Annotated in this window: 109 protein-coding genes (2 of these 109 running past the window's edge); 76 read left to right on the forward strand and 33 right to left on the reverse strand. The window is 71.1% G+C overall.

Translation table 11 applies throughout. The features are described 5' to 3' along the window. Together smc and GH747_RS15980 are read left to right on the forward strand one after the other, a co-directional pair. Nucleotides 1-1,693 carry the 3' portion of a chromosome segregation protein SMC gene (gene smc, locus GH747_RS15975; protein WP_149770621.1) on the forward strand. Its footprint begins 1,865 nt before the window's first position, so the window shows 1,693 of its 3,558 coding nt (coding positions 1,866-3,558); its start codon lies off the left edge, out of view; it ends in the stop codon at nt 1,691-1,693. Between the two features lie 128 nt (nt 1,694-1,821). Continuing rightward, on the forward strand, nt 1,822-2,271 hold the full coding sequence (locus tag GH747_RS15980; protein ID WP_149770622.1) for an acyl-CoA thioesterase: 450 nt from the start codon (nt 1,822-1,824) through the stop codon (nt 2,269-2,271). 49 nt (nt 2,272-2,320) lie between these two features. Here the strand turns inward: GH747_RS15980 and GH747_RS15985 are convergent, their stop codons facing one another. From GH747_RS15985 to GH747_RS15995, 3 genes are read right to left on the reverse strand one after another with little or no spacing between them, the layout of a single operon-like run. Further along, a complete protein-coding gene (locus GH747_RS15985) occupies nt 2,321-2,836 on the reverse strand; it encodes a GNAT family N-acetyltransferase (protein ID WP_205602982.1) in 516 nt (171 codons plus the stop codon). A gap of 31 nt (nt 2,837-2,867) precedes the next feature. Next, nucleotides 2,868-4,079, reverse strand: a complete 1,212-nt coding sequence (locus tag GH747_RS15990) for an ATP-binding protein (RefSeq protein WP_149770624.1) — start codon at nt 4,077-4,079, stop codon at nt 2,868-2,870. Continuing rightward, nucleotides 4,076-4,942, reverse strand: a complete 867-nt coding sequence (locus GH747_RS15995) for a tetratricopeptide repeat protein (RefSeq protein ID WP_149770625.1) — start codon at nt 4,940-4,942, stop codon at nt 4,076-4,078. Before GH747_RS15995 ends, GH747_RS15990 begins: the two co-directional genes overlap by 4 nt. Before the next feature lie 165 nt (nt 4,943-5,107). On the opposite strand from GH747_RS15995, the gene GH747_RS16000 reads away from it, so the two are divergent. Next, nucleotides 5,108-5,356 (forward strand): hypothetical protein, encoded by a 249-nt coding sequence (locus GH747_RS16000; RefSeq protein WP_149770626.1) that lies wholly within the window; start codon nt 5,108-5,110, stop codon nt 5,354-5,356. Here GH747_RS16000 and GH747_RS16005 read toward each other — a convergent pair. Then, entirely contained in the window at nt 5,328-6,242 is a 915-nt protein-coding gene (locus GH747_RS16005) for a M56 family metallopeptidase (protein ID WP_149770627.1), read from the reverse strand. The genes GH747_RS16000 and GH747_RS16005 overlap by 29 nt on opposite strands. Continuing rightward, nucleotides 6,239-6,607 (reverse strand): BlaI/MecI/CopY family transcriptional regulator, encoded by a 369-nt coding sequence (locus tag GH747_RS16010; RefSeq protein ID WP_149770628.1) that lies wholly within the window; start codon nt 6,605-6,607, stop codon nt 6,239-6,241. Before GH747_RS16010 ends, GH747_RS16005 begins: the two co-directional genes overlap by 4 nt. Nucleotides 6,608-6,800: 193 nt before the next feature. On the opposite strand from GH747_RS16010, the gene GH747_RS16015 reads away from it, so the two are divergent. The 10 genes from GH747_RS16015 to GH747_RS16060 all read left to right on the forward strand — a co-directional run bounded on the left by GH747_RS16015 (nt 6,801) and on the right by GH747_RS16060 (nt 18,752). Further along, nucleotides 6,801-8,213: a cytochrome ubiquinol oxidase subunit I gene (locus GH747_RS16015; RefSeq protein WP_149770629.1), complete on the forward strand. Its 1,413-nt coding sequence runs from the start codon at nt 6,801-6,803 to the stop codon at nt 8,211-8,213. Between the two features lie 13 nt (nt 8,214-8,226). Then, nucleotides 8,227-9,234, forward strand: a complete 1,008-nt coding sequence (gene cydB, locus GH747_RS16020) for a cytochrome d ubiquinol oxidase subunit II (RefSeq protein WP_149770630.1) — start codon at nt 8,227-8,229, stop codon at nt 9,232-9,234. Next, complete coding sequence (gene cydD / locus GH747_RS16025; protein ID WP_149770631.1) at nt 9,231-10,997, forward strand: thiol reductant ABC exporter subunit CydD; 1,767 nt, start codon at nt 9,231-9,233, stop codon at nt 10,995-10,997. Before cydB ends, cydD begins: the two co-directional genes overlap by 4 nt. Beyond that, a complete protein-coding gene (gene cydC / locus GH747_RS16030) occupies nt 10,994-12,622 on the forward strand; it encodes a thiol reductant ABC exporter subunit CydC (protein WP_149770632.1) in 1,629 nt (542 codons plus the stop codon). Before cydD ends, cydC begins: the two co-directional genes overlap by 4 nt. Next, on the forward strand, nt 12,591-13,841 hold the full coding sequence (gene ftsY, locus GH747_RS16035; RefSeq protein ID WP_149770633.1) for a signal recognition particle-docking protein FtsY: 1,251 nt from the start codon (nt 12,591-12,593) through the stop codon (nt 13,839-13,841). The genes cydC and ftsY overlap by 32 nt, the downstream gene beginning before the upstream one ends. A gap of 18 nt (nt 13,842-13,859) precedes the next feature. Continuing rightward, entirely contained in the window at nt 13,860-15,104 is a 1,245-nt protein-coding gene (locus GH747_RS16040; RefSeq protein WP_149770634.1) for an alanine racemase, read from the forward strand. 67 nt (nt 15,105-15,171) lie between these two features. Then, nucleotides 15,172-15,552 (forward strand): RidA family protein, encoded by a 381-nt coding sequence (locus GH747_RS16045; RefSeq protein WP_149770635.1) that lies wholly within the window; start codon nt 15,172-15,174, stop codon nt 15,550-15,552. Then, entirely contained in the window at nt 15,552-16,214 is a 663-nt protein-coding gene (locus GH747_RS16050) for a bifunctional 4-hydroxy-2-oxoglutarate aldolase/2-dehydro-3-deoxy-phosphogluconate aldolase (protein WP_149770636.1), read from the forward strand. The genes GH747_RS16045 and GH747_RS16050 overlap by 1 nt, the downstream gene beginning before the upstream one ends. After that, nucleotides 16,207-17,160, forward strand: coding sequence for a sugar kinase (locus GH747_RS16055; RefSeq protein ID WP_228552958.1), 954 nt, complete (start codon nt 16,207-16,209; stop codon nt 17,158-17,160). Before GH747_RS16050 ends, GH747_RS16055 begins: the two co-directional genes overlap by 8 nt. After that, on the forward strand, nt 17,157-18,752 hold the full coding sequence (locus GH747_RS16060; protein WP_149770637.1) for an N-acyl-D-amino-acid deacylase family protein: 1,596 nt from the start codon (nt 17,157-17,159) through the stop codon (nt 18,750-18,752). The genes GH747_RS16055 and GH747_RS16060 overlap by 4 nt, the downstream gene beginning before the upstream one ends. Nucleotides 18,753-18,930: 178 nt before the next feature. On the opposite strand, the gene GH747_RS16065 is transcribed toward GH747_RS16060, so the two are convergent. Next, nucleotides 18,931-20,835 carry a penicillin-binding transpeptidase domain-containing protein gene (locus GH747_RS16065; RefSeq protein ID WP_149770638.1) on the reverse strand — a complete coding sequence of 635 codons (1,905 nt, stop codon included), beginning with the start codon at nt 20,833-20,835 and terminating at the stop codon, nt 18,931-18,933. Nucleotides 20,836-21,063: 228 nt separating this feature from the next. On the opposite strand from GH747_RS16065, the gene GH747_RS16070 reads away from it, so the two are divergent. From GH747_RS16070 to ffh, 4 genes are all read left to right on the forward strand, one after another. Beyond that, the gene (locus GH747_RS16070; RefSeq protein ID WP_149770639.1) at nt 21,064-22,437 is read left to right on the forward strand and encodes an ammonium transporter; all 1,374 of its coding nucleotides are present in this window, start codon (nt 21,064-21,066) and stop codon (nt 22,435-22,437) included. Beyond that, complete coding sequence (locus GH747_RS16075) at nt 22,434-22,772, forward strand: P-II family nitrogen regulator (RefSeq protein ID WP_149770640.1); 339 nt, start codon at nt 22,434-22,436, stop codon at nt 22,770-22,772. Before GH747_RS16070 ends, GH747_RS16075 begins: the two co-directional genes overlap by 4 nt. Next, nucleotides 22,769-25,021 (forward strand): [protein-PII] uridylyltransferase, encoded by a 2,253-nt coding sequence (locus GH747_RS16080; RefSeq protein ID WP_149770641.1) that lies wholly within the window; start codon nt 22,769-22,771, stop codon nt 25,019-25,021. Before GH747_RS16075 ends, GH747_RS16080 begins: the two co-directional genes overlap by 4 nt. Nucleotides 25,022-25,293: 272 nt before the next feature. Continuing rightward, on the forward strand, nt 25,294-26,850 hold the full coding sequence (ffh, locus tag GH747_RS16085) for a signal recognition particle protein (RefSeq protein ID WP_149770642.1): 1,557 nt from the start codon (nt 25,294-25,296) through the stop codon (nt 26,848-26,850). 28 nt (nt 26,851-26,878) lie between these two features. On the opposite strand, the gene GH747_RS16090 is transcribed toward ffh, so the two are convergent. Continuing rightward, nucleotides 26,879-27,775: a hydroxymethylglutaryl-CoA lyase gene (locus GH747_RS16090; protein WP_205602983.1), complete on the reverse strand. Its 897-nt coding sequence runs from the start codon at nt 27,773-27,775 to the stop codon at nt 26,879-26,881. A gap of 75 nt (nt 27,776-27,850) precedes the next feature. Here GH747_RS16090 and GH747_RS16095 point away from each other — a divergent pair, with 75 nt between their 5' ends. The 3 genes from GH747_RS16095 to GH747_RS16105 are packed head-to-tail and all read left to right on the forward strand — an operon-like array spanning nt 27,851 to nt 30,305. After that, nucleotides 27,851-29,059 carry a CaiB/BaiF CoA transferase family protein gene (locus GH747_RS16095; protein ID WP_149770643.1) on the forward strand — a complete coding sequence of 403 codons (1,209 nt, stop codon included), beginning with the start codon at nt 27,851-27,853 and terminating at the stop codon, nt 29,057-29,059. Further along, nucleotides 29,059-29,724 (forward strand): isochorismatase family protein, encoded by a 666-nt coding sequence (locus GH747_RS16100; protein ID WP_149770644.1) that lies wholly within the window; start codon nt 29,059-29,061, stop codon nt 29,722-29,724. Before GH747_RS16095 ends, GH747_RS16100 begins: the two co-directional genes overlap by 1 nt. Then, nucleotides 29,721-30,305 carry a hypothetical protein gene (locus GH747_RS16105; RefSeq protein WP_149770645.1) on the forward strand — a complete coding sequence of 195 codons (585 nt, stop codon included), beginning with the start codon at nt 29,721-29,723 and terminating at the stop codon, nt 30,303-30,305. Before GH747_RS16100 ends, GH747_RS16105 begins: the two co-directional genes overlap by 4 nt. A 184-nt stretch (nt 30,306-30,489) precedes the next feature. On the opposite strand, the gene GH747_RS16110 is transcribed toward GH747_RS16105, so the two are convergent. Continuing rightward, nucleotides 30,490-31,887 carry an MFS transporter gene (locus GH747_RS16110; RefSeq protein WP_163695684.1) on the reverse strand — a complete coding sequence of 466 codons (1,398 nt, stop codon included), beginning with the start codon at nt 31,885-31,887 and terminating at the stop codon, nt 30,490-30,492. A gap of 75 nt (nt 31,888-31,962) precedes the next feature. On the opposite strand from GH747_RS16110, the gene GH747_RS16115 reads away from it, so the two are divergent. The 5 genes from GH747_RS16115 to GH747_RS16135 are packed head-to-tail and all read left to right on the forward strand — an operon-like array spanning nt 31,963 to nt 36,145. After that, nucleotides 31,963-33,642 (forward strand): carbon-nitrogen hydrolase family protein, encoded by a 1,680-nt coding sequence (locus GH747_RS16115; protein WP_149770647.1) that lies wholly within the window; start codon nt 31,963-31,965, stop codon nt 33,640-33,642. 26 nt (nt 33,643-33,668) lie between these two features. After that, on the forward strand, nt 33,669-34,361 hold the full coding sequence (locus GH747_RS16120; protein WP_149770648.1) for an energy-coupling factor ABC transporter permease: 693 nt from the start codon (nt 33,669-33,671) through the stop codon (nt 34,359-34,361). Next, nucleotides 34,358-34,705 carry a PDGLE domain-containing protein gene (locus GH747_RS16125; RefSeq protein WP_205602984.1) on the forward strand — a complete coding sequence of 116 codons (348 nt, stop codon included), beginning with the start codon at nt 34,358-34,360 and terminating at the stop codon, nt 34,703-34,705. The genes GH747_RS16120 and GH747_RS16125 overlap by 4 nt, the downstream gene beginning before the upstream one ends. 1 nt (nt 34,706) lies before the next feature. Next, the gene (cbiQ, locus tag GH747_RS16130) at nt 34,707-35,378 is read left to right on the forward strand and encodes a cobalt ECF transporter T component CbiQ (protein ID WP_149770649.1); all 672 of its coding nucleotides are present in this window, start codon (nt 34,707-34,709) and stop codon (nt 35,376-35,378) included. Next, nucleotides 35,375-36,145 carry an energy-coupling factor ABC transporter ATP-binding protein gene (locus GH747_RS16135; protein ID WP_149770650.1) on the forward strand — a complete coding sequence of 257 codons (771 nt, stop codon included), beginning with the start codon at nt 35,375-35,377 and terminating at the stop codon, nt 36,143-36,145. The genes cbiQ and GH747_RS16135 overlap by 4 nt, the downstream gene beginning before the upstream one ends. Nucleotides 36,146-36,196: 51 nt before the next feature. Here GH747_RS16135 and GH747_RS16140 read toward each other — a convergent pair whose 3' ends face one another. Continuing rightward, nucleotides 36,197-36,901 carry a GntR family transcriptional regulator gene (locus GH747_RS16140; RefSeq protein WP_163695687.1) on the reverse strand — a complete coding sequence of 235 codons (705 nt, stop codon included), beginning with the start codon at nt 36,899-36,901 and terminating at the stop codon, nt 36,197-36,199. Between the two features lie 177 nt (nt 36,902-37,078). On the opposite strand from GH747_RS16140, the gene GH747_RS16145 reads away from it, so the two are divergent. From GH747_RS16145 to GH747_RS16210, 14 genes are all read left to right on the forward strand, one after another. Then, entirely contained in the window at nt 37,079-38,383 is a 1,305-nt protein-coding gene (locus GH747_RS16145; RefSeq protein WP_228552975.1) for a flavin reductase, read from the forward strand. A gap of 10 nt (nt 38,384-38,393) precedes the next feature. Continuing rightward, nucleotides 38,394-39,701 (forward strand): acyl-CoA dehydrogenase family protein, encoded by a 1,308-nt coding sequence (locus tag GH747_RS16150; RefSeq protein ID WP_149770653.1) that lies wholly within the window; start codon nt 38,394-38,396, stop codon nt 39,699-39,701. After that, a complete protein-coding gene (locus GH747_RS16155) occupies nt 39,641-41,200 on the forward strand; it encodes an aldehyde dehydrogenase family protein (RefSeq protein ID WP_205602985.1) in 1,560 nt (519 codons plus the stop codon). Before GH747_RS16150 ends, GH747_RS16155 begins: the two co-directional genes overlap by 61 nt. Before the next feature lie 2 nt (nt 41,201-41,202). Then, nucleotides 41,203-42,093 (forward strand): isocitrate lyase/PEP mutase family protein, encoded by an 891-nt coding sequence (locus tag GH747_RS16160; RefSeq protein WP_163695693.1) that lies wholly within the window; start codon nt 41,203-41,205, stop codon nt 42,091-42,093. Beyond that, nucleotides 42,090-43,283, forward strand: coding sequence for an FAD-dependent oxidoreductase (locus tag GH747_RS16165; protein WP_149770655.1), 1,194 nt, complete (start codon nt 42,090-42,092; stop codon nt 43,281-43,283). The genes GH747_RS16160 and GH747_RS16165 overlap by 4 nt, the downstream gene beginning before the upstream one ends. Further along, the gene (locus GH747_RS16170; protein ID WP_205602986.1) at nt 43,280-44,734 is read left to right on the forward strand and encodes an aldehyde dehydrogenase family protein; all 1,455 of its coding nucleotides are present in this window, start codon (nt 43,280-43,282) and stop codon (nt 44,732-44,734) included. Before GH747_RS16165 ends, GH747_RS16170 begins: the two co-directional genes overlap by 4 nt. Nucleotides 44,735-44,914: 180 nt before the next feature. Continuing rightward, nucleotides 44,915-45,739, forward strand: coding sequence for an oxidoreductase (locus GH747_RS16175; protein ID WP_149770656.1), 825 nt, complete (start codon nt 44,915-44,917; stop codon nt 45,737-45,739). Then, on the forward strand, nt 45,736-46,764 hold the full coding sequence (locus tag GH747_RS16180) for an alpha/beta hydrolase family protein (RefSeq protein WP_149770657.1): 1,029 nt from the start codon (nt 45,736-45,738) through the stop codon (nt 46,762-46,764). The genes GH747_RS16175 and GH747_RS16180 overlap by 4 nt, the downstream gene beginning before the upstream one ends. Nucleotides 46,765-46,777: 13 nt before the next feature. Continuing rightward, entirely contained in the window at nt 46,778-48,001 is a 1,224-nt protein-coding gene (locus GH747_RS16185; protein ID WP_149770658.1) for an aromatic ring-hydroxylating dioxygenase subunit alpha, read from the forward strand. After that, nucleotides 47,998-48,777: a hypothetical protein gene (locus GH747_RS16190; RefSeq protein ID WP_205602987.1), complete on the forward strand. Its 780-nt coding sequence runs from the start codon at nt 47,998-48,000 to the stop codon at nt 48,775-48,777. Before GH747_RS16185 ends, GH747_RS16190 begins: the two co-directional genes overlap by 4 nt. Then, entirely contained in the window at nt 48,774-49,784 is a 1,011-nt protein-coding gene (locus GH747_RS16195) for a calponin homology domain-containing protein (protein WP_205602988.1), read from the forward strand. Before GH747_RS16190 ends, GH747_RS16195 begins: the two co-directional genes overlap by 4 nt. Then, nucleotides 49,781-50,611, forward strand: coding sequence for an SDR family NAD(P)-dependent oxidoreductase (locus tag GH747_RS16200; protein ID WP_149770659.1), 831 nt, complete (start codon nt 49,781-49,783; stop codon nt 50,609-50,611). The genes GH747_RS16195 and GH747_RS16200 overlap by 4 nt, the downstream gene beginning before the upstream one ends. Beyond that, nucleotides 50,611-51,288, forward strand: coding sequence for a hypothetical protein (locus GH747_RS16205; protein WP_149770660.1), 678 nt, complete (start codon nt 50,611-50,613; stop codon nt 51,286-51,288). Before GH747_RS16200 ends, GH747_RS16205 begins: the two co-directional genes overlap by 1 nt. Further along, nucleotides 51,285-52,031, forward strand: a complete 747-nt coding sequence (locus GH747_RS16210) for a maleate cis-trans isomerase family protein (RefSeq protein ID WP_149770661.1) — start codon at nt 51,285-51,287, stop codon at nt 52,029-52,031. The genes GH747_RS16205 and GH747_RS16210 overlap by 4 nt, the downstream gene beginning before the upstream one ends. A 206-nt stretch (nt 52,032-52,237) precedes the next feature. Here the strand turns inward: GH747_RS16210 and GH747_RS16215 are convergent, their stop codons facing one another. Next, the gene (locus tag GH747_RS16215) at nt 52,238-52,423 is read right to left on the reverse strand and encodes a hypothetical protein (RefSeq protein ID WP_149770662.1); all 186 of its coding nucleotides are present in this window, start codon (nt 52,421-52,423) and stop codon (nt 52,238-52,240) included. Between the two features lies 1 nt (nt 52,424). Continuing rightward, nucleotides 52,425-53,096 carry a class E sortase gene (locus GH747_RS16220; protein WP_149770663.1) on the reverse strand — a complete coding sequence of 224 codons (672 nt, stop codon included), beginning with the start codon at nt 53,094-53,096 and terminating at the stop codon, nt 52,425-52,427. A gap of 150 nt (nt 53,097-53,246) precedes the next feature. On the opposite strand from GH747_RS16220, the gene GH747_RS16225 reads away from it, so the two are divergent. The 8 genes from GH747_RS16225 (at nt 53,247) to GH747_RS16260 (ending at nt 64,483) form a co-directional block, all read left to right on the forward strand. Further along, the gene (locus GH747_RS16225; RefSeq protein ID WP_149770664.1) at nt 53,247-54,974 is read left to right on the forward strand and encodes a hypothetical protein; all 1,728 of its coding nucleotides are present in this window, start codon (nt 53,247-53,249) and stop codon (nt 54,972-54,974) included. 129 nt (nt 54,975-55,103) lie between these two features. After that, the gene (locus tag GH747_RS16230) at nt 55,104-56,126 is read left to right on the forward strand and encodes a WxL protein peptidoglycan domain-containing protein (RefSeq protein WP_149770665.1); all 1,023 of its coding nucleotides are present in this window, start codon (nt 55,104-55,106) and stop codon (nt 56,124-56,126) included. Further along, nucleotides 56,123-57,418 (forward strand): hypothetical protein, encoded by a 1,296-nt coding sequence (locus GH747_RS16235; RefSeq protein ID WP_149770666.1) that lies wholly within the window; start codon nt 56,123-56,125, stop codon nt 57,416-57,418. Before GH747_RS16230 ends, GH747_RS16235 begins: the two co-directional genes overlap by 4 nt. 44 nt (nt 57,419-57,462) lie before the next feature. Then, the gene (locus tag GH747_RS16240; protein WP_149770667.1) at nt 57,463-58,839 is read left to right on the forward strand and encodes an ABC transporter substrate-binding protein; all 1,377 of its coding nucleotides are present in this window, start codon (nt 57,463-57,465) and stop codon (nt 58,837-58,839) included. Continuing rightward, entirely contained in the window at nt 58,820-59,605 is a 786-nt protein-coding gene (locus GH747_RS16245; RefSeq protein ID WP_149770668.1) for an ABC transporter ATP-binding protein, read from the forward strand. The genes GH747_RS16240 and GH747_RS16245 overlap by 20 nt, the downstream gene beginning before the upstream one ends. Next, a complete protein-coding gene (locus tag GH747_RS16250) occupies nt 59,602-62,463 on the forward strand; it encodes a branched-chain amino acid ABC transporter permease/ATP-binding protein (RefSeq protein ID WP_149770669.1) in 2,862 nt (953 codons plus the stop codon). The genes GH747_RS16245 and GH747_RS16250 overlap by 4 nt, the downstream gene beginning before the upstream one ends. Nucleotides 62,464-62,525: 62 nt before the next feature. Next, nucleotides 62,526-63,176 carry a neocarzinostatin apoprotein domain-containing protein gene (locus tag GH747_RS16255; protein WP_163695695.1) on the forward strand — a complete coding sequence of 217 codons (651 nt, stop codon included), beginning with the start codon at nt 62,526-62,528 and terminating at the stop codon, nt 63,174-63,176. After that, nucleotides 63,173-64,483, forward strand: a complete 1,311-nt coding sequence (locus GH747_RS16260; RefSeq protein WP_153816634.1) for a hypothetical protein — start codon at nt 63,173-63,175, stop codon at nt 64,481-64,483. Before GH747_RS16255 ends, GH747_RS16260 begins: the two co-directional genes overlap by 4 nt. A 172-nt stretch (nt 64,484-64,655) precedes the next feature. Here the strand turns inward: GH747_RS16260 and GH747_RS16265 are convergent, their stop codons facing one another. Both GH747_RS16265 and GH747_RS16270 read right to left on the reverse strand, forming a co-directional pair. Beyond that, a complete protein-coding gene (locus GH747_RS16265) occupies nt 64,656-65,519 on the reverse strand; it encodes an NAD-dependent epimerase/dehydratase family protein (protein ID WP_149770674.1) in 864 nt (287 codons plus the stop codon). Further along, on the reverse strand, nt 65,516-66,337 hold the full coding sequence (locus GH747_RS16270) for a hypothetical protein (RefSeq protein ID WP_149770675.1): 822 nt from the start codon (nt 66,335-66,337) through the stop codon (nt 65,516-65,518). Before GH747_RS16270 ends, GH747_RS16265 begins: the two co-directional genes overlap by 4 nt. 63 nt (nt 66,338-66,400) lie before the next feature. Between GH747_RS16270 and GH747_RS16275 the strand changes: the two genes are divergently transcribed. Continuing rightward, nucleotides 66,401-66,718 (forward strand): antibiotic biosynthesis monooxygenase family protein, encoded by a 318-nt coding sequence (locus GH747_RS16275; RefSeq protein ID WP_149770676.1) that lies wholly within the window; start codon nt 66,401-66,403, stop codon nt 66,716-66,718. Beyond that, entirely contained in the window at nt 66,715-67,383 is a 669-nt protein-coding gene (locus GH747_RS16280; RefSeq protein ID WP_149770677.1) for an alpha/beta fold hydrolase, read from the forward strand. Before GH747_RS16275 ends, GH747_RS16280 begins: the two co-directional genes overlap by 4 nt. Before the next feature lie 76 nt (nt 67,384-67,459). Here the strand turns inward: GH747_RS16280 and GH747_RS16285 are convergent, their stop codons facing one another. Continuing rightward, nucleotides 67,460-68,992 carry a class I adenylate-forming enzyme family protein gene (locus tag GH747_RS16285; protein ID WP_149770678.1) on the reverse strand — a complete coding sequence of 511 codons (1,533 nt, stop codon included), beginning with the start codon at nt 68,990-68,992 and terminating at the stop codon, nt 67,460-67,462. A gap of 209 nt (nt 68,993-69,201) precedes the next feature. On the opposite strand from GH747_RS16285, the gene GH747_RS16290 reads away from it, so the two are divergent. Next, nucleotides 69,202-70,008 carry an IclR family transcriptional regulator gene (locus GH747_RS16290; RefSeq protein ID WP_149770679.1) on the forward strand — a complete coding sequence of 269 codons (807 nt, stop codon included), beginning with the start codon at nt 69,202-69,204 and terminating at the stop codon, nt 70,006-70,008. Nucleotides 70,009-70,019: 11 nt separating this feature from the next. Here the strand turns inward: GH747_RS16290 and GH747_RS16295 are convergent, their stop codons facing one another. From GH747_RS16295 to GH747_RS16310, 4 genes are read right to left on the reverse strand one after another with little or no spacing between them, the layout of a single operon-like run. After that, the gene (locus tag GH747_RS16295) at nt 70,020-71,486 is read right to left on the reverse strand and encodes a dihydroorotase (protein ID WP_149770680.1); all 1,467 of its coding nucleotides are present in this window, start codon (nt 71,484-71,486) and stop codon (nt 70,020-70,022) included. Beyond that, nucleotides 71,483-72,949 carry an MmgE/PrpD family protein gene (locus tag GH747_RS16300; protein WP_149770681.1) on the reverse strand — a complete coding sequence of 489 codons (1,467 nt, stop codon included), beginning with the start codon at nt 72,947-72,949 and terminating at the stop codon, nt 71,483-71,485. The genes GH747_RS16295 and GH747_RS16300 overlap by 4 nt, the downstream gene beginning before the upstream one ends. Continuing rightward, a complete protein-coding gene (locus GH747_RS16305) occupies nt 72,942-73,784 on the reverse strand; it encodes a cyclase family protein (protein ID WP_149770682.1) in 843 nt (280 codons plus the stop codon). The genes GH747_RS16300 and GH747_RS16305 overlap by 8 nt, the downstream gene beginning before the upstream one ends. A gap of 17 nt (nt 73,785-73,801) precedes the next feature. Continuing rightward, entirely contained in the window at nt 73,802-75,067 is a 1,266-nt protein-coding gene (locus GH747_RS16310; protein ID WP_323740638.1) for a CaiB/BaiF CoA transferase family protein, read from the reverse strand. A 120-nt stretch (nt 75,068-75,187) separates the two neighbouring features. Between GH747_RS16310 and GH747_RS16315 the strand changes: the two genes are divergently transcribed. Beyond that, nucleotides 75,188-76,045 carry an HpcH/HpaI aldolase/citrate lyase family protein gene (locus GH747_RS16315; protein ID WP_149770683.1) on the forward strand — a complete coding sequence of 286 codons (858 nt, stop codon included), beginning with the start codon at nt 75,188-75,190 and terminating at the stop codon, nt 76,043-76,045. Between the two features lie 71 nt (nt 76,046-76,116). Here GH747_RS16315 and GH747_RS16320 read toward each other — a convergent pair whose 3' ends face one another. The 12 genes from GH747_RS16320 to GH747_RS16375 form a co-directional block, all read right to left on the reverse strand. Continuing rightward, the gene (locus tag GH747_RS16320; RefSeq protein WP_149770684.1) at nt 76,117-77,298 is read right to left on the reverse strand and encodes an acyl-CoA dehydrogenase family protein; all 1,182 of its coding nucleotides are present in this window, start codon (nt 77,296-77,298) and stop codon (nt 76,117-76,119) included. Continuing rightward, nucleotides 77,298-77,741 (reverse strand): Zn-ribbon domain-containing OB-fold protein, encoded by a 444-nt coding sequence (locus GH747_RS16325; RefSeq protein ID WP_228552959.1) that lies wholly within the window; start codon nt 77,739-77,741, stop codon nt 77,298-77,300. Before GH747_RS16325 ends, GH747_RS16320 begins: the two co-directional genes overlap by 1 nt. Next, nucleotides 77,738-78,886, reverse strand: a complete 1,149-nt coding sequence (locus GH747_RS16330; protein ID WP_149770685.1) for an acetyl-CoA acetyltransferase — start codon at nt 78,884-78,886, stop codon at nt 77,738-77,740. The genes GH747_RS16325 and GH747_RS16330 overlap by 4 nt, the downstream gene beginning before the upstream one ends. Before the next feature lie 355 nt (nt 78,887-79,241). Then, a complete protein-coding gene (locus tag GH747_RS16335; protein ID WP_149770686.1) occupies nt 79,242-79,685 on the reverse strand; it encodes a MaoC/PaaZ C-terminal domain-containing protein in 444 nt (147 codons plus the stop codon). Beyond that, nucleotides 79,682-80,194 (reverse strand): FAS1-like dehydratase domain-containing protein, encoded by a 513-nt coding sequence (locus GH747_RS16340; protein ID WP_149770687.1) that lies wholly within the window; start codon nt 80,192-80,194, stop codon nt 79,682-79,684. The genes GH747_RS16335 and GH747_RS16340 overlap by 4 nt, the downstream gene beginning before the upstream one ends. Nucleotide 80,195: 1 nt before the next feature. After that, a complete protein-coding gene (locus GH747_RS16345; protein WP_149770688.1) occupies nt 80,196-81,404 on the reverse strand; it encodes a Rid family hydrolase in 1,209 nt (402 codons plus the stop codon). Beyond that, nucleotides 81,401-82,786, reverse strand: coding sequence for an MmgE/PrpD family protein (locus GH747_RS16350; protein ID WP_149770689.1), 1,386 nt, complete (start codon nt 82,784-82,786; stop codon nt 81,401-81,403). The genes GH747_RS16345 and GH747_RS16350 overlap by 4 nt, the downstream gene beginning before the upstream one ends. 4 nt (nt 82,787-82,790) lie before the next feature. Beyond that, entirely contained in the window at nt 82,791-84,011 is a 1,221-nt protein-coding gene (locus GH747_RS16355) for a CaiB/BaiF CoA transferase family protein (RefSeq protein WP_149770690.1), read from the reverse strand. Then, entirely contained in the window at nt 84,008-85,039 is a 1,032-nt protein-coding gene (locus tag GH747_RS16360) for an LLM class flavin-dependent oxidoreductase (protein WP_149770691.1), read from the reverse strand. Before GH747_RS16360 ends, GH747_RS16355 begins: the two co-directional genes overlap by 4 nt. 1 nt (nt 85,040) lies before the next feature. After that, complete coding sequence (locus tag GH747_RS16365; RefSeq protein WP_149770692.1) at nt 85,041-85,565, reverse strand: MaoC family dehydratase; 525 nt, start codon at nt 85,563-85,565, stop codon at nt 85,041-85,043. Between the two features lie 21 nt (nt 85,566-85,586). Then, nucleotides 85,587-86,327, reverse strand: coding sequence for a hypothetical protein (locus GH747_RS16370; protein ID WP_205602989.1), 741 nt, complete (start codon nt 86,325-86,327; stop codon nt 85,587-85,589). Further along, a complete protein-coding gene (locus tag GH747_RS16375) occupies nt 86,324-87,661 on the reverse strand; it encodes a DUF4437 domain-containing protein (protein WP_163695699.1) in 1,338 nt (445 codons plus the stop codon). Before GH747_RS16375 ends, GH747_RS16370 begins: the two co-directional genes overlap by 4 nt. 158 nt (nt 87,662-87,819) lie before the next feature. On the opposite strand from GH747_RS16375, the gene GH747_RS16380 reads away from it, so the two are divergent. From GH747_RS16380 to GH747_RS16395, 4 genes are all read left to right on the forward strand, one after another. Then, the gene (locus tag GH747_RS16380) at nt 87,820-88,350 is read left to right on the forward strand and encodes a gluconokinase (protein ID WP_149770694.1); all 531 of its coding nucleotides are present in this window, start codon (nt 87,820-87,822) and stop codon (nt 88,348-88,350) included. Then, nucleotides 88,347-89,741: a GntP family permease gene (locus GH747_RS16385; protein WP_149770695.1), complete on the forward strand. Its 1,395-nt coding sequence runs from the start codon at nt 88,347-88,349 to the stop codon at nt 89,739-89,741. Before GH747_RS16380 ends, GH747_RS16385 begins: the two co-directional genes overlap by 4 nt. A gap of 74 nt (nt 89,742-89,815) precedes the next feature. Further along, nucleotides 89,816-91,549, forward strand: coding sequence for an ABC transporter ATP-binding protein (locus GH747_RS16390; RefSeq protein WP_149770696.1), 1,734 nt, complete (start codon nt 89,816-89,818; stop codon nt 91,547-91,549). Then, complete coding sequence (locus tag GH747_RS16395) at nt 91,546-93,462, forward strand: ABC transporter ATP-binding protein (protein WP_205602990.1); 1,917 nt, start codon at nt 91,546-91,548, stop codon at nt 93,460-93,462. Before GH747_RS16390 ends, GH747_RS16395 begins: the two co-directional genes overlap by 4 nt. Before the next feature lie 112 nt (nt 93,463-93,574). Here the strand turns inward: GH747_RS16395 and GH747_RS16400 are convergent, their stop codons facing one another. After that, on the reverse strand, nt 93,575-94,018 hold the full coding sequence (locus tag GH747_RS16400) for an HIT family protein (protein WP_149770697.1): 444 nt from the start codon (nt 94,016-94,018) through the stop codon (nt 93,575-93,577). 216 nt (nt 94,019-94,234) lie between these two features. Between GH747_RS16400 and rpsP the strand changes: the two genes are divergently transcribed. From rpsP to trmD, 4 genes are read left to right on the forward strand one after another with little or no spacing between them, the layout of a single operon-like run. Beyond that, nucleotides 94,235-94,687, forward strand: a complete 453-nt coding sequence (gene rpsP / locus GH747_RS16405) for a 30S ribosomal protein S16 (RefSeq protein ID WP_149770698.1) — start codon at nt 94,235-94,237, stop codon at nt 94,685-94,687. Nucleotides 94,688-94,695: 8 nt separating this feature from the next. Beyond that, the gene (locus tag GH747_RS16410; protein ID WP_149770925.1) at nt 94,696-94,938 is read left to right on the forward strand and encodes an RNA-binding protein; all 243 of its coding nucleotides are present in this window, start codon (nt 94,696-94,698) and stop codon (nt 94,936-94,938) included. Between the two features lie 4 nt (nt 94,939-94,942). Then, nucleotides 94,943-95,518: a ribosome maturation factor RimM gene (rimM, locus tag GH747_RS16415; protein ID WP_149770699.1), complete on the forward strand. Its 576-nt coding sequence runs from the start codon at nt 94,943-94,945 to the stop codon at nt 95,516-95,518. Beyond that, entirely contained in the window at nt 95,518-96,234 is a 717-nt protein-coding gene (gene trmD / locus GH747_RS16420; protein WP_149770700.1) for a tRNA (guanosine(37)-N1)-methyltransferase TrmD, read from the forward strand. The genes rimM and trmD overlap by 1 nt, the downstream gene beginning before the upstream one ends. 3 nt (nt 96,235-96,237) lie before the next feature. Here the strand turns inward: trmD and GH747_RS16425 are convergent, their stop codons facing one another. Further along, entirely contained in the window at nt 96,238-97,077 is an 840-nt protein-coding gene (locus tag GH747_RS16425) for a helix-turn-helix transcriptional regulator (RefSeq protein ID WP_149770701.1), read from the reverse strand. Between the two features lie 450 nt (nt 97,078-97,527). Between GH747_RS16425 and rplS the strand changes: the two genes are divergently transcribed. From rplS to GH747_RS16475, 10 genes are all read left to right on the forward strand, one after another. Continuing rightward, a complete protein-coding gene (gene rplS / locus GH747_RS16430; protein ID WP_149770702.1) occupies nt 97,528-97,878 on the forward strand; it encodes a 50S ribosomal protein L19 in 351 nt (116 codons plus the stop codon). Between the two features lie 107 nt (nt 97,879-97,985). After that, nucleotides 97,986-98,678, forward strand: coding sequence for a signal peptidase I (gene lepB / locus GH747_RS16435; RefSeq protein ID WP_149770703.1), 693 nt, complete (start codon nt 97,986-97,988; stop codon nt 98,676-98,678). Between the two features lie 58 nt (nt 98,679-98,736). After that, complete coding sequence (gene lepB, locus GH747_RS16440) at nt 98,737-99,447, forward strand: signal peptidase I (protein WP_149770704.1); 711 nt, start codon at nt 98,737-98,739, stop codon at nt 99,445-99,447. Between the two features lie 45 nt (nt 99,448-99,492). Next, nucleotides 99,493-100,215: a ribonuclease HII gene (locus tag GH747_RS16445; protein WP_149770705.1), complete on the forward strand. Its 723-nt coding sequence runs from the start codon at nt 99,493-99,495 to the stop codon at nt 100,213-100,215. 82 nt (nt 100,216-100,297) lie between these two features. Further along, entirely contained in the window at nt 100,298-100,606 is a 309-nt protein-coding gene (locus GH747_RS16450; RefSeq protein WP_149770706.1) for a DUF2469 domain-containing protein, read from the forward strand. Nucleotides 100,607-100,715: 109 nt separating this feature from the next. After that, nucleotides 100,716-101,084 (forward strand): YraN family protein, encoded by a 369-nt coding sequence (locus tag GH747_RS16455; protein WP_149770707.1) that lies wholly within the window; start codon nt 100,716-100,718, stop codon nt 101,082-101,084. 17 nt (nt 101,085-101,101) lie between these two features. Then, complete coding sequence (locus GH747_RS16460) at nt 101,102-102,655, forward strand: YifB family Mg chelatase-like AAA ATPase (protein WP_228552977.1); 1,554 nt, start codon at nt 101,102-101,104, stop codon at nt 102,653-102,655. Then, nucleotides 102,652-103,908 (forward strand): DNA-processing protein DprA, encoded by a 1,257-nt coding sequence (gene dprA, locus GH747_RS16465; RefSeq protein ID WP_149770709.1) that lies wholly within the window; start codon nt 102,652-102,654, stop codon nt 103,906-103,908. Before GH747_RS16460 ends, dprA begins: the two co-directional genes overlap by 4 nt. Nucleotides 103,909-103,940: 32 nt before the next feature. After that, a complete protein-coding gene (locus GH747_RS16470; protein WP_149770710.1) occupies nt 103,941-104,888 on the forward strand; it encodes a tyrosine recombinase XerC in 948 nt (315 codons plus the stop codon). A 201-nt stretch (nt 104,889-105,089) separates the two neighbouring features. Then, complete coding sequence (locus tag GH747_RS16475) at nt 105,090-107,312, forward strand: NADP-dependent isocitrate dehydrogenase (RefSeq protein ID WP_228552960.1); 2,223 nt, start codon at nt 105,090-105,092, stop codon at nt 107,310-107,312. Nucleotides 107,313-107,382: 70 nt separating this feature from the next. Here the strand turns inward: GH747_RS16475 and GH747_RS16480 are convergent, their stop codons facing one another. Beyond that, entirely contained in the window at nt 107,383-108,285 is a 903-nt protein-coding gene (locus GH747_RS16480; RefSeq protein WP_163695702.1) for a M23 family metallopeptidase, read from the reverse strand. 124 nt (nt 108,286-108,409) lie between these two features. Here GH747_RS16480 and GH747_RS16485 point away from each other — a divergent pair, with 124 nt between their 5' ends. The 7 genes from GH747_RS16485 to rlmN form a co-directional block, all read left to right on the forward strand. Beyond that, nucleotides 108,410-108,937 carry a CAP domain-containing protein gene (locus GH747_RS16485; RefSeq protein ID WP_194842925.1) on the forward strand — a complete coding sequence of 176 codons (528 nt, stop codon included), beginning with the start codon at nt 108,410-108,412 and terminating at the stop codon, nt 108,935-108,937. 308 nt (nt 108,938-109,245) lie between these two features. Next, on the forward strand, nt 109,246-110,178 hold the full coding sequence (gene rpsB, locus GH747_RS16490) for a 30S ribosomal protein S2 (protein WP_149770713.1): 933 nt from the start codon (nt 109,246-109,248) through the stop codon (nt 110,176-110,178). 122 nt (nt 110,179-110,300) lie between these two features. After that, nucleotides 110,301-111,125: a translation elongation factor Ts gene (tsf, locus tag GH747_RS16495; RefSeq protein WP_149770714.1), complete on the forward strand. Its 825-nt coding sequence runs from the start codon at nt 110,301-110,303 to the stop codon at nt 111,123-111,125. Nucleotides 111,126-111,235: 110 nt separating this feature from the next. Further along, complete coding sequence (gene pyrH / locus GH747_RS16500) at nt 111,236-111,991, forward strand: UMP kinase (protein ID WP_149770927.1); 756 nt, start codon at nt 111,236-111,238, stop codon at nt 111,989-111,991. Between the two features lie 36 nt (nt 111,992-112,027). Next, nucleotides 112,028-112,582 carry a ribosome recycling factor gene (gene frr, locus GH747_RS16505; protein WP_205603006.1) on the forward strand — a complete coding sequence of 185 codons (555 nt, stop codon included), beginning with the start codon at nt 112,028-112,030 and terminating at the stop codon, nt 112,580-112,582. Then, nucleotides 112,582-113,424 (forward strand): phosphatidate cytidylyltransferase, encoded by an 843-nt coding sequence (locus GH747_RS16510; RefSeq protein ID WP_149770716.1) that lies wholly within the window; start codon nt 112,582-112,584, stop codon nt 113,422-113,424. The genes frr and GH747_RS16510 overlap by 1 nt, the downstream gene beginning before the upstream one ends. 49 nt (nt 113,425-113,473) lie before the next feature. Beyond that, nucleotides 113,474-113,665, forward strand: partial view of a dual-specificity RNA methyltransferase RlmN gene (rlmN, locus tag GH747_RS16515; protein ID WP_149770717.1) — the start only. Its footprint extends 939 nt past the window's final position; 192 of the gene's 1,131 nt are visible here — the first part of the coding sequence; the start codon lies at nt 113,474-113,476; the stop codon falls past the right edge of the window.

A 113,665-nucleotide genomic window follows, 5' to 3' on the forward strand; every position in this document is an offset into this window, starting at 1 on the left:
CGCCCTCATCGAGCGTGACCCCGCCCTCGTCGCGGTGACGCGGGAGGGTGACCTCGTGGGCGGTCATTACGTCGCCGGCGGGTCGCAGGACGTCCCCAGCCTCATCGAGGTCCAGGCGGCCGTCGACCAGGCCGCCGAGAAGCTGCGTGCCCTCGCGGTGCGCCGCGAGGAGCTCGGCGCCGAGGTCCTCGAGCTCAAGGAGCAGCGTGCCGAGGCCAAGCAGCGACTCGACGTCGCGGTCGCCGAGCGCCGCGCGGCAGAGGCCAAGACCAACGCGCTCACCGAGAAGCTGGCCCAGCTCGGGTCGACGGTGAAGGCCGCCAAGGACGAGGGCACCCGGCTCGCGGCGGCGATCACCGCTGCGCAGAAGGCACGCGACGACGCGGCCACCGGACTGACCGAGCTCGAGAAGCGGCTGACCGACGCCGAGAACGCACCCGAGGACGAGCCCGACACCAGCGGCCTCGAGGGGCTCGCCGAGGCTGCCCGTACGCGGCGCGCCGAGGAGACCGACGCGCGCCTTGCGCTGCGTACGAGCGAGGAGCGGGCGCGGGCGATCTCCGGCCGCGCCGCGGGACTGCGTCGCCGCGCGACCGAGGAGCGGACGGCGCGCGAACGCGACCGCGTACGCCGCGAGCGGCTGCGGCGCGAGGGTGCTGCCGCGCGTGCGGTGGGAGAGACCGCGCAGGTCGTCCTCGAGCACCTGGCCGTCTCGCTGTCCGCCGCGAAGAAGGCCCGCGACGAGATCACCGCGGCCCGGGCCGAGCGCGAGCAGCAGCTTGCCGACGTACGCCGTGCGCTGCGCGACCTGTCCGTCGAGCTCTCGCGGCTGACCGACTCGGTGCACCGCGACGAGGTGGCGCGCGCCGAGCAGCGGCTGCGGATCGAGGCTCTGGAGCAGCGTGCGCTGGAGGAGATCGGCGTCGAGGCCGACTCGCTCGTCGCCGAGTACGGGCCGGAGGTGCTGGTGCCCGTGCCGCGCCCCGTCGACGCGCCCGAGGATGAGCCCGATCCCGACCCCGTCCCGTACGTCCGTGCCGAGCAGGAGAAGCGTCTTCGCACCGCCGAGAAGGCGCTCGCCCTGCTCGGGCGCGTCAACCCGTTGGCGCTCGAGGAGTTCTCGGCGCTCGAGGAGCGGCACAAGTTCCTGTCCGAGCAGCTCGAGGACCTGCGCAAGACCCGCAAGGACCTGCTCGAGATCGTCGACGAGGTCGACAAGCGCGTCGAGGAGGTGTTCACGAGTGCGTGGAAGGACGTGTCGCGCGAGTTCGAAGGCGTCTTCTCGCGGCTGTTCCCCGGCGGCGAAGGACGCCTGATCCTCACCGACCCGTCGTCGATGCTCACGACGGGCATCGAGGTCGAGGCGCGCCCGCCCGGCAAGAAGGTCAAGCGGCTGTCGCTGCTGTCCGGCGGCGAGCGGTCGTTGGTGGCGGTCGCGTTCCTGGTGTCGCTGTTCAAGGCACGGCCCAGCCCGTTCTACATCCTCGACGAGGTCGAGGCCGCACTCGACGACACGAACCTCGGGCGGCTGCTGGAGATCTACGAGGAGCTGCGCGAGAACAGCCAGCTCATCGTGATCACCCACCAGAAGCGCACGATGGAGGTCGCCGACGCCCTGTACGGCGTGTCGATGCGCGGCGACGGCGTGTCCGCGGTCATCAGCCAGCGCATCCGCGAGGCCGAGCCGGCCTAGGTATCGTCCGGCGCGTGAGGCTGGGGCGAAGCCACGCTTCCTAGGACGAAGCCACACCTACAACGTGCGCTTCGTCCTAGCAGCGGTGGCTTCGTCGGCGCCCAGACCCTGCTCGCTATCCTCACGACGTGAGTGCCGATTCCCGTGAGACCACCAGCCCCACCCGTGACGACTTCCCGGTCATGCGCCGGATCACGACGCGCTGGTCCGACGAGGACGTGTACGGCCACGTGAACAACGTGACGTACTACTCGTACTTCGACACCGCCGTCAACGGCTACCTCATCGACGCGACCGGCACGGACATCCGCCGCCTCGACGCGATCGGCCTCGTGGTGGAGACGAGCTGCCGGTTCAAGCGCGAGCTCGGGTTCCCCGATGACGTCGAGGTGGGGCTCGCGGTGGAGAAGCTCGGGAACTCCTCGATCGTGTACGAGATCGGCCTGTTCCAGGGCGCGTCGCCGGAGCCCGCCGCGATCGGGCGGTTCGTCCACGTCTACGTGACACGCGAGAGCCGCGAGGTGACCCCGGTGCCGGACGCGATCCGTACGGCGGTTGCGCCGCTCGTGCGCGCCTGACCCCACCCCGCGGCAGTTCGCCGTGACAGCCGGCCGCCGTCGGCGGTCCTCAGGCGGTCGGGCGCTCGTACACGATCTCGAGGCCGTCCTCCTCGTCCCACTGCTCGCCGACCTCGACGAACCCGTACGGCAGGACGAGGTTGCGCGATGCCGCATTGTCCGGTGCGATCGTCACCCGGACGACGCGCACCGCAGGGTCGGCGTCGGCTCGCGCGAGAAGCACCTCGAACGCTGCCCGCGCATATCCGCGCCGGCGGACCTCCGGGTCGACCGCGTAGCCGATCTCGACCATGCCGTCGTCGTCCGGCGGCCCGTGGAATCCGGCCCGCCCCACGGCACGTCTGCTGTCCTCGTCCCACACCGCACCGGTGATCCACGCAGCGCTCGGGGGATCGTCGATCACCTGCTGGGCGCGGATCCGCCACACCCCGAGGAAGTCCTCGCCGACGAACGCGTCGGACAGCGGCACAGGCGCCGTGGCGTTCGCTGCGTCGAGGTCGCCCTCGGCGAGCGCGCGGAGGGTCTCGGGGGAGAGGTGGATGATGCGGACGCGGGGGAGGGGCACCACGCGATCGTACGAGTGTCGACCCCGAGGTTCAGAGCCGTTTTCGGATCGGCCGGCTCCGCAGGTATGCGGCGACGTCCTCCCAGCGGTCGTCGGCGTTGGAGAACTCGACGTGGTCGCGTGCGCGGCGCAGCCAGTCGAGCGTGCTCGGCCGAAGATCGGTCAGCGCATGGTCGAGATCGGCGGCTCCGAGCGGTGCCTCGTCGCCGGTGTCGAGCGCGCGGTCGATCGCGCGGTCTGCGGCGCGCTCGACGACGGCACGCAGGTCGGCTCCGGAGAAGAAGTCCGTCCGCGCGACGACGCGATCGATCGCGCGAGCGTCCGTGTGCACGTCGCGGAGCAGGCGCCGGAGGATCACCGCGCGTGCGTCGGCGTCAGGTGGCGTGATGAACACATGCCGATCGAACCGGCCGGGGCGGACCAGGGCCGTGTCGACGTCCCACGGCTCGTTGGAGGCGCCGAGCACCAGGATGTCGGTGGTGTCGCTGCCGACCCCGTCCATCGCCTGAAGGAGGACATTGGTGAGACGGCGTGCCGAGTCGCCCTCCGCCCGGTGGCGCTTGTACGCCAGGGCGTCCAGCTCGTCGATGAACACGACGCAGGGCGCGAGCGCTCGCGCATGGGCGAACACCTCGGCGAGATTCGTCTCCGAGGCGCCGAAATACGGCGACACGATGTCCTCGATCCGGATCGGCACGAACGGCAGACCGCACTCTCCGGCCACTGCCCGCGCCACGAGGGTCTTGCCGCATCCCGGCGGGCCGTAGAGCATCACCCCGCCACCGCCTCGCCGGCCGTACTTCGCGTAGAGGTCGGGCCGCACGTACGGCATGACGATCATGCGGTGCAGAACCTTCTTCAGGTGGTCGAGGCCACCGACGTCGCTGAACCGGACCGTCTCCGCTGCCTGGGCGATCGGGGCATCGGAGGTGGCGAGCGCTGTCGTGATGCGCAACTCCAGGTCTGCCAGCCCTTCGACCTCACCGCCGTTTCGCGCGACCTCGAGGCAGCCGCGCGCCACTCCCAGGCGCCCGAGCGCAAGCGCGAGGTCGGCGACCGCCAGGGCATCGTGGGCAGGGAGCGCGTGCGTCGCGAGCAGACGCTCGTACAGATCGAGCGCTGCGTCGCCCTCACCGTCTGCCCGCAGCGCTTCGGCGAGCAGGAGCAGCAGAGTCTCGTTGTCCGGGCTCGCCTCGAGTGCGGCACGCAGACCGTCGATGCGCGAGCGACCGGGCGTGGTCACCGCATCCTCCGCTTCACCCACGCCGTCAGGAGGGGAGGGAGCACCCAGCTGTACGCCACGAAGGCGATCCACAAAATCGTCGCCGTGATCCACACCGGCTCGGGGGCCGTCGCTCGGATCAGCCGGAGGGTGATCAGGGCGGCGAGCCAGATCTGCCACCAGGCGAAGCGGCTCACCAGCCTCAACGGCCACATCGCAGGGAGCATCGCGACTGCGGACTGTCGTGCGGCGAGCGCCAGAGTCTGGTCGCCGACCCTGCTCGCTGCCGCGCGACGGACGCTGCGTGCCGCTGTGTCGTGATCGCCGAGCTTCGAGGCCGCAACGGCGTCAAGCACCAGGGCACGGGTGTCTTCCGGGTCCTCAGCGAGGACGCGGCGGGCGCTGGCCTGGACCCGCGGCCAGTTCTTCGCCTGCGCCGCGATCTCAGCGTCCAGGAGGTGGACCGTCGGATCCTCCGGCGCGATCTCGCGTGCTCGGCGCAGCAGGGAGCGTGCCTCGGACTCGCGATGTGCGAAGGCGAGGAAGGTGCCGTACTGGGTCACCACCCCGACAGCCTCCGGCAGCTGCTCCTGCGCGATGCGGTAGTGGCGCTCGGCCTCCTCAGCGTGCTTGAGTGCGTCGGACGCCTGCGCCGCGTAGAAGTGCAGAAGGCCGTTGCCGGGCGCGATCTCCAGCCCGCGGCGGGCGGCAGCCAGCCCGTCCTCGGGGCGACCGAGTCGCAACAGGGCTAGAGCACGCAGACCGAACGCGTACGGCGGGTCGAGCTCCAGGGCGGTCTCATCCAGGGAGTCGAGGCACCGCTGAGGATTCCCGACGTCCAACCAGTGCTGCGCGATCGTCAGGGCGTCACTCGTGCTCGTCATGGCGGGATCGTAGTGACCTATGTCGCATGCGGGACGAGCGGGCCTGCTCGACGTGAGGAGTGACGCACGTCATGCTCGGGGACCGCTTCCCGAAGACGCGGTTGAGCCGCGGGTGTGAAAGCCTTGGGGAAGTCCGTTTTGGCCAGATCTTGGGGGTTGTGCCACATGTCGCCGGCAGTCGTCATCGTGCCCGTCATGCTCATCATCGTCATCGCGGCGATGCTGCTCGTCGTGGTGCTCGCGTTCCCGTACCGGGGTCGTCGGGTGCCCGCCGCGATGTGGGGTTCGGAACGGATCGACAAGGCCCTCGGCGCATTCGCGGAGCAGGTCGGGATCCAGCCGGACCCGGACGTCGCCGCGCCGGGGACCGTGAGTCGCGAGCGCGTCAGCTCAGGGTCGTCCACGCCGAGCTGATCCAGGGCACCGCCAAGGTGAACGTCGGCCCGAGCACGACGACCGCCGCCAGCACGTAGCACGCGGCACCCTCGATCGCTCCGTGCCGAAGTCCGTCGTCGGCGGTCGTGCTCTCGAGCCGGTCGATGCGGCGCACGAGCGTGCTGGTGGCGCCGAGCGCGCCCGCCGGCGCAGGGCGAGAGCCGAGCTTGACGAGCGCACGGGCCAGTGGCGTCGTCCCCGTACGGCGCCGCGCGTGGTCGTCGGCGAGGAGCTCGACCAGCACCCGGGTGCTGACCAGGGCGGCGTCGCTGCGCAGGGCGCGGGGAAAGGCCCGGTGCAGCGCCGTGAAGGTGTCGACGACGAGGTCGTGCCGGGCGCGCAGGTGGGCGCTCTCGTGCGCGAGGACCGCGTCGAGCTCCTCCGGTGACAGCGAGTCGAGGGCCCCGCGAGAGACGACGACACGCGCGTCGAGGCCGGGCACGCAGTAGGCGAGCGGCTCGTTCGCGTCGAGGATGCGGACCGAACGGCGTGCGGCGTCGCGCGCCCCGACGAGATCCACCATCGCGCGGTGCCGGCGACGGGCCGCGCGCACCTCGACGGCGACGCTCAGCAGCGACCACGTGAGCCGCACGACGACCACGACGGTGAGGGCGAAGAACGCGACGTGCAGCGCCACGCGCCAGGCTGCCGGATCCGGGTTCGGGACACCTTCGTGGACGACCAGCCACAGCGACGCCGACAGACCCGCGCCGACGACGGCGAGGATGGCCGCGAGCGCGAGCGCCTGCCAGAGCGCGATCGCGGCCCGGGGCGCGCGGTACGGCCAGTCCATCCGCGCCAGCAGGGCCGGGACCGGCTGTGCGAGCGCCAGCCCGATCAGCCCGAGGAGGAGCGGGGTGGTCATGGCTCGCGCGCCTCGATGCGCGCGAGGGCTTCGCGGAGGGCGCGGGCGTCGTCGTCGCTGGCGGTCTCGGCGAAGTGCACGAGCGCCGCGGTCCGGTCGTCGCCTGCTGAGGCCAGCACCTCGTTCAGCAACGTCACCGTCAGCTCGTCGCGGCCGAGCGTGGGGGCGTACGTGAAGGCGCGGCCGCTGCGCTCGCGGACGACCACGTCCTTGCGGGCCAGCCGGTCGAGGATCGTGGTGACGGTCGTGTAGGCGAGGTCACGCCGCGGGGTGAGCCGGTCGAGGACCTCGCGGCCGGTCAGAGGGGTGGGGGACTCCCAGAGGAGGTCCATCACCTCGCGTTCGAGCTCGCCGAGTCGTGCCATGCCACCAAGGGTACGGGGTGCTACGACGCTGTGTCGTACCCCACCTCTCGAACTACGACGCGGCGTAGTAGATTTCTCCTACAGAGCGTCGTAGACGGTCGGGTGAACACAGCTCGTCAGGGTTGTCACACCGAGTCGCCGCCCACGGTCTCTCGTACTAGCGTGACGAGCACTTCGAGCCATGAGGGGCACCATGGAAGCACTCGAGATCGCACGGTGGCAGTTCGGCATCACCACCGTGTACCACTTCTTCTTCGTCCCGATCACGATCGGGCTGTCGTTCCTCGTGGCGGGCCTCGAGCTCGCCTGGGTGCGCACGCGCAACGAGAAGTGGCTCCGTCTGACCAAGTTCTTCGGCAAGGTCTTCCTCATCAACTTCGCGATGGGGATCGTGACCGGCATCGTCCAGGAGTTCCAGTTCGGGATGAACTGGTCCGACTACTCCCGCTTCGTCGGCGACATCTTCGGGGCGCCCCTCGCGATCGAGGGTCTGCTGGCCTTCTTCCTCGAGTCGACGTTCCTCGGCCTGTGGATCTTCGGGTGGGACAAGCTCTCGCCGGCGATCCACAACGCCTGCATGTGGATCGCCGCGTTCGGCACGGCGTTGTCGGCGTACTTCATCCTCGCCGCCAACTCCTTCATGCAGAACCCGGTCGGCTACACCTACAACGCGGAGCGGGGCCGCGCGGAGCTGGAGAGCTTCGCCGACGTCCTGACCAACAAGGTCGTCCTCATCACGCTCCCGCACACGCTGTTCGGCGCCTTCATGGTCGCCGGCGGGCTCGTCGCGGCGATCTCGATGTGGTGGCTGATCCGGCGCAAGCCGGTCGACGCCGACGCGTTCCGCTCCTCGCTGCGGCTCGGCGCCGTGACCCTGATCGTCGCCGGACTCGGCACGGTCGTGACCGGAGACATCCAGGGCAAGGTCATGACCGAGGTGCAGCCGATGAAGATGGCGGCAGCCGAGGCCCTGTACGAGACGCAGCAGCCCGCGCCGTTCTCGATCCTCACCGTGGGCCCGCTCGACGGATCCGAGCCGTTGTTCCAGCTCGAGGTCCCGCACCTCCTGTCGTACCTCGCGACCGGCACCTGGGACGGCGAGGTGCAGGGCATCAACAACCTCCAGGCCGAGTACGAGGAGACCTTCGGTCCGGGCAACTACAAGCCGTACATCCCGGTCACGTACTGGTCGTTCCGGGCGATGATCACCTGCGGCATGCTCGCGATGGTCATCGGTGCGTGGATGCTGTGGTCGACCCGGAAGGGCCGCGTCCCGCGGGGCGACCGGAGATGGCCGGTCTGGCTCGCGGTCGCCGCGACCCTGCTCCCGCTCTTCGCGAACTCCTTCGGCTGGATCTTCACCGAGATGGGCCGCCAGCCGTGGCTGGTGTTCGGGCTGATGCGCACGGAGGCAGGAGTCTCTCCGAACGTCGGCGCAGGCACGGTGCTGACCTCGCTGATCGTCTTCACCCTCCTGTACGGCGTCCTGGCCGTGATCGAGGTCAAGCTGCTGCTCAAGGCGATCAAGGCAGGCCTGCCGGACGTGGATCCGGACAACGAGACCGGCAAGCAACCCGACGACCGCCCGATGGCGTTCGCGTACTGAGAGGAGACGAGTCATGGAGCTCACCACCGTCTGGTTCTGCGTCGTCGCGTTCCTCTTCATCGGCTACTTCGTGCTCGAGGGGTTCGACTTCGGCGTCGGCATGCTGCTGCCGTTCCTGGCCAAGAACGACCGCGAGCGGCGGACGATGATCAACACCATCGGGCCGCTGTGGGACGGCAACGAGGTCTGGCTGATCGTGGCCGGCGCGAGCATCTTCGCCGCGTTCCCGGAGTGGTACGCGACGTTGTTCAGCGGGTTCTACCTGCCGCTGCTGCTGATCCTGGTCGCGCTGATCGTGCGGGGTGTCGCCTTCGAGTACAGGCACCAGCGCGACGACGCCGCCTGGAAGAAGCGCTGGGACGCCGCGATCATCGTCGGCTCGTTCGTGCCCGCCCTGCTGTGGGGCGTCGCGTTCGGCAACATCGTCCGCGGCGTGGAGATCGACGCCGACAAGAACTACGTCGGCACGTTTTTCGACCTCCTCAACCCGTACGCGCTGCTGGCGGGACTGGTCACCCTCACGCTCTTCCTCACCCACGGCGCGAACTTCCTCGCGCTCAAGACCCGCGGCATCATCCACGAGCGGGCCCGCGACGCGTCGCTGCGCGTGGGGCTCGTCGCGGCCGTGCTGGCCGTCGCGTTCCTGCTGTGGACGTGCCTCGACCAGGACCAGGGCTGGGTGTGGGTCCTCTCCGGCCTCGCTGCGCTCACGTTCGTGGGCGGCCTGATCGCCGCCTGGGCGCGTCGCGACGGCTGGGCCTTCGTCGGCACGATGGCGGCGATCGGCTTCGCGGTCACGGCGCTGTTCGTGGGGCTGTTCCCCGACGTCATGCCGTCCACGCTCGACGCGGCGTACAGCCTGACGACCGAGAACGCCGCCTCGACGGACAAGACGCTGGGCATCATGAGCTGGGTCGCGCTCATCTTCGTGCCGATCGTCATCGGCTACCAGGCGTGGAGCTACTGGGTGTTTCGCAAGCGGATCAGCGTCGAGTCCATCCCCGAGGCCGTGCACGCATGACACCTGTCGCCTCCGCCCGTGGCCCGATCGATCCGCGACTCGTACGGCGCTCGCGGGCGGTGCGCGCGTACCTGGTCGTCAGCATCGTCCTCGCCACGCTCGTCGCCGGGCTCGTGGTGGCTCAGGCGTGGCTGATCGCGTCGGTCGTGTCGGACGGCTTCGAGGGGAGCGGCGTGACCGAGGCGGTGACGACCGCGCTCGTCGCCCTCGCCGCGGTGGTCGCCGGGCGAGCGCTGCTCGGCTGGCTCCACACGGTCGTCTCGGCACGGGCGGCCGTCCAGGTGAAGCAGCAGCTGCGCAGCGAGGTCGTCGCGCAGCTGCTGGGCGGCTCGCCGGGCAGCACGGCGTCGGGCTCGGGCACGGCGTCGGTCTCGAGCGCAGTGTCCTCCTCGAGCGCGGTCGTGACGCTGCTGGGGCCGGGGCTGGACAAGCTCGACCCGTACTTCGCGAAGTACCTGCCGCAGCTGGTGCTGGCGCTCACCGTCCCCGCCGTCGTCGTCGTGTCCGTGTTCGTCGCGGACCCGCTGTCCGGAGTGACGATCGCGGTGACGCTGCCGTTGGTCGTCGTGTTCATGGTGCTCGTCGGCTACGTGACGCGCGACCGTACGGAGCGCCGCTGGCGCGCCCTGGTCCGGCTGTCGCACCACTTCTCCGACGTCCTCGACGGGCTGGTCGTGCTGAAGGTCTTCGGGCGCTCGCGCAACCAGACGAAGGGCATCGCCGAGGTCGGGGAGCGCAACCGCCGCGAGACGATGGGGGCACTGCGGCTGGCGTTCTTGTCGTCGTTCGTGCTGGAGCTGGTCGCGTCGATCTCGGTCGCGCTGGTCGCGGTCTCGATCGGGCTGCGGCTCGTCGAGGGCCACATGACGCTCATGACGGGACTGTTCGTGCTCGTCCTCGCCCCCGACGCGTACCTGCCGCTGCGCCAGGTCGGTGCCCACTTCCACGACTCGGCGGAGGGGCGTGCGGTCGCGGACGACGTGTACGCGATCCTCGACGCTCCCGCTGGTCGAGCGAGCCGCTTTCCCGCTGGTCGAGCGAGCGGCTTTCCCGCTGGTCGAGCGAGCGGAGCGAGTCGAGACCACCCCACCCTCGCCGGAGCCACCATCACCCTCGAGGAGGTCTCCGTCTCCTATCCGGGCCGTACGACCCCCGCTCTCGCCGCGACGTCGCTGACCCTCGCCCCCGGGCAGGTCACCGCGCTCACCGGTCCTTCGGGATGCGGCAAGAGCACCCTCGTCGACGTGCTGATGGGATTCGTTGCCCCGACCACCGGGCGCGTCGTCGTGCGCACGGCGGACGGCACGACGTACGACCTCGCGGACCTCGACCTCACGGCCTGGCGCGCGGAGCTCGCGTGGGTCCCTCAGGTCCCGGGCGTGCTCGCAGGCACCGTGGCCGGCAACGTCCGCCTCGGCGCGCCGGACGCCTCGGACCGGGACGTCCTCGCCGCGTTGAGGGACGCGGGCGCGCCGGACCTGCACCCGTGGCGCGACGTCCACGAGGGCGGCGCCAACCTGTCCGCGGGCGAGCGGCGGCGGCTCGCGGTCGCCCGAGCGCTGCTCCGCGTACGCCGCGGCGGCGCTGCCGTGATGCTGCTCGACGAGCCGACCGCGGGGCTGGACCCGACGAGCGAGCAGCAAGTACGCCGTGCGCTGCGGGACGCGCGCGTGACCGTGCTCGTGGTGGCCCACCGCCGCGCGCTCGTCGCCGACGCGGACGCCGTCGTGCCCCTCCCCGCGCCGCTGGTGGTGGTCTCGTGACCACCGCACGCAAGCGCCTCCTCGTCGGCGGACTCTTCGGAGTGCTGGCCAGCCTCGCCTCGATCGGGCTCCTGCTGGTCTCGGCGTGGCTGATCTCGCGCGCGGCGCAGCAGCCACCCGTCCTCTACCTGATGGTCGCCATCGTCGGTGTCCGCGCACTCGGGATCGGCCGTGCGGCCCTGCGCTACGTCGAGCGTCTGCTGACCCACGACGGCGCGCTTCGCGTCGGCACCGACCTCCGGATCGCCGTCTACTCCCGGCTCGAGCGCCTTTCGCCGGCCACTCTCGCGGCGGGACGCCGGGGGGAGCGGATCGCGCGCATCGCGTCCGACGTCGAGGCGCTCCAGGACCGCCTCGTCCGCGTGACCGTGCCTCGTGCGATCACGGCGGTGTCCGCGGCCGTCGTCGTCGGGCTGGTTCTCGCCGTGTTCCCGCTGGGCGGTGTCGTCCTCGCGGTGAGCGTCGCTGTCGCGTGGATCGGTGTCGTCCTCGCCGTACGGATCGGCGGTACGCGGGCGAGCGCCGCGACCGCCGAGCTGCGCGGCCGGCTCGCTGCGGAGGTGTCGGAGGCGGTGCTGTCGTCGCGCGACCTCGTTGCGTACGGCGCGGGCGAGGCAGCAGCCGGCGATCTCGCCCGGACGGGCGCCGCGCTCGCGGCGGCCGAGCGCCGCACAGCGTTCCTGGACGGCCTCGGCATCCTCGTCGTACGGCTGTGCCTCGGTGCCGCGACCTGCGTGATCGCGGTGGCCGGGGTCGCCGCGGTCGCGGACGGCACTCTGGGACCGGTGCTGCTGGCCGTTGTCGTGCTCGCGCCCGTCGCACTCGCCGAGCCCCTCGAGGGTCTGAGTGCGGTCGAGCAGCAGGATCAGCGATCGGCGGCCTCGCGCCGCCGCGTGGACGAGCTCGTCACGGCTGACGGCGACGTCGTGGACCCGGCCGTCCCAGCCCCCGACCCGGCCGGCTTCGAGCTGCGCCTCCGCGACGTGGCCCTTGGCTGGGGGGAGGGGCCCGCCCTCGTACGGGGTTTGGACCTGGACCTCCCCGAGGGCGCGGTGGTCGCGGTCGCCGGGCCGAGCGGTTCAGGGAAGTCCACGCTCGCCGCAGTCCTCCTCCGGCTCGCGGCACCGCAAGCGGGCACGATCACGCTCGGGGGCACGCCGATCGACGCGCTGACCGGCGAGCAGGTCCGCCGAGTCGTGGCCACGCTGCGCCAGGACGAGCACGTGTTCGACACGACGATCCGCGAGAACCTCCGGATCGCCGACCCTGACGCCGACGACGTGACGCTGCACGCTGCCCTCGCCGGCGCCGGCCTCGCGGCGTTCGTCGCCGGGCTGCCGGACGGGCTCGACACCGAGGTCGGTGAGAACGGCAGCCGCCTGTCCGGAGGGGAGCGGCAGCGGCTCGGGCTGGCGCGGCTGCTGCTCGGCCAGCACCGCGTCCTGATCCTGGACGAGCCGACCGAGCACCTCGACGCCGCCACGGCCGAGGCGCTCCTGAGGGACCTCGTCGAGCTCGCGCCGTACCGGTCGATCCTCCTGGTCAGCCACGACGAGCGCGCCCTCGCGGCCGCGTCGACCGTCGTTCGCCTCGATGGGGCGACTAGGATCGTGGATCGTGTCTGACACCACGCTCTTCCTCTTCGTCGCCCTGGTCGTCGCCATCCTCGTGATCGGCGTCGCCGTGGCCCTCGTCATCGGCTCCCGAGGCAGGGCGCTGCCCCCTGCCGACACGGTCGATCGGCGGCTCGACGACCTCCGGGAGCATCCCGAGGCCGAGCCGACCCCGACCGGAGACGGGCTCGAGCCCGCGCTGCCCGAGCCCGGTGAGATCGACGAGGCCGACACCGACAACGTCGAGCCTCCGGCCGAGGGCGACCTGGCCGTGGACGACGTCACGACCGCTCCCGAGGTCGAGCAGCCCGCTCCGACCGCGGGCCGCCTGGTCCGCCTCCGCGAGCGCCTCTCACGGTCTCAGTCGTCGCTCGGCAAGGGCCTCCTGGCCCTGCTCGGCCGCGACCGGCTCGACGAGGACACCTGGGAGGAGATCGAGGACACCCTCCTTGCCGCCGACGTCGGTGTGACGCCGACCCAGGAGCTCGTCGAGACGCTCCGCACCCGGATCAAGGTCGAGGGCGTCGTCGAGCCCGACCGCGCCAAAGCCATCCTGCGCGAGGAGCTCATCGCGCAGATCGACCCGTCGTACGACCGCTCGATCGCAGCGACCGGCGCGGAGGGCGCGCCCGGTGTCGTCCTGGTCGTCGGCGTCAACGGCACCGGCAAGACGACCACGGTCGGCCGGTTGGCCCGCGTGCTCGTCGCCGACGGGGACACGGTCCTGCTCGGCGCAGCCGACACGTTCCGCGCCGCCGCTGCCGACCAGCTCCAGACCTGGGGCGAGCGCGTCGGGGTCCCGACCGTACGTGGCCCCGAGGGCGGCGACCCGGCCTCGATCGCGTTCGACGCGGTGAAGACCGGCAAGGAGGGCGGCTACGACACCGTTGTCGTCGACACCGCTGGCCGGCTGCACACCAAGGCCGGCCTCATGGACGAGCTCGGCAAGGTCAAGCGCGTCATCGAGAAGCAGGCACCCGTCACCGAGGTGCTGCTGGTCATCGACGCGACCACCGGCCAGAACGGACTGACACAGGCGCGCGTGTTCGCCGAGGTCGTCGACGTCACGGGCATCGTGCTCACCAAGCTCGACGGGACGGCCAAGGGCGGCATCGTCATCGCCGTCCAGCGCGAGCTCGGCGTCCCGGTGAAGCTCGTGGGGCTCGGCGAGGGTGCGGACGACCTGGCGCCGTTCGACCCCGAGGGCTTCGTGGACGCACTGCTGGCCTGACCGACGGAGGAGGGGGCGATGGTGGACGAGTGCGCGGGAGTCGTCGACTGGCGGACGACGGGGCTGTGGATGCCCGAGGGGGAGACGTCCGACGACGTCCTCGCATCGAGCGGGGCGTCCCTGTTCGACGGCACGTTCACCTGGCCGGTCATGGTGCTGCGCCGGACCGCGCTCGAGCGCAACGTGGCGACCATGGCGGCGTACTGTGCCCGGCACGGCCTCGCCTTCGCGCCGCACGGCAAGACCACGATGGCTCCGGTGCTGTTCGACGCCCAGCTCGCGGCCGGCGCGTGGGGGATCACCGTGGCGACGGCCAACCAGCTGCTCGCCGCACGGCGCATGGGAGTGCGGCGCATCCTCGTCGCCAACGAGCTGCTCGACACCGGCGTGCTCACCTGGCTCGCTCGCGAGCTCGACACCGATCCTGATCTCGAGGTCCTCTTCTACGTCGACTCCGTGCAGGGCATCGCCGCCGCCGGCTCCGCGTACGCCGCCGCCGGAGGGGTGCGTCCGCTCTCCGTCCTCGTGGAGGTCGGGCACGACGGTGGCCGGACGGGCGTACGGACGGTGGCCGGCGCTGTCGACCTCGCTCGGCGCGTCACCGAGACCTCCGGCGTCCGGCTCGCTGGTGCGGCGGGCTACGAAGGCGGGCTGACGTCCGTCGAGGAAGCACGGTCCTTCCTCGAGACACTCCGTGAGGCGACCTCCCAGATGCCCTTCGACACCGGCACGCGGCCGATCGTGTCCGCCGGCGGCAGCGCATACTTCGACGTGGTCGTCGACGTCCTCACCCACGGGTGGCCCGGCCCCCGGCCAGAGGTGGTGCTGCGGAGCGGGGCGTACGTCTCGCACGACGACGGGGTCTACCGCACGAAGACGCCGTTCAACCGCGTCCCGGACGAGGGCGGCCTCGACGCCGCTCTGGAGGTGTGGGCCCAGGTGACGTCGACGCCGGAGCCCGGGCTCGCGATCGTCGGGCTCGGCAAGCGCGAGGCGCCGTACGACGAAGGGCTCGCCGTCCCTCGAGGCGTACGGCGTGCAGGCTCGACGGTGGTCGAGCCCGCCCCGGAGGGCCTCGTGCTCGCCCGCATCAACGACCACCACGGCTATCTCGACGTGCCGGCGGACATGGAGCCGCTCATTCCCGGCGACCTTGTCTCCTTCGGGATCTCGCACCCGTGCACGGCCTTCGACCGGTGGCGCGTGATCGCGGTGCTGGAGGACGACGACACCGTGTCCGGCATCGTCCGCACCTACTTCTGAGGGCCTCGGACCCCGAGCGGGGAGGTTCTGAGCGCCGAGGCGGCCGCGATGTGGATACGTTGCGTCTATGAACACTCGTGAACCTGTCAGCACCGAGAACGCACCTCGCCCCGCCGGCGCCTACAACCAGGCGATCGTGGCAGGAGGGTTCGTGTACACCGCCGGGTTCGGCCCGCACGACCCCGCGACCGGCGAGCTCCCCTCGGGGATCGAGGCCCAGACGGTCCAGACGATCAAGAACCTCGAGGCCGCGCTCGTCGCCGCGGGGAGCGGGCTCGACCTGCTGGTGAAGACCACGGTGCACCTGGCCGATCTCGCGGACTGGGCGGCGTTCGACGTCGCGTACGGTGCAGCGCTGCCGACGCCGCACCCCGTCCGTACGACGGTCGGGTCGCAGCTGTCCGGCATCCTCGTCGAGATCGACGGCGTCGCCCTGCTGAGGTCCTGATGGCCAGGATCCCGCTGCCCGAACCGACCCGGACGTCGCGGATCGTGGCGGTGCTGCGGGCACGCCGCGGCGAGCACGTCGTCTCCGCAGCGGAGACCCTCGCCGAGAACGGGGTCGTCAGCGTGGAGGTGACGCTGGGGACGCCGGGCGCGCTGGAGGCGGTCGAGACACTGCGTGAACGGCTCCCGCGCGGCTGCGACGTGGGCGTCGGCACGGTGCTGACGCGCGACGACGCCCTGCGCGCGGCCGATGTCGGGGTCGACTACGCCATCACCCCGACGGTGGTGCCGGAGGTCGTCGAGACCTTCCGCGACGCCGGGGTGCCAGTGATCCCCGGAGCGCTGACGCCGACCGAGATCAGCCTGGCCTGGGAGCTCGGCGCGAGCGCCGTCAAGGTGTTCCCCGCCTCCCTGGTGGGTGTCTCCTACGTCGGCCAGCTGCAGGGTCCGCTGCCGCACGTCGCGCTGATCCCCTCCGGCGGGGTTGCGATCGCCGACGCCCGGTCGTGGCTGGACGCCGGCTGCGTGGCGGTGAGCCTGGGTGGTCCGCTGCTCGGGGACGCGCTCGACGGCGGCGACCTCGAGGCACTCGGCGCACGCGCCCGTACGCTCGTCTCCGCGGTGTCGACCGCTGCAGCGTACGAGGAGCGGATCCGTGCCTGAGGGCGTCGTCACGCTCGGGGAGTCGATGGGGTTGCTCGTCACGCGCGGCGCAGGTCCCCTCGCGCGCGGCGCACAGCTGACCCTGAGCGTGGCGGGCGCCGAGAGCAACGTCGCGGTCGCCCTGGCTCGGCTCGGCGTCCCGGTGACGTGGATCGGCCGGCTCGGCACCGACGCGGTCGGCGACGTGGTGCGACGCGAGCTCGGTGCCGAGGGTGTGGACCTTGCCGTCGTCCGCGACCCGGACGCACCCACCGGCCTCCTGATCAAGGAGCGCCGGTCAGCGACGTCGACCCGGGTCCACTACCACCGGTCGGGGAGCGCCGGGTCGCGGCTGGAGCCAGCGGACGTCCCGGTCGACGCCGTCGCCGGAGCCGGCATCCTGCACGTCACGGGCATCACGCCTGCACTGTCGGCGACGGCCGCGTCCGCCGTCGAGCGCGCTGTCGACGTGGCGAAGGCGGCCGGCGTGCTCATCTCGTTCGACGTCAACCACCGCAGCAAGCTGTGGGGGAGCAAGGCGGCTGCCGCAGCGCTCGCCCCGCTGCTCGCACGCAGCGACGTCGTGTTCGCCGGCCTCGACGAGGCCGCCCTCTTCGTCGACGTGGACCCCGACGCAGACCCGGCGGAGACAGCACGCGCGCTGGCGCGCCTCGGGCCTGCCCAGGCCGTCGTGAAGCTGGGGTCGCGGGGGTGCGTCGCGGTCGTGGACGACGCGGTGCACCGCCAGGAGGCGATGAGCGTCCACGTCGTCGACCCGGTCGGCGCGGGCGACGCCTTCGTCGGCGGCTACCTCGCGGGACTGGTCGCCGGCGACGAGCCTGCGGCACGGCTCGAGCTCGCGGTGACCCTCGGCGCGTACGCCTGCACGGTCGACGGCGACTGGGAGGGCCTCCCGTTCCGCGCCGACCTGGCCGCCGCGACCGACCCGGAGCACGTCGACCGATGACGGTGCTGCTGCGCGGCGGGACCGTCATCGACGGCACGGGGGCTCCGCCGCAGCGCGCCGACGTCCTGGTCGCCGCAGGCCGGATCGCCGCCGTCGGCCCCGCGCTCGCGGCGCCCGTCGGCTGCGTGGTCGAGGACGTGCAGGGTCGAGAGATCGTCCCTGGCTTCGTCGACACGCACGCTCACGACGACCTCGCGATCCTCGACGACCAGGGCTGTGTGCCGAAGCTGCGGCAGGGCGTGACGACCGTCGTCGTCGGCAACTGCGGGCACGGCTGCGCCCCGACGACACCCGGGTCCGGCCTCGGGGAGATGTTCGCGCCGGTGCTCGGAGGCGAGCGTACGGACCTGTCGTTCGACTCGGTCCGCGCCTACGCCGAGACGGTCGCCGCCGCACCGCGGACGGTCAACGCCGCGGTCCTCGCCGCGCACGCTGCCCTCCGGGTCGCGGCGATGGGGCCCGAGGCGCGCGCAGCGAGCGCCCGCGAGGTCGACGCCATGTGCGGGCAGCTCCACGACGCGATGGAGGCGGGAGCGGCGGGGTTGTCGCTCGGGCTGCTCTACGCGCCCGGCAACGCGGCCGGTCGCTCCGAGCTGGAGGAGCTGGCGCGAGTCGTCGCCGCCCACGACGGCGTGCTCGCCGCCCACGTCCGCAACGAGGGCGACCACGTGCTCGCCTCGATCGACGAGGTGGTGGCGCTGGGAGCGGAGACGGGCTGCGCGATCCATCTCAGCCACCTCAAGGTGACGGGTCCACGCAACGCCGGGTCGATGCCGAGGATCCTGGACCGCCTCGACGCGCACCGGGCCTCGGGGATCGACGTCACGGCAGACGTCTACCCGTACGCCGCGGGGAGCACCACCACCTCGACCCTGCTCCCGTCCTGGGCGCTCCGCGACGGCATGGCCTCGGTACGGCGCGCCGTCCGCGATCCCGGGGCCCACCGCCGGCTCGCCGCCGAGCTTGCTCGTCCCTGGGAGGGGGCCGGGCTCGAGAACACGCTGCTCGCGATCGGCCCGTCCAACGCCCTGCTCGCCGGGTTCTCGAGCTCGTCGAGCTCCGCGTACGAGGGACGCACGCTGGCCGAGATCGCCGCCGCGCGGGAACAGGACCCGTACGCGTGCCTGGTCGACCTGCTCGCGGAGGAGGGCGGGTCGTTGACCGCCGTCCTGTTCCACACCGATCCCGAGGGCGTCGGCCAGGCACTCTCGTGGCCGCACAGCATGGTCGGGTCCGACGGGCTCCCGAACCGCAGCGGCTACGTCCACCCGCGCCTGTACGGGACGTTCGTCCGCGTCCTGACCGAGTACGCCGGGGCGTCAGGCCCGCTCTCGCGCGCGGAGGCGGTGCACAGGATGACGGGCCTGTCGGCGCGGCGGTTCGGGCTCCGCGGGCGAGGCACGGTCGAGCCGGGAAGCGTCGCCGACCTCGTGGTGCTCGATCCCGTGGCGCTCGAGGACCGCGCCACCTTCGCCGAGCCGCGCCGCCACCCGGGAGGCGTCGAGCGCGTCCTCGTCGGGGGCGAGGTGGCGTGGCGTCTGGGCCAGGACGTGCCCGAGAGCCGCGGCACGTACGTCCCGACCCTCTCCTAACCGCGAGTCACTCTTTCCCCCTCGCGAGTCACTCTTTGCCCTTCGCGAGTCACGCTTTGGCCTTCGCGAGTCACCCGGCCATCCGTCCGTGCGGAGACGGGGACTCGCGAACCGGGGACGGGGACTCGCGAGGCGGGGACGGGGACTCGCGAGGCGGGGACGGTGACTCGCGACGGGGTCAGCGGGCTCCGGACAGGAACGCCTTCAGCAGCGGCCCGGCCGTCTGCGAGCCCGACTCACCCGTCTCCACGAACACCGCCACGGCGAGATCACCGTCCGTGGCGACCATCCAGGTGTGCGTCTTGACGGGAGAGCCGTACTCGGCGGTGCCCGTCTTCGCGCCGATCGACCCGCCCAGCCCCGCGAGGCCGCGCCCGCTGCCGTTCGTGACGACCCGGCGCATGAGCGTACGGAGCTGGCGGGCCTCGGCGGCCGTCAACGAGGAGTCGACCGTGGGGGCAGCGACGTCGGGCAGCAGGTTCGGGACGACCGTACGGCCTGCAGCGACCGAGGCTGCCACGGTGGCGATGGTGAACGGCGATGCCAGGACCTTGCCCTGGCCGATCATCGACGCGGCGTGCTCGGTCGTCGGCGCCTCGGTGGGGACCGAGCCGAAGTACGACGGGAACCCGAGGTCCTGGTCGACACCCATCCCCAGCGAGGCTGCGGCGGATGCGAGATCGCCCTGGCCGACCTTGTCCCGCAACCCGATCATCGCGGTGTTGCACGACTGGGCGAACGCCTCGGCGAACGGGATGCGTCCGAGCGCGCTGCTCGGGTAGTCGTCGTAGTTCTTGAACGACTTGCCGTCGACCACCACGGTGGCCGGGCACGGGGTCGTCGTCGACGGCTTCACGCCGGCGCGGAGGGCGGCCAGCGCGGTCACGATCTTGAACGTCGAGCCAGGGGCGTACTGCCCGGTCGTCGCGATCGCCTGACCGTCGGCGCCGGGACCGGTCGCTGCAGCGAGCAGGGCACCGTCCGACGGACGGATCGCGACGATCGCGCTCGCCGGCCGGGTCTTCGCCAGGACCCGCTCGCCGAGCGTCTGCAAGGCCGGGTCGAGCGTGGTCTTCAACGGCTCGCCAGGCACCGGCGCCGCCTCGAACACCGGGGTCGCCTTGAGGTCGGGGGAGGGGTTCGCCGGATCCTCGGCGGCGTCGCTGACGAGCTCGACGACGTAGCCGTCACGCCCGCGCAACGTCTCGTCGTACCGCCGCTGCAGGCCGGAGAGGCCGGTCTGCGCGCCGGCGGTGAGGCGACCCTCGCTGTCGTCGATCAGCTCCTTCGTCGCGTCGCCGACGGTCCCGAGGATGCCGGCGGCGAACGTGCGCGACGGCGCCAGGGGAAGCTCGTCGGAGATCACCCGCGCGCCGGCGACCGCTTCGACGTCACCCAGCGCGGGAGCGTCCGCGGTCCGCAGGACGAGCGCCTCGACGAACGCCTTCGGACCAGCGGCGGCCACCTTCTTGGCGTACGCGTCGCCGTCGATGTCGACCTTCTGAGCGATGACGCGGGCCGAGTCCTGCTGCCGAGCCGGCTCGACGGCGGCCTTGTCGAGGCCGATCCGCAGCACCGCGCGCTCGGTCACCAGCGCCGTACCGTCGCCGCCCATGATGTCGCCGCGCAGCGGCGCGACCGTCTTCACCCGTAGCCGCTGTCCCTCGGCGAGGTCGGGCGCGACGATCGACGGCGCCCAGGTGACCGTCCAGTCGTCCTCCGACCGGGTCAGCTCGGCCTCCGTCTGGTACTCCCAGGCGACCTCGGGGCCGAGCTTCCACGTGTACGCGAGAGTGGCGGTCGCCTTCTCGGAGTCGTCGTCCTCGGCCACTTCTTTCACGGTCACGGCGGGCTTGATCCCGTCGAGCCCGCCGGTGATCCGTGCGAGGTCCTCGGTGGCCTGCTGGCCGTCGACGGCGACGTCGGACAGGTCGAGCTGGGAGAGACCCTCGGCGAGGCGCTCCGCCTCCGGATCGGCGGACGGCGTGCTGCTGCACGAGGTGAGCGCGCCCGCGGTCAGCAGGGCGGTCAGCGCAAGTGCGGCCGGGCGGGTCAGCGACGTCGAGCGGGCGGGGGAAGCCATTGCCCCATCCTCACCCGGGCCGGGGTTCAGCGTCGAACCGCACAGCTTCGCGGCCACGGCAACCGGGGAAATCTCGACGTAACAAAACCGGGGGAAGTGTCACCTCGACGAAACAGACCGTCGCTCGCTCCGAAACGAAGGTCCGCGAATCTCAACGTCAACGAAGCCGTCACCGGACACCGTGGTTCGAGCGCCGGCATGTCTCAGTTACCTAACCCTGGAGGTTCCATGGACACCGGCCACGCAGCCTGGATCCTGACTTCCGCGTCGCTCGTGCTTCTGATGACGCCGGCCCTGGCGCTCTTCTACGGCGGGATGACGCGTACCAAGTCCATCCTCAACATGATGATGATGTCGTTCAGCGCCATGGGCGTTGTCATGGTCGTCTACGTGCTGTGGGGCTGGTCGATGTCCTACGGCTCTGAGGACGTCGGACAGCTGTTCGCGAACCCGTTCGAGCTCTTCGGGCTCGACGGCGTCGAGGGCACCGGCTACATCTCGGTCGCGTTCCAGGCGACGTTCGCCATCATCACCGCTGCGCTGATCAGCGGTGCTCTGGCCGAGCGCGTGAAGTTCTCGTCGTGGCTGGTCTTCCTGCCGCTGTGGGTGACGCTCGCCTACTTCCCGCTGGCGCACATGGTCTGGGGCGGCGGCTTCCTCTCCGGCAGCGCCGACGGCCTCGCCGCGATGATCTTCGGCACCACCGACGGGGCCGCCACGGTCGCCCCGATCGACTACGCCGGCGGCACGGTCGTCCACATCAACGCCGGTGTCGCTGCGCTGATCCTGGTCCTGCTGATCGGCAAGCGTCGCGGCTTCGGCAAGGAGCCGACCCGCCCGGGCAACCTCCCGCTGACGATGCTCGGCGCCGGCCTCCTGTGGTTCGGCTGGTTCGGCTTCAACGTCGGCTCGTACGTCGATGCGACCGGCGTCGAGCCGATCTCCTCCGGCGCTGACGGCTTCATCGAGAACTCGATCGCCTACGCCACCGCGTTCTCCGGTGAGACGGGCCTCGTCTGGGTCAACACCGCGGTCGCCGCCTCCGCTGCGATCCTCGGCTGGCTCGTCGTCGAGAAGATCCGCGACGGCAAGGCCACCTCGCTGGGTGCCGCTTCGGGCATCGTCGCCGGTCTCGTCGCGATCACCCCCGCTTGCGGCGCGCTCAGCCCGGTCGGTTCGATCATCCTCGGCCTTGTCGCCGGTGCCCTCTGCGCCCTGGCGGTCGGCCTCAAGTTCAAGCTCGGCTACGACGACTCGCTCGACGTCGTGGGCGTCCACCTGGTCGGCGGCATCGTCGGCACCCTGGGCATCGGCTTCCTCGCGGTCAACGGCGGCCTCTTCTACGGCGACGGCATCAAGCTCTTCGTCGTCCAGCTCTCGATCGCCGCGTTCGCGATCCTGTGGTCGGCCGTCTTCACGCTGATCATCGGCCTCGCGATCAAGGCCGTCATGGGTTGGCGCGTCGCCGAGGAGGACGAGGTCGAGGGCATCGACCTCGTCGAGCACGGCGAGTCCGCGTACGACCTCGCGCCGGCTTCCGGCGTCGCCCGCCCGGCCGTGGCCGCTACGCTGACCACCACCCCTGAAGGAGCCAAGGCATGAAGCTCGTGACCGCGGTCATCAAGCCGCACAAGTGGGAAGAGGTCCGCGAGGCCCTCGAGACCTTCGGCATCACCGGCATGACCGTCACGGAGGCCAGCGGCTACGGCCGTCAGAAGGGCCACACCGAGGTCTACCGCGGCGCCGAGTACGACGTCTCGCTGGTCCCGAAGATCCGCGTCGAGATCGTGACCGAGGACGAGGACGTCAAGGACGTCGTCGACGTGGTCGTCAAGGCCGCTGCCACCGGCAAGATCGGTGACGGCAAGGTCTGGGTCGTCCCCGTCGAGTCCGTGGTCCGGGTCCGCACCGGTGAGAAGGACGAGGCGGCGCTCTGACCGAGGAGCTCAGCGATCGGCGCCGGTCCAGGGCAGACGCCCTGGACCGGCGCCTTCGTGACTGCTTCACCAAGGCCGTGTCCGATCTGCCCGAGGCAGGCGGACGCGGCCTCGCGCTCGTCGCCGTCGGGGGGTACGGGCGTCGGGAGATGTCGCCGTTCAGCGACGTCGACGTCGTCCTGGTCCACGCCGACGACGCCCCGGCCGAGCTCGTTGCGGGAGTGGCGGAGCAGATCTGGTACCCGCTGTGGGACGACGGCGTCGCCCTCGACCACGCCGTACGCAGCAATGCCGAGATGCTCGCGACGGCCGCCGACGACGTACGCGCGGCCCTCGGGATGCTCGACGCACGAGCGGTCGCGGGGGACGTGGCCGCCGTGACGGCGCTGCGGTCGGAGGTCCTGGCGGCCTGGCGCCGTACAGCCCGGCACCGTCTGCCGGAGCTCGAGCGGTCCGTCCACGACCGCGTGGAGCGAGCGGGGTGGATCGCCCAGTCGGCGATCATGGATCTCAAGGAGTCTGGGGGAGGGCTGCGCGACGGCACCGTGATGCGCGCCCTTGTCGCGAGCTGGCTGGTCGACGTCCCTCACCGCGAGCTCGAGGCGCTGCGCGCGGCGATGCTCGACGTCCGAGACGTCCTCCACGACGTCGCGGGGCGCCCCACCGACCGGCTGACGCCCGAGCTCGTGGTCGAGGTCGCGGCCGCGATGGGGTTCGCCCCTGACCAGCTCGACCTGCACGTTCGCGACCTCGGGCGCCGTACCGCGCATCTCGCGACCACGACGTGGCGGAGGGTCGACGCCGTGCTTGTGGACCGTCCCCGGAGCCGTTCCGCGCCGGGCCCGCGCCTCGACCCGGTAGCCCCGGGCGTCGCCGTGCTCGGCGATGAGATCGTCCTCACCGGGTCGCCGGACCCCGAGGACGACCCGCTGGTCGCCCTGCGCGCGGTCGGCGAGGCCGTACGCCGTGGTCTGCCGCTGTCGTCGGCATCTGCCGTGCGCCTCGCGCGGGGCGCCGTGCCGCCCGAACCCTGGTCCGCGGAGGCGCAGCGGCTCCTCGTCGAGGTGCTGACGGCGGGACCCGGGCTCGTCCCCGTGTGGGAGGACATCGATCTGGCGGGCCTCGTCGACCGGTGGCTCCCCGAGTGGGCGCCGATCCGGCTGCGGGGGTCGTCGTCGCCCGTGCACCGCTTCACCATCGACCGTCACAGCGTCGAGGCCGTCATCGTGGCGACCGGCCTCATGCGGACCGTCGCTCGCCCCGACCTGCTGGCCGTCGCTGCCCTGCTGCATGACATCGGCAAGGGTCGTGACGGCGACCACAGCGAGGTCGGTGCCCCGATCGCACGGGACGTCGCCGTCCGCTGGGGCTTCGACCCGGCCGACGCGGACACGGTCGCCGACCTGGTCCGCTGGCACCTCCTGCTCCCGACCGTCGCCACCCGGCGCGACATCGAGGATCCCGACACGGCGGCCCGGGTCGCCGCGCTCGTCGGTGACGTCGACCGGCTCGACCTGCTGGCCGCCCTCACCGAGTCCGACGCGCGGGCCACCAGCCCTGCGGCCTGGTCGGCATGGCGCTCGGGACTGGTCCGCGGTCTCGTCGCGAAGGTCGGCGCAGTCCTCGGAGACGAGACCGCCCTGGACGACCCGTCGTACGCAGGCTGGCCCGCGGCGCTCCCGCCCCCGTCGTCGACGCTGCCGAGCGAGCCGTTCACGCTCGACGTCGCAGCCCATCACGACGGGTCGCTCGTGCAGATCGCCGCAGCCGACCGCGACGGCCTTCTGGCCGACCTCGCGGGCGCGCTCAGCGTGGCTGGTCAGCAGATCCGGTCCGCCCGCCTGGTCGAGGGCGGCGGCGTCGCGACGAGCCTCTGGGAGGTCGCGGACCCTGACGTGGACCCGGGACGCCTTCGACGCCGGATCAGCCAGGTCCTCAGCGGTGCCCTGTCCCTCGAGGACCGGCTGACGCTGAGCGCGGATGCGTCTGCGGGCCGCCCGCAGGTGATGCTGCACCACGACTCGTCGACCTCGGCAGCGGTGGTCGAGGTCCGTGCGCAGGACCAGCGCGGGCTCGTGTGGGCCGTCGCGCGGACGATCAGCCGTGAGGGATACAGCATCCGCTCCGCCCACCTGTCGACCTTCGGGCCGCAGGCGCGGGACGTGTTCTACGTGGTCGGCGCTGGCGGCGCGCTCTCCCCGGAGCAGGCCGACGGGCTCGTCGCCCGCTTGCGAGCACTCCCGCTCTGAGCCTGCGCGGCGGCAGCGTCGTACGGCGTGGCGGTGAGTGTGGTCCCACGGCGGCGCCGTACGGCGTGGCGGTGAGTGTGGTCCTAGGGCGTGAGTGCCGGGTGGGACCAGGCTCACCGCGCGCTCGGCCGGGTGGGACCAGGCTTACCGCGCGCGGGGGAGGGAGGTGTCGCGTGCCGCCTGCGGGGCCGGGGCTACCGGCGAGCCGTTAGGCTGGAACGCGCACCGCCGCACGTCCGCGGCGGTCACGACACCTGTGAGGAACGGCTGTCTTGTTCGACACACTCCAGAACCGCCTGCAGAGCACTTTCCGCAACCTTCGCGGCAAGGGCAAGCTGTCCGAGGCCGACATCGATGCCACCGCGCGCGAGATCCGCGTGGCGCTCCTCGAGGCCGACGTCGCGCTGCCCGTGGTCAAGGAGTTCGTGGCCCGCGTCAAGGAGCGCGCCCGCGGCGCCGAGGTCAGCCAGGCGCTGAACCCCGCCCAGCAGGTCATCAAGATCGTCAACGAGGAGCTCGTCGCGATCCTGGGTGGCGAGACGCGTCGCCTCCGCCTCGCGAAGAACCCGCCGACGGTCATCATGCTCGCGGGCCTCCAGGGTGCCGGCAAGACGACCCTCGCGGGCAAGCTCGGCCTGTTCCTCAAGGGCCAGGGCCACTCGCCGCTGCTGGTCGCCGCGGACCTCCAGCGCCCCAACGCCGTCAACCAGCTCCAGGTGGTGAGCGAGCGTGCAGGTGTGGACGTGTACGCCCCCCAGCCCGGCAACGGCGTCGGTGACCCGGTCCAGGTGGCGAAGGACGCGGTCGCCGAGGCCCGCCGTACCCTGCACGACGTCGTCGTCATCGACACCGCCGGCCGGCTCGGCATCGACGCGGAGCTGATGAAGCAGGCGACCGACATCCGCGACGCCACCAGCCCCGACGAGGTCCTGTTCGTCGTCGACGCGATGATCGGCCAGGACGCGGTCCGGACCGCCGAGGCGTTCCTCGAGGGCGTCGACTTCACCGGCGTCGTCCTCTCCAAGCTCGACGGCGACGCCCGAGGCGGCGCCGCGCTCTCGATCGCCCAGATGACCGGTCGTCCGGTGATGTTCGCCTCCAACGGCGAGAAGCTCACCGACTTCGACGTCTTCCACCCGGACCGGATGGCCTCGCGCATCCTCGATCTCGGCGACATGATGACGCTGATCGAGCAGGCCGAGAAGGCGTTCGACGCCGAGCAGGCGCAGAAGGCCGCCGAGAAGCTCGCCGGCAAGACCGGTGACTTCACCCTCGAAGACTTCATGGAGCAGATGCAGGCCGTCCGCAAGATGGGCTCGCTCTCCAAGATCCTCGGCATGCTGCCGGGTGCGGGTCAGATCAAGGACCAGCTCGCGAACTTCGACGAGCGCGAGATCGACAAGATCCAGGCGATCATCCAGTCGATGACGCCCACCGAGCGCAAGAACCCGAAGCTGATCGACGGCTCCCGCCGCAAGCGCATCTCGCAGGGCTCTGGCACGCAGGTCAGCGATGTCAACCAGCTGGTCGACCGCTTCTTCGAGGCGCGCAAGATGATGCAGCAGATGGCCAAGGGCGGCGGCATCCCCGGGATGCCCGGCATGCCGGGGATGCCCGGCATGGGCGGCAAGCGTGCTGGTGCGCGCCAGCAGGCGCAGAAGGGCAAGGCCAAGGGGCGCCGCGTCTCCGGCAACCCCGCGAAGCGTGCCGCGGCTGCGCAGGCCGAGCCGGCAGCCCCGAAGCAGGACGGCGCAGCGGCGTTCGGCTTCGGCGGGACCCCGAAGGGCGACGACATCGAGATCCCCAAGGAGATCCGGGACCTCTTCTAGGCCGCCGCCACGGGCGGCGCGGCGCCGGTCAGGCCGGGAACCACCCGGCACGCCCGATCTGCGCAGGCGCCTGCGCGAGCCCGAGCTCGCCGGCGAGCCACGTGCCGGTCGCGGCGATCAGCGCCGGGTCGGCTCCTGTCGCATACCCCGAGCGGTGCAGCAGGTAGAGCAGGTCCTCGGTCGCGATGTTGCCGGTCGCCCCGGGCGCGAACGGGCAGCCGCCGACCCCGCCCGTGGACGCGTCGAGCACGGTGACGCCGGACTCGATCGCGGCGAGCGCGTTCGCGTAGCCGGTGTTGCGCGTGTTGTGGAAGTGCGCTCGCAGGCGTACGTCGGGGGCCAGGGCCTTGACGCCGGTGACGAGCTCACGCACCTGGGCCGGGACGCCCACGCCGATCGTGTCCGCCAGTGCGATCTCGTCCGGGGCATCCGCCAGGACGCCCTCGACGACCTCGAGGACCCGCTCGCTCGGGACCTCGCCGTCGAACGGGCACCCGAACGATGCGGCGACGACGACGGACGTGCCGAGACCGGCGGCGCGCGCGACCGGCGCGATGGCGTGCCACGCCTCGATCTGCGCGGCGGTGCCGACACCCTGGTTGCGGAGCGCGAGGCCCTCGGAGGCGACGACGACGACCGTCACCTCGTCGCAGCCGGCGTCGATCGCGCGGTCGAGGCCGCGCCGGTTCAGCACGAGGCCGATCGATGTCAGACGGGGGTCGTCGCGGACCTGGGCCATCAGGTCCTCGGCGTCGGCCATCTGGGGGACGCGGTCCGGGCGCGCGAACGCGGTGACCTCGAGGCGACGGAGTCCGGCATCGAGGCTGCGCCGTACGAGATCGGCCTTGACCTCGGTCGGGAGGATCTTCTTCTCGTTCTGCAGGCCGTCGCGCGGGGCTACTTCGACGATCTCGATGTCGGGCACGGGTCGATCCTTTCAGAAAGCACAGTCTTTCGACGTCCCTAGAGGACCAGACTCTATCTGATATACGATCACTGCATGCCTCAGGATCAACCGACCGGCCCCCTCGCCGGAGTACGCGTCATCGAAGCCGGTCAGCTGCTCGCCGGTCCCTTCGCCGGCCAGCTGATGGGCGACCTCGGTGCCGACGTCGTCAAGGTCGAGCCGCCGGGTGTCGGCGACCCGATGCGCCAGTGGGGTCGCGAGAAGCCGCACGGCCACTCGCTGTGGTGGCCGATCGTGGCACGCAACAAGCGTTCGGTGACCCTCAACCTCCGCGAGGAGGCCGGCCAGGAGCTCTTCCTCCGCCTCGTCGAGCACGCCGACGTCGTCGTCGAGAACTTCCGCCCGGGCACGCTCGAGCGCTGGAACCTCGGCTACGAGCGCCTCAAGGAGCGCAACCCCGGCATCATCCTGGTCCGCGTCAGCGGCTACGGCCAGACCGGCCCGTACTCCGAGCGCGCCGGCTACGGCTCGATCGGCGAGGCCATGGGCGGTCTTCGCTACATCACGGGCGAGCCCGACCGTCCGCCGTCGCGGACCGGCCTCTCGATCGGCGACTCGCTCGCCGCCACGCACGCGACTGTCGGCACCCTTGCCGCGCTCCTGCACCGGGAGCGTACGGGGGAGGGGCAGATCGTCGACAGTGCGATCTACGAGGCCGTGCTGGCGATGACCGAGAGCCTCGTGACCGAGTGGGACGTCGCCGGCTACCAGCGTGAGCGCACGGGGCCGATCCTCCCGAACGTCGCCCCGAGCAACGTCTACCCGACGGCCGACGGGCACACGATCCTCATCGCGGCCAACCAGGACTCGGTCTTCGGGCGCCTCGCCGACCTGATGGGGGAGCCCGAGTGGAAGCAGCTCCCTTCGTACGCGACCCACGGTGCGCGCGGCGCGAACCAGGAGGAGCTCGACCAGCGGATCGCCGACTGGACCGCCAAGCACGACGCGGATGCGCTGCTCCAGCTCCTCCACGAGGGTGGGGTGCCCGCCGGCCGGATCTACCGCGCCGAGGACATGCTCGAGGACCCGCACTACGAGGCGCGCGAGGCGATCGTCCGCGTCCCGCACGAGGCCTTCGGCACCCTCGCGATGCCCAATGTCGTCCCGCGCCTGTCGGGCACGCCCGGCTCGGTCCGCTGGGTCGGCCCGAAGCTCGGTGAGCACAACGACGAGGTGTACGGCGGGTTGCTCGGCCTCGGTGCCGACGAGATCGCCGAGCTGTCCGGTGCGGGCGTGATCTGATGTCGCGCGACGAGGACTCTCGCGACGAGGACTACGTCGCCGCGGGGTTCCGCGGCAAGGTCGGCTACGGCTCGCGCCCTGCCGTGCTCGTGATCGACGTGGTCCAGGCGTACCTCGACCCGGACTCCCCGCTGTCCGACGCCGGCGGCCGGTTCGAGAGCGCCCGCAAGGCGGCGGGCCAGCTCGTCGACGCCGCACGCGCGGCCGGCCACCCCGTGGTCTTCACTTGCGTGCGCTTCCAGCCGGGCATGGCCGATGCCGGCCTGTTCGGAGCGAAGGTGCCCGCCCTGGCCGCCTTCGTCGACGGGGCTCCCGGCGGTGATTTCCCGCCCGAGCCCGCGCCGGCTCCCGGCGAGGTCGTCGTCACCAAGCAGTACGCGTCGGCGTTCTTCGGGACGTCGCTCGCGTCGACCCTGCGCACCATGGGGGTCGACTCCGTCCTCGTGACGGGGTTCTCGACCAGCGGGTGCGTCCGGGCGTCCGCGACCGACGCACTGCAGCACGGCTTCAAGCCGATCGTCGTCGCCGAGGCGTGCGGAGACCGCGACGCGGTCACCCACGACCACAACCTGTTTGACCTCGATGCGAAGTACGCCGACGTCGTGTCCCTCGACGACGCGCTCGACCACCTCGTCACCACCCCCGCTGAAGGAGTCCGACCGTGACCGTGACCGACCTGTACGACGATGCGCTCGCCTGGAACAGCTTCTCGCCCGCCGGGGCCGACGTGCCGGCGGAGATGGTGATGCTGCGCAGCGCGACGGACAGCAACTCGCGCACCGTGCTCGTCCGCTTCCCCGCCGGATGGAGCCGAGCCAAGACCGGCTACCAGCCCGCGGGCGAGGAGATGCTCGTGCTGTCGGGCGCGCTGACGATGAGCGGGCACACGGGTACGCCCGGGCACCTGCTGGTCGTCGAGCCGAAGGCCACCCGCGCCGACACGGCGACCACCGGCGAGACGCGTGCGCTCGTGTGGTTCTCCGGTGCGCCGGGCGGCTGGACCGAGGACGTGCTGGACGAGGCGGAGGCCGGGTCGATCTCCGTCCTGCCGGTCGGTGCTGAGCTGCGGCGCGAGCCGAGCGACGCCCTCCCCGGCCTCGTCGAGGTGCTCGAGGACGCCGCCGGGCGGACGTTCGAGAACGACGTCGACCTCGTGTGGCTCGCGACGGGCCAGTGGGCCCACGTCGCGGCCGGTGACGCTGCGCCCGAGGTGAGCGGCGAGGTCGTGGTCCGCCACTGGATCTGATCGATCCCACGAACGCGACGCCGTTGCTCGGCCGATAACCCCCGGGGTTGAGCAGCGGCGTCGTTCCATGTCTGCGTGCAGGAGGCACGGACAGACAGACACGGGCAGACAGCTGCGCGCAGGCGGTGCTTCAGTTGGGACGAGGTGACCCGGGTCTGTGCACGCGGACCCGGGCCACCTCGGGTCAGTCGCGCGCCAGCGCCCTGTCGGCGTCCTCGTCGTAGGACGAGGAGATCGCACGCAGGACCAGCACGCTCGCGAACAGCGGGGGCAGGAGTCCCAGGAACGCGAGGTTGATCGAGCCTGTGGTGTCGGAGACGATGCCGATGATCAGGGGCCCCAGGGCGCCGCCCAGCGTCGTCAGGAACTGCAGGAGCGCGAACCCGATGCCGCGCTGCGTCGCTGGGACCACGTCGGCGGAGGCTGCGGTGAGGTTGGGGATGGCGCCGGCGAAGCCCACGCAGGCGATGGCGACGAGCGTGAGGCGGATCCCCAGGCCCGGCAGCAGCACGACCCCGGTGATGGCGACGGCGCCGAGGAACAGGAAGCCGAGGCTCACGCGCACACGCCAGCCCGCGCGTACGCGGTGGTACTTGTCGCCGAGTCGGCTGCCGATGATGATGCCGATCACGATGCCGGTCCCACCGACACCGCCGGCCAGGCCCGAGGCGGCCGCGGCGTCGAGGTCCTCGGTGCGCTCGAGCAGGGTGGGCAGCCAGTAGAAGAGGCCGCCGAGCCCGAGGTAGAGGAGGCAGAGGCTGATGATGACGCCGCGCAGCGTCGGGATGCGCAGGAGCGCGCGCGCCTCGCTGGTCACCGACTGACGCGGGGCGTCGGTCGCGGCAGTCGCCTCGACCTCCGCGACGCCTGCGCGCAGGCGGTCGATCCGGTCGCCGACGCCGCGGACGGGTTCGCGCAGCGTGAAGGCGAGCACGGCGATGAGGAGGCCCGGGACGGCGATGATGAAGAACACCGACCGCCAGTCGAACGCCTCGGCGACCGCGCCGCCGAGGGCGACGCCGACCGGGAGGCCGATGTAGTAGCCGGCGCGCTCCATGCCGTACGCCTTGCCGCGCGCCGAGCCGGGGTAGTAGTCGGCGAGCAGGCTGGAGGCCGGCGGGTTGTAGAGCTGACCCGCGGCGCCGAGGAGGATCCGGGTGATGAAGAAGAGGGCGAACGTCGTGGCGAGACCGCTCATGATCGAGCAGGCGGCCCAGGCGAGCACGACCAGACCGATGATGGTCGAGCGCCGGCCGGTGTCGGCGAGCCGGCCCGCGGGCAGGAGCAGGACGACGCCGGCGATCGCCGCAGCCGTCGGGATCGCCCCGGCCCAGGTGTCGCTGAAGCCGAAGTGGTCCTGGATCGCAGGGAGCGCACCGGCGACGAGGTTGACCTCGACACGGTCGATGAAGGCGACGAGCGCGACCACGATCGCTGCCCACCAGCCGAACGGCACCGGCTTCGCGAGGTCCACCTCGACTGGACCGCGACCCGCGAACGCGACCAGGGACGCGGTCGCTGGGACGGTCGGGGAATCGCCGTCCGATCCGGGCGTCCGGTCATCGACGGGGGAGTCCGACATGTCTGGGTGCCTCTCGTCGTGGATCATGATGGGGTAAGTGTAGGAGAAAATCGTAGAAGAATATATGGTTTGGCCATGACCGTCGTTCGAGTAGCCGCTGTCCAGTTCGCCGCGTCCGAGGACGTCGAGCAGAACCTCGCCACCGCTCTGCGCCTCACCGAGGAGGCCGCGTCCCAGGGCGCGCAGGTCGTCGTGCTCCCTGAGTTCGGCAACCACGTCTCCTGGTACGCCGACCGCGCGCACGCCCGGCGGATGGCGGTGACGCTCGACGGCCCGTTCGTCTCCGCCCTCGCCGCCAAGGCCGCCGAGCGGGGCATCTACCTGATGGCCAACTGCACGCTGGCGCGTGAGGACGGCCGCACCACGGGCAGCAACATCCTCATCGGTCCGGACGGCTCCATCCTCGCCACGACCGACAAGCAGGTGCTGATGGGGAGCGAGCGCGACCACATCGACCCCGCCGTCGAGGCGTCCCCGGTGATCGAGACGCCGCTCGGCCGCATGGGCCTCTACTCCTGCATGGACGGCGTCATCTACGAGACGCCGCGGATGCTGGCCGTCGACGGTGCCCAGATCCTCCTGAACAGCATCAACTCCTTCGCGCTCGACGAGGCCACACTCCACGTCCCGGTGCGCGCGGTCGAGAACAAGGTGTGGGTGGTCGCTGCCAACAAGGTCGGCCCCCTCGTCCCCGAGCACAGCATCGAGGCCGTCGCCCAGGCGGTCGGCGTTCCGGTCGACCTGCTGCACGGTGCGGGCGAGAGCCAGATCGTCGCGCCGGACGGCACCGTCGTCGCGATCGCCCCTCGCACCGGCGAGGCCGTCGTCGTCGCCGACATCGAGGTCGATGCGGCCGACGACAAGCGCCGTACGGACGGGACCGACGTGATGGCCTCGCGCCGTCCCGAGCTGTACGGCCCGATCGTCGAGGCACCCCGCGGACGTACGGCGCCGGCCGGCGCCGCGGAGCTCGTGACCGCCGTCATTTCGCCCGCCGACGACGACGTCCTCGGGCTGCTCCGTGACGCCGTCGCCGCAGGCGCGCGGCTGGTCGTGCTCCCCGAGCTGGCGGCCTGGGTCGACGGCGTCGTCGACCCGGTGGGCCCGCGCTTCACGGAGGAGGCCGTCGTCGAGGCGCTCGCCGGCACGGACGCGATCGCCGTGACCTCCGTGCGTGACGACGACCAGCACGTCGGCCTCGTCCTCGACGCTCGCGGCGAGGTCGCGCGTCAGCCGCAGCTGCACACGAGTGCCCGTCACGCCGACTGGGCGACCCGGCTCGGCGACGATCTCGTCGTGGTCGAGCGCGACTTCGGCCGCCTCGCGGTCGTGGTCGGCGATGACGCGCTGTACCCCGAGACGTTCCGCCTCGCCGCGCTGAAGGACGCTGACGTGGTCGCCGTCCCGTTCACCGTCGCGGGTGCCCACGACATCGATCTGATGCTCCTCGAGCGCGCCGCCGAGAACCGCCTCAACGTGGCGGTCGCGAGCCGCCGGACCGACCACGGCGCCGGCGCGGTCATCCCGCTCTCCGGCGACTTCACCCTCTGGAGCGAGTGGGACGGACCCTTCGTCGGGATCATCAGCCGCCCCGAGCCCCTCGTGGCGACCGAGTCCGTGACCCTCGCGACGGTGCGCCCCGAGTGCGCCACCAACCGCTTCGTCAGCCGCGGGACCGACGTGGTCGACGGGCGCCCCTGGGCCCTCGCCGACTCGCTCGTCCGCGCGGCGACCCCGCAGCACGCCTCGGCCTGACAGACCGAGCGAACGAAAGGAACACCATGCACGTCCCAGACGGATTCCTCGACGCGCCGACGTCGGTGGCCACCGGCGCGATCGCCGTCGGTGCGCTCGCCTACGCCATGAAGCGCGCGCGCCACGAGCAGCCCGACGACCGCACCGCGCCGCTCGCCGGCCTGGTCGCGACCTTCATCTTCGCTGCGCAGATGGTGAACTTCCCGGTCGGTGCCGGCACCAGCGGCCACCTGCTCGGCGGTGCGCTGGCTGCCGTGCTCGTCGGGCCGGCGACCGCCGCGATGTGCGTGTCGGTCGTCCTGGTCGTGCAGGCGCTGCTGTTCGCCGACGGTGGCGTGACGGCGCTCGGCACCAACATCACGCTGATGGCCGTCGTGGGTGTCGGCGCCGGCTGGCTCGCGTTCCTCGCCGCGCGCGCCGTGCTCCCCAAGCGGCTGCCGTCGGTGCCGGTTGCCGCTGCCTTCGGTGCCTTCGTCTCGGTCCCCGTGGCCTCGCTCGCGTTCGTCGGCCTGTACGCCGTCGGCGGGCAGGCGCCGATCCCGCTGGACACCCTGACCGCCGCGATGGTCGGCTGGCACTCGCTGATCGGCATCGGCGAGGCCGTCATCACCGGCCTGGTGGTCAGCGCGGTCATCGCCCTACGACCCGACCTCGTGTACGGCGCTCGCGACGTGGTCGCGACCACTCCGCTGGAGATCCGCGAAGGAGCAGTCCTGTGACGACGTCCGCAGCCCCGACACCAACCCGTCGCGTCTCGACGAAGGTGTTCGTGATCGTGATGATCGCGTTCGCCGCGATTACCGCCGGGATCGTCAGCTTCTACGCGTCGGGCAGCCCCGACGGCCTCGAGCACGTCGCTGGGACGCAGGGCTTCCTCGACTCGGCGACCGAGCACCGCTTCGCCGACTGGCCGCTCGCCGACTACGCGGTGGCGGGCATCGACAACGCGCGCCTGTCCGGCGGCCTCGCCGGACTGGTCGGGTGCGCGGCCGTCCTCCTCCTGGCGATGGGGATCGGGCGCATGCTGCGCCGTCCGGCCCAGGCTGAGACGACCCAGTCCTGACATGGCCGACGGCAGCCACGGGCACACGCTGTACTTCCACACGCACTCCGCCGTCCACCGAGCCGCTCCGCACCACAAGGTCGCAGCGCTCGTCGGCTTCGTGCTCGTGGTCGTCGCGACGCCGCGCGAGTGGGTCGCCGCCTTCGCGGCGTACCTCGCCGTGCTCGTGGTCGTCATCGCCGTCGCTCACGTCCCGTTCGGCTACATCGCCCGACGGATGGTGGTCGAGCTCCCCTTCGTCGTCTTCGCCGTGCTGATGCCGTTCGTCGCCGTCGGCCCGCGTATCGAGGTGGCGGGGCTGTCGCTCTCGCAGGCCGGCCTGTGGGCGGCCTGGGGCCTGCTCGTCAAGGGCACGATCAGCGTGATCGCCTCGCTCACGCTCGCCGCGACGACGGAGCCGCACCAGCTCCCCGGCGCCCTTGCCCGGCTGCGTGTGCCGGCGCAGCTGGTGCAGATCGTGACGTTCATGGTCCGCTACCTCGACGTCGTGTCGTCGGAGATGCGGCGGATGCGGATCGCGCGCGAGTCGCGCGGCTTCCAGGCGCGCTCGCTCTCGTCCTGGTGGGTGCAGGCGCGCGCCGTGGGCGCGCTGTTCGTCCGCGCGTACGATCGGGGCGAGCGTGTGCACCTGGCCATGCTCGCGCGCGGCTACGAAGGGGAGGGGCGGCGGTGAGCACCACGACGCAGCCGGGCCCCGCGCTCCAGGTCGAGGGTCTCGCGTACGCGTATCCCGACGGACGTCAGGTCCTGTACGGCGTCGACCTGACCGTCGCACGCGGCGAGCGGGTCGCGCTGCTGGGCCCGAACGGAGCCGGCAAGACGACGCTCGCCCTGCACCTCAACGGGATCCTCACCGCCGGGGCCGGCACGGTCACCGTTGCCGGCATGCCGGTGGGCAAGAAGCATCTGCGCGACATCCGGCGCCGGGTCGGCATCGTGTTCCAGGATCCCGACGACCAGCTCTTCATGGCGACGGTCCGCGACGACGTCGCCTTCGGGCCGGCCAACTACGGCGTGCGGGGGGAGGAGCTCGAACGCTGCGTCGTCGAGGCGCTCGAGCTGGTCGGGATGCTCGACGCGATCGACCAGGCCCCGCACCACCTCTCGCTCGGCCAGCGCCGGCGAGTGGCGCTCGCGACCGTGCTGGCGATGCGGCCGGAGGTGCTCGTGCTCGACGAGCCCTCCACGTTCCTCGACCCCGCGGCGCGACGAGAGCTGGTCGAGACGCTCGACGGGCTCGACGTCACGCTGCTGATGGTCACGCACGACCTTCCGTACGCGCTTCAGCTCTGCGAGCGGGCGGTCATCCTGTCCGACGGCGTGATCGCCGCCGACGGACCCACGGTCGACGTGCTCACCGACTCCGCGCTCATGGCACGGCACCGGCTCGAGCTGCCGTTCGGGTTCGACCCGCGCGCAGCCATGGCCGCGCGTCGCTGAGCTGCCGGGCCGGGCTGACGGGCGAGGACGACGGGCTGCTCGCCCACCCCGTCAGGCGCTCGCCGAGACCTCGCGCCGCTCGAGCGCGGCCATCAGCGACTTCTCGCTGCCGTTGAGGTGGTCGATCCAGGCCTTCTTGAACTCCGGGCCCTTGCGGTCGCGCGCCAGCTCGAGGAGCAGGCGGTGCTCGTCGATCCGCTGCTCCTTGGTCTCCGGAGCGTGGTCGAGGTCGGCCATCGTGATGTGCAGGTAGCGGTCGGCCGAGTGCCACAGCAGGTCGAGCACGTTCTTGTCGGCCGCACCCATCACGTCCGCCAGCAGCGTGGCGTGGAAGTGGTGGTGCGCCGCTGCCAGCGCCGCCGGCTCGCGCTCGATGGCGACGTACTCCTCGAGTGCCTCCTCGGCCTCGGCGAGCCGCTCGTCGGTCATCTGGCGTGCGGCGCGGACGGCGAGGTCTCCCTCGATCAGCCGCCGGAGCCGGTAGATGTCGGTGAGGTCGTCGGCGCTCAGTGCCGCGACGAGCGCGGAGCGGCCGGGGCGGAGGCTGACGATGCCCTCGCTCTCGAGCCGGCGCAACGCCTCCCGGACGGGGATGTGGCTGACGTCGTACAGCTCGCACAGCTCCACGATGGACACCGAGGTGCCCGGCTGGATCTCGCCCGTCAGGATCGACGCCCGGAGCTCGCTCGTCACGCGGTCGACGAGCGACACGTGGGCGATCGGTCGACTGGTCCGGCTGCTGCCTCGTCGGGCCATGCTGTGCTCCTGCTGCTGACGGATGGGTCCGGTCAAATCGTAGATCATCGCGATTCTGACAGCAGGTAGCCACGAGAAGCGAGTTTCCCCTTGCCAGATGGCATAGTCGATATTGTATATTCTTTCCATCCGGTAGGTAGGAGGTGTCTCGTGGTCGAAGCAGCGACGTTCCGTGACGTGCTGTCCCAATGGCCCAGTGGGGTCACTGTCGTGACGACCGTCGTCGACGGGAGGCGCCATGGGATGACTGCCAGCTCGTTCTCGAGCGTCAGTCTTGATCCGCCGCTGATCTCGATCTGTCTTGACCGCAAGCTCTTCAGCCACGGGCTGATCGAGTCGACCGGCTTCTTCGGCGTCAGCGTGCTCGCGAAGGACCAGGCCGAGGTGGCCCGCCGGTTCGCGGGTCAGACCGGCGAGGTGGACCGTTTCGCAGGCGAGACCTGGTCCACGGCCGAGACGGGCGCGCCCCTGCTCGACTCGAGCCTCGGCTGGCTCGACTGCCGCGTCGTCCACGCCCACCCGGGCGGCGACCACACGATCTTCGTCGGCGAGGTCCTCGCCGGCCACGCGGCCCGCCGCACGGCACCGCTGCTGTTCCACTCCCGCGGCTGGGGCCAGTTCGCCGACGTCCTCCCCGACGTGGCGACGCTGGCCGACAGCCGACTCGTGGGTTCGCTCACCGGCCACGGCGCCGACGGCGAGTGGATCCGCCGTACGGAGCAGCGGGTCCGCGCCACGGGTGTCCGCACCCGCGTCCTGGACCTCTCGCTCCCGACCGGCTCGTCGCTGACCCCGCCCTCGTTGGGTCGAAACGGGGCGATGCTCACCGACGCGCGCCAGTGCACCGCGATGGTGGCGTCGGCCGACCAGGCCCGCGAGGCCGTCGACCGCGGCGTCGGCGTCATCGAGCTCGGAGCGGACGCCCGTGACGGCAACGGCCTCGAGCGGGCGGCCGAGCTGATCCAGGCCGCCGGCAACCTCGACACCGACGGGCGCGTCGTCATCCTGCGGGACGCCTTCACCATGGCCGACCGCGACGCACTCCTGTGGGCGGTCGAGACCCTGATCGAGGCGGGTGCCACCGAGATCTGCCTCGACGACACGCGGGGCGCTGCCACTCCGTTGGAGGTCCGCGCCACGCTCCAGGACGCCGTCGGCATCGCCCGACCCGTCCCGCTGCGTGTCCGCCTCCACGACAACGACCGCCTGGGCCTCGTCAAGGCGCTGACGGCCCTCAAGAGCGGTGTGCACCACTTCGACACCACGCTCGGCGGGCTCGACGGCGCAGTCGCGACCGAGGACCTCGTACGCCTCTTGGGCACGTTGGACGTCGACACCCCCGTCGACGCCGTCGCCCTCGGGAGGCTCGCCGACCGGGTCCGGGAGCATCTCGGCACCTCCGGCGAGATCCCAGCCCTCCGCACCAACGGGGTCGCCGCGCCGGCGACCCCGCCCCAGCCAACCCCACTGCCCACACCGTAGGAGCCGCGCCATGTCGGCCACGCTGACCGCTGAGTACCTCTTCCCCGACCTGACGCCGGACGAGCGCGAGCGCGCTGCCCGGGTGGAGTCGATCCTCCCCACGATCCGCGACGCCGCCGCTGACGCCGACGCGCGCGGCGAGCTGCCGCCCGGCCACATCAAGCTGCTCGCCGACGCGGGCCTGCTCGGCCTCGTCGTGCCGCGCGAGTACGGCGGCCTCGGCGGCGGTCTGCGCGACCTCGTCGCGACCACGTACGCGCTGGGCACCGTGTGCGGCTCGACCGCCCTCGCCTACTTCTTCCACTGCTCGGCTTCCTCGCGCGGGCTCCTGCCGCTCGCGGCGATCGAGGAGGGCCTGTTCGCCGACGACGAGGTCGACGAGGTCCGCACCTTCGCTGAGCGTGTCCTTTTCATGATGGGCCGCGACAAGCTGTGCCTCGCCAACTTCGCGAGCGAGTCGGCGAAGGCGAGCAACGCCAACGTCCTCATCTCGACGACCGCCACCAGGACCGAGGGCGGCTGGCTGCTCGACGGCGAGAAGTCGTTCGGATGCCTCTCCGGCACCGCCGACTTCTACCTGGTCACCGCGCGCCGCGCCGACATCGACGGCGTCGAGGGCCTCAGCCTGTTCCTCGTCTCGCGCGACCAGGAGGGCGTCCGCCCCCGCCACCAGTGGCAGGGCCTCGGCATGCGCGCCTCCGACAACAACGGCCTGGTCATGGAGAGCGCGTTCGTCCCCGACGACCACGCCCTCGTCGTGCCCGGTGGCTTCGCCCGCTCCACGCAGATGTCGCGCGGCTCGTGGGTCGGCAACCAGGTGGCGATCACCGCCATCTACGCCGGCATCGCCCGCGGTGCGTGGGAGTACGCGTTCGAGCGGACTATGAAGGCGAAGTTCGCCGACACCGGCAAGCCGATCGCGTCGAGCCCCATGCACCAGGTCTTCATCGGCCGCGGCCAGGAGCGCCTCACCGACGTGCACCTGTGGCTGCGCCGCCAGACCGACCTTGAGGCCGCCGAGGTCCCGATCCTCCCGAAGGCGCAGGTCGTGCAGAGCTGGAAGCTCGCCAAGGGCACCATCTGCGACGGCGCGTTCGACGTCGCCACGATCGCCATGAAGATGTGCGGCACGTCGGGTGCCCTGATGGACAACGTCATCGGCCGCGCGATGCGCGACACCGCCATGGGTCTCGTGCAGGCGTTCCCGTCGGAGCGGGGTCAGCTCGACCTCGCACGCATGCTGGTCGAAGATGAGTCATGGGTTGGACTCACGACACCGGCAGCGGCGGCAGCGGCCGCAGCGGCGGCGAAGGCATGACGAGCACCTCGACGGACGCTCCGTCCGTGACACCGGCGCTCCCGCAGATCGTCCAGATCGTGGCGGGGGAGCAGCAGGTCCCCGCGGAGACGCTCGAGCTCGTCCTCGAGGACCCGTTCCGCGGCGAGACGCTGGCCGCAGCCGCGGCGAGCGACGCCGCGTCGGTGGAGCGCGCGCTGGCTGCGGCCGACGAGGCGTACGTCGGCGGGACCTGGTCGGGTCTCGCCCCGGAGGCTCGCGCCGACATCCTCGACCGGATCGGCGCGGCCCTCGAGCCGCAGCTCGGTGAGCTCGCTGCGCTCGAGTCGTTCGCGACCGGTGTGCCCGTGCGGCAGACCTCGGTCGTCGGCGTGATCGTGCCGGGCGCGTTCCACCTCGCCGCACAGATGCTGCGGTCGGGTGCGCTGCTCGACGAGGTCGAGGGAGCTGACGGCGCGTCCGTCGAGGTGCACCACCTTCCGCTCGGCCCTGCCCTGTGCCTGGTCCCGTGGAACGCCCCTGCCCCGATGGCGGCGCACAAGGTCGCCAGCGCGCTCGCAGCCGGCTGCCCGACGATCCTGAAGCCGAGCGAGTACGCCCCGTACGCGACGACGGTGCTCGGTCAGACCGTCGCCGCGGTGCTCGCCGAGGCCGGTGCCCACCCGGGAGTCTTCCAGCTCCTGCAGGGCGGTCCGGGCGTCGGCGGCACGCTGGTCAACGACCCGCGCATCCGTGCGGTGTCGTTCACCGGCGGTCACGTCGGAGGCAGCGCCATCGCGGCGGCCTGTGCCGCCTCGTACACCGCGCTCCAGCTCGAGCTCGGCGGCAACAACGCCCTGGTCGTGCTCGACGACGCCGACCCTGAGGACGCTGCGCGCGCCGCCGTGGACCTCCTGACGACCCTCAACGGCCAGTGGTGCCGCGCGCTCGGTCGGCTGGTCCTGCCGGAGAGCCTCGCGGACGACGTCCTCGAGCGCGTCGTCGGACGCCTGGCCGAGCTGCGGACGGGCGACCCGCTCGACCAGGAGACCGACCTGGGTCCGATCGTGCACTCGGTCCACCTCGCCCGGCTGCGTGCCGAGCTCGACCGGCTCGCCGCGGCCGGCGGACGGGCGTACGCGTCGACGACGGTTCCCGAGGACGGCACGTTCCTGGCCCCCACCCTGGTCCGCGGCGTGGACTCCAAGGACGCCGTCGACGAGATCTTCGGCCCGGTCGCCACGGTGCACACCTACGAGACCGACGACGAGGCCGTGGCCCTCGCCAACGGCACCCCGTACGGTCTCGAGGGCTACGTCTTCGGTGGCGACACCGATCGTGCGCTCGCGGTCGCACGGCGGGTCCGCGCAGGCGAGGTCAAGGTGAACGGCTCGTCGATCATGAGCCTCCACCTGATGACGCCGCGTCCTGCCTGGGGCATCTCCGGCATGGGCGACGAGGGCACCCTCGAGACGATCCGCTTCTTCACCGGCGCACGCGTCGTCGGCGTCGAGGGCAGCTTCGCGCTGCACGGACGATGAGCGTGAGCGCGGCCGGGTCGGCCCCGCAACGGCTGCGCGCGCTGCTCGCCGGTGACGACGTCGTCCACCTCCCCGGGGTGTACGACGCCGTCACGGCGCGGCTCGCCGTACGCGCGGGGGCTCAGGCCGCATGCCTGTCGGGGGCCGTTGCGTCCGCCGTCGGGCTCGGCCTGCCCGACCTGGGGTTCGTGCACGGCAGCCAGATCGCCGACCGGGCCCGCCAGGTGGTTCCGTCGCTGGACGGCGTGCCGTTGCTGGCCGACGCCGACACCGGCTACGGCAACGCGCTGCAGGCACGCCGTACGGTGCTCGACTACGCGGCCGCCGGGATCGCCGGGCTGCACCTCGAGGACCAGGTGTCGCCCAAGCGGTGCGGCCACATGAGCGGCAAGGCCGTCGTCGACCCCGCTGAAGCGGCGTCGCGCGTCCGTGCTGTGGTCGAGGCCGGTTCGGACCTCGTCGTCGTCGCCCGGACCGACGCCCTGTCGGTCGAAGGCGTCGACTCCGTCATCGAGCGGGCCCGTGCCTTCGTCGAGGTGGGCGCCGACGCCGTCTTCGTCGAGGGCGCCGGACTCGCCGACCTCGCGCGGGTGCGCGCGGCCCTCGGCGAGGGCGTGCCCTTCCTCGCCAACCGTTCCGAGGCGGGCGGGGCGGTGAGCGACGGACCGAGCGATGCGGAGTACGCCGCTCTCGGTGTCCGGCTCGTGATCCACCCCGTCTCCGCGATGCTTGCAGCAGCAGCCGCGGTCAAGGACGTCTACTCCACCATCATGCGCGACGGCCACGCCGGCACGACCCCTCGGATGAGCTGGGACGAGCTCACCGAGCTGCTCGGTCTCGGCGACCAGCTGTCGCTCGAACAACGCTATGCAGAGGCGGTGAGCGCACCATGAGCGCCCGAGTCGTCGTCGCCGGAGCTGGGCCCGTCGGGCTCACCGCCGCGCTGACCCTTGCCCGCGACGGCCACGCCGTCACCGTGCTCGAGGCGGGGGACACCCTCGCGTCGGAGTCACGAGCGAGCACCTACCACCCCCCGTCGCTCGAGATGCTCGCCGAGCTCGGCGTCCTCGACGACCTGCTGGAGCGTGGGATCGTCTCGACCCGCTTCCAGTACCGCGACCGGCGGACCGGACCGATCGCCGAGCTCGACCTCGGGTCGCTCGCGGACGACACCCCGTACCCGTTCCGCGTCCAGTGCGAGCAGAGCAAGCTGACGCCGATCCTGCTGGACCGCCTCCAGACGTACGCCGACGCCGAGGTCGTCTTCGGCGAGCCCGTCACCGGAGTCGAGCAGGGCGAGGACGGCGTCCGCGTCACGACGTCGACCGGCCGGTCCTGGACCGCGGACTGGGTCGTCGGCGCCGACGGTGCGAGCTCAGCGGTGCGCAAGTCAATCGGTGCGGAGTTCGAGGGGATGACCTACCCCGAGCGCTTCCTCGTCGTCTCCACGCACGAGGACCTCGCGACGGTCCTGCCCGGGATCGCCGACGTGAACTACGTCTACGACCCCGAGGAGTGGCTCGTCCTCCTGCGGACGCCCGAGCACTGGCGCATCCTGTTCCCGACCGACCCGGACTCCCCGGACGAGGCCGAGACCGCGCCCGAGCGCGTCCAGGCACGGCTCGCCGAGGTCGCGGACCTCGGTCGCCCGTGGGACCTGCTGCACTCGTCGCTCTACCGCGTGCACCAGCGCGTCGCCGACCGCTTCCGCGTCGGACAGGTCGTGCTCGTCGGCGATGCCGCCCACGTGAACAACCCGCTCGGCGGGATGGGCATGAACAGCGGCCTGCACGACGCGGTGCTGACTGCGGGTGCGCTCGCGGACCTGCTCGCCGGACGCGCCGGCCTCGACGAGCTCGACACGGTGCTCGCCGCGCGCCGCGACGTCGCCCGCTCGTACGTCAAGACGGTGACGCACGACAACTGGAAGCAGCTGCGCGAGGACGACGAGGAGGTCCGCGCCGCGCACCACGCCGAGCTCCGGGCGCTCGCCGCCGACCCCGTCGCCGCGCGCGCGTACCTCCGCCGGACGTCGATGATCGACTCGCTGCGCCCGCTGGAGGCCGAGGCGACCCGCTCGTGACCGTGACGGCGACCGGCATCAGCCGGGAGAACCCCGCCCGGGTCGACGAGCTGGTGGGCACCTGTGCGGTCGCCGACGTCGCTGTCGTCGATGCCGTCGTCGGCCGCGCCCGCGAGGCGCAGCGGGCGTGGTCCGCGGTGCCGGTCGCCGAGCGCGCCGACGCGCTGCGTACGGCGGCCGACCGGATCGAGCCCGAGCTGGACGCCATCGCCGAGCTGATGGCACGCGAGACCGGCAAGCCCCTCGCGGACTGCCGCGGCGAGTCCGGTTTCGCCGTGGCCGTCCTGCGGTGGGCCGCCGAGCGCGCCACGGCGCTCCTCGTCGACCGGGAGATCGACGACGCTCAGGGGCGGCTGCTCCTGCGCCACCGTCCGTACGGGGTGGTCGCGGCGATCACGCCGTGGAACGCCCCGGTGATCCTCGCGGTGCTCAAGGTGGGCCCGGCACTGGTCGCCGGCAACGCCGTCGTCGTCAAGCCGTCGCCGCTGGCGCCGTTCGCGGTCGCCCGCTTCCTCGGCCTGGTCGCCGAGGTCCTGCCCCCGGGGCTCGTCGATGTCGTCCAGGGTGATGCCGAGACCGCTACGGCTCTCGTCGGGCACCCTGGCGTCGACCGTGTCGCCTTCACCGGGGGCGACGTCGCTGGTCGGGCTATCGCCGGCCTCGCCGGACGCTCGCTGACCCCGACGCTGCTGGAGCTCGGCGGCAACGACCCGGCGATCCTGCTGGACGACGTCGCGCTGGACGATGCCGCTGCGGAGCGCCTGGTGATGGCGTCGTTCGCCACCAGCGGCCAGGTGTGCATGGCGCTGAAGCGGCTGTACGTCCACCGGTCTCGCCTGGACGAGGTGGTGGACGCGCTGCGCGCCGCCGCCGACCGCGTGCTGCGGGTCGGCGACCCGCTGCACGCCGGCGTCACGATGGGGCCGGTCGTGAGCGCAGCGTCTGCCGAGCGCGTGCGCGGGCTCGCGGAGGACGCTCGCGGCCGCGGTGCCGACGTGCTGCCGATCGGCACGACCGACCCCGGTACGCCGCTGGAGCGCGGCTACTTCGTCTCTCCGACGCTGGTGCTCGGCGTGCCCGACGCAGCGCCTGTCGTCGCGACGGAGCAGTTCGGGCCGATTCTTCCGGTGCTGGCGTTCGACTCCGAGGACGACGCGATCGCCCGCGCCAACGCGGGCGACCTCGGTCTCGGGGCCTCGGTGTGGTCTGCCGACGAGGACCGGGCCTTCGCCCTCTCCACGCGCCTCGACGCCGGGTTCACGTTCGTCAACACGCACAACCGCACCGGCATCTCGCTGCGGGCGCCGTTCGGCGGTGTGAAGCGCTCGGGCTGGGGGCGGGAGTACGGCGACGAGGGGATGCTCGAGCACGTGCAGACCTGCGTCGTCCACGCGCCTGCGGCCTTCCGAGACGGTGGCGCCGGGCTCGGTGCGGCCGCCTACCCGTCCTGACCTGCGCACACCTCCTGACCTGCGGGATCAAGATTCGGTCACGGGGTCCGGAGACTGACGTCGTCGGGCTCCGAACCGGGTGAAGATTCTGCAGGGGAAGACCTGTCGCCGTCGCTATAGATCATATATAGTTTGCTGCATTGTGAGCCACACCGCACGACCCTGAATGGAGTCCCCCCCGTGAGCCAGAGCTTGAAGTTTGTCCAGGAGCACCTCGACGAGTCGGGACCGACGGACGTCACCGAGACGTTCCAGACCTGGCTCGCCCTCGTCGAGCGCCTGAAGCAGAAGGTCGCCGACCGCTTCGAGCTCGAGCGCGACCCGTCGACCGAGATCCTCGAGGACTTCGGCGGAGAGACGGGCGCCAAGGGTCGCGTCCGCGGCTACGCCGGCCCCGAGATCGACTGGATGGTCCACTCGCACATGGAGAACGCCGCCGCCGGCTTCTGCAACGTGCACCTGACGATCTGGCTCGGCCCGCAGATCAAGGTCCCGCACTTCGGCATGGCCCTCGGATGCTTCCCGCAGGGCTGGTTCTTCCTCGACTCGGTGCCGCGCAGCTACCTCGTGACCGACACGGACTCGTTCGACCGCTACTACGAGCCGGTCAACGCCCGCTGGGAGGAGCTCCAGAGCAACAGCCTCCTCGAGCCCTTCGTCAGCCGGTCGGCCTTCGTGCGCGCAGGCCTCTCGCCGACCGCGTTCTGCCACATGGCGCCCGCCGGCGAGGAGATGACCCAGCTGGTGACCGAGGTCGCCGAGGAGCACCTCGACCGCTGGCTCGGCTGGGTCGACGCTGCGGAGGCCGTCCCGGTGGCCGAGCGCGCCGCGCTGAGCGCCGACGACGAGGCGATCCGCCGCAACATCGCCGAGCGCGACCCCGCCAACGTCATGGGCGACCGCTACTTCGGTGCTGAGACCACCCAGCGCCTCGTCCGCGCCCTGTGGGGCGGCGACCGCAAGCTCCCGCGGGCGCTCGAGCACGAGGCACACCCCGGCCGATGACCGACCCTGCCCTCGACCGAGCTGTGCTCGTCCGCGCTGTGCGGACCGCCGTGCGCGTCCCCAGTGCAGACGCGCCGTACGACACCGCGCACGTCACGGTCCGCTACCCCGCGCTGCCGGCGCAGAACACCGTCGAGCGGATGAGCGGACGCCTGCAGGCCGATGCGACCGGCGCCCCGTACCCCGTCGCGGTGCTGCTGTCCGGGATCAACGTGGGCGCCGACGCGTACGCCTGGCTCGCCGTACGCCTCGTGGAGGCGGGCTTCGTCGCTGTCACGTACGACTGGGTCGGGGAGCTCTTCCCCGCGACGGAGCAGACGCCCGCGGACCACGGGCTCACCCCGGGCGTCGACATCGGCGCCGTCGGTCCTGACACCTACGGCACCCGTCCCACGACGCCCGCGCTGCGTCCGGTGCTGGACGCCGTCGCGGCGCTGGGGGAGGACGGCCCGCTCGCGGGCATGATCGACACGGGCGCGGTCGCCCTGTTCGGCCACTCGGCCGGCGGCACGGTCGCGCTCCAGTCGGCGCGGCCGGCGTGGTTCCCCGAGATCCGGGCCGTCGCCACGTACGCCGCGCACACGATGGCGTCGCAGATGCTCGGTCACCCTCCGAGCACCCTGCTTCCCGCGCCCGTCGAGGTGCCGGTCCTTCTTGCGGCCGGCACCTCCGACGGCGTCGTCGCGGCGAGCGCCGTCCGTTACGGCGAGGACCCGGCAGCGACCGATCGCGACCCGATCACCGCCACCTGGTCGCAGGCCGTGCCGGCGACCACCGAGGCCTGGCTGGTCCACCTGGACGGGGCGACGCACATGCTGGCCGCGCACCCGCAGGACCCCAGCACGGCACGCGGCTTCCTCGAGGGTCCGCCGACCGGCGACGCCGACGCCCAGCGCGATGCGCTCGCCACCACCATCTGCACGTTCTTCGCCGCGCACGTGCGCGGCGACGCCGCAGCCAAGGACGCCCTGGAGCTGCTCGCGGAGCAGCCCCGCTCGGAAATCGCCGAGATCCGGCGACGCTAGGAGGAGATCCACGATGTTCAAGAACTTCTGGTACGCCGTCGAGTTCAGCGAAGACCTCGTCGTAGGCGAGCCCAAGAAGGTGAAGCTGCTCGGACAGCAGCTCGTCATCTACCGCAAGAACAGCGACAAGTCGGTCGTCGCGATGTCGGACCTGTGCGTGCACCGTGGTGCCGCGCTGTCCAGCGGCGAGGTCAAGGACGACTGCATCGTCTGTCCGTACCACGGCTGGGAGTACGAGCCCGACGGCTCGGTCCGCAAGATCCCGGCGCACCCCGACAAGGGCATCCCGCGCAAGGCGCGCATCGACTCCTACCCGGTCCAGGAGAAGTACCGCTTCATCTGGATCTACATGGGCGACCTGCCCGAGGCGGAGCGCCCGCCGCTCCCGGACTGGTCGGCGATCGACGACACCGAGACCTATCGCGCGGTCACCGGCAGCTTCCTGTGGAAGTCGAACTACGAGCGCATCCTCGAGAACGGCGTCGACGTCGCACACACGCCGTTCGTGCACGGCGGCGTCTTCGGCAACAAGGAGAAGCCCGAGGTCCCCGAGTTCGAGGTGGAGGAGACCGAGTGGAGCTGCAAGGTCTCGGTCAAGCTCAACCCGCCCAACTCCAAGGGCATCTGGGGTCTGCTCAACCCCAACAAGACCAAGGACCTGATGAAGCGCCCGCAGGTGCCGGTCTCCACCACCTGGTGGCTGCCCAACATGATCCTGCTCGAGGTCGACACCCCGATGGGTGCGCTCAAGATCTTCGACGTGAACATCCCGATCGACGAGGAGACCACGCTGGTCAAGTTCGTCGCGCTGCGGACGTTCTTCAAGGGCAAGTGGGCCGACCGTGACGCCCGTCGCCGCGTCTTCAAGGTGCTGTACGAGGACGAGGCCGTCGTCAACGGTGTCCGCCCCGAGCTGCTGCCGTTCGACCTGTCGGCGGAGCTGCACGTCAAGAGCGACTACAACGCGGTGCTCTACCGCCGCCGGCGCCAGGAGCTCATCGACAAGGGCTGGTCGGTCGAGGGCAACACGATCGTCGGCGAGGGCCCGGCCCGCGTCGAGGCTCGCGTGATCCCCTCACCGATCCGCAAGGAGGTTCCCGAGCTCGCCTCGGCGTGGAACTTCAAGGAGGTCCGCAGCAAGGAGCTCCTCGGCAAGCAGGCCGCCCGCGAGGAGCGCGGCGACGTGCCCCGCACCGACACCACCGAGACCCAGCGTGAGGAAGGCATCCGCGCATGAGCACGACAGAGTCCGAGGCTTCCGTGAGCCTGCCGAGCGGTCTGTGCCACCGCACGTGGGAGCGCATCGTCGCAGAGCGGGGCCTGGTCGAGGTCCACGGCGAGGACGGCGGGTCGTTCCGCACGCTCACGTCGCCGATGACCCCCGCGCCGGTCGGTGAGGTCCGGGTCTTCGTCCCGTCGGACGACACCGAGCCTGTCGCCAAGGTGGTCTACGTGGGCCTCGCCGTCGAGATGATCGGTCTCGACAGCCACATGGTCTTCGCGTTCACCCGCGAGGGTCTGCCCATCCCGCACTTCACGCTCGACTCGGTCCACGGGCAGGGCTCGTACGCCTTCCACCTCGACCTGATCCCACGCGCAGACCTGGGCACCCACCTCACGTACCTCGACTGGGCCCACGACCCGCTGACGGAGACGTACGAGGAGGTCGAGACGTGGGCAGGCCTGACGAAGGCCGCGATCGGCCCGCGACAGAACGCGGTTATGTCGCCGTGGATGCTCGTGCACCGCGCCGACGCCGACGCGTTCGTCTCGATCGAGAGCGCCGTCACCACCTACCTCGAGCACTGGTTCTCCCTGCTTGACGCGCCGGTGCCGGCCGAAGTCGTGGCGGACGTGGCCGACACGGACCTGCCGGCCCGTGACGCCCGCAACCGCGCCAACATCTTCAGCCCCGACGTCGACAAGGTGTGGGCTCAGGTCGCCCGTCTGGTCGGCGACGACGCGGCCGAGGACGTCCGTCTCCAGCTGCTCGACAACGAGGTGTCCCGATGACTGTGGAGCAGGCCGCATCGATGGGCGATACCGAGGTGACTGCTGAGACCGCTGCTGAGGATGTCAGCGAGTGGCAGCAGCGCATCGAGGGGGAGTGGCACGGTCGTCCTTCGCTCTTCGACGCCGAGGGCAACCACGTCGGCTACGAGCACGTGGTGCGGGCCAGCGTCGTCGAGGACGGCGTGTCGCGCTACTGGATGCGCACGAGCCTCGAGGGCAGCGGACCGCTCCGCAACCGCTTCGAGCTCGGCGCGAACTTCGACTTCGGCATCGTCGACTCCGACCAGAACCGTGTCTACTGCGGTCCCGACTTCTACGGGACAGGCCAGCCGTACGGCTACTTCGTCGAGGCGAACTACTACTCGCCGGGCTGGCAGGCCGACCTCCGCACCTGGAACCAGGTCCTGCCGGACGGCGTGACGCAGGTCTACTCCTCGGTGCTGCACGACGGCTGGGCGGTCTGCGCGGTCTTCAACGGCGTCTACAAGCGCACGTTCGACCACGAGACCAACCCGGAGACGCAGGCGTTCGTCGACCAGTGGATCGCCTCCGAGACGAGGCTCGGCTCGACCCCGCAGGTCCTGCCGACCAAGGAGGCGGGCGCCTGGACCGGCACCCTCTCCGTCGAGGACGCCGAGACGCAGACCACCGTCGGCCAGACCGAGGTCCGCATCGACCACGAGCCGCAGTCGCTGCTGCGCGCCAAGCAGAAGGTCACGTGGCAGGGCGCGCTCGACCGCTCGTACGAGCTGGAGCGCTACCGCGACGGTGCTCGGGTCCAGTACGACGGCCCGGACGTGTTCGGCAACGCCATCTCGTACGGCCGGGCGCTGTTCACCAGCCAGCACCTGATGGGCCGCGACGCCCGCGGCGTCGAGAAGATCCGTGGGCGCGAGGTCCTGCTGGACCCGAAGACCCGTGACCTCGCCGTCGTCTGGCAGCTGCTCAGCGGCGAGCGTACGACCCACTTCGTCCACGGGCTGCTCACCTGGGAGCCGAGCGCGTGAGCGACGGCAGGGTCGTCGTCGTGACCGGCGGGACCCGGGGCATCGGCCTCGGGCTCGCCCGGGAGCTGCTCGCGCGCGGCTGCCGCGTCGTCGTCTGCGGCCGGTCGAGTGCGACCGTCGAGTCGGCGGTCGCCGAGCTCGCGGCGCTGGCGCCGGCGGGCCCCGACAGCGTCGCCGGGCAGGTCGCCGACGTCACCGACCGAGCGTCGCTGGCCGCCCTGCGCGATCTCGCCGTCGCCCGCTTCGGCCAGGTCGACGTCTGGATCAACAACGCCGGCATGTCGGCGCCTCGCCGCCCGCTGCCCGAGGTCCCGGCGGACGTCGCCGAGGCGGTGGTCCGGACCAACGTCCTCGGCGTCATGCACGGCTGCGCGGTCGCCATGGAGGCGATGGGCTCGCAGGCCGACGGTGGCTGGATCTGGAACATGGAGGGCTTCGGCTCCGGCGGCCAGATGCAGCCGGGCATGACGACGTACGGCGCCACCAAGCGCGGCGTCACCTACCTCACGGAATCGCTCGTCAAGGAGCTGAAGGGGTCGCCGGTCAAGGTCGGCTTCCTGTCTCCGGGCATCGTCGCCACCGACCTGCTGCTCGACGACTACGACGGTCAGCCGGAGGAGTTCGAGCGCGCGCGCAAGATCTTCAACATCCTCGGCGACCGTGTCGAGACCGTCACCCCGTGGTTGGCCGACGGCATCCTCGGCGCACGCAAGCACGGCGCCAAGGTTGCGTGGCTGACCACCCCGAAGGCGATGGGTCGTTTCCTCACCGCCGGATTCCGCAAACGCGACATCTTCACGCCCGAGCCCGAGAAGGCGGCCGTCTGATGGCAATCGATCCCTGCACCGAGTACGGTCTCGCGCTCGCCGTCGAGGACTTCGTCCCGGTGGTCCTTGCGGGGACCGGTCTCATCGTCCTCGCCAACGCGCTCGGCAAGTCGCTCCCCGCCGTCCGTGCGGGGGCGCTGTTCGGCGGCATCGTCGTCATGCTCGGCGGGCTCGGCAAGGCGGTCTGGAAGCTGCTCGTGGCCGGCCCCTGCGTCGAGATCCCGATCCTGGAGCAGATGCTGTTCCCGTGCCTCGCGGTCGGCTTCTCCGCTCTCGCGTGGGCGCTCGCGAGCGTGTACGTCGGCAAGGTCGTCTCCTGGCTGCCCTTCGCCCTCGTGCCGTTCGTCGGCGCCTGCATCTCAGGCGCTGCGCGCAACCTGACCCCCATGCTCGCGATCGCCGCTCTCGCGGCTGTCGCCGTCGGGGCGATCGCCTCGATGCTCGCGGCGCGGCACGGCGACCAGGTCAGTCGCGTGCTGTTCATCGTCTACATCGTGGGCACGCTCGTGCTCCCGCCGCTGGCGGCTCGTCCCCACCAGACCGAGGCGGTCCAGTGGGCCGAGCAGCTCACGAACACCGGCGTGCAGCTCTGCTTCCTCATCGGTGCGCTCCGTCTCCGCGGACGCCTCCCGCGCGCCGATCGTCCCTCCGTCCCCGAAGGAGCCTCCATCTCATGACCGACCGTCTCGGCTACCGCCGCAAGTTCGGCGTGATCGCCCCGAGCACCAACACCATCGTCCAGCCCGAGTTCGACATGATGCGGGTCCCGGGCGTCACGTCGCACTACGGTCGGATCCTGATCCGCGACGGGCGGATCGCCGACGACGAGGGCATGCAGAACCTGCTCGTCCAGATCCGCGCCGCGATGGCCGACTGCGTCGAGGGCATCATGACCATGGAGCCCGACTACATGGTCATGGGCATGAGCGCCGAGACGTTCTGGGACGGCGTCGAGGGCAACCGCCAGTTCGTCCAGCAGATCAAGGACCTCTCCGGCGGTCTCGGTGTCGCCACGGGTGCGGAGGCCTGCGAGCGGGCCCTGCAGCTCTTCGGCGCCAAGAAGATCGGCATCGTCACGCCGTACACCCCGATCGGCGACGAGAACGTCCGCAAGTTCTTCACCGAGCTTGGTTTCGAGGTCGGCAAGATCAAGGGCTTCAGCTGCGAGAGCGCCGTCGCGATCGCGCACGTCAGCGAGCAGCAGCTGCGTGAGGCGATCATCGAGGTGGACGGACCCGACGTCGACGCGATCGTCCAGTGCGGCACGAACCTCTGCATGACCGAGCTCGCCGACGAGGCCGAGCGCTGGCTGGGCAAGCCGGTGATCGCGATCAACGCAGCCACGTGGTGGATGGCGCTGCGCGAGAACGGCATCGAGGAGAAGATCTACGGCTTCGGTTCGCTCCTGCGGGACCACTGAGCCGCGGTCCCACCGACGAGAGCCGCCGCCGACCCACGGGTCGGCGGCGGCTCCTTTGTCACCGGGAAGATTCTCAGGTTACGAACAAGGAACTTTGTCCGAATCTTCAGGACAGTGTTCCGCGTCACAAGATACTGTTCCACCACCCCCGGACTCGTGGGACGCACCAGCACGCGCGTAGCCGTCGCTGTGGCGTCCCTCGAGCCTCAGCCGACGGCGCTCGATGTCGTCGGCTCGGGTTCGAGGGTGATCTGGTCGAACGGCAGCAGCGGTTCGATCTCGGGAAAGACCACGAGGAACAAGATGGCGACGACACCCAGGAAGAGGGCGCCGGCCAGCACCAGCTTGACTGCGGTGGGGCCGGGCAGGACCCGCCAGAGTGCTGCGTACACGTCAGACCTCCGAGCCGATGACTGTCTCGGTCAGGTGACCGTGGACGATGAGGCGCTCGCTCGAACCCCAGCGAGGGTTGCACGTCACGAGCGTGATGCGGGCCTTGCGCGAGGCCTTGTCCGGCTTGCCGGGCACCGGGAGCAGCACCCCCACGTCGGACGGGGTCACGATCTCCGTGGTGTCGACGACGTAGGTGTACGTGACGCCGATGGACTCGACGACGATCTCGTCCCCGGGCGCCATCCGATCGAGGTGAGCGAACGGCTCCCCGTGGGTCGCGCGGTGGCCGGCCACCGCGAAGTTGCCGATCTGGCCGGGCAGCGCGGTCTCCGGGAAGTGGCCGGGGCCGCGGTTGAGCTGCTCGTCGGACACGCCCTCGACGACGACCCAGGACCAGTCGTCGCCGAGTCGGGGGATGCGCATGACCGCCATGGCGTCGCCGGGGGGCACGGCCAAGGGCTCCGGTGTCGCAGTCGTGCCGGGCGCCGGGGCATCAGCCGACTGGGCCTGGCTCTTGAAGTCGTCCCGCAGCTCGACCTGTGCGGCCGCGGTCTGCACGTCGCTCCAGACCACCACGTAGGCGGCGAAGAGCAGGACGACGACACCGCCGGTGACGAGCAGCTCGGCAGCCGTGCGCGCGAACGCTCGGGCTACCACGGCGGACTGGTTCATTCAAATCCTCTCGGATATATCATTGACAATATCGGCTGTGTGGCACAGCCTATCTCTACTTGTACTCCCGATGAGTGCAATGCAGTGGACAGGACTGCGTTTGAGGTCGGGCCCCTCGGGGCCCCCTACCCGAAGAAGGAGAGCGGGTAGATGATTTCGAAGAACCGTGCCGTCGCCCTGCTGGCTGGTGCCAGCATGCTCGCGACGACAGCAGTCGTCCTCGGAGCCGGATCCGCATCTGCGGTCACACCCACCGGCGGATGTTGGGTCTACTCACCCCCGAGTGGAGCCGGCATCGAGGACACCACGCCGGCGAGCAACACGTCGTCGTCGCTCGCACCATGGAGCGAAGGCGCTGTCGACTACACCCTCACGACCAGTGGGGGCACCACCGTCGGCAGTACGCGTGATTTCTCGCTCGTTTTCGACAAGGGTCCGAAGAACGGTGGACCGCCGGCCAGTGGCACGGCGTACTACTACTTCTCGGTCAACGGCAACAACCTGCCGGCGATCACGAAGGCGTTCTCGGCCGGCGGTGGAGCGGTCATCCCGGGTGACACCATCACGGGATCGTTCGCCATCACCGCCGCAGGCAGCACGACCGTCAAGCTCCGCAAGGTGATCTACGACATCCCGACGTTCCTCACCCGCGTGAACTGCAACGGTCAGAGCACCGGCGTTGCGAACGGTGTCAACCCGGCTACGACGCCGATCGACACCAACATCAGCGCCAACTTCTCCGCTGTCGGACCCACCGCGACCATCACGGGCATCAGCAACCAGGTGGTGAACACCGCCGCCCGCAAGAACGACGTGATCAGCTTCAGCGTCACGAACTTCGCAGGCGCCGGCACCGGCACCGCCGAGCTCTGCAACACCAGCGGCTCCAGCTGTGACGCAGGCTCGTCGTCCGTCACCATCTCCGCAGGCGGCACCGGCACCGGCACTCTCCCCGTGCCCGCCACGCCGACCGCGGGTGCACGCACCCTGAAGGTCACCTCGGGCTCCGAGGTCAGCCTGACCCCGGTGACGATCCTGGGCAACCCGACCGTCGCGACCAATGTGGTCGGTGGCGGCGCGGGCACGATCGTGACCGTCTCGGGAACCAACTGGGATCCCAACCAGTCCGTCAACGTCAGCAGCACCCAGAGCGGTCCTCCGTTCCCGCCGCCGGCGACGTCGGATCCCGCAGTGACGGCCACGGCCGACTCCGCGGGCAACTTCTCGCAGTCGTTCACCGTGAACGATCCTGCGACGGCGTTCATCGGCGCGAGCCGTACGCACGTCGCCGGTCCGCCGCCGGTCGTCATCTTCGCCTCGCAGGCGTTCACCTTCTCGGGTGACTCCTGCACGGCAAAGGCCGGCCTCGCAACGACCGGAAGCTGCTCGCTGCTCGAGACGGTCGACCTGACCGTCGTCGCCGGCGACCTGAAGATGTCGAAGGTGGCGGGCAACGTCACCATGTCGGGCATCCAGCTCAACGGCACCGACCAGACCTCCACCGGCAACCTCCAGGACGTCACGGTGAAGGACTACCGCGGCGGCACGCTGGGTTGGTCGCTCGTTGGTCGCTTCTCGGGCCTCAACGGCCCGGCGAAGCCGTCCGGCGGCAACTTCACCATCCCGTCGAGCTCGCTCTCGTGGACGCCGAGCTGTGTCGCAGCCGCCAACAGTGACGACACCGTCACCGCTGGCGCAGCGGGCGCGTTCGGCGATGCGGCGACCGACCTGCCGCTCTGCTCGGTCTCGACGGCCGGTCTGGGCGCAAACGGCACCAGCGGCGGCGACACCGTCGCCGACGCCGGTCTGTCGCTCGCTGTCGGTTCCAGCCAGGCGGCCGGTGCCTACACCGGTCTCCTCACGCTGACGCTGTCGTAAGCCTCGGGCCTACGTCACGTCATCTGTCATGACACGCAACACCTCGCAGTAACGGTCCGGGTGGGCGCCGCAGCAGCGGCGTCCACCCGTTCCGGCCGTTCCGATCCCCTCCGACCGGGAGTGCTACCGATGACCCTCGCGACGCGCCTCGCGCGATCTCTCATCGCCCTTGTCCTGCTGACCCTGGCGACGGCCCTCGTGCCGTCGCCTGCGCATGCCGCCGACAACGGCGCGTGGTCGGTCACTCCCACCCCTGCCGACTCGTCCTCGCCGACACCGCGCAGCTACTTCGTCCTCGAGGGAGCGCCCGGCACCACGCTGACGGACAAGGTCCGCATCCGAAACTTCACCAAGAAGCCGCTGACCTTCTCGATCTACGGCGCCGACGGCTACAACACCGAGCAGGGCGGCTTCTTCGCGCTCCGCGGCCTCGACCAGCCCCAGACCGATGTCGGCGCCTGGATCAAGGTCCCGGTGCAGACCGTCAAGGTCGTCGGCCGGACCCAGGTCGACGTGCCGATCACCATCCAGATCCCCGCGAACGCGACTCCCGGTGACCACGTCGGCGGACTCGTTGCCCTCAACGGCTCGGTCGAGGGCACGACCGAGTCCGGCGGCATCGACGTCGGCATCAAGCGTGCGGTCGCTTCGCGCCTCTACCTCCGGGTCGCAGGCCCGACCATGCCCGCCCTCAAGGTCACCGACGTGGAGCTCGAGCACGATCGCGGCATCTTCCCCTGGTCCGGTGAGGGCAAGGGCACCGTGTCCTACACCGTCAAGAACACCGGCAACCTGCGCCTGTCGCCCGCTGCCACCATCACGCTCACCGGTCTGTTCGGGCGCGACCTGTCCTCGGTGGAGACCGGTCAGATCGTCGACCTGCTCCCGGGCGCGACCGTGAAGCTCACGGAGGAGGTCACGGGCGTCGGCGCCGTGGACCGCATCACCACGAAGGTCACGATGGCGACGCCCGAGGGCACGACGGACTCCGAGTCGACCACGCAGTGGGTGGTCCCCTGGGTCCTGACGGTGCTGACGATCCTGCTCGTGATCGGTGCCACGTGGTGGTGGCTGCGTCGGCGTGCCGCCAAGCGCAAGGCCTTCGCGGCCGTCTCGTCCGCTCCGAAGATCACGATCGCGGCCGGCCGGTGAGGGCGGGCAAGAGTGCTGCCGTCGTCGCGCTGATCGCGCTGCTCGGCGTCTACGTGGGGGCATGGTCGTCCGCGGCCGCTGTCCCCGCCGCCGACGCGAAGCCCGGGCTCTCGGCCACCGTCACGCCCGGCGAGGGCAGGCCGGGCGCCAACGTCGAGGTGAAGGGCGCCGGATGGCCGCCGCTCACCCAGGTCCAGGCCGTCGTCTGCGGCGACCTCGCCATCGGCGGGTCGGGGGCGTGCGACCAGAGTGCCGCCGCGCTGGCGGTGTCGAACGTGGACGGCGAGCTCGACATCGATCTCGTCGTCGGCAACCCGCCGCGGCCGTGCCCGTGCGTGGTCCGGGTGGCCTCGTACACGGGCCCGGCGCTCGCGGTCGACGCGCCGTTCGTCGTCACCGGGCACGCCGTCGGCACGCCGCCGTCGGTGGTGACGCCCCAGCCCGACCTCGTGGTGACCGACGTGCGCCTGGTGGGCGGAGGCGGTCTGGCCGGGCTCTTCGGCGCGGCTCCGGCTCGCAAGCTGGTCGTGGAGGTCGAGAACCAGGGCACGGCGCCCGCCTACAACCCCGAGATCCTGATCGGCGTGGGGCGTTCGGACCTCCAGAAGCCGGACGTCGCGCTGACCCGTGACATCACCGTCCTGCCGCTGCAGAGCACGACGATCGAGTCCAAGATCGAGCTGCCGTTCGCAGCGTTCGGGACCTACCACGTCGTCGGTTCGATCGGGGAGGGCCCGAGCGGGACGCAGTTCGAGACGACCTGGGGTGCGTACCCGTGGGGTCTGGTCGCGATCAACCTCCTGGCGCTGCTGCTGCTGGCCTGGGCGGTCCGGCGGCGGATCGCGGCGAGGAAGGCGCGCCCTCAGCTCGCCGAGGCGGAGAAGGCGGCGCTGGCCTCGCCGTACCCGCTGCCCGACGTCGTCTACGTGGATGCGCTGGGCGGCTTCCTCGTGAGCCCGAAGGCCGTCGGCCGCTCGGGCTTGATCAAGCGACTCGACGGCCGCCTGGAGCAGCGCGACCTCGAGACCCTGCTCCACGACCCCGCAGCCGCCGGGGTCATCGCGACCGCCGGCGCCGCTGCCGGTGCACGCGGCGGCTCCTCGGGCGACGGCGCGTCGGTGGTCGACCTCTTGGCGCTGGAGTCGTGGCTGCGGCGCAGGCACCCCGGCGCTGCACCCGAGCACAACGGTGGGGGAGACGGCTCGCCGACGGCACCCGACTCGGTGGTCGACGTCGATGCCGTCGACACATGGCTGGATCGGCGCGACAAACGATCTTCACAGTCCACCTAATATCGTATATTCTAGCGGCCACATCCCCCCGGGACGGAGAACGCATGCGGCACCTGACCCCCCTCCAACGCTTCGCGGACCAGTCGTTGGTGATCCGCGCGACGATCGCGCTGGCCTGCTTCGCCCTCGCGCTCGCGGGGTGCGGCAGCGTGATGCCGGGCAGCGTGGTCGGTGACGCCGGTGGGGGAGCCGTGGTGATGACCGGGCTGGGCCCCGGCGTCGACGACGACACGGTCAAGGTGGTCTTCGTCGGCGTCGACCTCGACGCCGTCAAGGCGGTCACGGGGTTCAAGACAGCCAGCGCCGGAGATCCGGAGAAGCAGGTCGAGGCGCTGGAGGCCTGGGTCAACGCCAACGGCGGGGTCGGCGGACGCAAGCTCGACGCGGTCTTCCGGCTCTACGACGCCCAGAACGACTCGGCGGCCGCCGAGGAGTCGCTGTGCAAGGGGATCGTGCAGGACGACAAGGCATTCGCCGTCGTGCTGACCGGTCAGTTCCAGGAGAACGCCCGCCCCTGCTACGCGCAGGCGCAGACCCTCGTCCTGGACGCGACCCTGGTCGCCACCGACGACGCGACCTACAAGGAGCTGGCGCCGTACCTGTGGTCGCCGAGCTACCCGTCGTACGACAGCTTCGTCCGGGCGTTCGTCAAGACGCTGTCGGAGCAGGCGTTCTTCGAGGGCCGCAACGAGGTCGGTGTCGTCGCCGCCGACAACGCGATCAACCGCGCCACCATGGAGGATCTCGCGATCCCGCTGCTGAAGGACGCCGGCGTCAAGGCCGAGGTCGTCTGGATCGACTCCACCAGCCAGAGCAGCCTCATGGTGGGCACCGGCGAGGGCGCCGTGACCTTCCGCTCGAAGGGCATCGACCGCGTCATGTTCCTCGGTGGCGCCCGCATGGCGTCGCTCTTCGCCACCCAGGCCGAGAGCAAGGAGTTCAAGGCTCGCTACGCGATCTCGACCTTCGACAACCCCACGTTCTTCATCAACAACCCGGACCTGCTGTCGCCCTCGATCATGAAGGGGATGGTCGGCGTCGGCTTCGCGCCGTCGCAGGAGGTCGCCGACGACCAGCTCGCCTTCCCGGGCACGGACGCCGAGCAGAAGTGCGCCGACATCTACGCCGAGGCCGGCATCGCCTTCGAGTCTCGCGAGGCTGCGCGCGTCGCCATGCCGTACTGCGACGCCGCACTGCTCCTCCAGGCCGGTTCGACCGGCCTGACCGACAACTTCAACGCCGGCGCGTGGGGCGCGGCGGTCGAGAAGCTCGGGTCCGCCTTCGTCCCGGCGACGGGCTTCACCGGGTCCCTCGGCCCGGGCAGGCACGCGGCGTCGGGCGCCTACCGGGTCCTGAAGTTCGACGACGCGTGCGGCTGCTTCGTGTACGAGGGAGGCGACGTTGATTTCCCGACGTCGTGATGCTGGGCTCGGCATCCTCGCCCCCCGGCCCGGAGGAGCGGCGCTGACGGTCGAGGGCGTTCAGTGCTCGTACGGCCAGGTCCAGGTCCTCTTCGACACCAGCCTCGTGGTCGAGCAGGGCGAGATGGTCGCGCTGCTCGGCCCGAACGGCGTCGGCAAGAGCACCACGCTGAAGGTGATCGCGGGTCTGCTGAAGCCCGACGCAGGCATCGTCCGCCTCGGCGGCGTCGACGTGACCGCGGCGCCCACGCGCGAACGGATCGCGCGAGGTCTCGGTCAGGTCGTCGGCCAGGCCACGTTCAGCTCGCTGACGGTCACCGAGAACCTCCGCATGCACGCGTACACGATCGACGACCGTGCGTGGGCCCAGGAGGCCGTCGACGCTGCTCTTGCGATCTTCCCGCGCCTGTACGCCCGCCGAGACCAGCCGGCGTCGACCCTGTCGGGCGGCGAGCGGCAGATGCTCGCCCTCGCCAAGGCGATCGTGCAGGATCCCCGCATCCTCGTCGTCGACGAGTTCTCCCTCGGTCTCGCCCCGGTCGTCGTCGGAGGCCTGATCGAGCTGGTCCGACGCCTGAACGAGCGAGGCACGGCGGTGCTCCTCGTCGAGCAGTCCGTCAACGTCGCGCTGTCGCTCGTCGATCGCGCCTACTTCATGGAGAAGGGCCAGATCGTCGCCTGCGAGTCTGCCGCCGATCTCGCCGCCGATCCCGACCGCGTCCGCGACCTGATGCTGGGCGGACACACCACGGAGGTAGCCCAGTGAGCGCCGCGGACACCATCCTCGCGATCGACGTGATGGGCTTCCAGATCGGCATCGACCGCCTGATCATCGGCGCTTTCACCGGTCTCACGTACGGCCTGCTCGCCGTCGGCCTGGTGCTCGTCTACCGCTCGAGCAAGTTCGTGAACTTCGCGCACGGCGCGATCGGTGCCTTCGGCGCCTCGGTGCTCGGGCTCCTGGTCGCGGACTGGGGCGCCCCGTACTACATCGCGCTCCCGGTCGCGATCGCCGTCGCCGCCGCGCTCGCAGGCGGCATCGAGGTCGTCGTCGTCCGACGGCTCGCCGGCCGACCCAGCCTGATCGGCATGATCGCGACGCTCGGTCTGTCGCAGTTCATCCTCATCATGGCGCTGCTCATCAACAGCGACGGCGTCAGCGGGTTCACCTTCCCGAAGCCTCCGTTCCTTCCCTCGTTCACGCTCGGCACCACGCCGGTGGGCCCGCCGTACCTCGCCATGCTCATCCTGGCGCCGGCGGTGCTCGTCGGACTGTCGTGGTTCATGCGGCACACCCGATCCGGCCTCGCGATCCGCGCAGCCGCCGATGCTCCCGACACGGCTGCGCTGGAGGGCATCCGTGCCCACCGCATGGCCTCGTACGCCTGGGCGATCGCCGGCGGTATCGCCGCGCTGTCCGCGATCCTGGTGACGCCGACCACGGCCGGCGCGTCCTTGGACAGCCTCGGCCCCGACCTCCTCCTCATGGGTCTGGCCGGTGCGGTGATCGCGCGGATGTCGTCCATCCCGATCGCCTTCGGTGCGTCGATCGCGATCGGGATCCTCGAGCAGATCCTGCTCTCGAACCCCGACACCCGGGGCCTGGTGCCCGTCGTCGTGGGTCTGGTCATCGTCGTCGCGCTGCTGCGCCAGCCGACGCTCGGCCGCGCAGACACCGAACGAGGCGGCTGGCGCCGGGTCGGCTCCGAGCCGGTGCCGGCCGCGTACGCCTCGGTCCGCGGCATCCTCGTCACCCGCATCGTCATCGTCGGCGGCTCGGTGCTCATCGCGATCTCGCTGGCCTACCTGGTCAGCAACGAGACGGCCGCCATCCTGACCAGCGTTGCCGGCTTCGCGCTGGTCGGCCTGAGCGTCGGCCTGATCACCGGTGTCGCGGGCCAGCTGTCGCTCGGCCAGTTCGCGTACGCCGGGATCGGCGCCGCAGCGTCGGCGCACCTCGTGGAGAAGACGGACAACTTCGTCCTCGGCATCACCGGTGGTGTCCTGGTTGCGGCTGTCGTCTCGGCCCTCGTCGGGATCCCGGCGCTTCGTCTCAAGGGGCTCGCGCTCGCCGTGTCGACGCTCGCGTTCGCCCTGGCGACCACGGCTTGGGTGCTTCGCCTCGACATCTTCCTCGGCGACGGCGTCGCCCCCGCGAAGCCCACCTGGTGGGGCTACTCCATGGATCTGGCGCGCGACTACTACCTCTTCGCGATCCTGATGCTCGCGCTCGGTGTCTTCGTCTGCGCCAACCTCTGGCGCAGCGGCTTCGGGCGCTCGCTGCACGCGCTGCGCGACAACGAGGACGCCGCCCGCGCGTTCACCGTGCCGCGGACGGTCCGCAAGCTGCAGCTGTACGCCGTCTCCGGGGCTGTCGCCGGCCTCGGCGGCATCGTGATCGGGCACGGGCAGACGACGCTGACCGTCAACTCGTTCCCGGCATCGGCCAGCATCGACGTCGTCGCCCTGACCGTCGTCGGCGGCCTCGGCCTCGTCATCGGCCCGCTGATCGGCACGCTCATCATCATCGGGATCCCGAGCATGATCGTGCTCGGCATCCCGGGCGAGGCGGCCCTGGCCATCGGCTGGCTGCTCGTCGTCATCCTGCTGCCGGACGGCCTGGGCGGCGTCGGCATGAAGCTGCGCGACCGCTGGTACGACTGGCTGGCCGCGCGCGCAGGCGTCGACGTCGCCGTCGCACGCGCCGAACCCGACGTCACGCAGCGCTCCCCGCTCCAGCGCTCGGCCGAGCTCACCGGGCTGTTCGCCCCCGACGCCGAGGACCTCGCGGCGGGTCCGGATGCTCCTCCGCTCCTCGTCGTGAGCGACATCAGCCGCCACTTCGGCGGCGTGGTCGCCGTCGACCACGTGGATCTCCAGGTCTCGCCAGGCGAGATCGTCGGTGTGATCGGACCGAACGGCGCCGGCAAGACGACGCTGTTCGAGATCATCGCCGGTTTCACCGCGCCGGACACGGGGTCGATCACGTTCGCCGATCGCGACGTGACGACCGCGACGCCCGAGCGTCGTGCGAACGCCGGTCTGGTCCGGTCGTTCCAGGACGCGGCGCTGTTCCCGACGATGACCGTTCGGGAGACCGTGATGGTGGCAGGCGAGCGCACCCGCCCCAGCCGCCTTGTGGTGGCGGCGCTCGGCAGCCCGTACCAGGACCGGCTGAAGGCCAAGCGCGCTGACGAGCTGATCGAGCGGATGGGTCTGGGACCGTTCGCCAACCGTACGATCTCCGAGCTCTCCACCGGCACCCGCCGCGTGGTCGAGCTGACGTGCCTCCTGGCGCTCGAGCCACGGGTGCTGCTCCTCGACGAGCCGTCGGCCGGCATCGCCCAGAACGAGTGCGATGCGCTGGGCGACCTGCTGCTCGACGTCCGGCGCGAGCTGGGCACGGCGATGGTCGTGATCGAGCACGACCTTCCGCTGCTGAGCCGCCTGTCCGACCGGATGGTCGCGATGAACCTCGGACGCCTGGTGGCCTCGGGCACGCCCGACGAGGTCCGCAACCACCCCGAGGTCGTCAGCTCGTACCTCGGCTCCGACCACGCCGCGATCGAGCGGTCCGGCTCGCACCTCGCTCCCGTCCCCACGATTCCGGCAGGGACCCCATGAACTCACGACCCGCACCTCCGCACGCTCGCCCACCCCACCACCGCACCCGGAGAACGATGCAGATGACCCCCACGCTCCCGACCGCCGTCCGCGGACTGGCCGTAGCCCTGGCACTAGGTCTGGTGATGCTGATCGGCGCCCCGGGTGCCTCCGCGGCGCCGAAGACCGTCGTCAGCGAGACCACCGGGCTCAAGGACGGACAGACGATCACCGTGTCCGGCTCAGGCTTCGCCCCGAACCTCAAGGCGCTCGCCGTCGGCCAGTGCAAGACCGGCTACAAGGGTCCGGTCGACTGCAACCTGCCTGCGGGTGCGACGTTCGTCCCCACCGATGCCAACGGCAAGTTCAAGGCCGTCAAGCTCGTGCTGAAGGAGAAGTTCGGCTCGGTCGACTGCACCAAGGACCAGTGCGTGATCGGCTCGGGGCCGCTGCCGACCGACAACTCTCCGGAAGTGGTCGCTGCCAACACGGTGGACGTGAAGCTGACGTTCGGCGCCGTGGCCGCAGCTCCTGCACCGACCACGGCGGCTCCGGCTCCCACCACCGCAGCGCCGACCGTGGCGCCCGCGACCACGACCGCTGACGACCTGCCCAAGACCGGCGGCATGGACAGCCTGCCCGTGCTGCTCCTGGCCGGCTCGGCGCTCGTCCTGCCCGGTCTGGCGCTGCTCGTCGGCACGCCGTCGCGCCGTCGCCGCGGAGCCCAGGCATGAGGGCGCGGTCCGGGGTGCTGACGGTCGCGCGGGTCCTCGGGGCCGCGGTCCTGGCCTCGGCGTCGCTGGCCGTCGCTGCCGGTCCGGCGACGGCCGTCGCGCCGTCGGGTGGCTGCTGGGTCTGGTGGGACGCCGGCGGGCAGACCGGGAGCACGTCGACCTCGCTCGCGCCCTGGTCGGACGGTCAGTCGGACCACTCGATCACGTTCGACGACCTGGAGCCCAACCCCGGCCAGCGCGTCACCATCAAGTACACCTTCGACAAGGGCCCCAAGAACGGTGGCCCGGCCGCGTCGGTCAGCGGCGAGTTCCGATTCTCGGTCAACGGCAAGATCGTGAAGGCGACGAAGAACTTCGGCGAGGTCGCCGGCGCATCCGCGATGCCTGGAGCCACGGTCACGACGACGTTCGTGGCGGAGGAGGGCGACAACGTCGTGACCTTCGAGGGCGTCACCTACACGGCGAGCATCGGCGGCATCAAGATCGACTGCAACGGCCAGTCCAGCGGCTCGGCCACCGTCAACCCGTGGAAGTCGCCGAAGCCCACCAACGTGACCGCGACCGTGGTCGCGTCGGGGGAGACCGTCGAGCCCGAGCCGGAGCCGACGACGGCGCCGACGTCGGCGCCGCCGACCACCACCGCGCCGACGACCGCGGCGCCTACCACGGCGGCACCGGCGCCGAAGTCCGGCGCAGCTGCCAAGGGCAAGGCGACGTTCGCCTGCACGCTGGAGCCGCTCGGCACCAAGTTCGACTACCCGGCCACCATCTCGATCTCCGGGTACCGGGCCGCCGAGGGCGATCCGATCAGCCTGACGAGCAAGATGAGCGACCTTCCTGGCATCGCGCCGCTCCCGATCGACGGGACGATGAACGTCACCCTGACCGCTGATGTCGGCGGGAAGAAGGTCACGCTCAAGGGTGGTGCCGGGGTCAAGGCCGCACCCAAGGCTCCGGTGGCGATCCCGCCGATGAAGAGCAGCCTGAACTCGAGCGAGTCGGAGATCCCGATCACCGTCACGGCGTTCACGTTCGACTTCCCGGACATGAAGATCACGGCGAACTGCACCGCCGATGCGGAGCTCTCCAAGCTCGTCGTCGGAGACGAGGCGCCCCCGGAGGACGGCGGTGACGGTGGCGACGGCGGTGGCGACGGCGGCGGTGGCACTGCCGGCGACCAGCTCCCCCAGACCGGTGGCACCGACGCGCTCCCCGTGATCGCGCTCGTGGCCAGTGCGCTGCTCCTGGCGGGCGCAGCCGGCCTCGTGCTCGTCCCCGGTCGACGCCGAACGGTGTCCGGCGGCTAGACGCCCCTGACGCCCCACGAACGGCGGGCTCCCTGCGTACCTGTCAACGCCAGGGAGCCCGCCTCTTCATGTCCGCAGAAGGACGTGCGGAGTAGACGAAGGACATGTGGAGACAGCGAAGGGCCCCGACGGTTCGACCGTCGGGGCCCTTCGCCTACCGCGAGGAGTGGTGTCAGACCTGCTCGAGCAGGGGGTGGGCGACGTACGACGTGCGCGCGACGAAGCCTGCGTCGGCGAGTCGCTCGACCGAGATCGGCGCGGACGGTGCGGCGATCTCAGCGCGGTACGTGAGACCGGGCAGGCCCTGGCTCGCCCCGATCACGTCGAAGATCTCGCCGTTGCGCGGCGGGAGCTCCGGGTGCGTGAGGTTGAAGAGCCCGACGGTCGCGTTCTCGACGGCGAAGACGATCGCGTCCGCGGCATCCTCCACCGACAACCGGTAGAAGAGGGCGTCGGCACCGAACGGCACTGATCCACCGAGGTACTGGTGGGCCATCGCGACCTTGGTCTCGATCGGCGGGTCGTCGGCGCCGAAGATGTCGCCGCAGCGGAACACGGTCGCGCGATCGCCCGCCGAGTCCAGGTAGGTCGCCTCCATCGCGAGGAAGCGGCTCGGGCTGGGATCGTCCGAGTCCGTGACCGGCGAGTCCTCGGTGACGACGTCGAGGTGGTTGCTCGCGTTGCCGTAGACCGACAGCGACGACAGGGCGACCAGGTGCGGCGTCCCCGGGGCGGACGTGACGCTCTCGGCCGTCGCGACGAGGATCTCGTGGTACGTGGCGGCTCGGTCCTCGGGCGTCATGGCGTGCGCCGCGGACGGGCCGGCAGTCACGACGACCGCGTCGGCGGCGGCGACCTGCGCATGCACGGCCTCGCGATCCGAGCCGCGGAGCACCACGACCTCGTCGAACAACGGGTTCAGGGCGTCCACCTTCGCCGGCGTGGTCGTGGTGCCGGTGACATGGTGGCCTCGCTCGCGCAGGGTCTTCGCGGCAGCGGAGCCCACGAGTCCGGCGCCGATCACGAGGACCCTCATGCGTCGCCGCGCATCTGGCCCAACCCGGCCCGCACCGCCACCAGCTCCTCGACGCGCTCGGCACCGAGGAACTTCTTGGAGAGCTCGTTCATCGGGTCGAGGGTGTAGCCGTACGTGCGCAGGAGGTGGTCGCGCTTGCGGAGCTCCGCACGCTCCTCCGGCGGCACGGGGGTGGCGTTCTGGACCCACGACAGCCAGGTCTCCACGCGCTCCTCCACGGCCTTGCGGAGGGTGTCCACGATGTCGGCGTCGGCGCTGGCGGCGACGTAGGAGTTGCCCACCGGCGAGAGGAAGGCGCGCATGTAGGTGCCGTGGCTGACGGACCAGGTGAAACGGTCGTCGCTGCGCAGCGAGAGCCAGGAGGAGTTCTCGGGCTCGTAGTACTTGTCGAGGTACGCGATGTCGGTGGTGATGTCGCGGCGTGCCACGAGATCGCTGAAGTGGAAGATGTTGGGGATGGTGCCGAACACGATCACCAGGTGAGGCACGTCGATGTGGGGGCCGAGCCACACCTGGAGGTTCATGTCGAGGATCGAGGCGCTGCGGTTGCCGATCCACGAGTGGACGAGCCACTCGACGCCGTTGTCGGGGTCGCCCGCGAAGGTGTTGAGAGAGCCCTCGTACGAGCCGTCCGGGGTGCTCCACGCCTCGAGGTCCGCGCTGCTGGCGTGCGGCTCGACGTCGAGCACCTCGGTGATGCGCTCCTTGGCGGCGGTGAGGATGTCCCAGAACGCCTGCCAGAGCTCGCGAACGTCGACGTCGGGGGCTTCGGCGAGGAACTCGGGGATGGTCTTGGTCTGCGAGCTGCTGGTTGTCATGAAAGAAGTGTAAAGATATATGATCTACGCGTCGAGAGTTTGAAGCAATGCAGAGGAGGACTCATGATCGTCGTCGTGAGCCAGGCATGGACCAAGCCGGGCGAAGAGCACGCCCAGGCCTACATCGAGCTCTCCGAGAAGTTCGGGGTCCTGTTCCGTGACCACCCCGGATTCCGCGGCCGCCGCCTGATCCGTGGCGTCGAGGACCGGACGCACTTCACCCACCTGCGCTTCTTCGACAGCGTCGAGGACTACGACGCGTGCACCCAGGCGCCTGACTACAGCGACCACCTCGTCGCGATGTACGAGCACCTTCAGCCGTACGACTCCTACCCGCGGGAGTTCATGGAGGTCGTCCTCGACGAGCCGGACCCCCGGTGACCGTTTTCCTGCTCGTCCACGGCGCGTTCCGGGGCGGGTGGTCCTGGCGCAGGGTTCGCCCGTACCTCATCGACGCCGGGCACGACGTCTACGCCCCGAGCCTCTCGGGGGCCGGCGAGCGGGCGGCGGTCCCTGTGGCCGGGCTGTCGACGTGGGTCGACGACGTCGTCGGCCTGATCGAGACCGAGGACCTTCACGACGTGGTGCTCGTCGGTCACAGCCAGGGGAGCCTCGTCGCGCGCGCCGTCGCCGATGCCGTGCCGCACCGGATCCGCCACCTCGTGCACGTCGACGGCGCCGTCCCCGACGTGGGGGAGCGGGCGGTCGACCTGACCCCGGGCGCTGCCGGTCTTCCGCCTCGCGACACGCTCATCCCGTCGCGGGCGCCGGTCGTCGGCGGGGACCTCGACGCGGAGACCGTCGCCTGGATGGCGCCGCGGTTGACGCCGACGCCCTTCGCGCCGTCTCTCGACCCGCGTCCCGGACCCGCCGCCGAGGTGCCGGAGACCTATGTGTTCTGCGCCCGCACACCCGCGGGCTATCCCTCTGAGACGACGCGCGCCCGGCTCGACGAGCGAGGGACGCCGTACGCGCTGATCGACGCCGGCCACGACGCCCCGCTCACGGCACCCGCGCTCGTCGCGGCGTCCCTCATGCAGATCTGACTCGTGCAGATCTGGCTCGTGCAGATCTGACTCGTGCCGGTCTGGCTCGTGCCGGTCTGGCTCGTGCCGGTCTGGCTCACGCAGGTACGGGCACGTCCCGCTTGACGACCTTGCCCGCGGCGTTGCGGGGGAGGGCCTCGATCGTCGACCAGCGCCGCGGCACCTTGAACCCAGCGAGCCGCTCCCTGCAGTGCGCCTCGAGCGCCGCGACGTCGAGCTCGGCGCCGGCGGCGAGGACGACGATCGCGGCGACCTCCTCGCCCCACTGCTCCGACGGTGCGCCGAGCACGCAGGCATCGACGACGTCGGGGTGCGTGACGAGGACGTCCTCGATCTCGCGCGGGTATACGTTGATGCCCCCCGACACGATCATGTCGCTCACGCGCCCGACGATGTGGACGTAGCCCTCGTCGTCGAGGCGCACCAGGTCGCCGCAGGTGACGAACCCGTCGTCGGTCGTGCACGCCGCGGTGGCCTCAGGGTTCTTGAAGTAGCCCCGCATGAGGTACGGCGAGCGGCTGAAGAGCTCCCCGGTGCCGCCGTTGCCCACGATCGTGCCGTCTGCGCCGACGACGCGGATCTCGGTCATGTACCAGGGCTGGCCGACCGAGCCGGGCTTGCGCGCCATGTCGACCGGGCGGAGGTTCGTGATGATGCCGCTCTCGGTGGAGCCGTACAGCTCGTGGACGGCGCGACCGGGGAACGTGTCCATCACCCACTGCTTGAGCTCCCACGGGAGTGCGGCAGCGTTGAAGTAGAGCGTGTCCAGGGAGCTGAGGTCACGGGACGCGATCGCCTCGGCACCGAGGGCCCGCAGCATCTGGGCGTGCGCCGGCACCAGGAAGACCGACTGGACCCCGTGGCGCTCGACCAGGTCGAGCATCGCCTCGGGGGACCACTTCGGCAGCATCACGACGGTGCCGCCGGTGAAGACCGGCGCGTACCCGAAGGCGAAGCCCGCCCCGTGGTACATCGGTGCGACGGCAAGGGATACGCGCCCGTTGCCCAGGCCCCACTCGGCTGCCGACTGGTAGAAGGTCAGGGTGCGCGAGCGGTGGCTGATCATGACGCCCTTGGGCTGTCCGGTCGTCCCCGACGTGTACGCGATGCAGAACGGCTCGGACTCGTCGACGACCCGCTCGGGCGCTGCGGGCGACGCGGCGGCGAGCGCGGCCTCGTAGTCGAGGGCAGCGTCGGCGCCGTCGATCGCGACCACCGGGATCCCGAGGTCGGCAGCCGCCTCGCTGACGAGCCCGATCAGCGCGGCCTCCACGACGACCGCACGAGCCTCGGCGTGCTCGAGGATGAAGCGCGCCTCGCCGGGGGTGTAACGGGGGTTGACCGGGATCATCGTCATCGCTGCCATCGCGATGCCGCAGGCGATCTCGGGGTGCTCGAGGCGGTTGCCGACGCACACCGCGACGTGCGCTCCGGCAGGGAGGTCGAGGTCGATGAGCGCGTTGGCCCACCGGGCGGCGCGGTCACCGAGCTCGCGGTAGGTCAGGGAGCGGTCGCCGTCGATGACGGCCGTCGCGTCGGGGGTGGCGCGCGCGAACTCGCGGACACCGTTCGCGATGTTCAGGGGAGCGCCGAAAGCTGTCAATGTCACGGTGAGCACCTCGTACGTTGGTCTAGGTTGGAACAGTGTTCCGTGTTAGGTAGTCTCACGTCCACGAAACGACGTGGACCGAGCGACGGCGAGTCCGATCCGCGCGGCGGGTCGGACGTGTCTTGCAACTGCTGCGGACTTCGTGAGAGAACAGTTCCGCCCGGGTCGGGGGATTCCGACCCGTTTGACGATGCACAAGGAGCCGCCCGATGCCGCCGAGGACGAAGCCGGAGAACGGCGCCGCCACGAGCAACAGCGCGACGATCGCGACCGTAGAACGCGCGGCCGACATCCTGCTGCTCTTCGCGGACACTCCGGGACCCGACCTCGGGGTGACGGAGATCGCCGACGCGCTCGACCTGTCCAAGGCGGCCGTCCACCGCGTCCTCGCGTCGCTGCGCAGCCGCGGCCTGGTCGACCTCGACGAGCGCTCGCGCCGCTACTCGCTCGGGGTCGCCGCGATGCGCCTCGGTCTCACCTACCTCGACCGGATCGACGTCCGGCGCGTGGGGCGTCCCTTCCTCGAGGACCTGTCGGCGCGCACCGACGAGACCGCCACGCTGTCGGTGCTGCTGGGCGACCACAGCCGGATCTACGTCGACCAGGTGACGCCCGACCGCGAGGTCATCATGACGGTCACCATCGGCGAGCCGTACCCGCTGTACGCCGGTGCGTCCTCGCGCGCGTTCCTCGCCTTCCTGCCGGACGCGGAGATCGAGGAGTACCTCGAGGACACGCCGCTCGACGCCGTCACGTCGAGCACGGTCGTGGACGCCGACGCTCTCCGCCAGGACCTCGAGGTGGTCCGCCGGCAGGGGTGGGCGCACTCGCACGGCGAGCGTCTGGACGGAGCGGCGTCCGTCGCCGCCCCGGTGCGGGGCAGCGACGGACGTCCGGTCGCCGTCCTCAGCGTCTGCGGTCCGGCCGAACGCTTCGAGCGCGAGGTCGAGGCGTGCCGGTCGGCGCTCCTCGAGACCGCTGGCGTCCTGTCCCGCCGCTTCGGCTGGGCCGGCTGACCGGCGCACGATCAGGCGCTCGGCCGCGCCAGGTAGCGCCCGCCGCTGGTCGCCGTGACGACACCGTCGGTCAGCACCTGGCGTCCGCGGACGAACGTGTCGGTGACCTTCGCGGTGAGCTCGGCTCCCTCGAACGGCGTGTACTCCTGGGTCGACTCCGAGTCCTCGGCCCGCACCGTCCACGTGTGGTCCATGTCGACGAGGGCGATGTCGGCGTCGGCCCCGACCCGGATCGCGCCCTTGGTCGCGCCCAGGCCGTAGCGCTCAGCCGGGTTCGTGGCCGTCAGACGAGCGATGCGGTCGAGCCCGAGCCCGCGCTTGCGGCCCTCGGTGATCATCCCGGCCAGCAGGTACTCGGCGCCGCCGAACCCGGACTTCGCCAGGAAGACGTCGTCGCGGTCCTCACCGAACTTCTGCTCGTCACGGCAGCAGGCGTGATCGCTCACGACCCAGTCGATGCGCCCCGCGAGCACGTGCTCCCACAGGGCCTCGACGTCCTCGCGCGGACGCAGCGGCGGGTTGACCTTGCCGCCGACGCCGTGCGCGGTGTCGCAGTCGGCGAGCAGGTGGCCCACGGTCACCTCGCGGCGGAAGTCGACGTGCGGGAAGGCCTCGGCCATCCGGATCGCGGCGTCGACGGCCTTGCGTGAGGTGAGGTGGAGCAGGTTGATCGTCGGCAGGCCGGTCTCGTGCGCGAGGTACGACGCGATCGTGACCGCGAGGCCCTCCGAGTGCGGCGGCCGCGACGCGCTGTAGGCGGGAAGACCCGAGAGCGAGCCGTCCTCCTCCACCAGCTTCGTGTACGCGCTCATGATCTCGGCGGTCTCGCAATGCAGCGAGAGCGAGATCTGGTCGGCCATCTCGGGGAACTGCTCACGCGCCGCCTGGACGCCGCGCATGACGAACTCGAAATGAGCCAGGTCGTAGCGCTCGCCCTCCGGCGTCATCAGGAACGCGCGCTGGTCCTCCGAGCGCCCGTGCAGGCCGTGGCTGCCGTAGAACATGAAGATCTTGAACGAGGTGACGCCGTGCTCCTTGACGAGCGCGGGGATCTCGTCGATGTGGCCCTTCGACATCGGCGCCAGGTGGAACGCGTAGTCGACGATCGAGCGGCCCTCGGTGGCGGCGAGCACCTCGGGGAAGAAGTCGGCGTACGAGCCGCCCTTGTTGAGGTAGTACTGGCCGGTCCGCATGTAGTTGAGGGCGGTCGTGACACCCCCCTGCGCGCAGGCGCGGCTCTCGGTCGCGGTGTCCTCCGGCAGCGGGTTGTAGATGCCCCAGTGCTGGTGCGCGTCGACGACGCCGGGGAACGCCGTACGGCCTGACGCGTCGACCAGGTCGACCCCGGGCTCGACCGGCAGGTCGGGGGCGAGCACGGCGATCTTGCCGTCGCGGATCCCGATGTCCAGCTGCAGCGTCAGGTCGGATCCGTCGACGACGACGTCGGCGTTCTTGATGATCAGGTCGAGATCGCTCATGCGAGGTCCTTGTCTGTGGTTGCGGCCGGCACGGGGGTGGCCTGGAAGGTGGTGAGTCTCGACATCAGGGAGGTGATGTCGCTGCTCGCGTCCAGCGTGAGGACGTCGCGGCGCACGTCCTCGGCGGTGTCCGGCGACACCCGACCGGCGACGTTGTCACGGAACTTGAGGGCGAGCTCGTCGTCGGTGAGCGGTCGCTCGGGGCCGCCGCGGTTGGCGAGGACCTCTTCCACGACCACCTCGCCGTCGGTGGTCGTCACGGTCACGACCGCGGGGAACTGGTGCGGGTAGATCGCGTCGCAGCGCTCGTCTGGGACGACGTCGACGAGCGCCATGAGGGCACGTCGGCGGGGTTCCTGGGCGAGGGCGTCGGTGAAGTCGTCGAGCCCCACCCCGAGCCCGCCGCCACCGAGCAGCCCGGCGACGACCGCGTACGGCCCGCTGAACTGCGCCTGGTAGCCGGTCTGCGGGGCGCGCTTCGTCTCCAGCGGTGCTCCGATCGTCCGGATGACGGCGGTGGGGGCGCCGATGGTGATCGACGCGACGTCCTCGGCCCGCAGGCCACGGGCACGCAGGGCGAGGCCCGCGTCGATCGAGGTGTGGGTGAAGTGGTTGGCGGGGTACGGCTTGAAGAAGATGCCGGGGACCGCCCACTCCTTGCCAAGGCCCTCGGTGATGGCCGCGGGGAAGAACCGGCCGTGCAGCCATGCCTCGAAGAAGCCGAAGCGCCCCTCGAGCACGGTGGGCGGCCCGGTGAACCCGCGGCGTACGAGCTGGGCCGCGGTGACTCCCGCCTGCGCGGCGAGTCCGCAGTGCAGACGCTTGACCGTGCCGCCGGTGCGGTTGGCCTCGATGATGCCGGAGGCCATCGAGGCGGTCAGTCCGAGCGCGTCGAGGATGCCGTTCTCGTCGGCGCCGTACAGGATCGACGCCGCGACCGCGCTGCCCATCGCGCCGGTGATCGAGGTCGCGTGCTGGCCGTGCTCGAAGAACACGGAGTTGCCGAGCTCCTGGTCGTAGCCGGCCATGCCGAGGCGCACCGCGACCTCGAGGCCGACGGCCACGGCGCGGACCGTGAGCTCGCCGTCCGCACCCGCGTGCTCGGCCGCGGCGAGCGCCGCCGGGACGACGCTGGCGCTGGGGTGCAGCACCGACGGCAGGTGGGTGTCGTCGTAGTCGAGGGAGTGCGCCAGGACTCCGTTGGCGAGCGCGGCCTGCGCCGCCGTGACGCGCTGCGGCACGCCGACGATGGAAGCCTGCTCGTGCCCACCCTGGTCGAGCACGTGGTCGATGATCGCGGCGCTCGTCTCGAGGCGGTGCGAGGCGACGCACAGGCCGAGGACGTCGAGCACGCGCTGGCGTGTGCTGGCGGCGACGTCGTCGGGTACGCCGTCGCGCGCCGCGTCGACGGCGAACCGTGCGAGCTGCGCGCCGAGGGTGTCCGGGGCCGTTGCGTCACTCACCGCCGATCACCGCCAGCGGGCGCACCGGAGAACCGGTGGCGCCGAAGAAGGGGAGCGGGGAGAGAACGAACACGAAGGAGTGGATGCCCGTCGCCGCCAGCTGCTCGAGGTCCATGGCCTCGACGATGTAGATGCCGTTCTCGACGAGCAGCACCCGGTGTGCGGGCAGGGTCGCGTGGCCGGCGCCCGGCGGGAGGCACTCGAACGCGATGGTGTCGGCGCCGGTCGCGTGGATGCCCCGGTCGGCCAGCCACTGCGCCCCGGCAGCGCCGATGCCCGGCACCCCCGAGTCGTGACCGACGTAGTCGGCCTTGGCCCCCTCGTCGAAGTGCTGCCCCCACCCGCTCCGTACGAGGACGACGTCGCCCGCGCCGATCTCGCTGCCCTGACGCGACGCGGTCAGCTCGAGGTCGGCGACGGTGATCTCGTAGCCGGGGTCGAGCCGGCTGACGCCGAGCGCGGACGGGACGTCGAGGATGACTCCCGGGCGCACCATCGGCTCGATCGTGTGCGCGCCGAGGCGGGCGTACCGTCCGCCCTCGAGCGCATCGGCCACGTCGAGGCCGCCGTACAGCTTGCCGTCGTGCGAGACGTGCGCGAGTGCGTCGATGTGCGTGCCGACGTGGGTGCCCATCGAGATCATGTCGTTCGCGGCGGAGCCGCCGTCGACGCGCACCATGTCTCCGTGGCGGCGGGGGAGCGAGTGCCAGTACGCCGGGTGGTTCGGCGACTGCGGCATCCCGACGGTGAGCGGGCGGCCGAGGTCCACCACGCGCACACCGGCGCGGACGGCGTCGAGCAGCGACGCGGTGGTGGTGGAAGGAGAGGTAGTCATGGTTCCTCGAGATCTCGTCAGCGGACGACGTTGCGGGTACGGAGGTCGTGCAAGGTGGCGGTGTCGACACCGAGGTCGGCGAGCAGGCCGTCGGTGTCGGACCCGAGGTCCCGCCCGGTGAAGCGGACGCGGCCCGGCGTCTCCGACATCCGCCACATCACGTTGTGCTGGAGGACGGTGCCGAGGTCGGGGTCGTCGACCTCGACGAGCATCTCGGTCTCACGCACGTGCGGGTCCTCGACGAGGTCCTTCGCCGAGTAGACGGGAGCGACGGCGGCGCCGGCGTCGGTGAAGGCCGCGACCACCTCGTCGCGGGTGCGCTCCCCGATCCATCCACCGACGTAGCCGTCGAGCAGGTCGGCGTGGAGAGCGCGGCTGTGTCCCGCCGCGAACCAGGGCTCGTCGATGACCTCGGGGTGCCCGACGAGGGTCAGGACGCGCTCGGCGATCGCCTGGGCGCTGGTGGAGATCGCGACCCAGTGGCCGTCCTTCGTCGCGTACGTGTTGCGCGGCGCGTTGTTGTGCGAGCGGTTGCCGTGGCGGGTGCCGACCGTGCCGAGCTGCTGGTAGACGGTCGGGCCGGGGCCGACGGCCGCCATGATCGGCTCGAGCAGGCTCATGTCGATCACCTGGCCCTGGCCGCCGTTGTGCTCGCGGGCCAGCAGCGCCATCGAGACGGCCGACGAGGCGGCGATGCCGCAGATCGAGTCGGCGAGGCCGAACGCCGGGAGGGTCGGGGGCCCGTCGGGCTGGCCGGTCAGGTGCGCGAACCCGCTCATCGCCTCGGCGAGGGTGCCGAAGCCGGCGCGGGAGGCGTACGGCCCCTGCTGGCCGAAGCCGGTGATGCGGACGATGACGAGCGCGGGGTTGATCTCGTGCAGCCGTTCGGGGGACAGGCCCCAGCGTTCGAGCGTGCCCGGACGGAAGTTCTCGACGATCACGTCGGCGGTCGCGGCGAGCCGGGCGAAGAGCTCGGCGCCCTCGGGGGCGGACAGGCTGAGGCCGATCGTGCGCTTGTTGCGGGAGATCTCCTTCCACCACAGCGGCGTGCCGTCCTTGCTCTCGCCGTGGCCGCGCATGCTGTCGCCGGCCGTGGGGTGCTCGATCTTGATCACCTCGGCGCCGAAGTCTCCGAGGATCTGGCAGCACAGCGGCCCGGCGAGGATCGTGGACGCGTCGATCACGCGCATGCCGGTGAGGGGTCCGTCGCTCAGGGGGCCCGTCGCGTGGTGCGGGTCGGGGGCGGGACCGGAGGGGTCGTGTTCCATTGTGCGAAACGCCATTCCAGAATCGTAAGCGGGAGTGGTGCTCCGGTCAACGAGCGGCCCCGGGTCGCGTTGACGCGACCCGGAAGGCGAGGTTAGCGTGCAGCGAAACATCGTTCCAGTTCTCGGAGTCGCCACGTGATCGCTCGTTCGTACCTGTACGTCCCCGGCAACGCCCCCGACAAGCTCGCTAAGGTGCTGAGCCGGGGTGCCGATGCCGTGATCGTCGACCTCGAGGACGCCGTCCCGTGGCCCGCGAAGGCCGCTGCTCGCGACGGCGTGGCCTCGTGGCTCCGGTCGCTCGACGGCGACACGGCGGGTGTCGAGGTGTGGGTGCGGGTCAACCCCGGCGCCCTCGGCGTGACCGACGTCGACGCCGTGGTGGCGCCCGGGATCACCGGCGTGATGGTCGCGAAGACCGAGTCGCGTGCCGAGATCGAGGCGATCGACGCGGCGCTCGGCAAGGCCGAGGCGCGCGAAGGGCTCGACGCCGGCTCGGTCGGTGTGGTCCCGCTGCTGGAGTCGGCCGCGTCGCTGCTCGACGCGAGGGCGATCGCCGGCGCTCCCCGCGTCGTACGCCTGCAGGTCGGAGAGGCCGACCTTGCCGCCGACCTCGGCTTCGGCGACGGCACCGACGACGCCGACTGGGCTCCGATCCGCACGCAGGTGGTGCTGGTCAGCGCCGCCGCCGGGATCAGTGCGCCGGTCGCTCCCGTCTCCACCGACTTCCGCGACCTTGACCGGTTCGCTGCGGGCACCCGCGCCCTCGCGCGGCGCGGGTACGTCGGTCGGGCGTGCATCCACCCGGCGCAGGTCGCCGTCGCCAACGAGGTGTTCACGCCGAGCGCCGAGACGCTCGCGCAGGCTCGCGCCCTGGTCGCCGTCTTCGACGAGGCCGTCGCCGCCGGATCCGGTGTGATCATCGGTCCGGACGGCCGCATGGTCGACGAGGCCGTCGTGCGACGCGCTCGCAGCGTGATCGCCCTGGCGCGCTGACGCCACAGCTGAGCTGGCGCGGTCCTGAGGTGTCACCAGATGGCACCCCAGGACCGCGTTGACGTCCTGAGTCATCTCCCGATGACGGTCTCGCCGGACACGAGCGACTTGGCGACGACCGTGCGGAGGATGTCGTTGGTGCCCTCGCCGATGCTCATGAGGATCGCGTCGCGGTAGAGGCGCTCGACCTCGAACTCGGTGGAGTACCCGTAGCCGCCGTGGACCTTCATCGCGTCGATGGCTGCCTGGAGGGCGACCTCGGAGCAGAAGATCTTGGCCATGCCCGTGGCGCCGTCGGCACGGCCGGTGCGGACCGCGTCGGCGGCCCAGTACGCCATGAGGCGGGCTGCCTGGACCTGCGTGCCGAGCTCGCCGAGCTTGAGCTGGATGGCCTGGAAGTCGGCGATCGGCTTGCCGAAGGCCTTGCGCTGCTGCGCGTAAGCGAGCGCCTCGTCGTGCGCGCGCTGCGCGATGCCGACCGAGCGTGCGGCGATGTTGACGCGGCCCCACTCGAGCGCGGACAGGACCTGCTGCATGCCTCGGCCCTCGACGCCGCCGACGAGCTGGCTGACCGGCACGTGCACGTCGTCGAGCAGGATCTCGCAGGACTCGGTGCCCTTGTAGCCGAGCTTGGGGATGTCCTTGGTGACGGTGAACCCCGGGGTGTCCGACTCGATGAGCAGGACGCTCATGCCCTTGTGTGCAGGGGAGGCGGTGGGGTCGGTCTTGACGAGCACCGGGAGCGGGGACGCGTACCGGGCGTTGGTGATCCACATCTTGGAACCGTTGACGACGTAGTACGGCTCGCCTCCGTCGTCGGGCGTGACCAGGCGTGCCGTCGTGCGGATGCCCTGCAGGTCGGTGCCGGCGTCGGCCTCCGTGAGACCGATACCGGTACGGCGCTTGCCGGTGGCGAGGTCGGGGAGGTAGCGGGACTTCTGGTCGTCGGTGCCGTGCATCGCGATCAGGCGGCAGGCCAGCGAGTGGCTGCCCAGGATGCCGGCGATGCCCATCCAGCCGCGGGCGATCTCCTCGAAGACGAGGGCGAACGAGACGGGGTCGAGGTCCAGGCCGCCGTACTCCTCGGGGACCGTGATGCCGAAGAGCCCCATGTCGGCCATCCCGGCGACGATCTCGGTCGGGTAGCGGCCGGACTGCTCCCAGTCACGCGCGACCGGCACGATCTCCCTGTCGACGAACTGGCGGAGCAGCGCCTTGAACTCGCGCTGGTCCTCGTCGAGCTCGAACTTCATCAGGACTCCTTGGTGGGGTCGGCGGGGTCGGGGCGGAACGAGGGGAGCGCGCGGCCGTCGGGGAGGTCGGTCCAGACGACGACGACCGGGTCACCGATCGTCCAGGCCTCCGGGTCGTCGCGGCCGTCAAGACGGGTCAGCACGATCGGCCCTGCGGTGAGGCGGACCCGGGCCACGGCGTACGGCACGGCGACGTCGGCACGAGGCGCACGGTGGATGACGGTGAAGCTGTCGACCCTGCCGGTGCCGGCGGTCTCGGGCTGGGTGAGTGATTCGGTCGACGAGCAGCGCGTGCAGACCGCCCGAGGCGGGTGCTGGCGGTGGCCGCAGGCCGTGCACTCCTGCACGGTGAGGCGGTGCGCGCGGGTCGCCTCCCAGTACGGGGTGCTGACCTCGTCGGCGGGCGGCACCTCGCCCGGGACCCACATCGGTTCGGCGGTCATCGGTCGACCCCCAGGACGACGGTGGCATGGGTGGACAGGATCCCGCCGGTGCCGTGGGCGACCGCGACCTGCGCGTCCGGCACCTGGCGGTCGCCGCACTCGCCGCGCAGCTGCCGGACGGCCTCGACGAGGAGGAGGACGCCGAACTGGCCCGGGTGGCAGTACGAGAGGCCACCGCCGCTGGTGTTGAGCGGTAGCGCGCCGCCCGGACGGATGCGTCCGTCGGCGATGAAGTCGAGGACCTCGCCCTCGCCGCAGAACCCCAGCGCCTCGACGCTGAGCGCGGCGGTGATCGTGAAGGAGTCGTAGACCTCGAGGACGTCCACGTCGGCCGGGGTGATTCCGGCACGAGCGAAGGCGTCGGCGCCGGAGCCGACCGCGCCCGGGCGCGTGAGGTCGTCGACAGCGGTGAAGGACGTGTTGGTGGTGCGCTCGCCGTACCCGAGCACCTGGACGGGCTTCTGCCGCAGGTCGCGGGCGCGCTCGAGCGAGGTCAGCACGACGGCGCCGCCCCCGTCGGTGACCAGGCAGCAGTCGGCCGCGGTCAGCGGCGAGGAGATCATCGTCGAGCCGACCACGTCCTCGACCGACAGCGGTCCCTTGCCGTAGCGGAACGCCTTCGGGTTCAGCAGCGCCCACTCCCGCGCGGCCACCGCGACCTCCGCGAGCTGCTCGCGCGTGCCGCCGTAGCGGTGCAGGTACGAGCGCGCGGCCATCGCGTAGTAGGACAGCGGGTAGAGCATGTCGTACGGCTCTTCGAACTGGGCCTCGGGGATCCACGGCTCGTGGACGCCGCCGAGCTTGCGCGAGCGTGCCGAGCGCTGGTTGGAGGCGAACGAGATCACCACCACCTCGCACTGCCCGGCCTCGATCGCCTGGGCAGCGCGGGCGACGAACATCTCGAACGCCGATCCGCCGGCGAAGGTCGAGTCGGTCCACCTCGGCTCGATCCCGAAATAGTCGGCCAGCTGCGTCGCAGAGAACCGTGACACCGTCGTGGTCGCGATCCCGTCGACGTCGGCGAGCGTGAGACCGGCGTCAGCAAGCGCGCGCGTGACCGCCTGGGTCTGCAGCCCCAGGATCGACAGCCCCGTGACGCCGAGGTCGCACTCGGCAGCACCGACGATCGCGACGCCGGGGCTCATGCGCACCCACCTGCGCTGGTCGAGTGGCCCGGAGTGTGTCGCCTCCCGCTGGTCGAGTGGCCCGGAGTGTGTCGCCTCTCGTTGGTCGAGTGGCCCGGAGCGCTAGCGAAGGGCGTATCGAGACCCGGGTCTCGATACGCCTCGCCCAGGGGCTCGGCTACTCGACCGGCGGGGGTGGGTCGGGGCTCGGCTACTCGACCACCGGGGGTGGGACGGGGCTCGGCTACTCGACCACCGGGGGTGGGTCGGGGTTCGGCTACTCGACCACCGGGGGTGGGACGGGGCTCGGCTACTCGACCGGCGGGGGTGGGTCGGGGTTCGGCTACTCGACCGGCGGGGGTGGGGGCGACAGGGCTCATGCGCTGGTGCCGTCCGCGCTGCCGAGGAGCACCTCGGCGGAGGCCGGGGCCACGGCCGTACGGGACGGGGTGCCGTCGTCGCCTACGACGTCGACGCGCAGGTCGACGACGACGCGGTCAGGGGACGCCTCGGTCACCGTGCCGGTGCAGCGGATCGTCTCTCCGGCGAAGACGAGGTTGCGGTAGGAGAAGTCGATCGTCCGCACGAACGAGTCGGGCCCGAGCCAGTCCTGGAGGGCCTCGACCAGGTACGCGCCGAACACCTGGCCGTCCACGACCGGACCCGGCAGCTTCTTGGCGGCGACGTACGCGGGGTCGTAGTGCAGCTGGTGCCAGTCCCAGGTCGCACCGGCGTACGCGACCATGTCGGTCAGCGTGATGGTGCGCTCCAGCGGTGCGACCGCGTCGCCGACCGTGACCGCTGCGATGTCGGCGCTCATGCGGCACCTCCGGGAGCGGTAGCGAGACTGACGAAGATGATCGTCTCCTCGTTCTCGGCGAGCAGCTCGCCGTCCTGGTTGGTGTAGGTCGCCTTCGAGCCGATGACGAGCATGTCGGCCCCGGAGCGGTTCTGCTTCTCCGTCGCGCTGGTGATCTCCCACGTCGCCGTCACCACGTCGTCGGGGCGGATCCGGCGCGCGAACACGTAGCGGTTGCCGCCCCGCACCTGCCGCGTCCCCGGCAGGTCGAGGCCCCAGGTGTGGCCTGCGTAGCCTTCGGCGTCGGCCGGCAGCCCGGCGTACTGGTTGGTCTCGCAGACCAGGGTCGGGGGCAGCGTGACCCCGGCGAGGCCGTGCGCCTGCGCGAACGCGGCGTCGGTGTAGAGCGGGTTGGCGTCACCGACCGCGAGCGCGAAGTAGCGGCCGGCGGCCGCACCCATCGGCTCGGGCGCCGTGTAGACGCGCTGCGCGCCCACCAGCGCGCGCACCTCGTCGGTCAGCAGTCCCACGTCAGGCCTCCTGGGCGGGGTAGAGCGCGGTCGGGAACACCTCGAGCAGGAACTCCGGGCGCAGCAGGTCGGCGCACATCGCGCCGGTCGACGCCGGCCACGGGGGGCTCAGCAGCCGCTCGCGGACCTCGTGGACGACACCGTAGCGAGGAAGCTCGCTCGCGACGCAGTACTCGACGGTGCTGAGCAGGTGCTCCGGCCCGAGACCGGCGTAGGTCAGCAGGTGGAGGATCGCCTCGTACGTGACCTCGGCCTGCGCCCGCAGGTCGCCCGGGTGCAGAGCCTCCTGGGTCTCCATGTCGAGTGCCGCGAAGCCGGACATGAAGAGTGTGCGGCCGGCCTTCACGCCGGGGGCGTATGTCAGCGTGTCGTAGCGCGACCAGCCCGGGTTGACGAGCTCGAGCGGGTGCCGCGAGGCGGTCACGTCGATCGCGACCAGCTGGTCCGGGTGGTGCAGCCGGCTCATGAGGATGCCGCCCGCGCCGGGGTAGACGCCCGCTCCGCCGAGCAGCTCCTTACGGACGCGGTGGGTCTTGCGGTAGACCTCGCGCGTGCCCGGAGTCGAGTAGTCGAACGTCGTGACCGCCGCGTCGATCGACAGCCCGGCCTTGCGGAGCAGGACGTCGGCCTGCTCGAGGCAGTAGCGGTACTGGGCGACGAAGTCACCGGGCGCCACGATGTCGCCGTTCGCGTCGATCGGGACCATCGTCGGCAGGTGCACGGTGCCGTCGTGACCCTCGGTGACCGGCGACGCCGTCCACTCGCCCGCGCGGCGTGCCTCGCTCGCGAGGAGCATCGTGCCGCCGCCGGCCGAGGCCTTCAGCTCGACCTCGAGCAGCGCCGCCGAGCGTACGAGCCGCTCGACGACCACCGTCGTGACCGTGGGCTCGTGGTCGCCGAAGACCTCGCGGCGGACCGCGGCGGCCTCCTCGTACGACGCCAGCCCCGCGATCGTCACGCTCTCGGTCACGTGGGTGACGTCGGTCAGCGACAGGCCTGCGCCCTCGACGATCGTGAGCACCTTGCGGTACGCGGTGCGGGCCTGCTCGGTCATCGAACCGGACACGGTCATCTTGCCGACCGTCTCGTCCAGCGCGGCCGAGGTGTGCCCCGAGGTCCACGCGTGCCCTCCCTCAGCCAGGCCGAGGGAGAACGTGAAGCCGTCGTACGGGAACCAGGTGAACGCGGCCGGTGTGATCGCGGTCGTCATGCGAGTGCCTCCGAGGGGGTCGGGTCGGTCGAGGCCGCGCGTGCGGCGAGGGTGATCAGGTCGTCCAGGCCGGCCGCGTCGGCCAGTGAGGCGACGGCGTCGGCGAGGGGTACGGCGAGCGGGCCGACGTTGCCCGTGAGCTTCGCCAGCAGGGCGTCCTGAGATAGGGGAGCGGTGCCACCGCCGGGGCTGCGGTCGACGTGGCCGCGGATCCGCGTGCCGTCGTGGAGCACCAGCTCGACCTCGCCGGGAGCGTCGGCCGCCACGGACGACGGCGCGGCGACCACGTCCCACGACACCGCCGCCGCGAGCGCGCTGACGTCGGGGCGGGCGAGCGCACGCTCGTCGTAGGTGTCGGTGCCGACCCGGCCGTCGAGGATCATCGCCGCGACGCTCCACGGGAGCGAGAACTTGGCAGCGTACGGGCTGGCCGGCCGCGTGAGGTCACGGTCGGTCGCACACACGACCGACGCCGAGTCGGGGTGGACCTGGGCGTGGACGGCGGCGACGTCGGACGGTGCGGCACCGGAGCGTACGAGGGCGTCCTGGGCGGCTGCCATCGTCGCGTGCGCGAGCTGGCAGGTCGGCCACGGCTTGATGCCGATCGCCCCGGTCTCCCAGACCTCGCCGAGCCCGGTGAGGATCGAGCCGGCGTCGAAGGGCCCGGTCGCCAGCGCGTCGTACACGCCGTGAGGGCCGTCGAAGACCGTGACCGGGCCGGTGGCGCCTGCGGCGGCGAGCCGCGCGGCGATGATCCCCGCCTGCGAGGCGAAGCCCGGGTGGAGCTGCTTGGTGCTGGCGCCGGTCCCGAGGAACGCGAGCAACCCGCCGGCCTGGCTGCCCGCGATGCCGAGGGCGTTCGTGGTCGTCGCCGCGTCCAGGCCCATCAGGCGTGCCGCGACGGCGGCCGAGGAGAACACCCCGGCCACCATCGTCGCGTGCAGCCCACCACGGTGGAACCCGTGGGGAGCCGCGGCAGCCACCCGGCACGCCACCTCGTACCCGACGACCGCGGCCGTCAGGACCTCGCGACCGGACGCGCCGGTCTGCTCACCGACGGCGAACACCGCGGGGAGCACGACTGCCGTCGCGTGGACCAGGCCACCGGCATGCGTGTCGTCGAAGTCGAGGGCGTGGACGAGCGTCCCGGTGGCCAGCGCGGCTGCGGCGGCACCGACCCGAGTATCGGTGCCGACGATCGTGGCCTCCGCAGGGCCGCCGAGCCCGGTCGCGACCGTCACCGCCGGCGCCGCGGCGCCGAGTCGCGCGGCGGCCACCGCCGTACCGAGGCCGTCGAGCAGATGGCGGCACGCGGCGGCGTCGACCGACGCCGGAACCTCCAGGTCGCCGGTCGCCCAGGCGGCGAGGTCGGACGCGATCATCGGATCAGCCTTCCGTGGACTCCGCCGCGGCGCCGAACGCACCGGCCGCCTGCAGCTTCGCGATCTCCGCGTCGTCGTAGCCGATGATCTCGCGGACGACGTGGTCGAAGTCCTCGTTGCGTCGCGGCGCACGGCGGTACGTCGGTGCGTCGGCGCCGACGCGGACGGGCGAGGCGACCTGCCGGACCGTCCCGTAGCGCGGGTGCTCGGTCTCGACGACGAGGTTGCGGGCGATCGTGTGTTCCTCGCGCAGAGCCTGCGGGACGTCGTTGATCGGGCCGCACGGGATCGATGCTGGGTACAGGACCGACAGCCACTCGTCGACCGTGCGCTGAAGGAAGATCCCCTCCAGCTGGGCGAGGAGCTCAGCGCTGCCCTGCTGGCGCCCCGAGAACGTCGCGTACGGAGACTCCTGCTCGGCCCACTCGGGGTGGCCGACCACCACGGCGAGGCGTGCCCAGAACTTCTCCTTGGCGCAGCCGACCACGAGCCAGCCGTCGGACGCCTCGAACGCCTGGAACGGGACCAGGGACGGGTGCGCGGAGTGGCGGGTGCGCTCCGGCGTGAACCCGGCGTTGAGGTGCCAGGTTGCGGGGTAGGTCAGCATCGACAGCGCGGTGTCGTACAGGCTGACGTCGCAGTCCATGCCGACCCCGTCCCTGCGGGCGGCGTGCAGGCCGGCGAGCAGGGAGATCGCGGCGACGTAGCCGCCGGAGAAGTCGACCAGCGACAGCCCGGACTTCGTCGGTGGCCCGTCCGGCTCGCCGGTCAGGTCCATCCAGCCGGCCAGGCCCTGCAGGATGTAGTCGTAGCCCGGCTCCTTCTGACGCGGCCCGGTCATCCCGAAGCCCGTCAGCGAGCAGCAGACGATCGCCGGGTTGAGGTGCTTGAGGTCGTCGTAGGTGATGCCGATCTTCTTCGGCACGTCTCCACGCAGGTTCGAGTAGACGACGTCCGAGCGCGTCACCAGGTCCTCGAAGACTGCCCGCCCCTCGGGCGACGACAGGTCGAGCGACAGGCTTCGCTTGTTGCGGTTGAACGTCTCGAAGAAGAGCGAGTCCTCGTCCTCGAAGTACGGCGGCACGTAGCGACCGACGTCGCCGCCGACCCGTGGGTCCTCGATCTTGATGACCTCGGCCCCCAGGTCGGCGAGGTGCACGCTGCCGAACGGGCCGGCGCCGTACTGCTCGACGGCGATGATGCGGACGTCCTCGAGCGGCTTCATGCGGTGCCTCCGGTGAGCTCGGCGATGAGCGTGATGATCTCGTCCTGGGCGGCACGGGTCTCGTCGGCCGAGATGCCGTGCGTCGGTGGGCTGAGCTTGACGGCGTCGGCGAGACCGTCGTACGCCGCGAGCTGGGTGGCGACGCGGGCGCGGTCGCCGTTGAGGGTGAGCGCGTCGACCATCTCCGGGTCGACCGACTCCGCCAGGTAGTCGGCGCCGCGCCCCTCCCGGAACGCGTCGACGACCCTCTGCTGCTGGTCGGCGAGGCCGTGGAACGCGAAGAACTCGGCGTACGTCCGCACGCTGGCGTAGAAGCCCACGGTGCCGGCGACGCGCCGGGTCGCGGTCGCGGCGTCGTCCGCGACCGAGCAGCAGGCCGACACGACGACCTCGACGTCGCCGCGGGATCGCCCGGCGGCGTCGATGCCTGCCTGCAGCTCCGGGAGGATCTGCTTCTCCAGGTAGCTCGGCGAGCACAGCTCGTGGCTGATCCAGCCGTCGCCGATGCGCCCGGCGAGCCGCGTCATCGCCGGGCCCATGGCCGCGACGTACACCGGGATGTCACGGCGCGGGGGAGCGTACGGGCGCTCGTAACCGCGGATGCGCATCGGCTCGAACTCGCCCTCGGCCTCGATGGTCTCGCCGGTCGTCGACTTCTCCCAGAAGAGGCGGACGTTGCGCACGACCTCGCGGAAGTGACCGACCGGCTTGCCCCATCGGGCGTTGTGCCAGTCCTCGTTGAGCCGTTGCACGCCCGTCCCGAGGCCGAGCACGAAGCGTCCGCCCGACAGCTCGTCGAGGTCGAGCGCCTCGAGCGCGGTGACCATCGGGCTGCGGGTGAAGGCCAGCGCGATCGCCGTACCGACCTGCGCGGTCGACGTCGCGCCGATCAGTGCCGCAGCGCTGACCGTGGCGCTGCGGTGCAGCTCCGGCACCCACAGCACCTCCGCACCGGCGGCCTCCGCACGACGCGCCGCGTCGGCGAGCTCGGCGAGGGTCTCGCCCCACGGCGCGTAGGTGATGCGCACGTCACACGCCTTCGGCGGTCAGCGGGCGCTTGCCCTCGGGGAACGTGCCCTCGACCTGCTCGGCGCCGCGACGGTAGACGTAGAAGGTCCGCTTGAACGAGCACACCTCGTCACCGTGCTGGTTGAGCGTGCGGGTGCGGACCGTGACGATGCCCGCGTGCGGACGGCTGCCCGACTCACGCTTCTCCAGCACCAGCGACTCGCTGAACAGCGTGTCGCCCGCGAAGACCGGGTGCGTCATCCGGATCTCGTCCCACCCGAGGTTGGCGAACGCGTTCTGGGTGATGTCGGTGACGCTCTGCCCGACCGCGATCGCCACGGTCAGCGTCGAGACCACCAGGGGCTTCTCGAACTCCGACTTCTTGGCGTACTCGGTGTTGAAGTGCATCTGGTTGGTGTTCATCGTGAGCAGCGAGAACCACGTGTTGTCGGTCTCGGAGACCGTGCGCCCGAGCGGGTGCTGGTAGACGTCGCCGATCTCGAAGTCCTCGAAGAACCGGCCGGTCCACCCAAGCTTTCTGGTCATCTCTCTCCTTGTCGGTTTCTCTCAGAAGGCGGTCGAGCCGGGCTTGATGACGCCGAGGACGGCGGCCAGCAGCACGAAGCCCCAGATGGCGAACACGTACGGCTCGCACCCGCGCAACGACGAGCGGAGGTCTCGCTCGACCTCCGGCGTGGATCCGGTCGCCATCAGACGACCGAACGCCGGACCGAACGAGCGCAGCTTCCAGCGGATGAGGACGCCGCACAGGATGCACAGCGCGTAGGCGGCGAGCTTGGCGCCCAGCCACTTCGGGTTCGTGTCGACGCCGAACGGCTCGGCGACGACCATCGTGTAGGCGCCGATCCCGAGCAGGGTGGCGCCCAACCCGTAGCGGACGACGAGGTCGAGCCGCGCGATGGTGTGGCCGAAGCGGGTCGCGGTGCCGCGGAAGTAGTCATACACCGCGATCGCGAGCCAGATCAGCGACGCCACCCACACGAGTGCCAGCAGCGGCCCGTTGACGAAGAACTCGTCACCGAGCGGACCCCAGGCCATGAGCGTGATCCCGCTCGGCAGGAAGAGCACCAGACAGATCCGCGGCGCCAGGTCGACGCCGTGCATGATCTTGAGCGCCGTCCCCCGGGTCTGCGGCGACAGGTCCTCGCGCAGGATGAAGCGGCTCGAGTAGAAGACGCCGAGATCACCGCCCAGCCAGTACGCGAACAGCACGATGTGCAGCAGGATCGCGAGGCTGTAGCCGTTGAACCCGTGGACGGCCTCGACGGCGGCGAGGGTCTCGCTCACATCCCGTCCCCGTCCCAGCGACCGCGCGAGCGGCTACGGACCGGCATCGAGGACAGGATCGGTGCGGGGATCGGGTCGCCGGCCTTCCACGCACGGCCGGCGCCCCAGTTGTGGGCGTTGTCGTCCGTACGCTCGTCGGCGTGCTCGGTCGCCTTGCCGGCCCAGCCCCAGTCGAGGTTGATGACCTCGCGTGCCGGCTCGGCGTGCTCGTGGTCATGGCCGTGCTCGTGGTCGTGGCCGTGCTCGTGATCGTGGCTGTGGTCGTGGCTGTGGTCGTGGTCGTGGTCGTGGTCGTGGTCGTGGCTGTGCTCGTGACCGCCGTGGCCGCCCTGGAGGTTGTACGCGTCGAGGGCCTTCGCGATCGCGATGGCGCCGCGGTCGACGGTCCCCTGGTGAGTGATGGGGGTGTTGTCCTGGCCCTGGTCGATCTGGAACTGCCACGAGGCCTTCAGCTGACGCATGTCCTCGTCGGTGCGCCACGGCTGGGCCATGTCGAACGTCGAGTGCGCCCAGCGGACCGGCGGGTGCGGCTCCTCCTGCAGACCCTCGGGCCCGTAGTTGACGCCGTCGCCGCCCCAGCGCACCCACTCGTTCTGGGTGTACCAGTTGGCGAGCTCGCCGTCCGAGCGCAGCAGCCAGGTGGCGCCGCCCTCCATCGTGGTGAAGTGGCCGTGCTTCACGCGCGCGGGGCGGAAGAAGTAGGTGCCGAGGTCCAGGGTGCCGAAGTTGTACTCCATGTGGCCCTGGGTCGTGTAGGCCTCCTCGTAGCAGGGGTGGTGGGCGAGACGGTGGTCCGCCCAGCCTTCCTGCGCGTGGACCAGGCGGGTGTAGAAGCCGGTCTCCGGGTCGACGTGGAGGTACTTGATGAAGAGGCCGGGCATCGGGCCCGGGTTGGGGACGGAGTCCCAGGTCATCGCCTCGGAGTCGATGACGATGACCTCCTCGCGGGAGTCGGTCCAACGCTGCGCACCGGCCAGCGAGTCGACGGGGTCGAAGCCGGCATCGCCGTACTCGCGGTAGTGGAGGATCTTGGTGCCCTCGGCGATCCGGAGGTAGTCGTTCGGGACGCCCTTCGGGGCGTACACGTAGCCGCCCTTGCCGATCTTGCGGCCGCCGTAGTCGATCTCGCCCTCGAGGACGTAGTACTCGGTGTTGGCGTGGTGGATGCCCGGGCCGCGGCCCCAGTCGGTGTGGAAGTCGACGCGGAGCGACGAGGATCCGTCCTCCTCGTCCACGGACAGCCTGCGCTCGCTGGCGCGGCCCTCGCCGCCGGGCAGCTCGGCGCCGTGCCAGACGTAGTCGTCTTCCTGAATGAGCTCGACGTGGGGTCGCACGATTCCTCCTCGATGGATATCGGATACGAAAATATACGATATCTGCTTCCGCCGGATGAAGATAGGGCCACTTCCTTCGGCAGCGGCTGGAGAGCGGCGCCCTGATCGGCGCGACATGTCGGGTCGTGCCACCCTCGCAGGAGGGAGAAGGGACACCGATGAGCCGACTGACGTTGCCGCCGCTCGTGGTGGTCATGGGGATCTCCGGGGTCGGCAAGTCCGAGATCGGGCACGACCTCGCCGAGCGGTTCGACATCGCGTACGAGGACGGCGACGCCTTCCACTCCGAGGCCAACATCGCGAAGATGTCCGCCGGGACGCCGCTGACCGACGAGGACCGCTGGCCCTGGCTGGAGTCGATCGGTGCGTGGCTGCACGCCCACGACGACTCCGGGGGAGTGGTGAGCTGCTCGGCGTTGCGGCGCGTCTACCGGGACGTCCTGGTCGCGGCGGCTCCGCGGACGACGTTCCTGCACCTCACGGGTGACCACGACCTCATCCGGCAGCGGATGGAGCACCGCGACCACTTCATGCCGGTCTCGCTGCTCCAGTCCCAGGAGGACACGCTCGAGCAGCTCGAGCCCGACGAGAACGGCGAGGTCCTCGACATCACGCCCTCGCCCGGCGAGATCGTCGACGCGTTCCTCGAGCGCACCGAGATCCCGGACGAGCAGGAGGGCTCCCGATGACCGACCCGGCAGGACTGTTCGGACTGCTCGGCACCGCCGACGAGGTGACTCCCGCGGCGGGTACTGCGCAGCTCGTGATCGCGGCGCTGGCCGGCATCGCGCTGATCGTGCTGCTGATCGTCTGGCTGAAGGTCCACCCGTTCCTGGCGTTGACTCTGGGCTCGCTCGCTGTCGGTGCCATCGCGACGATGCCGATGAAGGACACGCTCCTGAGCTTCACGACAGGCGTCGGTACGACCGTGGCGGGCGTCGGCGTGCTGATCGCCCTCGGCGCCATGTTCGGCAAGCTCCTCGCCGACTCCGGGGGAGCGGACCAGATCGTCGACACCATCGTCGGGAGGTCCAGCACCCGGATGCTGCCCTGGGCGATGGCGGCGATCGGCGCGATCATCGGCCTGCCGATGTTCTTCGAGATCGGCCTCGTCCTCCTGATGCCGGTCATCTACCTGGTGGCCAAGCGCTCCGGTCTCTCGCTGATCGCGGTCGGCCTGCCCACGCTCGCGGGTCTGTCGGCGATGCACGGGTTCGTCCCTCCGCACCCCGGCCCGCTCGCTGCGATCGACGTCCTGAACGCCGAGGTCGGCATCACCCTCGGGCTCGGCATCATCGTCGCGATCCCGACCATCGTCGTCGCGGGCCCGCTGTTCACGCGGTTCGCCTCGAAGTGGGTCGACGTCCACGCCGACTCCGCGGCGTTCGAGGCGACCCGCGACACCGAGGGCCGGCGCCCGTCCTTCGGCATCACGCTCGCGACGGTGCTGCTGCCGGTCGTGCTGATGATGGCGAAGGCGGTTGCGGACCTGATCCTCGACGAGGACGGTCTGTCGTTCGCGTTCATGGACTTCGTCGGTGAGCCGCTGATCGCCCTGCTGCTCGCGGTGATCGTCGCGATGTTCACGCTCGGCGTCGGCTCGGGGATGGGGCGGGACGAGCTGAGCGCCAGCATCAGCGCCTCCCTTCCGCCGATCGCGGGGATCGTCCTGATCGTCGGCGCTGGCGGCGGGTTCAAGACCGTGCTGGTCGACACCGGGATCGGTGAGGTGATCGCCGACTTCGTCACCGACTCGGGAGTCTCGGTCGTCCTGGTGGCGTGGCTGGTGGCCGTGCTGATCCGGCTCGCCACCGGCTCGGCGACCGTCGCGACGATCACGGCAGCGGGCATCATGGTCCCGCTCGCGGAAGGGATGTCCCAGGGCGAGGTGTCGCTGCTCGTGCTGGCGATCGGCGCGGGCTCGGTGTTCTTCTCCCACGTCAACGACGCCGGCTTCTGGCTGATCAAGGAGTACTTCGGGATGTCGGTCGGCCAGACCATCAAGTCGTGGTCGCTGATGGAGACCGTGCTGTCGGTCTCCGGCCTGGTGTTCGTGCTGCTCATGCACCTGGTGATCTGACGCGGCGTTCGCCCTCGGCGTACGCGGCCCAAAATGAGTGTGTCGGGCAACCACCCCACAGGTAACGTCGACCCGTGCTCTGGACCCTTGCGCGGACCTACCTGCGTCCCTATCGAGGCGCGATCTCGGTCGTCATCGTCTTCCAGCTGATCTCGACGCTGGCCACCCTCTACCTTCCCGGCCTGAACGCCGACATCATCGACGAGGGCATCGTCAACGGGGACACGGACTACATCCTGCGCGTCGGCGGAGTCATGCTGCTCGTCACCTGCCTCCAGGCCGTGTGCTCGATCATCGCCGTCTACTACGGCGCCCGTACGTCGATGGCGTTCGGCCGCGACCTGCGTGCGGCGGTCTTCGCGAAGGTCGAGACGTTCGCCGCGGCCGAGGTCACGCGGTTCGGGCCCCCGACGCTCATCACGCGCAGCACCAACGACGTCCAGCAGATCCAGCTGATCGCGTTCATGGTCTTCGTGATCCTGGTCGCCGCGCCGATCATGTGCGTCGGTGGCATCGTGATGGCGCTGCGGCAGGACGTCGGCCTGTCCTGGCTGATCGCCGTCGTGATCCCGGTGCTGGCGGTCTCCGTCGGCTTCATTATCTCCCGCATGCGCCCGTACTTCCGGCAGATGCAGGACAAGATCGACGCCATCAACCGGGTGCTGCGCGAGCAGATCATGGGCATCCAGGTGATCCGCGCCTTCGTGAAGGGCGACTTCGAGCGCAACCGGTTCGAGGTCGCCAACCACGAGTACCGCGACGTCGCCATCAAGGCGGGCCAGTGGATGTCGCTGATGTTCCCGACCGTCATGCTCGTGATGAACGCCTCCAGCGTCGCCGTCCTCTGGTTCGGCGGGCACCGCGTCGGCGACGGGACCCTCGAGGTCGGGACGCTCACCGCGTACCTGACGTATCTCGTGCAGATCCTGATGTCGGTCATGATGGCGACCTTCATGTTCGTGATGCTGCCCCGCGCCGAGGTCTCCGCCGAGCGCATCCAGGAGGTCCTCGACGTCGAGCCGAGCGTGCTCACCGCACCCGGTGCCGTCGCGGAGCCGGTTCGCGCCGGGCGTGTCGATCTCGAGGGTGTGTCGTTCAGCTACCCGGACGCCGAGGAGCCGGTCCTCTGCGACGTCGACCTGGTCGCGAGACCGGGGGAGACCACCGCGATCATCGGCTCGACCGGCAGCGGCAAGTCCACCCTCCTCAACCTCATCCCGCGCCTGTTCGACGCCACGTCGGGCCGCGTGCTGGTCGACGGCGTCGACGTCCGGGACCGTGCGCTCCCGCAGGTGTGGGGCGCGATGGGGCTCGTACCCCAGAAGGCGTTCCTGTTCTCCGGCACGGTTGCCACGAACCTCCGGATGGGCGATCCCGAGGCGACCGACGACCAGCTCTGGGAGGCCCTCGAGATCGCGCAGGCGCGTGACTTCGTCGAGGCGATGCCCGAGGGGCTCGACGCCCCGATCGCGCAGGGCGGCACCAACGTGTCCGGCGGCCAGCGCCAGCGCCTCGCGATCGCGCGCGCGGTCGTGAACCGCCCGCTCGTCTACCTCTTCGACGACTCGTTCTCCGCGCTCGACTTCGCCACCGACGTCGCGCTGCGGCGGGCCTTGCGCCCGGTCACGGCCGAGGCCGCGGTGATCGTGGTGGCCCAGCGCGTCAGCACCATCCGCGACGCGGACCGCATCGTCGTCCTCGACGACGGCCGCGTCGTCGGGACGGGGACGCACTCCGACCTGATGGACACGTGCGAGACGTACCGCGAGATCGTTCTTTCTCAGCTGACCGAGCAGGAGGCGGCATGAGCGGCCGCGGCCCTGGCCCGATGATGGGCATGGCGGCGCCCCAGCGGGCGAAGTCCTTCAAGGCGTCCGTCCGCCGTCTGATGGGGACGCTGGTCCGCGACCGGACGAGCGTGGCGGCGATCCTCGTGCTCGCCGTCATCGGCGTCGGTCTCAGCGTGATCGGTCCCCGGGTCCTCGGGCACGCCACCGACATCGTGTTCGAGGGCTTCGTCGCGAGCCAGCTCCCGCCCGGCGAGTCCAAGGCGGAGGCGGTCGCCGGACTGCGGGCCCAGGGCGAGGACCGCGTCGCCGACATGGTCGCCGCGATGGACCTCCAGCCCGGCCAGGGCATCGACTTCAACGCCCTCGGGTGGGTCCTGCTCGGCGTCCTCGGGCTGTACGTCCTGTCGTCGCTGTTCATGTGGCTGCAGGGGATCCTGACCACGCGGCTGGTCCAGCGGACGGTCGCGGACATGCGCAGCGAGGTCGAGGACAAGATCGGCCGGCTCCCGCTGTCGTACTTCGACTCCCGTTCCCGCGGCGAGATCCTGTCCCGGGTCACCAACGACCTCGACAACATCGCGCAGTCGCTCCAGCAGACGATCAGCCAGCTCCTCGTCTCGCTGCTGACGGTGATCGGGGTCCTGGTGATGATGGTGACGATCTCACCGCTGCTGACCCTGGTCGCGCTGATCACGATCCCGATCGCCGTCGCCATCACGGGTGCTGTCGCGAAGCGGTCGCAGCCGCAATTCGTCGCGCAGTGGGCAGCGACGGGGCAGCTCAACGGTCACATCGAGGAGAACTTCACCGCGCACGAGGTCGTCAAGGTCTTCGGTCGCCAGGAGAAGGCCCGCGCCGACTTCGACGCCGCCAACGCGGACGTGTACGACGCGGGGTTCCGGGCGCAGTTCGTCTCCGGGATCATCCAGCCGGTGATGATGTTCGTCTCGAACGTCAACTACGTGGCGGTGGCGGTGATCGGCGCGGTCCGCGTCGGGACGGGCGCGATCTCGGTCGGCGACGTCCAGGCGTTCATCCAGTACTCCCGCCAGTTCACCCAACCCCTCACGCAGGTCGCGTCGATGATCAACCTGCTCCAGTCCGGGGTCGCGTCCGCCGAGCGCGTCTTCGAGCTGCTGGACGAGACCGAGGAGATCCCGGATCCGCCGGACGCGCTCGCCCCGGCGATCGTGCGCGGACGGGTCGCGTTCGAGGACGTGTCGTTCTCGTACGACCCCGACAAGCCGCTGATCGAGCACCTCGACCTCGTCGCGGAGCCCGGGCAGACCGTCGCCATCGTCGGCCCCACGGGGGCGGGCAAGACGACGCTCACGAACCTCGCCCTGCGCTTCTACGACGTCGACGAGGGCCGGATCACCCTCGACGGGGTCGACGTGCGTGCGATGGACCGCGACGTGCTGCGCGACAACTTCGGGGTCGTGCTGCAGGACGCGTGGGTCTTCCGCGGCACCATCCGCGAGAACATCGCCTACGGTGCCGACGGAGCGTCGGAGGAGCAGATCGTCGCCGCGGCTCAGGCGGCGTACGTGGACCACTTCGTCCGTACGCTGCCCGATGGGTACGACACGGTGATCGACGACGACGGCGGCAACCTCAGCGCGGGCCAGCGCCAGCTGCTGACGATCGCGCGCGCGTTCCTCGCGGATCCGTCGATCCTCGTCCTCGACGAGGCGACCAGCTCCGTCGACACGCGGACGGAGGCACTGGTCCAGAAGGCGATGGCCGAGCTCCGCGCCGGTCGTACGAGCTTCGTCATCGCCCACCGGCTCTCCACCATCCGCGACGCCAGCCGCATCGTGGTGATGGAGAGCGGCCGGATCGTGGAGCAGGGCACCCACGACGGCCTGATCGCCGCCGACGGCGCGTACGCGCGGCTGTACCAGGCGCAGTTCGCCGGCGCCGGGGTCTGAGCCCGCCGCCGCCCCGCGTCGGTGCCCCAGCGTCCACCGCGCCGGCGTCGGTGGACGCTGAGCCACCGCCGTACGGCGTCGGTGGACGCTGAGCCACCGCCGTACGACGAGCTCAGCCGGCCGAAGACACGTCGGCCGGGACGTGGTCGCCGTGCCCGAGCGCCGTGAGGCGGGCGCGCAGGCGCTCGGCCGCCTCGTCGAGCGCCTCCGGCGACGGGTCCGGGTCGACGGCGGCGAAGCTGAAGTCGTCGAGGCCCCACACCGGCCACACGTGGACGTGCAGGTGCGGGACCTCGAAGCCGGCGACCATCGTGCCGACCCGCGGGCTGTCCCACTCCGCCTGCTGGGCGGCGCCGATCCGCTTGGCGACCGCGGTCAGCCGCGCCAGGAGGGCGTCGTCGGCGTCGATCCAGTGGTCGATCTCGGCGCGGGGGACGACCAGCGTGTGGCCCGGCCGGATCGGCCCGATGCTGAGGAACGCGACCACCTCGTCGTCCGCCCAGACGAAGCGACCCGGGATCTCGCCGGCGATGATCTTCGTGAAGAGCGTGCTCATGGACCAGAGTCTGCCGTACGCCGCCGCGCCCGCCGACTCGCGCTGACCAGCGCGAGTTGGAGGCCTTCAGCACGGTCTGGCACAATGGGATGTCGATTCCGTCTCGCGTCCGAACCCTCTCATTCGTTCGCGTCCGGATCCGCGATCAGGTGGCCCGTTCCCCACACGGTGCCCGCTGGATCACCACACCACGTTCATTGAGGAGACACCACACCCGTGGCCGTCAAGATTCGCCTGAAGCGGATGGGCAAGATCCGCACGCCGTTCTACCGAGTTGTCGTCGCCGACGCACGCACCAAGCGTGACGGTCGCGTCATCGAGGAGATCGGCACCTACAACCCCAAGGCCGAGCCGTCGATCATCAAGATCGACTCCGAGCGCGCCCAGTACTGGCTCGGCGTCGGCGCCCAGCCCAGCGAGGCCGTCACCGCGCTGCTGAAGCTCACCGGTGACTACCAGGCATCGAAGGGCGAGAAGGCCGAGTCGACCGTCAAGGTCGCCGAGCCGAAGCGCGACAAGGCCGAGCTCTTCAACGAGGCGCTCAAGGCCGTCCACAACGCGCCCGCCACCGAGGCCGTCACCAAGAAGGCCCCGGCCAAGAAGGCCGCCAAGGCCGAGGAGCCGGCTGCCGACGAGTCGGCCGAGGCGCCCGCGTCCACGGAGGCCTGAGCACCGTGATGGTCGCCGAAGTCATCGAGCACCTGGTCGGCGGCATCGTCGACCACCCCGACGACGTCGACGTCAACGCGAAGCAGCTGCGACGGGGTCTGCTCTTCGAGGTCCGGGTCCACCCCGACGACCTCGGCAAGGTGATCGGGCGCCAGGGCCGTACGGCTTCGGCCATCCGTACCGTCGCCGGCGCGATCGCCGGCAAGGGCGGGGCCCGCATCGACTTCGTCGACGTCGACCGGCGTCGCTGAGCCGGTGGAGATCGTCGTCGGCCGAATCGGCCGGGCGCACGGGATCCGCGGCGAGGTCAGCATCGACCTGATGACCGACGAGCCCGAGAGGCGTTTCGCCTCGGGCTCGTCGGTCGTCGTCGTTCCGAAGGATCCGAGCTCCGCCGGCGCAGGCTCTGCCACGTCGGCGCGCGGCCGCGCCACGCTCACCATCCGAGCCACTCGTCCCCACCAGGGGCGCCTCCTCGTCACCTTCGCCGAGGTCCCCGACCGCACGGCCGCGGAGGCCCTGCGCGGGTCCCGGATCGTCGTCGACGTCGACCCCGCGGATCGACCCGACGATCCCGAGGAGTTCTACGACCACCAGCTCGAGGGACTGAAGGTCGTGTCAGACGGGGTCGAGCGCGGCACGGTCCGCGCGGTGCTCCACCTTCCCGTCCAGGACGTCCTGGCGGTCGAGCGTGTCGACGGCACCGAGGTCCTCGTGCCGTTCGTGTCCGCTCTGGTCCCCGAGGTCGACCTCGCCGCCGGCCTCGTGCACGTCGCCGACGTTGCCGGCCTGCTCGACCCGGAGCAGGCCGAGGACGCCGGGCCGACCTGATGCGCATCGACGTCGTCACGATCTTCCCCGACTACCTCGCGCCGATGGCGCTGTCCCTGCCGGGCAAGGCACGGCAGCGCGGTCTCCTCGACCTGCGCGTGCACGACCTGAGGGAGTACACCTACGACCGCCACCGCACGGTCGACGACACCCCGTACGGCGGTGGTGCCGGCATGGTCATGCGTCCGGAGCCCTGGGGCGAGGCTCTCGACGGGCTGCTCGCCGCCGGGAGCGCCGGGGACGCACCCGCTGCGACACCGCGGCTTCTCGTGCCGACACCGTCGGGTCGCCGGTTCTCGCAGGCCGACGCAGCACGTCTCGCCGGTGAGCCGTGGCTGGCGTTCGCGTGCGGCCGCTACGAGGGCATCGACCAGCGCGTCATCGACTGGGCGTCCGAGCGGATGCCCGTCGAGGAGGTGTCGCTGGGCGACTTCGTCCTCAACGGCGGAGAGGTTGCCGCGCTCGCGGTGATCGAGGCGGTGATCAGGCTTCTTCCCGGATTCATGGGCAACCCGGAGTCGCTGGCGGAGGAGTCCCACGGCGCCGACGGCCTCCTCGAGTACCCCGTCTACACCAAGCCCGCCCTCTGGCGCGACCACGAGGTCCCGCCGATCCTGCTCTCCGGCGACCACGGCCGGATCGCTGCCTGGCGGCGTCAGCAGGCGGTCGAGCGTACGACGCAGCGTCGGCCCGACCTGCTCGCCGACGGCGACTGACGCCTACCTCAGGATGGACGTGAGTCCGGGGTCGGCCGAGGGATCGGCCGCTCCCGTCGTACGCGCAGCGGGTGCGGGCTCGACCTCGGGCGTCTCCACGATCAACCCGCGCCGGTAGGCCAGCTGGAGCGCGGCGACGCGGTCGCTCACGCCGAGCTTGCGGTAGACGTTCTCGAGGTGCTTGTGCACCGTGCGGGCCGAGATCCCGAGGCTGCGGCCGATCGACTCCGCCGTACGGCTCTCCGCGAGCATCGCGACGATCGTGCGCTCGCGCGGGGTGAGGCCGATGTCCTCGAGGGTCGGCCCGGTCTGCACGGGCACGGCCTCCCGCAGGAGCAGGTGCCGGTCGAGCCCGCGGATCAGGGGAAGTGTCGCGCTCGCCCGCAGCGGCGCCCAGTGCGGGAACGCGTCGTCGCGGACCAGGACGTACGCCTCCAGGCCCGTCTGTGCGTCGTTGCGCAGCGGGAGGACGAGCTGGTGCAGCCCCACGCCGACCGAGTGCATCAGGCTGACCAGGGGAGTGGGGAGCGATCGCGCGCTCTCACCGGGTCGGAGCAGGACCTCGGGATCGAGCGACCGCGTGGACCGGTAGTGCGCGACGAGCGGGTGCGACTCGATGATCGTCCGCTGGCCGTACGGCCAGCGCTGCGTGTCGAACGCGATGTCGCGCGGGAAGGTCTGCAGTGTGATGGTGTCGGTGGACGCCGCGATGACGACGCGGGCGCCGCCGTCGGCGCCGAAGTCGGAGAGGAGCTGGTCGGTCAGGCACTGCCGGGCCGCACCGACGTCGTCGAGCGCGAGCAGGTCGGCTGCGACGTCGATCCACCCTGCGGAGTCCGCCATCGCGTCCCTGTTCTCTCGAGGTCCTGACGGCGAGCGTACCGAAGCACGCGCGGCAGCAGTGCATTTCGTGAGACGGCACGCCCGCGGATTCCCCGGGTGGTCCCGGACGAGCCCCATGAGACACCTCGGGCTCGCGTGTCACGGCCAGGTCCGGTGCGTACGTACGACTACGTATTCAGCGCGACGGTGCCGCGGATCTAGCCTCAGGTGTGGGTCCAGCACCGTGCCGACGCCGTCTGCGGGGGTGAAGTCGTCGGGACGGTGCTGGACCCCGATTGCCGATTAACGGCGGCGTGGCCCGGTATGGCAGACTAGGACGTCGGTGCTGGACTCTGCTGCCACAGGGGCCTCGAGTCGTCTGACGCGTCATCGACGCGTCGCAGCACCGCTCCGAGCATTCACCCCGCACTGTTCGTGGGTGACCTGTGGCACCGACGAGGAAGAGATGAGATGACCAACGTAGTCGATGCCGTCGCGAGCCAGTCGCTCCGTGACGACGTGCCCGAGTTCCGCGCCGGTGACACCCTCAAGGTTCACGTCAAGGTGATCGAGGGCAACCGCTCCCGCGTCCAGGTGTTCCAGGGTGTCGCACTGCGCATCCAGGGGTCGGGCGTCGGCCGCACCTTCACCGTCCGCAAGGTCAGCTTCGGTGTCGGTGTCGAGCGCACCTTCCCGCTGCACACCCCGATCATCGAGAAGATCGAGGTCATGACGCGCGGCGACGTGCGCCGCGCCAAGCTGTACTACCTCCGCAACCTGCGCGGCAAGGCCGCCAAGATCAAGGAGAAGCGCGAGGTCTGAGCAGTCTCGGGGGGGAGACTGTGACGACGCGTGACGGCGGGCCGGAACACGGCCGCGCCGACGAACCACCGGGCACGCACCGGGCACCTCGTACGACGGGGGGCCCGGTGCGTCCTCGTCTGCAGGCGCCTGCCCGCGGCAAGCGGGCGATCCCGCTGTGGATGGAGGTCGTCGCCCTCCTGATGGTGGCCCTCGTGCTGTCGTTGCTCGTGAAGTCGCTCTTCCTCCAGACGTTCTACGTGCCGTCGGAGTCGATGGAGCCGACGCTGACCGGTCACGCGCAGGGCGCCAAGGACCGGATCGTCGTCCAGAAGGTGTCCTACTGGGGTCGCGACCCGAACCGCGGCGAGGTCGTCGTCTTCGAGGACCCGGGCGGCTGGCTCCGCGCCGGCGAGGTCCAGGAGTCGAGCAACGCCGCCCAGAAGCTGCTGTCGTCCGCCGGGTTGTTCCCGTCGGGCGGCCACCTGGTGAAGCGCGTGATCGGCGTGGGCGGCGACACCGTGAAGTGCTGCGACACGTCCGGCCGGATCGAGGTCAACGGCGTCGCGATCGAAGAGCCGTACGTCAAGGACGAGGCCGCCACCGCCAGGTCGCCGTTCTCGGTGGTGGTTCCTGAGGGCTACCTGTGGGTGATGGGTGACAACCGCGGCAACTCCGCCGACTCCCGAGCCCACATCGACGGCGCCGGAGGGGGCTTCGTGCCGACCGGCAACGTCGTCGGCAAGGTGGCCTTCGTGGTGTGGCCGTGGAAGGACCGCGCGGTGCTGCACGACCCGCAGTCGTTCTCGTCGCTCGACTGATTCCTGCGGTCTCTGCCGCGCGCGTCGGGGGTGTGGGAGGCGGGGCTAGGCTGTCTGCGTGACGTCCCACGAGCCGGCCGCGAGCGCCGCACAACGCCCTTCGAGCAAGAAGCGCAAAGCGCTCCCGCTGTGGCAGGAGACGATCCTGCTGGTCGTGATCGCCCTCGTGCTCGCGCTGGTCGTCAAGACGTTCCTGGTGCAGGCGTTCTGGATCCCCTCGGGCTCGATGGAGAACACGCTGCAGGTCGACGACCGGATCCTCGTCCAGAAGGTCTCCTACTGGACCGGCGAGCCGGAGCGCGGCGACGTCGTCGTGTTCGACGACCCGGGTGACTGGCTCGGCGCGACGGCCGAGCAGGAGCTCGGCCCGCTGCAACAGGTGCTGTCGGTGTTCGGTCTCTACCCGGCCGGCGGGCACCTCGTGAAGCGCGTGATCGGTGTCGGTGGAGACCACGTCGTGTGCTGCGACGCCGAGGGACGCCTGGAGATCAACGGCACCTCGGTCGACGAGCCGTACCTCAAGGACCCGAACGCCGACGCGAGCAGTCAGCGGTTCGATGTCCGGGTGCCGGAGGGACGCCTGTGGTTGATGGGGGACAACCGCGACAACTCGGCGGACTCTCGGGCGCACCTCGGATCCCCGGGCGGAGGTTTCGTGAACGTCGACGCCGTCCTCGGCAAGTCGTGGGTCACCGTCTGGCCGTTCGACCGGATGGGTTCGGGCGGCTCGGACAACGCTCCGTTCGCCGCGGTCCCCGATCCCGACTGAGGCTGGACCTACCGTGGTAGGCAACGGACCGGATCGGAGCGTGGGATGAGCCCGGTGGCACCACCGACCTTGCGGATCGCTCGCCAGCTGCTGCGGGGCGGGCTGAGCTCTCTCGCGTGCAGCGACGAGGTCGGGCGCGGAGCACTCTGCGGCCCCGTCACGGTGGCCATGGTGCTGATCACCGAGACCACGAAGACGGCTCCGCAAGGGGTTCGCGACAGCAAGCTGCTGACCCCCGAGGCACGCCGCAGGCTCGTCCCGAGGATCCAGCGGTGGGCCCCGTCGTACGGCGTGGGGCACGCAAGCCCCGGCGAGATCGACGAGTTCGGCATCATCGCCGCGCTGCGCCTGGCGGGCCACCGTGCGATGGCTCAGCTGTCGGCGCCGCCGGACACCGTCCTGCTCGACGGCAACCACGACTACCTGACGGTGCCCGAGCAGCCCGCGATGTTCGGGCCGCCGGTGATCGTCGACCGGGTGCCGCCGGTCGTGACGATGATCAAGGCCGACATGCGGTGCGCCGCCGTCGCCGCTGCGAGCATCCTCGCGAAGACGGCCCGGGACGAGATCATGGTCGGCCTCGCCGACCAGCATCCTGAGTACGGGTGGGCCGACAACAAGGGCTACGCGGCTCCCGAGCACATCGCTGCGCTGGCGGCGCTCGGTCCGACACCGCACCACCGGGTCTCCTGGCGGCTCCCGGGGCGGGACGAGCTCCCTGCCGACGCCGATCCCGACCTCGCCGACGTCGCCCTGCTCGACCTCTGAGCCCGGGCGCGCTGCAGCAGACCCGTGCGTGCGCGGTGAGACACGGTAGTTTCGCAGGTGCGGGACCTATCGAGGGAGAACGATGAGCGCAGAGGATCTCGAACGCTACGAGGCGGAGATGGAGCTCGCGCTGTACCGCGAGTACCGCGACGTCGTCGGCATCTTCACCTACGTCGTGGAGACGGATCGGCGCTTCTACCTGTGCAACGCCGTCGACGTGAAGGTGCGGTCCGAGACCGGCGACGCCTACTTCGAGGTCACGATGACCGACGCCTGGGTGTGGGACATCTACCGGCCGGCCAGGTTCGCCAAGAACGTCAAGGTGCTCACCTTCAAGGACGTCAACGTCGAGGAGCTGGCAACCAGCGACTTCGAGCCCCCGAAGGCCTGACGCCCGACCTCGTCCCCAGGCACGCCCGCGCCGCCGCCGTCCACAGATCGCCGATCGCCTTCGTTCGCATGCTCCGCGAGGACCCACCTTGTACGCGGAGGTGGAAGCGATGGGTTCGACGTACGACCAACGGCGTGCTGTCGGCGAGCACGGCGAGAACGTGGCCGCCGACTATCTGCAGGCCAAGGGCATGCAGGTGCTCGCCCGCAACTGGCGGTGCCGCTGGGGTGAGATCGACATCGTCGCCCAGGACGGCGACACTCTCGTCTTCTGCGAGGTGAAGACGCGGCGGACCACCGCTTACGGCACGCCGCTCGAGGCGATCACGCCCGACAAGGCCGCGCGGCTGCGACGGCTCGCCGGCGCCTACCTGGCCGACCACGACCGCTGCGCCTCCCGGATCCGCATCGACGCGGTGGCCGTGCTTCTCCCACCGCGCGGCGCGGCGGCGGTCACCCACCTCGCGGGGGTGTCGTGATGGGTCTCGGGCGCACCATGTCGGTGTCCCTGGAAGGCATGCGAGGGCGGTTGGTCGACATCGAGGTGGATGTCAGCGCCGGCCTGCCCAAGACGACGCTCGTCGGGCTTCCTGACGCCTCGCTGGCGGAGGCACGCGACCGCTGCCGGGCAGCGATCGTCAACAGCAGGTTCCCTTGGCCGGACCGCAAGGTGACCATCAATCTCTCACCGGCCTGGCTTCCGAAGTCCGGCGCTCACTTCGACCTCGGCATCGCCCTTGCCGTGCTGGCGAGCGAGGGCCACGTGCCGCAGGACCGGATCGCGGGGGCAGCCGTGCTCGGCGAGCTGGGGCTCGACGGCCGGCTGCGAGCGGTCGCCGGGGTGCTTCCCGCGACCGTCGCCGCCGTGGCCGCCGGCTGCGAGGTGGTGATCGTCCCGGAGCCCAACGCCGCGGAGGCCGCGATCGTCGACGGCGCGCGGATCATCGGGGTGCGCTCGCTCCGGCAGGCGGCAGCGCTCCTGCGCGGGGAGGACCCGCCCCACGAGCCGCCCGTCGAGCCTCTCGTGCCCGGCGTCGATCCTCGGCCAGGGCGGCTCGAGGGCCTCGACATGAGTGACGTCGCTGGCCAGCACGAGGCCCGAGGAGCGGTCGTGGTGGCGGCGGCCGGGGCGCACCACCTCGCCCTCACGGGCCCGCCCGGTGTCGGCAAGACGATGCTGGCGCAACGGCTCCCCGCGCTGCTTCCCGACCTCGACCACCAGCAGTCGATGGAGACGAGCGCCGTGTACTCGATCGCGGGGGCCCTCTCGCCCGACGCGCCCCAGCTGCGGCGACCGCCGTTCGTCGACCCGCACCACACCGCGTCCGCGGCCGCCCTGGTCGGCGGCGGCACCCGCGTCGTACGCCCGGGGGCGATGTCGCTCGCACATCACGGTGTGCTCTTCCTCGACGAGGCTCCCGAGTTCCGTCGCGACGTCCTCGAGGCGCTGCGGCAGCCGCTGGAGAGCGGCTGCGTCACGGTGGCGCGGGCCGCGCAGACAGCCGAGTTCCCCGCGCGGTTCCTGCTCGTCCTCGCGTCGAACCCCTGCCCGTGTGGGAGCCGGTCCGGCACCGGCTCGGGCTGCACCTGCACGGCCGTGGTCAAGCGCCGGTACGGCGAGCGGCTGTCCGCGCCGATCCTCGACCGCGTCGACCTCCAACGGTCGGTCGGGCCTGTCTCGGCGCGAGACACGGGCGTGAACGCTGTCCCGCCGATCGCGACCTCCGTCCTCGCCGAGCGGGTCGCGCAGGCGCGTGAGCGGCAACGACGCAGGCTCGCCGGGACACCGTGGCGGACGAACGCCGAGGTCCCTGGCGCCTACCTGCGGCGCAGCCTGCCGACCCCGCCACGGCTGGTCCGCACCGTCGACCGGCTAGTGCGCGACGGCAAGGTCAACGCGCGCACCGCCGACCGCCTGCTCCGCGTGGCGTGGACGATCACGGACCTGAGGGAGCAGCGTGAGCCCGACCTCGACGCGCTCGACCTTGCGACGGTGCTCCGACGGGATCTGGCATTGGCGGCCAACCAGCTGGACGGGATCTCCGCATGACCGGCAAGGACGCACGCGAGGAGGGCCTCCCGGGTGGTGAGGAGACGGTGACGAGCACGACGAGCCGGGCGCGGCGGGAGGAGCGACGAGCGCGTCTCACGCTCAGCCTGGTCGCCGAGCCGGGCGATCCGCGCCTGGCTGTCGCGCTCGACGGTCGCGCGCCGGTCGACCTGGTGCGCGCGGTGATCGACGGCGAGCCCGACGTGCCGGAGGGGTGGCGCGCCCGGGCTGCCGGCGTCGACGCTCGCCTGCAGGCCGCGGTCTCTGCGGCCCACGCGTGCGGCGCGCGCTGGGTGTGTCCAGGTGACGCCGCTTGGCCGGCCCCGCTCGACGACCTCGATCTGGTCGGCACGGTCGCCGGTGTCGCGGGTCGACCGCTGGGCCTCTGGGTCCGCGGCAAGGGTCAGCTCGACGCTCGGACCGCGAGATCGGTTGCCGTGGTCGGAGCCCGTGACGCCACCACCTACGGGTGCGACGTCGCAGGAGACCTCGCCGCAGACCTCGTCGACGGCGGCGCCACTGTCGTCAGCGGAGCCGCGTTCGGCATCGACGCGGCCGCGCACCGGGGCGCGCTCGCACTCGCCGGGACGACCGTCGCCGTGCTCGCGTGCGGTGTCGATGTCGACTATCCGCGCGCTCACGCCGGGCTTCTGCACAGCATTGCCGAGACAGGCCTCGTCGTCAGCGAGCACCCACCCGGGTCGACCCCCACCCGCGGACGCTTCCTCACCCGCAACCGGGTGATCGCGGCTCTCGCGCAGGGCACAGTCGTGGTGGAGGCGGCCCGGCGCAGCGGAGCGCTCAACACCCTGGGCTGGGCGAACGAGCTCGGTCGGCTCACGATGGCCGTGCCAGGACCGGTGACCAACCAGTCAGCGGTCGGGGTCCATCAGGCGATCCGGCAAGGGCGCGCCGTCCTCGTCACGAACGGTGCCGAGGTCCTCGAGGACGTGGACGACCTCGGAGAGCGCGACGCGACGCCGCCGCCGGCCCCGGCGACCGCCTGGGACGCGCTGCCACCGTCGTCGCGGGCGGTCATCGAGGTCCTGCCGGCAGCCGGGCCGCGGACAACCGCCGAGATCATCTGGCACTGCGGTCTGCGATCCGACGACGTGGAGGCGGCGCTGGTGGACCTGGAGGCCGAGGGCTTCGTACGAGCGTCGGCTCAGGGCTGGCACCTCCTCCGCCGCGCGGACCTGTCCGCGCGTGCCGACGGCGGGGGCGCTCGGGGCACGGACGGCGAGCCCCGTTGATGGCGCGACGATCCCTCGTCAGACTCGGGGGCATGGCATCCCCCGAGCACAGCGTCGCGTGGGCTGACGCGCTCGACGCCTACGCGAGGCACCTGCGGTCCGAGCGCGGCCTGAGCGAGCACACCGTTCGTGCGTACGCGGGCGATCTCGACCTTCTCGCCACGCATGCCGAGGCGCTCGGAGTGGCAGATCCCGCGCAGCTCGAGCTCAGAGTCCTGCGCAGCTTCCTCGCCGGTCAGCAGGTCCGGGGGAGGGCTCGCAGCACGCTCGCTCGCCGGGCCGCCGCGGTGCGCCGCTTCACCGCGTGGCTCGTCCGGACCAAGCGGGCGGACCAGGACCCCGGTGCGATGCTCGCCAATCCTCGTCGCCACCGGGAGCTCCCGGGCGTGCTCCGCCAGGATGAGGTCCGCACCCTCCTCGACGCCGCGCTGTCGTTCGCGACCGCCGCCGACTCCGGAGACGACTCGACAGCCGCCGTCGTCGCGGTGCGCGACGTGGCGATCCTCGAGCTCCTGTACGCGACCGGCATCCGCGTCGGCGAGCTGTGCGGCCTCGACGTCGACGACGTCGACCGGGTGCGCAACGTCGTCCGGGTCGTGGGCAAGGGCGACAAGGAGCGCAGCGTCCCGTTCGGGCGGCCCGCCGCCGAGGCGCTCGACCGGTGGGTCGCAAGCCGCCGCGCCCTGGTCGTCCAGGTGAGCGGGCCAGCCCTGTTCCTGGGGCAGCGCGGCGGGCGCGTCGACCCACGCACGGTGCGCCGGATGGTGCACTCCCGACTCGGGGAGGTCGATGGCGCGCCCGACCTCGGACCCCACGGCCTCCGGCACACCGCTGCGACCCACCTGCTCGAGGGCGGTGCCGATCTCCGCAGCGTCCAGGAGCTGCTCGGCCACGCGTCGCTGGCAACGACCCAGCTCTACACCCACGTCAGCTCCGAGCGCCTCCGCAGCGCCTACGCGCAGGCCCACCCGCGCGCCTAGCGACCGCGCAGGCTCGTCCCGCGTCGGGTCCGACCGGCGCGACGAAGTAGGCTCTGTCTACGGAGCGCCTGACCTCAGCGCGGACCGCCACCGCGTGGCGCGTCCCCTCCCGTGCCGTCGCACGGCTGAAGGACATGACCCCCAGCACGCCGAACCATCCTGGGAAGCGGGATGGTCGAACGCAGGAACGGAGCCTCGGAGTTGGACTCGAAGGTCATCTACACGCTTACGGACGAGGCGCCGCTGCTCGCGACGTACTCGTTCCTCCCGATCATCTCCGCGTACGCCGGCACCGCCGGTGTGACCGTGGAGAGCCGGGACATCTCGCTCGCGGGCCGCATCCTGGCGCAGTTCCCGGACCGGCTGTCGTCCGATCAGCAGGTCGGAGACGCGCTGGCTGAGCTCGGCGAGCTCGCGAAGCAGCCTGAGGCCAACATCATCAAGCTGCCGAACATCAGTGCGTCCGTCCCGCAGCTCAAGGCGGCGATCAAGGAGCTTCAGGCCCAGGGCTTCGCGATCCCCGACTACCCGGACGACCCGTCGACCGACGACGAGCGCGACGTCCGCGCCCGCTACGACAAGGTCAAGGGCAGCGCCGTGAACCCGGTCCTGCGCGAGGGCAACTCCGACCGCCGCGCGCCGGCGTCGGTGAAGAGCTACGCCCGCAAGCACCCGCACTCGATGGGCGCGTGGTCGGCCGACTCGAAGACCAACGTCGCTCACATGGATGCCGACGACTTCCGCTCCAGCGAGAAGTCCGCCGTGATCGCCAAGGACGGCGCCCTGCGCATCGAGCACGTCGCCGCCGACGGGACGACCACCGTCCTGCGCGACGAGGTGCCGGTGCTCGCCGGCGAGGTCGTCGACGCGACCGCGATGAACGTCGCCGCGCTGCGCGACTTCCTCACCGAGCAGATCGCGCGCGCCAAGGCCGAGGGTGTCCTGTTCTCGGTCCACCTGAAGGCCACGATGATGAAGGTCTCCGACCCGATCATCTTCGGTCACGTCGTCCAGGCCTTCTTCCCGCAGCTGTTCGCCGAGCACGGCGAGGCGCTCGCCGCTGCGGGCCTCAGCCCGAACAACGGCCTCGGCAGCATCGTCGGCGGTCTCGACGCGCTCCCGGCCGACGTCCGTGACGCGGTCGCTGCGGCGATCAACGAGGGCATCGCCGACGGCCCGGCGCTCGCGATGGTCGACTCCGACCGCGGCATCACCAACCTGCACGTGCCGAGCGACGTCATCGTCGACGCGTCGATGCCGGCCATGATCCGCACCTCCGGCCACATGTGGGGGCCGGACGGTGTCGAGGCCGACACGCTGGCCGTCATCCCGGACAGCAGCTACGCGGGCATCTACCAGGTCGTCATCGACGACTGCCGCGCCCACGGCGCGTACGACCCGACGACGATGGGCTCCGTCCCGAACGTCGGGCTCATGGCGCAGGCCGCCGAGGAGTACGGCAGCCACGACAAGACGTTCGAGATCGCGTCGGCGGGCACCGTCCGCGTCGTCGACAACGACGGCGCCGTGGTCTTCGAGCACGTCGTGTCGCAGGGCGACATCTGGCGCATGTGCCAGACCAAGGACGTCCCGATCCGCGACTGGGTCAAGCTGGCCGTCACGCGTGCCCGTGCGACGGGCTCGCCGGCCGTGTTCTGGCTCGACGAGGCGCGCGCGCACGACCGCAACCTGATCGCCAAGGTCCAGGCCTACCTGCCCGAGCACGACACCGACGGTCTCCAGATCGAGATCATGTCTCCGGTCGAGGCGACGGCCTTCTCTCTCGAGCGCATCCGCAAGGGCGAGGACACGATCTCGGTGACCGGCAACGTGCTCCGCGACTACCTGACGGACCTCTTCCCGATCCTCGAGCTCGGCACCAGCGCCAAGATGCTGTCGGTGGTCCCGCTGATCAACGGCGGCGGCCTGTTCGAGACCGGCGCCGGCGGCTCCGCGCCGAAGCACGTGCAGCAGCTCGTGAAGGAGAACTACCTCCGCTGGGACAGCCTCGGCGAGTTCCTCGCCCTGGCGGTCAGCTTCGAGCACCTCGCGCAGGTCACGGGCAACGCGAAGGCCCAGGTCCTCGCTGACACCCTCGACCGGGCGACGGGCACGTTCCTCAACGAGAACAAGTCGCCCAGCCGTCGGGTCGGCGGGATCGACAACCGCGGCAGCCACTTCTTCCTCGCGCTCTACTGGGCGCAGGAGCTGGCAAGCCAGACCGACGACGCCGAGCTCGCGGCGGCGTTCGCTCCGCTGGCGGAGACGCTGTCGGACAACGCCGAGACGATCACCGCCGAGCTCATCGGCGTGCAGGGCTCGCCCGCGGAGATCGGGGGCTACTACCGCCCCGACGACGCGCTGGCCTCGCAGGTCATGCGTCCCTCCAAGACGCTGAACGACGCGCTCGCGACGCTGGGCTGACGCCCGTAGACCGAGCCGGGACCCGCCGAGGATCACCTCGGCGGGTCCCGTCGTCTCTGGAGCCTGCCCCTCACAGCATCAGCATCGGGTCGATCGGACGCCCGTGCTCCAGTGCCATCCAGTGGAGGTGGCAGCCGGTCGAGAGGCCGGTCGACCCGACCGTCCCGACCACGGATCCGGCACCGACGACGGCGCCCGTCGGGACTGAGGCGGCGGCGAGGTGGTTGTAGCTGGTCACGAGGCCGCCACCGTGCTCCACGACCACGCGGTTGCCGTACGCGGGGACGTACGTCACGGCGACCACGCGGCCCGCCGCTGCCGAGCCGACGGGAGTCCCGCACGCGGCGGCAAGGTCGGTGCCGTCGTGGAGACGCAGCTCGCCGGTGATCGGGTGGATCCGCATCCCGAACGGTGAGCTGATCGGAGCGTCGACCGGCACCACGAAGCCGTCGGGCCCGACCGGCTCGATGGTCTGCGGCGGCGCGGGCGGCGGACCGTACGGGGTCACGAGTCGCACGGCTGCTGCCCGGTCGAGCAGCTCGACGGGGTCGGCGTACGCGGTGCCGTGGCGTCGGCCGAGGTGGAGGCACGCCCGCGGCAGGCAGTGCCCGCCGGCGAGCAGGAGCCGGCCGAGCACGTCGCCGGCCGCGACGCGCGTGCCGGCCACCACGTCAGCCGCGACCGGCTGGTACGTGGAGCGCACCGAGCCGTGGTCGACGCTTACGATCTCGACACCCGCAACGCGGCCGGCGAAGGCGACGACGCCGTCGTCCACCACGCGCACCACGGCGCCGGCAGGCGCGTCGAGGTCGATCCCGCGGTGACCGGCGGCGTACGGGTTGGGCGGCGCTTCGAAGGGCCGGACGACGGCTGGTCGCGGGTCGAGCGGCCACCACCAGCGCTGGTCGTCGGGGACGGGGCCGCTCAGGGACAGCGTCGCGATCAGCAGCGCGACGAGAGGCAGTGAACTCACGTGAGGATGCAATCGCGCCCAGCAGGACTAGCGTAGGGACAAGTTGACCAACTGGGGACAAACACGTCGAGCGTTGGCCTGTGGACGAACTCAGGCGGGCGCTCCGGGGGAGTGGGAGAACCCGATGCGAGTGATCGTTCCTGCCCTGGTGATGGCTGCGGCCACGCTCGTGGCTCCCGCGGCCCCGAGCAGCTCCGCGACCACGACCCGAGCGGCGCCGCCGGCATCCACGGTCGCGACGACCACGTCCGCGGCGACGAAGGCCGCCTCCGTCCCGCCCGGGCCACGTCGTTACGAGCGACGGGTCGTCCGGCACACCAACCGCGTACGGCGTGCGCACCACCTGCGGGCGTTGAGTCGCAGCACCTGCCTCGACCGGTACGCGCAGCGTTCGGCCAACCGGATCGCGCGCTCGGGGCGCCTCACCCACCAGGACCTGACGCCCGTGCTCAGCAGGTGCGGCGGCTGGAAGGTGGGCGAGAACATCGCGTACGGCTACCGCTGGCCGCTGTGGGTCGTGCGGGCCTGGATGGACTCGCCGGGACACCGTGCGAACATCCTCGAGCCCCGCTACCGCCGGATCGGTGTCGGAGTCCGCGCCGACGGCAGGGGAACGGTCTGGGTCAGCCAGGTCTTCGCGTACCGTCGCTGACCGGCGGCCGCCGGCCACCTGCCTGGGACCGACGGGACGCCTCCGGTTGCACCGGGGTGCGATTTCCCCCCGCTGGGAGGCGTGGCCTAGACTTGGTGGAGCACCTCGACCGTCCTCTGGTCCGATCACCGGGTCCAACGGCGTGACGGGTGACTTCGCGCGCTCTTCGCCCAGCACCGCTGGGATGCGCGGCCCTGGTCCTCTCCGTACGGCGAGGCGGTCCGCGCACGGGCGCCAGGGTGTCGGCGCCGCCGGCACGTCAACCAGGATCGGGCGCACCCGTGCGCCCATGAAGAAAGAGGAACGCCATGGCCGTCGTGTCCATGCGCCAGCTGCTCGAGAGCGGTGTCCACTTCGGGCACCAGACCCGCCGCTGGAACCCCAAGATGAAGCGCTTCATCCTCACCGAGCGCAACGGCATCTACATCATCGACCTGCAGCAGTCGCTGGCCTACATCGACCGCGCGTACGACTTCGTCAAGACGACCGTCGCCCGTGGCGGCACGATCCTCTTCGTCGGCACGAAGCGCCAGGCGCAGGAGGCCATCACCGAGCAGGCGACCCGCGTCGGCATGCCGTACGTGAACCACCGCTGGCTGGGCGGCATGCTCACCAACTTCTCGACCGTCCACGAGCGGATCAAGCGCCTCAAGGAGCTCGACGAGGTCGACTTCGACGACGTCGCCGGCTCCGGCCGCACCAAGAAGGAGCTCCTGCAGCTCAAGCGCGAGCACGACAAGCTCGACCGCACCCTGGGTGGCATCCGCGACATGACCCGTACGCCGTCGGCGCTCTGGGTCATCGACACCAAGAAGGAGCACCTGGCGGTCGACGAGGCCAAGAAGCTGGGCATCCCGGTCGTCGCGATCCTCGACACCAACTGCGACCCCGACGACGTCGACTACCCGATCCCGGGCAACGACGACGCGATCCGCTCGGTCACGCTCCTCACCCGCGTCGTCGCTGACGCGGTGGGCGAGGGCCTGATCTCGCGCGGCGCCGGCAAGGAGACCGAGGCCGCCGAGGCCGAGGGCACCGTCGCCGCCGGCGAGCCGCTCGCCGAGTGGGAGCGCGAGCTCGCCGAGGGCACCGACGCCGCCACGACCGAGGCCGCCGAGGCCGAGGTCCAGTCGTCGGCCAGCGCCGACGACACGGTCGCCGAGGTTGCCGAGGAGACCGCCGCTGCCGAGGAGAACCTCGCCGAGACGGGCTCGACCGAAGAGAAGCCCGCCGACGCCTGATCGACCCCGGCGGGTCTGTCCCACCACTTCGGCCAGCCGGGTCGGCCCCACGTGGGGCCGGCCCGGCGGCTAGCACCAACGGCCGATCCACCGGCCACGGACGAACGACGAGAGAGATACAGATGGCAATCTCTGCAGCAGAGGTGAAGAAGCTCCGCGACGCGACCGGCGCGGGCATGATGGACGCCAAGAAGGCCCTCACCGAGGCCGACGGCGACTTCGACAAGGCCGTGGAGATCCTCCGGGTCCACGGCCAGGCCAAGGCCGACAAGCGTGGCGCCGAGCGTCAGGCCACCGCCGGCCTCGTCGCCGCGTCGGGCAACGCGATCGTCGAGCTGAACGCCGAGACCGACTTCGTCGCGAAGAACGAGCAGTTCGTCGCGATGGCCGAGGAGTTCGCAGCCCTCGCCGACCGGACCAACCCGGCCTCGGCCGAGGAGTTCGCCGCGACCGACGCTGGTGACGGCAAGACGGTCGCCGAGAAGATCTCGGCGCTCGCCGCGATCATCGGCGAGAAGCTCGAGCTCGGCCGCGTCCAGGTCCTCGAGGGCAAGGGTCGTGTCGCGACCTACCTGCACCGTCGTGCGAGCGACCTTCCGCCGGCCGTCGGCGTCCTCATCGAGTTCGAGGGCGACGGCGAGGAGGAGATCGCACGCAGCGTGGCCATGCAGGTTGCCGCGATGCGCCCCCGCTACCTGACCCGCGACGAGGTCCCGGCCGACGTCGTGGCCAAGGAGCGCGAGATCGCCGAGGCCGCTGCCCGCGAGGAGGGCAAGCCCGAGCAGGCGATCAGCAAGATCGTCGAGGGCAAGGTCAACGCGTTCTACAAGGACTTCGTCCTGCTCGACCAGCCCTCGGTCACCGAGCAGAAGAAGTCCGTGAAGCAGGTCCTCGACGAGGCCGGCCTCACGGTCACCCGCTTCGCTCACATCGAGATCGGCGGCTGACAGCCTCGGCTGTGAGGCCGCTCGACAGTGGGACTAGCCTGACGACGACGCGCGATACGGAGGCCGGTGTGGTGGACCAGAACAAGACAGTCGACCCGCCGGCCTTCGCCGTGTTCAGGGCAAGCTCGGCGTCCGGGGCGGGATCGGAGCCGGCCGAAGAGCGTCGCCGTGTGCTCCTCAAGCTGTCCGGCGAGGCGTTCGGCGGCGGCAGCCTCGGCGTCGACCCGGACGTCGTCAACACGATCGCCCGGCAGATCGCCGAGGGCGTCGCCGCCGGCGTGGAGATCGCCATCGTCATCGGTGGCGGCAACTTCTTCCGCGGAGCCGAGCTCCAGCAGCGCGGCATGGACCGTGCACGCGCTGACTACATGGGGATGCTCGGCATCGTCATGAACTGCCTCGCTCTCCAGGACTTCCTGGAGAAGCAGGAGATCGACACCCGTGTGCAGACCGCCATCACGATGGGGCAGGTCGCCGAGCCGTACATCCCGCGGCGCGCGATCCGCCACCTCGAGAAGGGGCGCGTCGTGATCTTCGGTGCAGGCGCAGGCATGCCGTACTTCTCGACCGACACGGTCTCCGCGCAGCGCGCGCTGGAGGTCCGTGCGGACGAGGTCCTGATGGGCAAGAACGGGGTCGACGGCGTGTACACCGCCGACCCGAACAAGGATTCAAGCGCCACCAAGATCGACTCCATCTCCTACGCCGAGGCCTTGCAGCGTGGGCTGCGCGTCGCCGACGCGACGGCGTTCGCGCTGCTGATGGAGAACAGGCTGCCGATGCGCGTCTTCGGGATCGAGGGAGAGGGCAACATCTCCTCGGTCCTGAGAGGTGAGAAGATCGGCACGCTGGTCTACGCAGACTGACCGACCAGAGACCGCAGACGAAGGAGCAGGCCAGTGATTGACGAGACCCTGCGCGACGCAGACTCCAAGATGGAGAAGGCCGTCGAGCACGCGCGCGAGGAGTTCGCCGCGATCCGCACCGGGCGCGCGCACCCCGCGATGTTCGCGAAGATCACGGCCGACTACTACGGCACGCCGACCCCGATCCAGCAGCTCGCCGGGTTCCAGATCCCCGAGCCGCGGGTCGTCATCGTGAGCCCGTACGACCTTGGTGCCAAGAGCGCCATCGAGAAGGCGATCCGCGACTCCGACCTCGGTGTCAACCCGACCGATGACGGCAAGGTCCTGCGTCTCGTCCTGCCGCAGCTCACCGAGGAGCGCCGCAAGGAGTACATCAAGCTCGCCAAGTCCAAGGCCGAGGAGGGCCGCGTCGCGGTCCGCAACATCCGTCGCACCGCGAAGCAGGCGATGGACAAGGCCGAGAAGGACGGCGAGGTCAGCAAGGACGACGTGACCGGTGCCGAGAAGCGCCTCGACGGCCTCACCAAGAAGCACGTCGACCACATCGACGAGCTCGTCAAGAACAAGGAGCAGGAGCTGCTCGAGGTCTGATGAGCGCTCCTGATGTCCCCGCAGCGCCCCGGCAGCGCGGCGGTCGCAACCTTCCGGCCGCCATCGCCGTCGGAGTCGGCCTCGGCGCCGCCGTCGTCGTCTCGTTGTTCTTCGTCAAGGCCCTGTTCGTCGTGGTCGTCCTCGCGGCGGCCGGCGTCGCGATCTGGGAGCTGACCGGCGCACTCGCGAAGGCCGGCATCGCGATCCCGCTGCCGCCGCTGATGGCGGGTGGGTTGGCGACGCTCGCCACGGTCTACTTCGGTGGCACCGAGGCGATCGCGATCGGCACGGCTCTCACCGTGCTCGGCATCTTCGTCTACCGGATGCCCCGCGGCGCGGACGGCTTCGTACGCGATGCGTCTGCGGCGGTCTTCGTCTTCGCCTACGTTCCGGTGCTCGGCTCGTTCGTCGTGCTGATGGCGGCCGAGGGCGACGGCGCGAAGCGGATCGTCACGTTCATCGTGGTCACGATCGCCTCCGACATCTTCGGGTACGCCGCTGGCTACAAGCTGGGCAAGCACCCGATGGCGCCCACCATCAGTCCCAAGAAGTCGTGGGAGGGGTTCGGCGGATCGGTGGTCGGCTGCGTGCTCGCGGGCGTGCTGCTGGTGACCTTCCTGCTGGACGGCCGGTGGTGGGTTGGCGTCGTCCTCGGCCTGGTCGCGGTGGCGATGGCGACCCTGGGCGACCTGTCCGAGTCGATGATCAAGCGCGACGTCGGCATCAAGGACATGAGCGACCTTCTGCCGGGCCACGGTGGCCTGATGGACCGACTCGACTCGCTGCTCGCGGTTGCCCCGGTCTGCTGGATCGTCCTGCACTTCCTCGTGCCGGTGTCCTGACGCGCACCGCGCGGCGGCGGTTGGCGTGGGATGGGAGGATGGTCCTGACATGTCGCACGTGAATCCGAACCCGCTCCCGCTCGTCTTCGAACAGCCCAAGGGGCGGGGCAAGCCGCCGCGCCACCTGGCCGACCTCGACCTCGCTGCCCGCAAGGAGGCGGTCGAGGCGATCGGCCTCCCCGGCTACCGTGCGAAGCAGCTCTCGACGCACTACTTCACGCGGCTGGTGTCCGACCCCGCG

The sequence above is a fragment of the Mumia xiangluensis genome (assembly GCF_010994095.1).
Taxonomy (GTDB): Bacteria; Actinomycetota; Actinomycetes; order Propionibacteriales; family Nocardioidaceae; genus Mumia; species Mumia xiangluensis.

Bases quoted from the DNA above. Each gene is read 5' to 3' on its own strand.
- GH747_RS15995 (WP_149770625.1), bottom strand. From the start codon at position 4,942: ATGACGAGCACGAGTGACGCCCTGACGATCGCGCAGCACTGGTTGGAC.
- GH747_RS16000 (WP_149770626.1), top strand. From the start codon at position 5,108: ATGTCGCCGGCAGTCGTCATCGTGCCCGTCATGCTCATCATCGTCATC.
- GH747_RS16005 (WP_149770627.1), bottom strand. From the start codon at position 6,242: ATGACCACCCCGCTCCTCCTCGGGCTGATCGGGCTGGCGCTCGCACAG.
- GH747_RS16010 (WP_149770628.1), bottom strand. From the start codon at position 6,607: ATGGCACGACTCGGCGAGCTCGAACGCGAGGTGATGGACCTCCTCTGG.
- GH747_RS16015 (WP_149770629.1), top strand. From the start codon at position 6,801: ATGGAAGCACTCGAGATCGCACGGTGGCAGTTCGGCATCACCACCGTG.
- cydB (WP_149770630.1), top strand. From the start codon at position 8,227: ATGGAGCTCACCACCGTCTGGTTCTGCGTCGTCGCGTTCCTCTTCATC.
- cydD (WP_149770631.1), top strand. From the start codon at position 9,231: ATGACACCTGTCGCCTCCGCCCGTGGCCCGATCGATCCGCGACTCGTA.
- ftsY (WP_149770633.1), top strand. From the start codon at position 12,591: ATGGGGCGACTAGGATCGTGGATCGTGTCTGACACCACGCTCTTCCTC.
- GH747_RS16040 (WP_149770634.1), top strand. From the start codon at position 13,860: ATGGTGGACGAGTGCGCGGGAGTCGTCGACTGGCGGACGACGGGGCTG.
- GH747_RS16045 (WP_149770635.1), top strand. From the start codon at position 15,172: ATGAACACTCGTGAACCTGTCAGCACCGAGAACGCACCTCGCCCCGCC.
- GH747_RS16050 (WP_149770636.1), top strand. From the start codon at position 15,552: ATGGCCAGGATCCCGCTGCCCGAACCGACCCGGACGTCGCGGATCGTG.
- GH747_RS16060 (WP_149770637.1), top strand. From the start codon at position 17,157: ATGACGGTGCTGCTGCGCGGCGGGACCGTCATCGACGGCACGGGGGCT.
- GH747_RS16065 (WP_149770638.1), bottom strand. From the start codon at position 20,835: ATGGCTTCCCCCGCCCGCTCGACGTCGCTGACCCGCCCGGCCGCACTT.
- GH747_RS16070 (WP_149770639.1), top strand. From the start codon at position 21,064: ATGGACACCGGCCACGCAGCCTGGATCCTGACTTCCGCGTCGCTCGTG.
- GH747_RS16075 (WP_149770640.1), top strand. From the start codon at position 22,434: ATGAAGCTCGTGACCGCGGTCATCAAGCCGCACAAGTGGGAAGAGGTC.
- GH747_RS16095 (WP_149770643.1), top strand. From the start codon at position 27,851: ATGCCTCAGGATCAACCGACCGGCCCCCTCGCCGGAGTACGCGTCATC.
- GH747_RS16100 (WP_149770644.1), top strand. From the start codon at position 29,059: ATGTCGCGCGACGAGGACTCTCGCGACGAGGACTACGTCGCCGCGGGG.
- GH747_RS16110 (WP_163695684.1), bottom strand. From the start codon at position 31,887: ATGTCGGACTCCCCCGTCGATGACCGGACGCCCGGATCGGACGGCGAT.
- GH747_RS16115 (WP_149770647.1), top strand. From the start codon at position 31,963: ATGACCGTCGTTCGAGTAGCCGCTGTCCAGTTCGCCGCGTCCGAGGAC.
- GH747_RS16120 (WP_149770648.1), top strand. From the start codon at position 33,669: ATGCACGTCCCAGACGGATTCCTCGACGCGCCGACGTCGGTGGCCACC.
- cbiQ (WP_149770649.1), top strand. From the start codon at position 34,707: ATGGCCGACGGCAGCCACGGGCACACGCTGTACTTCCACACGCACTCC.
- GH747_RS16140 (WP_163695687.1), bottom strand. From the start codon at position 36,901: ATGGCCCGACGAGGCAGCAGCCGGACCAGTCGACCGATCGCCCACGTG.
- GH747_RS16150 (WP_149770653.1), top strand. From the start codon at position 38,394: ATGTCGGCCACGCTGACCGCTGAGTACCTCTTCCCCGACCTGACGCCG.
- GH747_RS16155 (WP_205602985.1), top strand. From the start codon at position 39,641: ATGGGTTGGACTCACGACACCGGCAGCGGCGGCAGCGGCCGCAGCGGC.
- GH747_RS16165 (WP_149770655.1), top strand. From the start codon at position 42,090: ATGAGCGCCCGAGTCGTCGTCGCCGGAGCTGGGCCCGTCGGGCTCACC.
- GH747_RS16180 (WP_149770657.1), top strand. From the start codon at position 45,736: ATGACCGACCCTGCCCTCGACCGAGCTGTGCTCGTCCGCGCTGTGCGG.
- GH747_RS16185 (WP_149770658.1), top strand. From the start codon at position 46,778: ATGTTCAAGAACTTCTGGTACGCCGTCGAGTTCAGCGAAGACCTCGTC.
- GH747_RS16190 (WP_205602987.1), top strand. From the start codon at position 47,998: ATGAGCACGACAGAGTCCGAGGCTTCCGTGAGCCTGCCGAGCGGTCTG.
- GH747_RS16195 (WP_205602988.1), top strand. From the start codon at position 48,774: ATGACTGTGGAGCAGGCCGCATCGATGGGCGATACCGAGGTGACTGCT.
- GH747_RS16205 (WP_149770660.1), top strand. From the start codon at position 50,611: ATGGCAATCGATCCCTGCACCGAGTACGGTCTCGCGCTCGCCGTCGAG.
- GH747_RS16210 (WP_149770661.1), top strand. From the start codon at position 51,285: ATGACCGACCGTCTCGGCTACCGCCGCAAGTTCGGCGTGATCGCCCCG.
- GH747_RS16220 (WP_149770663.1), bottom strand. From the start codon at position 53,096: ATGAACCAGTCCGCCGTGGTAGCCCGAGCGTTCGCGCGCACGGCTGCC.
- GH747_RS16225 (WP_149770664.1), top strand. From the start codon at position 53,247: ATGATTTCGAAGAACCGTGCCGTCGCCCTGCTGGCTGGTGCCAGCATG.
- GH747_RS16230 (WP_149770665.1), top strand. From the start codon at position 55,104: ATGACCCTCGCGACGCGCCTCGCGCGATCTCTCATCGCCCTTGTCCTG.
- GH747_RS16240 (WP_149770667.1), top strand. From the start codon at position 57,463: ATGCGGCACCTGACCCCCCTCCAACGCTTCGCGGACCAGTCGTTGGTG.
- GH747_RS16255 (WP_163695695.1), top strand. From the start codon at position 62,526: ATGACCCCCACGCTCCCGACCGCCGTCCGCGGACTGGCCGTAGCCCTG.
- GH747_RS16260 (WP_153816634.1), top strand. From the start codon at position 63,173: ATGAGGGCGCGGTCCGGGGTGCTGACGGTCGCGCGGGTCCTCGGGGCC.
- GH747_RS16265 (WP_149770674.1), bottom strand. From the start codon at position 65,519: ATGAGGGTCCTCGTGATCGGCGCCGGACTCGTGGGCTCCGCTGCCGCG.
- GH747_RS16270 (WP_149770675.1), bottom strand. From the start codon at position 66,337: ATGACAACCAGCAGCTCGCAGACCAAGACCATCCCCGAGTTCCTCGCC.
- GH747_RS16275 (WP_149770676.1), top strand. From the start codon at position 66,401: ATGATCGTCGTCGTGAGCCAGGCATGGACCAAGCCGGGCGAAGAGCAC.
- GH747_RS16290 (WP_149770679.1), top strand. From the start codon at position 69,202: ATGCCGCCGAGGACGAAGCCGGAGAACGGCGCCGCCACGAGCAACAGC.
- GH747_RS16295 (WP_149770680.1), bottom strand. From the start codon at position 71,486: ATGAGCGATCTCGACCTGATCATCAAGAACGCCGACGTCGTCGTCGAC.
- GH747_RS16305 (WP_149770682.1), bottom strand. From the start codon at position 73,784: ATGACTACCTCTCCTTCCACCACCACCGCGTCGCTGCTCGACGCCGTC.
- GH747_RS16310 (WP_323740638.1), bottom strand. From the start codon at position 75,067: ATGGCGTTTCGCACAATGGAACACGACCCCTCCGGTCCCGCCCCCGAC.
- GH747_RS16320 (WP_149770684.1), bottom strand. From the start codon at position 77,298: ATGAAGTTCGAGCTCGACGAGGACCAGCGCGAGTTCAAGGCGCTGCTC.
- GH747_RS16325 (WP_228552959.1), bottom strand. From the start codon at position 77,741: ATGACCGCCGAACCGATGTGGGTCCCGGGCGAGGTGCCGCCCGCCGAC.
- GH747_RS16330 (WP_149770685.1), bottom strand. From the start codon at position 78,886: ATGAGCCCCGGCGTCGCGATCGTCGGTGCTGCCGAGTGCGACCTCGGC.
- GH747_RS16335 (WP_149770686.1), bottom strand. From the start codon at position 79,685: ATGAGCGCCGACATCGCAGCGGTCACGGTCGGCGACGCGGTCGCACCG.
- GH747_RS16345 (WP_149770688.1), bottom strand. From the start codon at position 81,404: ATGACGACCGCGATCACACCGGCCGCGTTCACCTGGTTCCCGTACGAC.
- GH747_RS16350 (WP_149770689.1), bottom strand. From the start codon at position 82,786: ATGATCGCGTCCGACCTCGCCGCCTGGGCGACCGGCGACCTGGAGGTT.
- GH747_RS16355 (WP_149770690.1), bottom strand. From the start codon at position 84,011: ATGAAGCCGCTCGAGGACGTCCGCATCATCGCCGTCGAGCAGTACGGC.
- GH747_RS16365 (WP_149770692.1), bottom strand. From the start codon at position 85,565: ATGACCAGAAAGCTTGGGTGGACCGGCCGGTTCTTCGAGGACTTCGAG.
- GH747_RS16380 (WP_149770694.1), top strand. From the start codon at position 87,820: ATGAGCCGACTGACGTTGCCGCCGCTCGTGGTGGTCATGGGGATCTCC.
- GH747_RS16385 (WP_149770695.1), top strand. From the start codon at position 88,347: ATGACCGACCCGGCAGGACTGTTCGGACTGCTCGGCACCGCCGACGAG.
- GH747_RS16395 (WP_205602990.1), top strand. From the start codon at position 91,546: ATGAGCGGCCGCGGCCCTGGCCCGATGATGGGCATGGCGGCGCCCCAG.
- GH747_RS16400 (WP_149770697.1), bottom strand. From the start codon at position 94,018: ATGAGCACGCTCTTCACGAAGATCATCGCCGGCGAGATCCCGGGTCGC.
- GH747_RS16410 (WP_149770925.1), top strand. From the start codon at position 94,696: ATGGTCGCCGAAGTCATCGAGCACCTGGTCGGCGGCATCGTCGACCAC.
- trmD (WP_149770700.1), top strand. From the start codon at position 95,518: ATGCGCATCGACGTCGTCACGATCTTCCCCGACTACCTCGCGCCGATG.
- GH747_RS16425 (WP_149770701.1), bottom strand. From the start codon at position 97,077: ATGGCGGACTCCGCAGGGTGGATCGACGTCGCAGCCGACCTGCTCGCG.
- rplS (WP_149770702.1), top strand. From the start codon at position 97,528: ATGACCAACGTAGTCGATGCCGTCGCGAGCCAGTCGCTCCGTGACGAC.
- GH747_RS16445 (WP_149770705.1), top strand. From the start codon at position 99,493: ATGAGCCCGGTGGCACCACCGACCTTGCGGATCGCTCGCCAGCTGCTG.
- GH747_RS16450 (WP_149770706.1), top strand. From the start codon at position 100,298: ATGAGCGCAGAGGATCTCGAACGCTACGAGGCGGAGATGGAGCTCGCG.
- GH747_RS16455 (WP_149770707.1), top strand. From the start codon at position 100,716: ATGGGTTCGACGTACGACCAACGGCGTGCTGTCGGCGAGCACGGCGAG.
- GH747_RS16460 (WP_228552977.1), top strand. From the start codon at position 101,102: ATGTCGGTGTCCCTGGAAGGCATGCGAGGGCGGTTGGTCGACATCGAG.
- dprA (WP_149770709.1), top strand. From the start codon at position 102,652: ATGACCGGCAAGGACGCACGCGAGGAGGGCCTCCCGGGTGGTGAGGAG.
- GH747_RS16470 (WP_149770710.1), top strand. From the start codon at position 103,941: ATGGCATCCCCCGAGCACAGCGTCGCGTGGGCTGACGCGCTCGACGCC.
- GH747_RS16485 (WP_194842925.1), top strand. From the start codon at position 108,410: ATGCGAGTGATCGTTCCTGCCCTGGTGATGGCTGCGGCCACGCTCGTG.
- rpsB (WP_149770713.1), top strand. From the start codon at position 109,246: ATGGCCGTCGTGTCCATGCGCCAGCTGCTCGAGAGCGGTGTCCACTTC.
- tsf (WP_149770714.1), top strand. From the start codon at position 110,301: ATGGCAATCTCTGCAGCAGAGGTGAAGAAGCTCCGCGACGCGACCGGC.
- GH747_RS16510 (WP_149770716.1), top strand. From the start codon at position 112,582: ATGAGCGCTCCTGATGTCCCCGCAGCGCCCCGGCAGCGCGGCGGTCGC.